This window comes from Scopulibacillus daqui (assembly GCF_016908855.1).
Lineage (GTDB): Bacteria > Bacillota > Bacilli > Bacillales > Sporolactobacillaceae > Scopulibacillus_A > Scopulibacillus_A daqui.
This window is the reverse complement of record NZ_JAFBER010000010.1, coordinates 1-103244: the sequence shown is the minus strand read 5'-3', so window position 1 is coordinate 103244 and position 103244 is coordinate 1. Positions and strand designations below refer to the sequence as shown.

Here is a 103244-nt window from a genome sequence, read left to right as displayed (position 1 = left end):
AAGATGAGTGAAGAAGGCGCCAAGCTTGTTAAAGGGGTCAAAAATGTCCTTAACCCCGATCTCATCAAAAACGCCTTTCGCAACAGCTATCAAGCTGTCAGAAACCAATCTCTCAGCCTGACAAATAAGATTGTCAAAAAAGCAGGCGACATCCGGATTCCGCAGGTTTTACAACCGGAATTTGCGGGAATAGGGAAGATAGACACGACTGTGAGAGATGTGATAAACAACACTAAGGATAATATGATGAAAGCTGTTAGTAAGAAAGATGGCAGCATAACAATAAGTATAAAGAGTAACGAACAAATTAGCGAAGTAAACACTATTAAGGCAGAGGATATCATAGCAGAAAGAGCAAAAAATTTTGACTTAAAAGAACACCCGATTTCTTATAAACAAATAAGTGCTAAGAAGATGAATGAATTAAAATTAAAAATTAAAAATAGAACAATAACAAAAGAGGAATATAAATCTTACATATGGAATAAAAAATTTGCAAGAAGAAGAGATAAAGGTGTAATACAGTTCTGGAAACAAGAAAGAAAAAGAATTAAAAATGGAGAAAAACCGACAAGGAACTGGTCTGAAAAACAAATAAAGGATATTTTAAATAAAAAGAGACCTAAATTTAATGGAAAAACTCTACAAGGGCATCATACATATAGTGCCGCAAAATATCCTCATTTAGCAAATAAAGGAGAGATTATATATCCTTTAACGCATAAGGAACATTTATACGGATGGCATGGAGGCAATTATAAAAATAGTTTGCCAGGAAAACCAATTAAGGATGATATAGAAGAATTTTAATTATGAAGGGAATGATAGATTTGGACACAATTAATTTAGTGGTTTTTAATGACGCTGATATTAATAAATATATTCCTTTATTACGAAAAAAGACATCTAAGTCTATAAGTGAAATAAAACAAAATATCAGTTTGGGGAAACCTGTAATTGAAAGTGATTATTATGATGCAGACGAACTTAAATCATTAGTGAGGTCTGCCGAGGAATTAATTTTATTAGGAGCAAATATAAAAATTTATGAAGACGAAGACGGGGATGTCATTACACTTGATATGGTAAGAAATTTAATTGAGACTATAGAAGGTGTTGCAAAAGATAGAGAAGATATGGATAGTTTAATGTTTGATGACGATGACGAATAAAGGTTACTATTTGGATTACCCCCCAAAAGTTAGACAAATACCTATCTTAACTCTTGATTATTTAAAATATCCAGCTTTTGTCCGCCATTTGACTTTCCTTATGCCCGTGTTTGTGTTTTGGCGCAGAATGGCTAAAAATCCAGCCTTTGTGGCTCATTCTACTTCGTAGTGTAATACGGGCAATCGATTCTAAGCATTCATCGGTGGGGCCCCGGCCCCTTCCGTTGCCTGCTAAGAACCGGGCGATCAACTCTCTTACACATTCTGAAATGTATAAGTTCCTATACAAATTAACAAGAGAAGGTATTGTACAATGAGAAAAAAAGAATCAAAGGGGAGCCGTGGATTTTCAAGAGGTTGTGATTTATTCTCTAACAGAATTTGGCGAAAAAGAAGCTAATCGCTATAAAAAGCAGCTTGGGTTGAGCTTGATCGATGTGTAGGTTGACCTAACAAAGCCATTCGAGATCATTATGGTCCGACTGTAAAATAGTGTTTAGTATGGAATAGATGACAAGTAATATGTCAGGGAACATTAACGTAAATAAAAAATATTATATCAACAGTATTCATGAATTTGACATTGAAAACAGACTATCAATTAATGAAAAGATACCAACTGCTGTTGAATAATGCCCTAGAACATTTCGGAATTAGCGATAATGAAGAATGGTAATTTTTTGAAAAGGGGGGCATTTTGTGATTAAAAAATTTGGGGTTGTCATTTTGGTTTTATTGGTCGTCGTAATTGGGGTTTCCGGTTATTTAAATTACAAGAAGAATGCTGTAAAAAACGACGTAAAAGAGTATTTAATAAACGAAAAGCATGTTAAAGAAAAGGATATTTTAGCTTTAGAACCTTCAATAGAAAATTTAAGTGGTGATAAAAAGTATATTGTATATGTGAAAATTAGAGGTGATAAGAGAAAGTACTATTACTATAAAGATACTAAAAAGAATAAAGTATTATTAGAATCTTATATTCTGAATGGAAAAGAACATGTAGTTAATTAAAAAGGGGTGTATGTCCTTTTTTTACCATTTGTTATCTATAAATTTGAATCCGTTATGCTTTACAGCCATAGAGTCAATAAAATCATAAGGTTTAATTATTGATGGTATTTCCCAAGTTAATATTTGTGACCCCATATTGAATGTTTTATAAGTTTTTTCCTGCTTTATAGTAAGAATACCAAACTAATTCACTACAATATGTTTTTTTAATATTTTTAGGATTTGTTGTTATAGCATATGGAATTTTCTTTTTATAAAAGTATTTTTTTGCCTTGCTCGCTGCATTTGATCCTAGAGATGATGATTTTGGTCTAATTACCTTTGTTTTGGGATGTCTTCTGTTCCAGTCTTTAATTGAAATAGTTTTTGGGTAAGGTTCTCCTTTTCGTCCAGAGGTATGAAGAATTGTTTTTGAACTAATCGCAATCCCTGTGTGTCCTGTTAATCCTTTTGAGCTGGTTGACTTTGTAATAAAAATGTCACCTGTTTTGTAGCTAGTAGCATGTGATTTTGGTGGGTGCACTATAAATACTAGATTAAAAAGTAAAGCAAAGATAATGATTGGTTTAATTATCTTCCCCATTTAACTTTCTTCCTTACTTTAATAGATTTTACAATATTTTAATATATCCTAATTAAAAAATATAGGTAAAATTAAAATATTAAGATAATTTTTTGAGTGATTTTAGTTTAAAGTTTTTTTTCATCCATTGATAAAACTTCTCTAATAAATAAAAAATCTCTGTCTATAGGAATAGGGGGTAAAAAGAGAGTTCAAAAATAATATGGTACCTGTAGTTAGGACACTTGAAAAAGAGCGTTTTACCTATAGGTATTTTTTATATACTTGAATTTCAAGATAAGCGAATGACTAAGTATTTTTGTGATCTTTTAAAGGTCTCCCGTTCTGGATATTATAGCTACCTGATGTTAGACTCAAAAGTAGACACAGATTATAATAGTAACTAATAATAATGAGGTGTCTACAATGAGAAAAAAATTTGATGAAGAATTTAAGAAAAGCACCGTGCAAATGATGATCGATCAAAACAAATCAGTTGCACAAACAGCTAGGGAATTAGATATTAGTCCAAATACAATTCATAATTGGAAAAAGAAATATGAACAAGAATTTATTACTAAATCTTTACCACAATTGCCAGAAGATCAACAACGTAAAGCCTATGAAAAACGCATTCGTGATCTAGAGGAGGAAAATGCCATATTAAAAAAGGCTATGCACTTCTTCGCGAAAGACCATCGGTAATTTTCTCATTCATTTATAAGAATCGCTTCAACTACCGAGTGAAGAAGATGTGCCAAGTGATGAAAGTAATCTTTAGTCGTAAAAAGATACAAAGAATCATGAGGAAGTATGGTATTGTCTGCCCTCATAGAAAGCAAATCCTTATAAAAGGATCGCTAAAGCATCGAAAGAGCATCAGGTCGTTCTAAATAAGTTAAACAGGGCATTTAAGAAAGGTATTCCAGGAAAAGTGTTATTAACAGACACAACATATTTTCCATATAACGGTAATTGTATGGCTTATTTGTCAACCGTAAAAGATGCATCCACTAATGAAATCCTTGCTTTCCTGTTTCTGATCGTATCACTCTAGACATCGCAACAAGTACGAACCAAAAATTAATTAACAAAAAAAGTTACTCTACATAAAGATGCCTTTATCTACTCGGACCAAGAAGGCCATTAAGCGAGCCCATGATGCAGATATTGTGATAGTCTCAGCAAGCGGTAATGAAAATACACATCTTGGTTGGCCAGCAGTTTATGATGAGGTCGTTTCTGTTGGTGCTGTTGACCAAAAACTAGAGCGCGCCGGGTTCTCAAACTTTGGCCATGAGCTTGATGTAACAGCGCCCGGGGTTGATATTTACAGCACTTATCCTGTCGGCCGCTATGCCAAACTCTCTGGTACTTCTATGGCTACGCCAATTGTTTCAGGGGTGATTGCATTACTTATTGCGTCTGCGAGCCAATCCAAAATCAAACTAACGCCTGACGTTATCATGGAAATGATTCGTGAGAGGTCTGTTGATCTTGGAGAAAGAGGCTTTGATGATATGTTTGGCAATGGGCTTATCAACGTCTACAAACTTATCGAAGGAAATGATTGATCAGTATATCAAGAGTCACGAATGAGGTGGCTCTTATTGTTTATGGCACTTTTATTCTTTTTGAGACTTTAGAATCAATGTATGATCCAGGATAAAAGTACTGATTTAATTATATTTCATCTTCAATGGTAAGAATTTGCTACAATTGGATAAGAAGGAACTTTAAGGAGAGGAGCGATACCAATGAACCATTTAATAAGTTTGGTTCGTGAAAGATCGCATTTTTATTCTTATCCATCTGATTTTGTTATACATAATAGAATTAAAGACATCAATAAGAAAAATGCCGCACAATATTTTAATATCGCCTCTATAGGTTTATGTCATGGGACAAATTAAAGTAGATCCAGACCGTTTAGAAGAACTTGCTGATAAAGCCAGTGATGTAAGATTAATGTGCGGCGAACCATTAGATAAACTTAAATGGAGTTTTTCATCCCTTCTAGCTGAGGTATCTGACTTAGAAGGAAGTTATGCAAGCACTCTTCTTCAGGAATTCATCAATCACATTGAACATTATATGTCACTTCTAGATCAATCCCAAGATTTTTTAATGAAAACTGCGGCAGAATATCGCCAAGCTGATGCAACATCATTAGAACAAGCTTGGAATGTTATAGCTGAAATTTTGCCTATTCATGACATGGAGCGAACACATGACGATTATGATCCTGTAACGGGTGAGAAAATAGGACTTGGAGACGACCTTTTAGCATCAACATTAATCTTTACTCCTGAAATTAAAGATATAGGACTTGGTATTAAGTATGGAACTAAAGGGATAAAGCTTTTAGAGAACAGTAAGAAAACTGAAAAACTCGTAAAAGGGATGAGAAATGTCCTTAACCCCGATGTCATTAAAAGAACCTTTGTTAACAGCTATCGAGCAGTTAAAAACCAATCTCTCAGCCTAACAAACAAGATTGTTAAAAAAATAGGTGACATCCGCCTTCCGCAAGGTTTACAACCTGAATATGCGGGTATAGGGAAGATGGATTTAACTGTTAGAGATGTAGCTGGTAGTGCTAAAGATAACATTATGAAGATTGTTGATAGAGAAGCAGGGGTTGTTCGGAACAGTAATAAGGGTAATCCTGTTAAAGAAGCAAAAGATGATTATTTTATTGGTAAATTAAAAGGAGAAAAAATTCATTTTAAAGGAATAAAAACAGAAGAAATTGTTTATACGAAGAGACATCCAGAAGAAGTTGTTCAACTTAGAAAGAAATTTAATAGCTCTATTAAGAAAAATTTTCTTAAAGAATTTGCCAATGATCCTAAAAGGATTGATACCCTTAAAAAAGCTGGTTTAGATGAAAATGATATTGCTAGAATGAAAAAAGGTCTTAATCCTGAAGGGTGGCAAGTACACCACAATTTACCATTAGATGATGGTGGTACAAATGAGTTTTCTAATTTGGTATTGATTAAAAATGACCCATATCATAAAGCGATTACTAACGAACAAATAGCTTTAACAAAAGAATTAGCTCCTAAACAAAGCAAGACAATAAATTGGCCAATGATTAAGAGTGATATTTACCCACTTAAACCGTTTAAAAGAAGGGGAGAGTAATCATGTCTAAATGGAAAGACTTGTTGAAAGAAATAGAAAAAATTGAAGAAGAATTTGAAAGTTCCCTTAGACATCCAGCATCAGATTCAGAAATTATAAAAATGAATCAAAATATTCAACAGAAATTTGGAACCATTGTATTACCTGATTCATATACTGAATTTCTTAAAATAGTAAACGGATTAGATTTTAATGGATTAGTGATTTACGGTGTTGATAAGTCTTTACTCGATAAAGATGTAGATGAAGAGATTAATGGGTTCATTGAGACTAATGAGATTTGGTATGAAAATGAATGGCAAAAACGATATGTGTTTTTTGGTGATTCTGATGTAGCGTTGTATTGTTATGACACAGAAAAAGGTGTATATGTAGAGCTTGATAAACCGTCAGGGACTTTAATGCAAACATTTGACAGTTTTGATTCTATGTTGACTGATGCACTTGAAACAGTTCTATAGCTTTAAAAAGGACTAAAAAGATGAGTAAAGAAAAAATAATAAAAATAATAAAAGACAATAAAGACATAGATGCAGGTGATTTTACTGACGGTGTTGATGAAAACACAGTAAAGAACCTAGAAAATGAGCTGAAAGTAACTTTACCAGAAAGCTATAAATGGTTTTTATTGAATTATGGAAGTGGCGGTTTATATGGTGTTGATATCTTAGGTGTAGGACTAGTAGGAGTGAAACAGATAAATCAGGCTAGTGTGGTAAAAGTCACCAAAGAATATAGAGATGTGGACTTAGATAAAGACTTAGTTATTATAGAGGATTGTGGAGAATATATGTACTGTTTAGATACTAGTCAAATGCAAAACGCTGAGTGCCCAGTCGTTTCATGGGATCAAATGGGAGGTATTGGAATCGTTATAGCTAACAATTTTTATGATTTTTTATATGATAGATTATCGAATGGAAAAGAAGCATGGGAAGAAGACATTTAAAATATTTAGTATGTATTTCAGATGACCTTGAGGGGTCGTCTTTTTTATTTTGTCACATAATTGCTCTTTATATTTTATTAATCATTTGATTCGTTAAGGGATGAAGTGAATTGAGTAGGTTATGGACCAAAGAAGAAGATGAATACATACTGAGCAGGTACGGTAATGTCCCGCTTTATAATACAGCAGTAAAATAGGTCGAACAGAAACAGCTGTAAAAGAAAGATTAGCAAGGCTTGGAATATTAGCGCAAAAGCCAATTCGGTGATTTAACCGCGGGTGAATTGGCCAATTATATAGGTGTTGATAAAAGTACGATTTATAATTGGATTAAATCAAAAGGGCTGCCTTCGAGAAGAAGAACAATGATTATACGCCAATTCACATGATTAAGGTAGAAGCCTTTTGGGAGTGGGCCGAAAAGAATAAGAACCTCATTGACTTTCGTAAGATACCTAAAAATATTCTTGTGCCAGAACCAAAATGGGTAGATGAACAAAGGCGCATTGACTTTAAAAATCGGCCTAGTAAAAGACAGCGACATTGGACAAGTAAGGAAGATGACCGGTTATGGCAACTATTTTATATTCATCAGTACACCATAAAAGAAATCGCTGAAATGATGGGACGATCAAAAGGAAGTATTTGCGGTCGGATACATCGATTAAGAAAATTAAAGCAGGTAAGTTAAGTGTTCCTTTGTTCGTCTTAAACTATGTTCCAAATCTTCAATAGGAATATTATTAAAATAAAAAGCAGTAGGGGAATGGAAGTGAAAATCATCCTGTGACAGAGTATAAAAATAATATGGGGGATTGTCCTGATTTTAGACGGTTTGATCTCTTTTTCATACATACTTTGGCCGACAAAGGAAAAGAACAGTCGGCAGGTTTGAAAGGGCACTTCATGTTTAAATAAAACATCGTTATGTCTCATTCATAAAAACGGAAGATAGATTGACTGTCAAAATCTTATTTTTTGTTTGAGAAATTGACCAAAATTAAAAGGCCAAAAAAGGGTGCTTAATGAGCATTAAGCAAAGTTAAATTCAGTTTTGTACCGTTGTTAGAAAAATAGTTAACATAATGTATTCTTATAAGAATGACAAAAAATTCATATGGTATGATATAATATTTATACTATTTCGAATAAGGATGTGATGTCTTATGGCACATAAACAAAACGACGTTGAAGGCTATGTTTTTAGAAAAATTTCTGTGCAAAGGAGATGTCACATTGATTTCGGAAGAAGAAAAATTTGACTATGTTTTGGAAACAGAAAGATTAATAATAAGACCGTTGCAGGAAAATGATTATAGACAATGGTTGGAAGGGTTTAATAACAAATTACCATCAAAGCACAAATATGATGATAACAAGATAGATACGAGCAAATGGACTCGAGAGACATTTCATGATGTTGTAAAAAAAACATCAAGAATTGTCTAAAAATGATGAGGCATACGTATTTGGGATCTTCCGGAAGCTGGATCATAAGCATATTGGCAAAGTTGAATTTTCTACAATCATGAGGGGCGAGTTCCAATGGGGATTAATAGGTTATAGGCTGCATAACCAATTCTGGCGAAAGGGATACGGCAAAGAGGCGGTAAAGGGCGCTCTAGATATTGCCTTTAATGACCTTAAATTCCATCGTATCGAGGCTCATATAAATATTGATAATACACCTTCGATTAAATTGGCAGAGAGTGTAGGAATGGCGTTTGAATGCATCAGAAAAGGATTTATATTTGAGTTTGGGGAATGGACTGACAACCTTGTGTTTTATATAAATTCAAAATAGAACAGCTAACTAAGAATTTATTAGAATGACAAAACCGAAATAAAATTCGTTTCAGTACGCCATAGTTCCTTATAATGTCTTCTGTAGGTGTAAGATAAAAATACTTACCTATCTTAATGGAACCCATTAACTGACCAGAGGAAATTTAGATAATAAAAAAAGCTATATTGACCACTGCTTATATGAACCCCATCAAATGGAATTTTGGTGGTTTTTTTTCAGCCCTCCTGGCACTAATTTAAACTCAACAAATCCTTCATAAGGCACAAAATAACGAAAACTGATTCCCTTAATAAACAAGGAAAATTTAGTTGTATAAGATCGTCATTTTTACATTAGCCTTACGAGTAAAGGAGTACTTTTATGGTAAATGATTGTGTTTTTTGCAATTTAGAAATGGAACCGGAGCAAGGAATGATTCTTAGTAATGAATATTGTATGTTTTTACAGTTAAAACAAGCTCAAATCAAAGGCAGTCGGCTTGAAGGTTCAGGATTAATTGTCCCAAAGAAACATAGAGCAACCGTATTTGAATTAACGCTTGATGAATGGAATGCAACTTATACATGTTTTACCCAGATATGAAGATGAGTTACTGGCAGGTAAAGGTATCCGGTATATGTTTAAAAGTTCGAATAATAAAAGAAATAGTTATTAATCTACAAGGAAGATGAAATTTTTTATGGCTAGTGACATAACTTACGATAAAACCGATTCCTAAAAAATAAAAGAGGAATAGGCTTCTTGTTTAACAAAAGTCATGTTTACACAATCGTTCTTATAAAAAGAGAAGGGCATTAAAAATGCCGTATGGCTGTTGAAGCCTATTTGTTCCTTTTTGTATATCCGTTAAGGTTTTGCCAATGATAAAAATAAAGGAGTGTGATAAAGTGGAGAAATTTGTAGCTGTGAGAAAAAACAGCGACGGCGACATTATTGAATTAAAAACATCTTCCGGAAAAGTTGTCGACTACAAGCAGGCACAGCAAATGGCCAAGAATGGAGAAGTTGAAGGCGTCAATGTTTTCAGAGGACGAGACGGGGAAGAACATTTAAGGTCAAATGCGGATGGCGATCCGTCGAATAACCTTGATCAATTACCTGCTTTTTAAAGAGCCTGTGATGGCTCTTTAATTTAAGTTGAATCGCTTGAATATCGTTAACGAATAGTATAAATTTATTAAATAGCTATTCATTACACTTATAATTCCTACTTGACTAATGGGATTAGTTGACTTATATTTTAAAAAGGATTAAGGGAGGGGTCAGTTTGTCAACGTTTTTTGTTATTTTAAATATTGTTATCATGCTTTTGTTTATTTCAGTATTAGTCTATATGCAAAAAAAGCATGTTTCCTTTTCTAAACGCGTCTTTACGGCGTTAGGAATAGGCTTAATCTTTGGCCTTATTTTGCAATTTTCGTATGGCGCGTCATCGAAGATTATCCAAGAGTCTGTCAGCTGGTTTGATATTGCTGGTGTAGGTTATGTCAAACTGTTACAAATGGTTGTCATGCCTTTAGTATTTATTTCAATACTCGCTTCCTTTACAAGATTAAAATTCTCTGAAAGCGTAGGGAAAATCGGCGGATTAATTATTGTATTCTTAATCGGAACGACTGCGGTTGCCGCTGCAATCGGCATCGGTTCGTCATTGTTATTCCATTTACAAGGCATTAATATTCACCAAGGCAGTGCGGAAACAGCACAAATCCAACAAGTTCAAGGCAAACTTGGCGATGTTAAAAATACGACATTGCCGCAAAAAATCTTAGAGCTGCTTCCTGGAAATCCATTCATGGAATTAACAGGGGCACGGCCGACTTCAACAATTGCGGTTGTTATCTTTTCCGCCATTTTAGGTATTGCTTTCCTCGGGGTAAAAAGAAAAGAACCGGAACATGCCGAGTTATTTTCAAAAATAGTCGATGCCTTATATGCCATCGTGATGAGGGTTGTTACCCTTATTTTACGCTTGACGCCATTTGGGGTCCTGGCATTGATTACAAAAGTAGGTGCAACAAGTGATTTAAGTGCGATCTGGAAACTTGGCAAGTTTGTTATTGCTTCCTATGTTGCATTAATTGTTATGTTTCTTATCCACTTGCTGCTCATTTCGATTTCAGGTTTAAGTCCGGTAAAGTATGTAAAGAAAGTGATACCTGTTTTAACTTTTGCATTTACATCGCGTTCGAGCGCCGGATCCCTGCCGCTCAATATTAAAGCACAAACAACAGAGCTTGGTGTTCCAGAAGGCATTGCTAACTTTGCAGGATCTTTCGGCGTAATTATGGGGCAAAACGGCTGTGCCGGCATTTATCCTGCTATGCTTGCAATTATGGTCGCACCAGCGGCTGGCATTAATCCGCTAAGCCCTTCATTTATATTGATGCTGATTGTCGTTGTCGCCATCAGTTCTTTTGGTGTTGCCGGTGTTGGCGGAGGTGCAACATTTGCGGCGCTTATTGTTCTATCTACAATGAATCTTCCTATTGCTATCGTTGGTCTATTGATTTCCGTAGAACCATTGATTGACATGGGACGCACGGCATTGAATGTCAGCGGAAGCATGGTATCTGGCATATTAACAAGCAAAGTGACGAAAGAATTAGATACTAAAATATATGACTCTGAAGCAAAACAAGAAATCAGTGCTTAAAGACTTCATACAATGATTAAGGCTGTCGAGATTATCGGCAGCCTTTTTTAATGCCGCGCCAAGTTTAATTAATGTGTTAAAATTGAGAATGATATAAATATTAAAAAGGAGATGGCCTTCATGGAGAGATTTTCTCAAACGGTGTCAGTGGTTACTGGAGCGGGAAGCGGAATCGGCGATCTTCATGTTTTGGTTAACGGGGCTGGGACATCCTCTGAATCTTCAATCATAAAATTAACAGCAGAAGAATGGGATCAAGTACAAGAAACGAACTTGAAGAGTATCTTTCTTGTTTCAAAAACGCTGGGTAAAATCATGATAAAAGCGTCTGAAAAGAAACCCGAAAATGAAAAAGCTTATAGATCAATAGTGAATATTGCTTCCCTTTCAGGATATAAGGCAGGTGCACGTATACCGCATTACAGCGCTTCTAAAGCTGGGGTCATTAATTTCACAAAAGCATTGGCGCTGGAATTATCCCCCATATGGCATACATGTAAATTCTGTTTCCCCGGGGTTTATTGACACCCCATTAACGGAAAAAAGCCTTGAAAACCAGCGTTTTGTTGATGCTGTCAAACAGCATACGGCATTGCGTCGGGTAGGGAAGCCGGAAGAAATCGCAAATATCATCGCTTTCCTCGCTTCATCTGAGGCTTCATATATGACAGGAACAGATGTATTGGCAGACGGCGGGTGGTTAATTAAATAAACAAAACGGTATGAACAAGCCACCTTGTGTCCTGCGTTAACTTTTAAAAAGCATCAATGACAAAACGCCCCCCAGCCGCATATAGTATCCATGAAAGAGAGACTAGAGGAGGGCAAGGGGCATCATGTTATTTCATCATGAGATTTTTCCCCAAAGTATTTGCGCGCCTGAACAGGTACTTATTCCTAACTATTTATTAAATGCAACTGAATATCTTCTGGTAGTGAAACAGGATGCACTTTGTCCAAAAGCGTTAATATCTCATCAATGCTTCCATCAAAAAAATGATCAATTGATTCTATTAATTAATCCGATTGATTCGGAAACAATTGACGGGCTCTTTCATATAGAAAAGAAAACAGGAATTGTTGTTGAACCGATTTTCAAAAAAATAAACCATCACTTTAAACAAATCGAATATGTCAACTTTTCGAATTTAAAAACAGAAAGTCAATATAAACAAATTGATTTTCTTTCCGAAGAGAAGGATAAAAAGCTTATTCAAGCAAGAAATGCGTTTTTAAAAGCAAAAAATACTTTAAATCATATTTACTCGATTTATGATGAAGCTGTAGACCAAAATCAAATGCAAAGTTTTATTGATGATCTGTTCCAGTGGATCAGTCCGCTCCTTCATGATAAAGAATCAAACGAAAGCGATGTTCAATCTTGTTATTTCCGATCTCAGAACGGCGTGCATCGGATGCTCCCATTTAGAGACATTAAACAAAAAATTATTTTAAAAGGCAATTATAGAACAGGAACTTCTTATTGTCTTAAGGTGCTTGAAAATAAAATACTTAGATTGAATCAGCATATTATCCGATATCATTGCCCGCTGTTTTCAAACGATCCCGATATGCTTTATCTTTCAAGTGAAAAAGTGGCCATTGTCGACGGCATGGAACCGCATATATTTGAACCCATCCGTCCATTCGATAAGACATTCAATCTGGATGAACAATGTATTGATCAACAAAAAATTCTTTTATACTCGAAGGAAATTAATGAAGCTATGTCAAATTATAAGAAATTGATGAAGCAGGCCTCTTTAGCTCTGCATTCCGCCAATGTCTATCAAAAACAATACCAATCCATCATCCAGCAAAACAGCCTTGAACTGAAACAGTTGCTGAATGACTAGATTTTGTCGGCCAGGTTTCGTTTTTTATGAAATTAAATGCACAAAGGAGTCAATTCTATGCATGAGAAGGAAAAGAAAGACCTGATTGATGTCCCGTTAATTTCGCAAATGCCTGAACTGCCCCGAGGGTGCGAAGTAACAAGCCTAGCTATGGTTCTTCGGCATGCAGGCATTCAAGCTGATAAAATGAAATTGGCAAAAGACATTAAAAGGGACCCTACTCCGTATGAAAAGAACGATAATCAAGTCTATTTTGGACATCCGAATACAGGTTTTGTAGGGGATATGTACAGCTTCGAGACACCCGGCTTAGGCGTATATCACAAACCTGTAGCCGATTTGGCTCGGCAATATTTAAAAGATAGGGTCGTTGACTTGACGGGACAGGAATTTCGAAGTGTTTTAAATCAATTGGATGAAGGCAAGCCGGTTTGGGTCATTAATAATACTTGGTTTGATTATTTGCCGCAAGAATACTGGGAAACATGGCAAACACCCGAAGGATCGCTGCAAATTACATATAAAGAACACGCTGTTGTGCTAACCGGATATGACGATCGCTTTGTCTATTTTAATGATCCTCTGGAAAATGAAAAAAATCGAAAGGAAGACCGCGAAAAGTTTATCAAAGGATGGGAACAAATGGGAAAACAAGCCATTTCTTATCGTTAGCGCTATATGAAAAGGCATTCGCCAAAGCGGACTGGCAAATGCCTTTTCGTTATTTATCAGAAAGTATGCCTGGCCAACTTAAGACCCGTTCGGACGCAGTTAGGCAGGGGAGAAAGCATAAAGCTTGCTAAGAGGTCCAATCAGCAAGTTTTCATTAACGGTTATCAATTTTTTCAGGATACATGTCGTGATTGGCCAATCGGTTAAAAGCGACTTCTTCCCATTTTGTACCCTTTTTTCCATAGTTCACATAAGGGTCAATGCTAATGCCGCCGCGCGGTGTGAATTTCCCCCAAACTTCAAGATATTTTGGATCCATCAGTTTGATGAGATCATCGGCGATTTTGTTAATACAGTCTTCATGAAAATCACCATGGTTCCTAAAACTGAATAAATAAAGTTTTAGCGACTTACTCTCAACCATTAATTTGTCAGGAACATAGCTAATGTGTAAGGTGGCAAAATCGGGTTGGTTGGTAATTGGACATAAACTTGTAAATTCCGGGAAGTTGAACTTTACAAAGTAATCTCGATGAGTATTAACATTTTCAAATGACTCCAATAGGTTCGGGTCATATTCAAATATATATTCGGTTTTTTTATTGCCTAAAAGTGTTAGTCCTTGTGTTTGTTTATTTCGTTCTGTCACGTATAATACTCCTTTTTTAAACTATTCTTATAAGGCATTTTCGCTGTAAATTATACTAAAAATCTTTTAACTCGCCAATCGGCGGTTTTTTTAAAGGTCAAGAGGCTTTAAACTTTCATTGCCAGTGAGACTGACAATCATTTCGACAAGCAGTTCGATTTCTAATTCAATATCATTTAAGCTGACTGTTTCCACAGGAGAGTGCATATATCTCAGAGGGAGAGACACAAGACTAATCGGCACACCAACTCCTGTTAAACGCATCCTGTCTGCATCGGTGCCTGTTTTACGCGGCGTCAGTTCATATTGCAAAGGTATATTGAGACGCTTCGCAGCATTTTCCAAAAGCTGATTGATTTTATAATTAATAGGTGCGCCTTTTGCAAGAACAGGACCGCCGTCAAGGCGTACATCACCGTATTTTTTTGTGTTAACGCCTGGATAATCAGTGGCAAAAGTCACATCGCAAGCAATCGCCATTGTCGGTTTTATACCGGCTGCAGCAAAATAGGCGCCGCCCATATTGGTTTCCTCATTGACAGTACTCGCGGCATAAACACCGACGTTTGGATGTTTTTCTGAACAGCGCCGAAGGACTTCAGCAACAATGAATGCGCCTGTCCGGTTATCAAGTCCTCTGCCGCTTAACCTGTTATTAAAAAGCCGTTCAGGTTGGCGGCTGTATACGGCAAGATCGCCAATTTGCACATACTGAGCGATTTCTTCCTTATTTTTTGCTCCGCAATCTATGTAAAGATCCTCAAACTCCAAGTCTTCTTTTACACCGCCATGATGCTCTGCATTGACGCCGATAACGCCTGTTAGCTTTTTCTTATAGCCTAAGACATGGACCTTCATGCCAACTGCAACTTTGGGACTAATACCGCCCATCTTGTCAAAATACAAAAAGCCCTGGTCATCAATCCGATTAATAACCAATCCTATTTCATCGCAATGCCCGGCTAAAAGAATTTTAAAATCAGCATCCGGATTAACCGAGCCAATAACGTTGCCGCAAGTATCTGTTTCAATTCGTTCCGCAAAATCTTTAACATAATTCAGCCATTTTTTTTGGATTTCAACTTCTTGGCTGGATGGTGAGGGAGTTGCTAATAAATCCATTAAGAATTGTTTTGACCTTTCATTCATATCTATCCTGCTCCTTTTTATTAAGCATAATGACAACTCTTATGTTAACATAAGTTTGGAAAAGTCTTTATATAATTACATTTTTTCATTTATGGCCTCAGGCTTATTCACGACACTTTTCAAGCTTTAATGATGGAGGATTTGATCATGACGATTCATAAAGACTCAAAACCCGAGTATTCAGGGTATTTAGATAAGGAGGCAGAAAACTTCCTTGCCTTGTCAAAGTATTTTTCTGATATGCTTTCTAAACATAAATTAAGTGATGACGGTTATAACGGGGAATTTGTATATGCTTCAGCTGCATCCAAAAATTTATTCGGCTGGGAGCCCTATGAATTGCACGGTAAAACGATTTTTTATTTTATTCACCCCAATGACCGCATATATATAGAAGATTGCTTAACAATGAACAGATTGCTTAAAGGAGAAAAACTGTCATATCGTCTGAGGTGCAAAGAAGGTGATTACATATGGGTTGAATCAACCTTTTACCAAGATGAGAAAAAGAGAAACGAGTTTTTTTGCATAACTAGAAACATTTCTAAATTAAAGCTGGCAGAAGAAGAAATACAGGACAGTGAGAAGAAGTACCGTCTATTAGTCGAACACTCTCAAGATACGATTGGCATTATGACTTTCGATGGTCATTGGATTTATATTAACAATGGAGCAAAGCGGCTGTTCGGGGTAACGAGACCAGGCGAAGTGATCGGCAAATCTCTATTTGATTATGCCCATAAAGACGACCATGAGCGGCTAACCGAAACATTATCTATTATTAAAGAGACAAATGAGCCGATTGAAGTTCGCGACCTTTCCATCTTAAGAACTGACCGCGAAACGCGTCAAGTTGAAGTGAAATTTATTCCGACAAACTATAAGAGCAGCCATACGCTGCAAGTGGTTATGCGGGATATTACCAAGAGAAAAAAAGCAGATGAATTGCTGCAGCAGGCGGAAAAACTAACAGTCGTCGGACAGCTGGCTGCAGGCATTGCTCATGAAATTCGTAATCCGCTGACTGCTATTAAAGGATTTACTCAGCTGTTAGAAAGCTCAACGGAAAATCGCTATATTCGTGTGATTCTGCAAGAACTTGACAACATCGAAAATATTGTAAGCGACTTGCTTGTTTTAGCCAAACCGCAAGTGACTCAGACGGAAAAAACAGATATTATCTATCTGTTGAATCGGACGATCACTTTATTAAATGCCCAGGCCATTATGAAAAATATCGAAATTGTCACTGACTATGAAGTGGAATTTTTAGAAATTGAATGCGAGCCCGATCAGCTCAAACAAGTCTTTATAAATATTATAAAAAATGCTTTAGAAGCAATGGAGAATAAAGGAAAGAAGATTTATATCAAGCAGCGCTTTATAAGGGAAGACCGCATTTTAATCCGCATTATCGACGAAGGCGTAGGCATTCCGCAAGAACGCTTAGAGAAGATTGGCGAGCCTTTTTACAGCACCAAAGAAAAGGGCACAGGACTGGGGTTGATGATCTGTCAAAAGATTATCCAAAGCCATCGCGGTACAATGAAAATAAAAAGCGTGCTGCAAAAAGGGACAACAGTTGATATAACATTGCCGACCATTCTGTCAGCGGAAGATGAAAATATTAAGGAATTTGAATGATAAGACACCTGTTAGTTAATGACTTCTTAAATCGATTAACGTTTCTCAGAGCCGTTTAAAGAAAACGGCTCTTTAATATGAACGAACAAAGGCAGAGTTGCAGTGAACATTTTCATTTTATAATGTTCTAAGAAAACTATGTTCCAAATTTTCAATAGAAAATAATTCTTTAAAGACGCAATAGGGGAAGGCAGGGCAGCAGTCTCTATAGAGTCTATATTAACAAGGTTCCCAGAAAAACCAAGGCTAAGCTTGCAGTAAAAAGCGCAAAAATACGCTAAGGCACATCAGAAAGAAAAAGGTTTTCGCTCTTAAGAAACATAAGTCTTTTAGAAGTTATTAACCGAATGAATGACGGTATAAAATAGCTTTTAGTTTACCATAAAATCATTATGATAACTATTAAAAAATACAGCGAATAGCTTTTCTTGTACAGTTATTGGGAATTCAATTATTTTACTATTAACCATTATGTGAATAGTGTTATAATATTTATAAATAAAATACTAACCGGTTAGTTTTCATTAAGCGGTAAAACATTCGGATATTCAAACATGACATATTAACTTTTTGTGAAAGGATGAAAAAAATGCTTAAAAAATTACCCAAACAAGTAACCGGCCAAATGGTGCTGCCCGTGATAGCGGCTCCGATGTTTCTCGTATCGAGTCCTGATCTGGTTATCGAAAGCTGCAAAGCTGGTATCATTGGTTCCTTTCCGCTTCTCAATGCACGGACAACAGATATTTTGGATGACTGGATGAACCATATAAATGAAGAGCTCGAAAAATCGCGTTTAGAAAATCCCGGTAAGCGCATTGCGCCTTGGGCGGTTAATCTGGTTGTGCACCGAACCAACATAAGGTACGAGGCCGACTTGAAGCTGATTGAAAAATATCAGCCGCCAATTGTTATTACATCGCTCGGCAAACCGACAACTGTTATCAATATCGTTCATCAATATGGCGGGCTTGTCTTTTCGGATGTCAGTAATCTCGATCATGCCAGAAAAGCTGCTGAGTCAGGTGTCGATGGATTAATTCTCGTTTGCGACGGCGCCGGGGGACATGCCGGGACCATTAATCCGCTGGCTTTCATAGGCGCTGTAAAGGAGTTTTGGGATGGCATTACAATACTTTCTGGCTGTATATCCAGCGGACGGGATATTCTCGCGGCAAAGGTGCTTGGCGCCGATTTAGCTTATATGGGCACTCGTTTTATTGCCACTAAGGAAAGCTTTGCCAGTGAAGAATACCAAACGATGTTAATCGATTCGTCTCTAGAAGATCTTATCTATACGGATGCCTTTAGCGGCGTAAACGGCAACTACCTTATTCCGAGCATTAAGAAAGCAGGTCTTAATCCGTCGCATCTAGAGAAAAAGGACTCTGTAGATTTTTCTAAAATGAACCGGACAGAAGCGAAAGCCTGGAAAGATATTTGGTCGGCGGGCCAAGGCGTTAACACAATAAAACAAGTCCTGCCTGCCGGCGAATTAGTTCAAGAACTCAAGAATGAGTATGATCAAGCGTTAGCCTCATTATCGCCGGATCATTCAAAAATCTAATGCATTCAAATCATCTTTCCCGATCTTTTGTCATACAAAAATTAATGTTAAACTAAACATTAGCAAAATTGTAAAGGTGAAGATATGGGACAAGATAAATTAAATCAGATCATCGAAGCAGCAAAATTATACTATCAATTAGATTATAATCAACAAGAAATCGCGAAAAAATTAGGCGTTTCACGTCCGACCGTATCTCGTTTTTTGCAGCAGGCTAAAGAACAAGGCATTGTGAAAATCGAAATAGTTGATCCATCCCGGAGCATAGAGACGACGGCGCGTGAACTTGAACAAAAATATCATCTTAAGAAAGCATTGATTGCTTCTGTTTCTGAATATGAGGATCAAGCGGTTAAGCCATCTATTGGAAAATGCGCAGCTGAATATTTGTATGAAACGGTTAAAGATAATGATGTGATCGGCGTAACTTGGGGAACAACGCTTTTTCATATCGCTAAGGAGCTCAAATATAAGCCTGTCAAAGATGTGAAGGTTATCCAATTGAAGGGCGGCGTCAGCCATTCAGAAATCGAAACGTATGCGTCAGAGGTTGTCAATCTTTTTGGAAAAGCCTTTGGTGCAACGCCTTATTACTTGCCTTTGCCTGCTATTGTCGATCACCCTGCCGTCAAGCAGACCATCGAGGCAGATCGGCATATTCACAAGCTGCTGGAAATGGGCAAAAACGCAAATATTGCTGTATTTACCGTCGGCGGCATTGTCAATGATTCACTCTTATTTCGTTTAGGATATTTGAGTGACGAAGATCTTCAAATGATTAATTCTTGCGCTGCAGGAGATATTTGTTCCAGGTTTTTTGACGGACAAGGCAATATATGCAGTGAAAGCTTAAACAACCGAACGATCGGCATCGAATTAGATCAGCTTAAAAACAAAGAACTGTCTATTCTTGCGGCAGGCGGCATGGGAAAGGTTAATGCCATTCATGCAGCGCTGAAGGGCCAATATGCCAATGTTCTTATCACCGATGAATTTACCGCAAAACTTTTGTTAGATAAGGAAAAAACATGAGGCTGCTTTTGAAAGAAAAATACGATGATTGGTTAGGCTAATCAAAAGATATCTTTTATGATTAGCCTATTTATTTTTTTGTTATTTTACAATTGATTATTGCTTTGTTTACATTTGTTCAGTTGTTTGTTATATTTGTGTTAAATAAAATAGTCTTACCGTGAAATCACATTTACATAATAAGGAATAGGGGTGTTTTTTGGATGAGAATGGTAGACTTAATTGAGAAGAAGCGTGATGGGAAAGAATTAAGCCAAGAAGAAATTAATTTTATAATTGAAGGCTATACCAACGGAAACATCCCAGACTATCAAATGTCCGCTTTTCAAATGGCCGTCTTTTTCCAAGGCATGACGCCGAGCGAAACGGCAAACTTTACGATGGCTATCGTGAAATCCGGCGAACAAGTAGATTTATCAGCCATTGAAGGCATTAAAGTTGATAAACACAGCACCGGCGGAGTCGGAGATACAACAACGCTTGTCCTTGCACCGCTTGTTGCGGCAGTCGGTGTACCAGTCGCAAAAATGTCTGGACGGGGTCTTGGACATACTGGCGGAACAATCGACAAATTAGAATCTATCAAAGGATTTCATACTGAAATCAGTCAACAGGAATTTTATGATCTAGTTAATAAAAATAAAGTGGCGGTTATCGGCCAATCAGGAAACTTAACGCCTGCAGATAAAAAGATCTACGGGCTGCGCGATGTAACGGCTACAGTGAACTCTATTCCATTGATTGCCAGCTCCATTATGAGTAAAAAAATTGCGGCGGGTGCCGATGCTATTGTCCTTGATGTTAAGGTAGGCGCGGGCGCTTTTATGAAAAACTTAGAAGACGCTAAAGCATTAGCTGAAACAATGGTCGGAATCGGAAAAAGCCTTGGAAGAAAAACAATGGCCGTTATTTCTGACATGAATCAGCCTCTTGGATTTGCGATTGGCAATGCTTTGGAAGTCAAAGAGGCCATTGATACATTACAAGGGCACGGGCCGAAAGACCTTCATGAACTTTCTTTAACACTTGGCAGCCAAATGGTTTGCCTGGCAGGGAAAGCGGATACTCCGGAAACCGCTCGCGCTATGTTAGAAGAAGTCATTGCAAATGGAAAAGCGCTTGAAAAATTCAAAGTGTTCTTAGCTGCCCAAGGCGGGGATGCTTCAGTGGTCGATCAACCTGAAAAATTACCAACTGCTAAGTACACTCTTGATGTTGAAGCGAAAGCTGACGGGACTGTATCAGAAATTGTGGCAGACAGCATTGGAACAGCGGCTATGATTCTCGGAGCAGGACGGGCAACAAAAGAATCGACCATTGACTTAAGCGTCGGTCTTGTTCTTCACAAAAAGATAGGAGACAAAGTGAAGAAGGGTGAACCGATCGCCACGATTCACAGTAATCATGACGAGAATGAAGAAGTCATCCAGCGCATTTACGATTCCTATACAATAGAAGAAGGACATGTCGAGCGTCCGACATTAATTTATGATGTTATAAAATAAATAAGGAGGAAACTGTCTTGTCAAATCAACAAGTAGCTAAAATCATAGATCATACATTATTAAAAGCCGATGCAACAAAAGAAAGCATCGTCAAACTTTGCGAAGAGGCAAAAGCATACGGGTTTGCTTCAGTGTGCGTGAATCCGGCATGGGTGAAAACCGCTTATGAATTATTGAAGGACACAGAAGTCAAAGTATGTACAGTCATTGGTTTTCCTTTAGGGGCTACGACGCCGGAGGCAAAAGCTTATGAAGCCAAAAACGCCATTGAAAATGGCGCAACAGAAGTAGATATGGTTATTAATATCGGCGCGCTAAAAGACAAACAAGATGACCTCGTTGAGCAAGATATTAAGGCGGTTGTTGACGCTGCCCAAGGCAAAGCTCTAACAAAAGTCATCATTGAAACCTGTTTGCTGACTGAAGAAGAAAAAGTCCGCGCTTGCGAAATCGCAGTCCGCGCCGGTGCAGACTTTGTAAAAACATCAACCGGCTTTTCAACAGGGGGCGCCACCGCCAGCGATGTCGCTTTAATGCGGAAAACAGTTGGACCGGATGTTGGCGTTAAAGCATCCGGAGGCGTCCGAAGCTACCAAGATGTACAGAAAATGATCGAAGCGGGCGCAACGCGAATTGGCGCAAGTTCCGGCGTTGCCATTGTAAAAGGCGAGGCATCAGATACAGACTATTAATACTCAGAATATCGGCCGGCTGTCTAATAGAGCTTTAACAGCCGGCCGTTTTTGCATTAATAATAAAACCGGTGTTATGAAAAGTTTGCATTTATAAATTTGTAACCCTGGGCTTGGCAGGATCACAATCAGGTTTTGGCAGCCCCCTTGATTCAGCCAGTTTAATTAAGTAATAACATTCTTCCCTCGCCATATGGTCTGCCATAAGAGGAGAAATAATATCAAGAACTTCACCTTTCATCTCCATTTCCTCTAATTCGTGTAAGAATTCTTTAAAAACTTTCATTTCTATGTCAACTTGATTGTTGAATCGGCTAAGTGCCGGAAACTCTTGTACATAGGATCTTAAATACCCGGCCATTTCAACTGCTCTTAAATAAAAATGCTCGAAAGTCCTCCTAAACTTATCTGATTTGTCTTTTAAAAAATATTCTCTTTCATCCAAAGAGACCCTTATTGAATCGGCGTGTCCCGCGGCATCCATTAACCAGACGAGGTGATGATGGACCTCATGAACCAATGGGGGTGTCTGGCCTTTGACTAAAAAACCGAGAACTCTGATGTATTCTTCGACTTCGTTAACCATGTGATTTAAGAAAGTAGGCGTCAAATGGATCTTCAGGTGATTCGTCAAATGCTCTTTAATCAATTCTAATTTAAAGGCTCGAATGTCTTTCGCATATTTATCCGCTTGTTTTGTAATCATTTGCAATTCTTCGTTTGACGGTGAGGATCTTGCCGCTTCTAATAATTGGTCGAATGTTTTCATGAACTGTTGCGCCGTTTGGATGTGTTCTTTCTCATTTGGGGATAAAGCACCGTAAATAAACCTTGAATGATCCCCAAGAATTTGCAGCCAAAAGCGATGCTCAAATAAACTTGCCTCCCTGAATGAAGCCACTGATTTTTCATCCTCTCTTTAATTAAACATTCCTCTGAAAATATTTATGAGAACACCTAAAGAAACATGCTGTGATATAGAAACTATCGAAACGTTAGAGGATGCAGCCAAAAGAATGCCTTATGGGCAAATGGCTGTTATTAGCGAAAATGAATGAGCAATATAAAAATCAACGTTTGCCTTTATCAAAACGCCCTCAATTATTTCTTTTTAAACCATATAGTAGTGATATAGAAAAACTTTGCTGCCTGATGATCAGAAAAGCTCATATTAAATTCTTTTAACGCCGCACCTCTTATTTGTTTTTTGATCTAAACTTTACAAGTGCCAAGTTTTAAAGCGAGACCTTAGTAGAAGTGACACTTTAAAGAAAGATTTTAATCCTTTCTTTGAGTGCTGGAAAGGAGTGTATTAAGGTGTCCGTTGATCGTTTCTATAATCAATGCTGCCAACATATTAATAAACCGTGTGAAATCGTTTGTCATGACGGCACTATCCATCGAGGCATTGTCCATTCTGTAGACCGCGAGAAAGTTTATCTTCGTCCACTTGATGGCATAGACGGAGCTCAAGGTCCGGACGGTCCAGGCATTTTTGCCTTTGGATGGGGATTTCCAGGTGCATTTGCTGGTTGATTTGCCGGCGGTTTTACAGGTGGTTTGTTAGGCGTTGGTCTTGGAAGTATATATGCCTTTAGACCTTTTCCATATTTTTGGTAAATATTCACTGATCAAACACGAGTCCATGCCTCCGCGGAATATGATTCCGCGGTTTTTTATTATCAGCAGAACCATATATTGAATTTTAAATCCATGGTTATAAAGAAAAATGTTTTTCATTATATATAACTAGACGAAGTAAAGGTGGGATACAGATCGTGAATATCAACGGGGAAATATTAGTTGAAGCGCCGCAAGAAAAAGTATGGCAGGCCTTGAATGATCCTGAAGTTTTGAAAAAGGCCACACCCGGGTGTCAATCTCTTATAGAAGTCGCGCCAGATCATTATAAAGCCCATATTGTACTCGGTATTCCGGCGGTGAGGGGAAGGTATGATGCGGATATAAAAATACTTGAAAAGTCTCCGCCGGACCAATATCGATTAATCATGAACGCGAATAGCACCAAAGGCTTTGTTCAAGGGGACACCACCGTTAAATTAACGTATCAGGCGCCAAATACAGTGATCAGATATGAAGGCGATGCCAAAGCAGGAGGATTTATCGCCGGTGTAGGAAAAACCATATTGTCAGGAATTTCGAAAATATTTATTAAAGACTTTTTCAAGAAAATAGCCAAACATGTCAAGTCACAATAGTTTAAATGGCTTTATAAAATGTATGCTGTTGGTTTAAACCGCCCCATATAAAGCCTCTTTTTTGCCGTTTTCCTTTTGGAGATCGGCTTTTTCTTTGATATTTAATGGTTTAATTGATTCGATAACGTTACAATTTATAATATAGTCATTTCTATTGGGAGGTTTACAGCATGGGGCCTGTTCCAGATTATATTAAAAAAGGTTTAAACATATTATTCGTCGGTTTTAACCCAAGCATTCGTTCAGGAGAAACCGGCCATCATTTTGCTAATCCTAATAATCGGTTTTGGTCAATCCTTTATCAGGCAGGCTTAACCCCAGTAAAACTAAGACCGGAGGATGATCATAAACTTCTTAATTACGGTTATGGATTAACAAATATAGTCCAAAGACCGACTAAGAAAGCAGCGGATATTTCCAGTGAAGAGTATGAAGTCGGAAGAAATCAGCTTCGGGAAAAGATTGAAACTTATCTTCCGCAAATTGTTTGCTTTGTCGGGAAAGGGGTTTACCAGCAATATACAAAAAAACGCCATGTTGCCTGGGGTGTGCAGAATGAGCATGAAGTTGAAGGCGTCACTGATTTTGTTGCCCCTTCTTCAAGCGGGCTTGTCCGAATGAGAATAGATGAAATTGTAGAAATTTATAGGGCGTTAAAGGTGCTTATTGAATGATAGACAATAGTTTCAGCAACTTTCAAATGGCAATCTTCAAAATTTCAAGGAAGAAAATAAAGTAATTATATAGCTTGCTGAAAAGTATATTAAAAACGACGGCTGATTGGAATGGGGTATAGCACACTCTTCATAATATTATTGCTGGCTGTGATCATAATATTGAATACGTAAAAAAGCGCCGCGCCTTTGATTGGACGAACGCTTTTTTAATCATGCGGCAAGCTGTTCTATGATATCATTTCATAGATGCCTATCCCAATAAGAACAAGTCCTGCAATAAGCTGAGAGTATGGACCGATAACTGTCTGATATGCTTGCTTTCCAATTCTCTGCCCCATCTCAATCGAAATAAATGAAAAAAGACCAATGATAAAGAGGAAAATATAAGAATGTATACTTGTTAAACTTGAACTGAAAGAAACACTCATTGCATTTAAAGATAAAGCAATGCCGATCAGAATCGCTTCAATTTTCGATATGATGCGGTCTTCGTCAAGATCCCCTTGATCCGGGTTTCCTAAAATTTTTATGAATGAAGAATCTAATTGTTCATTATTCTTCTTAGCCCCGTCATGAATAATTGACCAAATCGTAAATCCTCCAATAATAATTAATAACCCGCCGCCCAGGGCATTTGCGATATCTTGTGAAACGAAATTTGTGATCACTTCACCGGTAATGAGGGATATACCCGCCAAAATAATAGTGACAATGCTTATGATCAGATTTGAAAAATAAGGGATTTTAACTTTCTTCATTCCATAAGAAATAGCAATGCCTAAATTATCTAAATTTGCAGCAACGCCTAATAAGACAATTGTTAACCAATACATCATCTCTCTCCTTATCAAGACCTGTTAATGGTATACGCGGCAGGAGCCCAAAATGTGATTGGCTAAATTGTATATATAAGTGGAACAAATCTAACTTTCTATTCTTGACGAACCGGCGAATCATGGCGAAAGGGATTGATGTTCGTGATAAAAGCGGCTTGAAATGAAAGGGCTTTTTTCAATTGGGAAACTTCAAATGTTAAAGAGGTAATAAGGAAACCATAGGCGTTTTAAAATGGCTTAAAAGATGGCCTTATCAACGATCAATATACAGAAAGTTATTAATAAAATGCATTGACATTTTATTAATTGATAAAATATAATGAATTTACTTAATAAAAGGACAACCAGGTGATTTGTTATGAGTTTTTCATTTAATTCCAAAATTCCATTGTACTATCAGATCAGGGAAGATATCTTACATAAAATCGAACAGGGTCATTATAATGTTGGAGATCAGCTGCCGTCAGAGCTTCAGCTGGCAGAGGATTATGGCGTCAGCCGCCCAACCATTCGGCAGGCCATATCTGAGTTGGTTCAGGAGGGCCATTTAATCCGCGGCAGAGGAAGAGGCACTTTCGTTTCACAGCCAATAATAACAGATAATGCCCTTGCCTTTTCAACTTTTGAAGAGGACTCAAATATTGAATATCAATGGGAAAAAGTTATTGAGTGCCGCAGAATTTATGTTTCCTCTGAAATAGCGAAAGACCTTCATTTAGCAAACGATGATGAAGTCTTTGAAATGACTGTTTTAAAAGGCAACCGAAAAAATTGTTTAACCATTCGCACGTCGCAAATTCCGGTAAAGTTAGCGCCAAATCTTTTGGAAGAAAAAAACTTGAAAGATCTCAAGCTGTACAAAATTTTAAGAGAAGAATACGGATTGGTTCCCACACATTCAAAACAGTCATTTCAATCGGTTCCGGCAGAACTAGAAGAATCGTCCTTGCTTAAGGTCGATCCCGGCAGCCCTTTAACGCTTTGGCGCGGTGTTCTTTATTCTTGCGAAACACCGATGGCTAGAGTGAAAACATTGTTTCGCGGAGATCGATTTAGATTTGAAATAGCTCAAAACGAAGGAACAAATGATACGGTTGTCATGAAATGGGTCAATTTGCCTGAAATATCCGATTGTTTTTAACAATAAATGTCATGACATTAACACGTTATGCGTTTATTATGATTCTATTATTCTGTTTGGAATCGCAATCAAAAAATTGAATTAAAAGTGAGGGAGGCTTTAATTATTGATGGGGGATATTGAAACAAGTGCAAAAACTAAAACAAAATTAAAAATGACGCCAAGCGAAGCCATTGTAGAAACTTTGCTTGCTGAAGGTGTCGAGCATATTACAGGGATTCTTGGTTCAGCTTTTATGGACATGCTCGATCTGCTGCCGGCGGCAGGCATTAAATTCATTCCGGTCCGTCATGAACAAAACGCGGCTCATATGGAAGATGCCTACACTCGAATGACGGGAAAAGCCGGTGTTGTTGTCGGTCAAAACGGCCCTGGCATAACAAATATGGTCACGTCCGTGGCCGCAGCTAATATGGCGCATACACCAATGGTTGTGATTTCTCCGTCAGCCGGTACAACATCTCTTGGCTGGGACGGTTTCCAAGAATGTGATCAAGTATCAGTTTTCAAACCTATTACAAAAGCAACGGTTCGAGTTCCGCATCCTTCTAGAGCGGCTGACTGCTTAAGAACAGCTTTCCGTTTGGCTTATGCTGAACGCGGACCGGTTCTTTACGATATTCCCCGTGATTATTTCTACGGAGAAATTGAAGATTATATTTTGGAACCTCATCAATATCGTGCTGAATTGCGCAGCTGCGGTTCTATTGAATCCATTGAAAAAGCAGTTGAAATTCTTGCCGAAGCGAAGCGCCCGGTGATTATTTCCGGCAGGGGTGCAGTCGATGCTGACGGTATTGATGCTGTGAAAGATATCGCCGAATATTTAACGGCTCCTGTGGCTGCATCTTATATGCATAACGATGCTTTCCCGGCTGATCATCCTCTAGCAGTTGGACCAATAGGTTATATGGGTTCAAAAGCAGCAATGAACATTGTTAAGGACGCGGATGTTTTATTGGCGATCGGTACGAGGCTTTCTGTCTTTGGCACGCTGCCTTGCTATGATATTGACTACTTCCCGAAACATGCTAAAATTATTCAAATCGATATTAATCCTAAGCATATTGCCCGCCCTCACCATGTTGAAGCTGCGATCGTCGGCGACGCAAAAGCGGCAAGCGAAGAAATTTACAAACGGTTAAAAGAGAAAAAGCCTCGTGTGCAAGTCGATAAGGAACGGATGGCTAAAGTAGCTGATGAGAAAAGAAAATGGGAAGAAGAGCGTGTTAAACTGGCCATGGCAGAAGGCTCGCCGATCAACCCTCGCCGCGCTCTGCTTGAAATTTCAAGAGCGATTCCGGAAAATACAGTTGTTACAAGCGATATCGGCAATACTTCATCAACAGCTAATGCTTATTTTGATTTCACACAAAGCCGTAAACATATTGCGGCATTAACGTTTGGCAACTGCGGTTTCGCTTATCCTGCAGCGCTTGGCGCCAAAATTGCCGATCCTGATTCCCCGGTCATTGCGATCGTCGGCGATGGCGCGTGGGGCATGAGTTTGCACGAAGTCAGCACAGCCGTGGAACAAAAGCTTCCGGTCGTCGCCTGTGTATTCAATAATGGGGCATGGTGCGCAGAGAAGAAAAACCAGGTGGATTTTTATAACAACCGGTTTATCGGCGCTGATATCGAAGGTCCGGACTTTGCGGAAGTTGCCAAAGCCATGGGGGCAAACGGCATAACGATTGATCGTCCTGAGGATATCAAAGGAGCAATTGAAGAAGCGATCAAATCGGATCAACCCACTGTTTTGAATATTAAAGTAGACGGAACACAATTGGCGCCGCCATTTCGAAAAGACGCGCTAAAAAAGCCTCGCCGTTTATTGCCTAAGTATGCTCATTTAGATGCCGCGAATTGGGATAATTAATCATGGACTCATGATAAGACAGGCTTGCCGATGGCAAGCCTGTTATTAATCTCTAAATCACTGAACATTAGAATAATTTTCATTTCATAAGTGAGGCAGATGATATTTTAAGAAGAGAAACTGATTTTTGGTTAAACTCTAGCCGACGATTAGGAGGACAATGATGGAAAGCCGCCAAAAACCTTATTCTGAAGGTTTGAGCCGCTCTTTAAATAACAGGCACATACAATTCTTAGCTTTAGGCGGGGTTATCGGTGTCGGTTTATTTTATGGTGTGTCTCAAGCCATTCAAGTTGCAGGTCCTGGAGTTATCATCGCTTACATATTAGCTGGAGCTGTTGCAGCCATCGTTATGAGGGCGCTCGGAGAATTAACAGTTGAAAGGCCGGTAGCCGGCTCATTCAGCCGTTATGCTCATGACATGTTTGGTCCGCGAATGGGATTTGTGACAGGCGGCATGTGGTGGTTCTTTTGGGTAGCCACTGTCATGTCGGAACTTGCCGCTATCGGGAAATTAATTCAGTTTTGGTTCCCTGCATTTCCTATCTGGGTTCCCGGGCTCATCTCTCTCGTTTTATTTACTGTTTCTAATCTTTTGGTTGTAAAGATGTTTGGAGAGCTGGAATTTGTCTTTGCGGTGTTAAAGGTCTTTGCGATTATGTCATTTATGATATTCGGTGCTTTAATGATTTTAACTGGAGCATTTAATCATGGACAAGCTGTCGGCTTAACGAACCTTTCGTCGCATCATGGGTTTCTGCCTTATGGCTGGCTTGGAGTTGTCCAAGCCGTTTCGCTTGTAATCCAAGCCTATTCCGGTATTGAAACTTTAGCTGTGGAAGCCGGAGAGTCGGGAGATCCAAGGGCTTCAATGCCAAAAGCCTTTCAAAGCATTACTTTCAGAGTTTCGTTTTTCTATATAGGGTCGATATTTATTATGTTATGCGCCTATCCATGGACTCATTTGATTCATGTAAACGGCAGTCCATATGTCCTTTTATTTAAACAAATAGGTATTCCTGCGGCAGCAACAGTTGTCAATATCATTATTATTTTAGCCGGGTTATCATCTTGTAATACCGGGGTATACGGGGGAAGCAGAATTTTATTTAGCATGTCGCGCGATCAAATGATGCCAAATGCTGTTGATCAATTAAATAAGAATCAAGTGCCTTATATTGCCGTTATTATGACAGCGGCAGCGATTTCAATCGGGACAATCATCACTTATTTATCGCCGGATGAGGTTTATATTTGGATAACAAGCGCTTCGGCATTCGCGTCGATTTTTACATGGGTTGTGATATTAGTATTAGAATTAACGTTCAGGCGAAAAATTTCAAAGAGCGGGCAAGAGCTGCGGTATCCAATGCCGTTCTGGCCGATTCTGCCGTTCATCGGCCTTGGCATGCTGGTCTTGGCTTTTGCGGCAATCGTGTACTCGCCATTAACAAGAATATCAGTTTTTTCTGGAGTGATTTGGCTTGTCCTTCTGCTTGTTTATTACCAAATAGCAATAGCGCCAAAAAAAGAAATGGCCGAAAGATCGGCAGAAGAAGAAAGGGTAGACTTATGATCCGATTGTGCTGTTTTAAAAACGGAAGAGTTGTAACCATAGATTAATTGAACAAGTTAGGTTTGGGCGGGACCTTTGTTGTCTTTGGAAGGGTGGTACGGCGGGAAAAGCTTAAGATCATTATTGACGAAGCCAGACGTCTATAAGTTGGGAAGGATGGATTGTATTTAAGATTTCAATATAGAAGGCACAGCCATTGGCGGTTGTGTCTTTTTAAGTTTCCCTTTGACGTGTCTAAACAAAAATAACATCACTTGCATATATTTTACTAAAGCAAAAAAAGTTTACCAAAGGAAAGATGTGGACGGCATGTATGGAAAAGACCCTTTAACGAAAATGTTAATGACCGTTTCGCTGCTTCACAAATTGCACATTTTGAATGATAGCGAAGCAAAAGATCTTTTATCACAAATTGAACATAAAAAGACAAAAAAATCAAGATATTAAATCACCTTTTTTGATTCGATATCTTATTGACTTTAAAATCAGTCATTTTTTTGATAACCTTAATAATATATAAGTTAATCTTATCAAAGAAGGTATGACAGTGGACGATAAAAAACATATTGATTTAGATGAAGAAACTTTGTTTACAGTTTCACAAATATTTAAAGCTCTTTCAGACCCTACAAGGATAAGAATTCTTCATTTGCTTTCCCAAGGAGAATGTTCAGTCACTCATATATCTGAACATCTTGATTTGCTTCAATCTACCGTCTCTCATCAATTAAGGTTTTTAAAAAATTTAAGACTTGTTAAATCCAGGCGAAACGGCAAAACGATTTATTATTCCAGCGATGACGATCATGTGATCAATATATTGCAGCAAACCATTAACCATGCAAGGCACGAGTAAGCATGATAGTACGCAAAAAAGACAGGGCGCTTTCCCTGTCTTTTATCATTTAAATCTATCAGCGGTATAACATCTCCAAGTTATTTTGGAGAAGACGCCATGCTTTTATTTATACAATAAATACTTTTTTCTTTTCTTTTCAAATTGTTTCAGTTCAGGCTGCCATTTCTTTTCCATGGTTTTGACAGATACACCGGCATTGATATCTTTTCTTATCCATCCATTGCCAACCATCTGATCAAACGGAGAGATGCCGTTTTTATCTTCGGGGCTGAATTGGAATTTATCAGGATACATGTCATGAATCGTTTTAATGATGGATAGACCGGTAATGACTGGTTCATAGGACTGCTTATCTATGACATGAACTTGAACGCCGTGGACAAGCTGGCCGCTGTATTTAGAAAATGTCGGTGTAAATGAAGCATCGCGGAAGATGACGCCGGGCAAATGCAAAGCATTTAGTTTCTGAGCTAGTTTCCATCCGTTAATAAAAGGCGCGCCTAATAATTCAAATGGGCGGGTCGTTCCTCGTCCTTCAGAAATATTTGTGCCTTCTATAAGACCGGTTCCCGGATAAACAAGAGCGGTATCTTCTGTAGGCATATTAGGTGAGGGCATCACCCAACAAGGCAGATGTGTATCGCTATAAGACATCCCGCGTTTCCAGCCTTTCATTTTCACAACTGTTAAATCAGCATGAATATGGTATTCATTATTAAGATAACCTGCTAGTTCTCCAACAGTCATGCCGTGGCGAATCGGAATAGGATACAAGCCTACGAATGAGGCGTACTTTGGATCTAATACGGGTCCTTCAACATGAGTGCCGCCGATAGGATCAGGCCGGTCCAGTACAATAAAAGGGATATGGTTTTCATGGGCAGCCTGCATGGCATAGGCCATAGTTGAAATATAAGTGTAATAGCGCGTGCCGACATCTTGTATATCAAACACTAACACATCAACATTTTTCAGCATGTCCGGCGTAGGTTTTTTAGTATCGCCGTATAAGCTGTAGACAGGCAGCCCTGTTTCTTCATCAATATATTTATCGACTTTTTCGCCGGCCTGGGCGCTGCCCCGAACACCGTGCTCGGGACCATACAGAGCCACTAGCTTAATATCCGGATCGTGGAATAACAAATCAATATCACTTGTCAGCCTCTGATTGACACCGGTAGGGTTAGTAATTAATCCTACGCGTTTTCCCTTCAGCAAATCTTTCTTTTCACTTAATAAAGTGTCAATGCCTAATTGAATGTGTTGGTGATGGCGAACCGGTTTTTGGATGACCGAGTGGACGCCATGTCCCGAAGCTGACACAGCAACCGCCGATAAGATTAACAAAAAGACGCCTAAAGACAGTATCCATCTTTTCAAGGTCAATCACCTCATCTTTTAATAGATGCTTGCGAAACATTCGAAGCCTAAAGACTTTTAATAGTGAAGGCCGAATCCAAACGGATAAAGGGCTTTGCCTTTGCCGTCAGGAGCAGGAATCGTAACAGGCAATTGTCCTTTTGGATCGTTTTTGCCAAATATTGTGGCGGCAGCTGCGTTAAAATTAGCGTTATTAAAAGAATATTGGGCGAGATAGGCATCGACTTTTGGATATGCCATAATATCATAAGGATTACGTATGGCGACGGCTATAATTGGTTTATTTAATTTTTCGATTAATTGATTGACGAGCTGCATCTGCGGATTTGTCTGAGCTCTGCCGTCAACATCAGAAGTATAGGTGCCGATGATAATCGCGCTTGATTTTTTAACTTGATTAAGCTGTGTATCATTAAGCGGACTAGCTGCGTCTATCGTTGTTATATTAGAATGGTATCTTTTTACCGCGTCAGATAAATTTTTTAAGTAATTATGGCCGATAACGGTAATATTGCTGTTTTTCATATTTTTATTTTTCAAAGGCAGCACGTTGTGATTTTTAATGAGTGTGACAGCGTGATTCGCCGCGTTTTGTGCAATCTTTTGATGTTTAGGCGAGCCGACGATGTGATTGGCCCGGTCGATTTTCTTATTAAGATCATCCGTATTTTCTGATTTTATGATGCCTTGCTTGACTTTTAAAGTTAAGATTCGTTTCACTGATTCATCGATGCGCTGTTCTTTAATTTTTCCGCTTTTAACAGCTTTAATCAGACCGGTATAAACACTGTCAAGGTCAACAGGCATGGTCAAAATATCAGCGCCGGCGTTAACGGCTCGAATCGCAGCATCGACATTGCCGAAATTATCAGTAATTGCCTGCATATTCATAGCATCGGTAAATATAACCCCTTTAAAGCCCATCTGTTCCCGAATCAAACCGGTAAGAATTTTGTGGGAAAGTGTAGCCGGCAATGAGATAAGGCTGCCGTCCTTTTTCGAAACAACCTTCGTACCGTCTACTTTTGGAAAGGTGATATGGGCAGTCATGACCGCATCCAATCCCGCATCCATGGCTTGTTTAAAAGGGTATAGTTCAACTTTTTTTAATCGGTTGAGATCGTAAGGAACTGAAGGGAGGCCAAGATGTGAATCAACATTTGTATCACCGTGGCCGGGAAAGTGTTTGCCTGTCGCAGCGACTCCGCTGTCATGCATACCATTTATAAAAGAGATGCCCAGTCGTGCAACAAGTTTTGGATCCTCGCCAAACGACCTGACGCCAATGACAGGGTTATCAGGATTATTGTTCACATCAAGGTCAGGAGCCATGTCTATATTAATTCCTAAGGCTGACAGCTCCTCGCCGGTTGCGCGTCCGACCTGCTTGGCAATTTTCTCGGACCTTGCAGCTCCTAAAGCCATGTTCCCGGGCATATCAGTTCCCGATTGCACCCGAGTCACAATGCCGCCTTCTTGATCAGTCGTCAGTAAAAGACCGTATTTATCGCTCGCCGCTTGATAATCATTTGTCAACTTTACAATCTGCTTATTGTTTACAAGATTTTCCCGAAAGAGAATGACGCCGCCCAGATGATATTTGCGAATTTGGTCACGAATTTGCGGCAGCATTTCCGTTACATTATTGCCATTATAAGTTCTAAAGTCAGGCATGAGCATTTGGCCGATTTTTTCTTCAAGTGACATTTTTTTCACTGCATGGTTTACAACATCGTATTTTGAACCTTTTTGTTTAATGATTTTGGCGATTGATGGGGAAGCTGCTTTGTCAGCGGGTGTCTTATAGCTGACAATTATTCGGTCGCTGTGATTGCCGTCAGTAACCTTAATCGATGACCGGCCGTTATGTCCAGTAAGTTTTACAAGGCCGCTGTTATTTACGGAAGCAATATTCTTATTAGAAGATGACCAAACAAGGTGTGAGTTAGTTTGCGTGAAATGGCCGTCAGAATATGTGTGTATCGCGTTAAGTTGAATGCGCATATTTTTAATTTTGCTGGTAACTTGGGGTACATTTTGCAATATCAGAAGATCGCTGAATTGATTTTTCTCCTTTGCATGAGCTTCAGGATAGGAGAAGAGCGTTTGAGAAGCAATGAATAATGCAGCTGCCATACAAGCCGCCGCTTTCTTCCTTATTGTCATCATTTATTAATCCCTCCGTTTTTGCCAATCCGTTTTGCTAAAATGAAGTTCATGGGTTTTTCCATGCGAGTCAATGGCTTTAGGGTTTAAAACATACCAGCCGCGGCCATTTACTGAACCATCTGTATGATATCTAAAACGCACATAGCGGGCCTTAGCTGGCAACTCAATAGATATTCTGTTCCAGTCTTGATTGCTGCCGGTTAATCTTGGACCGGCCTCGGACCATGTCTTACCGTCAGAAGACCATTCTACAGCACCATAGTCATTTTCATTATCCGTAAGGTACCATGTCCGGAAAGTTAATGTTTTCCTATCTCCATTTGGCAGATCTGCTTGCATTGAGCGATCCAGGTTGTCGCCGTAACCGGAAAACCACGCCGCTTCTTTATTAGGTATTGCTACAGGAATAGCGTCAGCGGCAAGCCTGGCGACTGTTCTTCTGATACCGTTGGTTGAAACCGTATTCCTTGTCGGATGAACTCTATTCGTCAGAAGAATAACGATTGTTTTATTATTGGGGCTGATGACGATTGATGTTCCGGTAAATCCCGTATGTCCCATCGTTGTTGGTTCGGTGAGCGCATCCATATACCAGCCTTGTTGGAGTTCCCAGCCGAGACCATGTGAATCCTCGGGAAATTGGGGGAGCTGATTGGTTTCCATAAGGCGGACTGTTGAAGGTTTCAAAATTTGCTTCCCTTTATAACGGCCGCCGTTTAGCATCATTTGACTGAATATAGCAAGGTCGTGAGCCGTAGAAAAAACGCCTGCGTGTCCGCTGACACCATCGAGCGCCCAAGCATTTTCATCATGGACCTGCCCCCAGACAAGCCCCCGGTCTATCCACGGCTGGTACTCGGTCGCTGCAGTTCTTGTTTTTAAATAAGCCGGAGGATTGAACATTGTATCTTTCATTTCCAATGGGTCTGTAATATGTTCTTTAATATATTGATCCAAACGCTCCCCGGACAGCCTTTCGACAAGGACAGCAAGTGTGATCATATTCAGATCGCTGTACGTATACGCTGTACCGGGCGGATTTTCGAGCGGATGTTCCAGAACATACCGTAATTTGTCTTCGCGCGATCCCTTTATGTTATATAATGGCGTATCAGGGTCAGGCTGAAATCCTGAAGTATGTGTCATTAATTGCCTGATCGTCACCTTTTCTTTCCCGTTCTTAGCGAATTCCGGAATATATTTGGCGACCGGGTCATCTAGTTTGAATTTTCCTTGTTCGCAGAGCTGCATTGCGGCTGTTGTCGTGAATAATTTACTAATTGAAGCAAGGTCGAAAATGGTATGGGGAGTCATTTTGACAGGATGTTTCATAGGTGTAAACTGGTCATCTTGATATTTTGCAGCATATCCATAGGCTTGCTCTTTGACAATTGTTCCGCGGCGGGCAATTAAAACAACCGCCCCCGGCATGACTTTCTCATTAATGGCTTCACGAATTTTGTCATCCATGACTTTGAGGGGCTCCTGTCTCATACCTGCTGCATTTGGCGTTCCAGGATGCAGTACAGGTGATGAAGGCCCCGGATTATCCCATGATTTCGGCGATTCATGATCAGGAATGGCAATTGATGGTTTAGATGCGTGTTCTATTGTAGGCTGGGGCGGGGGATATCCTTTGGCATTTGCTGAATGGGCGGCAAGATATAGCCATGAACCGCTGACTAAGGATGAAACAAGAACAACATTGGCTATTTTTTTCATAGCAGTCCTCCTGTAATCAAGATAATGTCATATTATTTTAAATATTTACATACTTTAATTAAATATATCAGATAAAGCCACAATTAGACATCGCCCTTTAGACCCAAAATTTGTATTTTAAAATGCATGCTTGATTTTATCATTTTAATTGGAAATACAGAAAAAAGAGGACAAGGGAAAGAGACGGAAAATATCATGAATGATTTCGGCATACAATGACCGCTGTACTATTAATAATCACAAAATCAGTAAGATTCGCTCGGTTTGCAAAGAGGGATGGGTCAGGTTTTCCATTTATATTTTTATCAGGATCTTAACCCAAGTCTTATATAAGGCGGACAATATCCTATCCAAAGATAGAGCAGGCATCATAAGATATTAATGATTTATAACGTATCTATCTAGGAGGGAGTCTATGTCGGGACAAAATATGTATGCCCTTTGCCAGCAGCACTTAAATAAAGCTGTTGAAATAAGATGCCATGATGGCACTGTCCACCGCGGCATTATTACTAAAGTCGATCCGACACATGTTTACCTAAGACCTTTAGATGGCGACGGCGCTGATGGTCCAGGCGTCTATGCCTGGGGATGGGCTTATTGGGGAATTCCAATCGCTTTAGCATCTATTGCTGCTATCTCGTTGTGGCCATGGTTCTGGTGGTAAAAAACCGCAGCTGGCACGAGGGGTTTAATCGTTAAATCATATTTATTCTCCATTTAGCATCAACATGAACTTAACCCGTGTGCCATAAGAATAAATATTTCCTTCGCAAGCATCGTTAAATAAAACGGTGCTTGTTGTCATTGTTAAAAATAGCTTTTAAAAAACCTCTATGCGCGTTAAGGCTTTTTTTGTTATTATCATTTATGAGGGTAATCTTATCAGTCCTTATCAAGACTTTTATTTTTTTTCATGATTTGCCTTTACTGAACGATAATTAAGGAAGTGTTAGTTCCATGAATTTAGAGCAGGCGCTCGACACTTTAAAAGAAAAAGGTTACAAACATACAGATAAAAGAACAGATATTTTGCGTCTTTTCGAAAAGGGAAAAGGTTATTTATCCGCAAAAGATATTCAACTCCAATTAAAAGATCAATATAAAGGGTTAAGTTTCGATACGATCTACCGCAATTTATCTCTTTTCGTGGATTTGGGCATACTGGAAGCAACAGAGCTTGACGGCGAAAAGATGTACCAGTTTAATTGTACCAGCCATCATCATCACCACCTGATTTGTCTGCAATGCGGCAAAACAGAAAGTATTGAAGCTTGTCCAATGACCGAAATGCCTCAATCTCAAACTGGATTTCTTGTCACAGGACACAAATTTGAGATATACGGTTATTGTGAACACTGCCGTTAAAGATACAAAAAAGACAACTAGGAACAAACCCAGTTGTCTTTTTTAATGGATATCTCTTTTTTTGAAACGCCCGCCTTTAACGTCATGAATATTACCAACAGCTAAGAAAGCGGAAGGATCCAGATCTTCCACAATACTCTTCAATTTGGCTTCTTCAAGTCTGGAGATAACAGTGAAAATCACTCGTTTGTCGTCGCCTGAATAGGCGCCTTCGCCGTTTAAATACGTGATGCCGCGGCCGAGGCGGTCATTAAGCGCATCACCGATCTCCTCATATTGATCACTAATAATCCAAACAGACTTTGACTGATTGAAACCTTCTATTGTAATATCTATGACCTTAAAGGCGATAAAATAGGCAAGCAGTGAATACATGGCATGGTCCCAACCAAAGATAAAACCGGCGCCGCTTAAAATAAAGATGTTGATAACCATGACCACTTCGCCAACGGAAAAAGGCGTCGACTTATTAAATAAAACAGCAAGTATTTCTGTTCCATCCGTTGAACCGCCGTTTCTAATAACGATTCCAACACCAACACCCAAAAAAATGCCGCCGAACACAGTTGCAAGCAGCGGATCTTTAGTCAGGACATCGACCGGAATAAGAAAGCTTGTAAATATGGACAAAAGAAGAATGCCATACACGGAAGTGAGAGCGAAGGTTTTTCCGATTTGCTTATAGCCAAGTACAAAAAAAGGGATATTTAAAAGAATAAGAAACAAACCAAGCGGAAGTGACGTAAGGTAGGATAACATAATTGAAATACCGGTAATGCCGCCATCAATAATATTATTTGGCACTAAAAAAATTTCAAGTCCAATGGCAATGAGCAAGGCGCCAACAGGTACAAATACTAATCGTTCAATGAGCTTTCGCTTTGATACTTTTCTGTGATGAAGTTTAGCTGTATCTCTAGGTGCAGGATTCACTATAGGCTGACCCCCTATTATTGATCAATTTAATAAGAGATTTGTCAAAATATTGAAAAGGATAGAAGAAAAGCGGGAATTTAGGATGGAAAACAGAAATTTTGCTAATATTATTCTACCAGTTATTATATGTATTTACAAACTAAAAAACCGGGCAAAAGAGCCCAGTTTTTGGCTGAAAGGCATCGGCAAATTCTTTTTAAACTAACATAAATATTGCAAATGACAGCAGGACAGATGTAATGGTCATAGCAAGCAATGGACGGAAAGCTTTGCTTTTAAGCGCTTTAAAGCTGACGTTTAATCCGAGCCCAACCATCGCCATCGTTAAAATAAATGAAGTCAGACTTGAGACGCCGTCCATAAAGCCTTTTGTGACAGGTATATATTGGCCAAGTACATAACTTCCGAAAAGACTCATCGCAACAAATCCTATCAGGAAGTATGGAAATTCAATTTTCTCTCCGCCTTTTTCTTTCCCTTTACGATTCATCCACCAAACCAGCACAAGACATAATGGAACAAGCAAGAAAACACGCCCTAATTTAGCTAAAAGCGCGATCGCGAGCGCATTTTGGCCAGCCGGTGCACCAGCCAGCGCAACATGGGCGATTTCATGCAAGCTGGAACCGGACCAAATCCCGTATTCTATTGCAGACAACGGCAAATAAGGTCTTAAAATCGTATAGGCAATCGCAAAAATTGTACCCATTAAGGCGATAATTCCAGCGCCGATTGCTGTATCCTCCTCTTTAGCCTTAACAATAGGCGATACCGCCGCAATCGCTGAAGCTCCGCATACGCCGGTGCCGACGCCAAGAAGAAATGACAAGGACATATCTGCCTTAAACAATTTTGCTAATAAAACGGTTGCAACAATGGCGAAGACAACCGCAAAAACATCTCTCTGCAGCAGCCCTAATCCGTGATGCAAAATTGTATCGACATTTAACTTTAAACCAAACAATACGATGGCATATCTTAATAATTTTTTGGATGAAAACGTAATGCCGTTTCTTAATGATTCAGGATATCCGAAAATTTGCCTGTAAATAACCGCAATAACAATAGAACAAGCCATCGGCCCAACCATGCTGAAGCCGGGAATCTTCGCCAGAAAAAAGCCAATGAGTGCAATAACAAAAGTAAAACCCACACCGGCCATCCAGAGCAATGCTTGGTTGCCGCCGCCCCCAGGCTCCTGGCTGCCGCGGCGTTTTGCTTGATTTAACGGTTTATTTTGAAAATCTTCTCTTAACGCTTGTTGTTCGCTCATTCTAACACCCCTGTTAATGAATTTGTGAGCTGTTCTTATTTTCAATATAATGGAGGTGTAATCATAAGTGAAATATAAATTAATAATTGTAATCATTAATAATTCTAATGATTGGAGAGGTCAGCGTGTATATTGAGGCCTTACAGACATTTGTAACGGTTGCAGAAGAAAAGAATTTTACAAGAGCTGGAGAAAAATTATTATTGTCTCAGCCGAGCGTCAGTCTGCATATTAAAAATTTGGAAAGCGAATTTCAAACCAAATTGTTTGATCGTTCGCCAAAGCACTTAAACATTACGCCATCTGGTAAAATTCTTTATGAACGGGCAAAGCAAATTTTGAAATTATATGCTAAAACCAGAGATGAAATTTATGATTATCATAAAACAATGAAGGGGACTTTAAAGATTGGTGCCAGCTATACCATAGGAGAGTATGTGTTGCCTGCCGTTCTTCCTGAATTTAATAAAAGCTATCCGGATATTGATATAGAAATTAATATAGATAATACTGAAAATATAAGCAAATCTGTCGGACTATTGCAATATGATATCGGTCTCATTGAAGGTCGGGCGACTGAGAAAGATCTTGTTGTCCAGCCTTTTATGGAGGATGAGATGGTTATTGTCGTGCCGAAACGCTGTGAAAATCAATGGCGTCAACAGGCCGGTCTTGAGGAGCTTCAAAATTTAACTTGGATAGCCCGCGAAAAAGGCTCAGGCACTCGAGTATATATGGATCATATTTTGAGATCATACGGCATACGTCCAAAACAGTTGATAACGATTAGCAGCAATCACGGTGTCAAGGAGGCTGTGATTAACGGGGCAGGGGCATCCATTTTATCGTTATGGGTAGTGAAAGATGCTGTTGAAAATGATAAGCTGGCTATTGTGCATTTGCAAGATTTGAAATTTACTAGAATGTTCTTTTATGTGCTTTCTCCGCATATTGAACGTCCGAAAGCAGCTGAAGCTTTTTTTGAGATTTTAACAAAGCAAAGTTCAACGGCGAAAAAGGGGAAATAACAGACTAACGATAAAAGCCTTTTTGTTCGGAACATTTGACTTTTTTTGCATAAGAAAAGAAAATATTTAATAGATCATGGAAAGCAAAAAGCGAACGAGCAAAGTTTGGGGGAATCCACTATGATTCGCGGACGGTTTGCGCCGACCCCTTCAGGAGAATGTCATATCGGCAACGCCAGAACTGCATTGCTGGCTTGGCTTCAAGTCCGTCAAGCCGGGGGAGAATTTGTGTTGCGGTTAGAGGATATTGATCGGGCGAGATGCAAGCCTGTATATGCCAAACAAATGATCAATGATCTGCTTTGGCTTGGAATAGATTGGGATGAGGGTCCGGGGGCATCCGGACCCTACGCACCCTATGAACAAAGTGAAAGAACACACAAGTATCAAAGAGCTTTTGATCAGTTAAATGAAGAGGGCTGGCTTTACCCCTGTTATTGCCGCCGCAAGGACTTAAAAGCTCTTGCTAACGCTCCGCACGGTCTTTTATCTGAAGGACCTGCTTATCCTGGAATTTGCAGGCATCTCACACCTGAAGAAAGGAAAATCAAAGCAAAAGAAAAACAACCGTCATATCGATTTGCCTTGCCGGACAAGCCTGTCCATTTCAATGACGGGATAATGGGGGAACAGTTCTATCCCGCTGGTTCAGGCGGGGATTTTGTTGTTCGGCGGGCAGACGGTTTTATGAGTTATCAGCTGGCTGTTGTTGTAGATGATGCCGGTATGCGTATGACAGATGTGTTTCGCGGCGCTGATTTGCTAGATTCTACACCTCGGCAAATCCTGCTTTATCAAGCCTTATCATTACCCGTCCCTCGTTTTATCCATGTCCCGTTATTATACGGTCCTGACGGCAGGCGCCTATCGAAAAGACACGGGACAGCAATTACGATTCATAACATTCGATCCGCCGGTGTGCAGCCGGAAAAAGTTGTTGGCATTTTGGCCTATATCAGCGGTTTAATAGATAGGCCGGAAGCCGTTAAGGCGAAAGAATTAGTTTCTGAGTTTAATTTAATCAAAATTCCGAAACAACCTGTCGTATTAAGCATGCCTATGCTGAGGAGCCTGTCACATGCCTAGTGGCTTTAGTTCCCCGGCACTATTTATTGTGAAAGTAGAAAAAACACAGTACTATTAAAGTTTATTAACATGTGTCGTTATTCCCTCTATAAATCTAGCATTTTTCGACAAAATCTATTAAATTATTTAATGATTAAATAAGGATTTATAAACTAGACCATGCTAGATTTATTCGGAGGGAACATTTATGAAAAAAACGGCATCAGCAATCGCAACAATGGGACTCTTAGGAACCATCACTTTTGGAGCAAGTGCATCCGCAAAGACAATAACGATACAACATGGCGACACGCTTTCGGGCTTGGCCAAACAATATCATACAACAGTAAGCCATTTAAAAACACTTAACCATTTAAATTCTGATGTTATCTATGCCGGGCGCCCTTTGATTGTTCCGGATGGAAAGGCGGATGCAAGCCAATCTGCAAGCTCCGGTTCAAGCACATACACAGTCAAACCGGGCGACACCTTATGGGGGATTGCTAAGTCTCATGGGACAACGGTCAATAAGATTAAATCGCTTAACGGATTAAAAAGCGACACAATTTATGTCGGCCAGCGTCTGAAAGTGAGCGGCAAACCAAGCCAGTCAACCGGCGGTTCAAGCTCCGGTTCAAGCAGCGGTTCAAGTTCTGCAAACTCCAGCACATACACAGTCAAACCGGGTGACACCTTATGGGGGATTGCTAAGTCTCATGGGACAACAGTCGATAAGATTAAATCGCTTAACGGATTAAAAAGCGATACGATTTATGTCGGCCAGCGTCTGAAAATGAGCGGTTCACCAAGTCAATCCAATGGCGGCACTGGATCTCAAGGCCAAGGTAATTCTCATCATGCTTCAACTTCATTAAATGTGAATCAGTTAATTTCGGATGCCAAAGCTCTTATTGGTACACCGTATCAATGGGGCGGGTCGACGCCTTCTGCTTTTGATTGCAGCGGATTTATTTACTATGTCATTAACAAGCAAATCTCATATCCGCGCTTGTCAGTAGCCGGCTATTGGGATCGAATGGAAAGCATAAGTTCTCCGCAGCCGGGTGACTTTGTTTATTTCCAAACTTATAAAATAGGCCCTTCTCATATGGGGATTTATTTAGGGAACGGGAAATTTATTAACGCTGGTTCAAGTCGCGGGGTAGAAATTTCCGACATGAATAATCCATATTGGAAACCTCGCTATCTAGGGGCTAAAAGGTTAACTTAAATGAGATACTCCTTCTAAGCAGCAGTTGTCAATATTAGACTGTTGGCTGGAAGGAGTTTTTAAATTGTTTTTTCATGCTGCTCTTTTAAGAGACCAGCATTAGGCCTCGGCACATTGCTTAACCCATTAAACTCATCAATGATTTCTGTTGCTTTAACCCGGCTTCAGCAATCGGTACAACAAGGGATTGATAGAATAAAACACAATAAATTGTGTCAAGCAATTTGTTTGTATAACTCTGCAAAATAATACCCCGCATCATTTTTTAGATGCAGGGCATTTATTGGCGTCATTTGTTTTTATTAATCTCTATAATCTTTTCGACCTTTTCTTTAATATCAGGATGTTTTTCAGCATACTCATGAAAAGCACGTTCTAATAATCCTCTTTGATCTTGACCAGTCACGAATGCCCACGTCCTAAGAAGTGTTACAAAGTCATCGGAAAATCGAAAGGATAACGGTTTTGTCATTATTCATCATCTCCCGCGGTTTATTTTGGAAGAAATAACCAAATTAGCAATACTCATTGCTAAACCAGCAATAACTATTATTAACCTAATTGTTTTCAAATTCAAAAGCATTGCCCCCTTGCAATTTTAGAATTTTGAGGATATGATATACATAATCTTCATAAGTCTCACTCATATCCTCTACATTTGCCTTCGTTTGTTCTTCTTCGCTAGCCGCTTTATTGCTACCGCAAGCTGATAAGGCGATAACTAGGAATAGAGCCGCAAAACTAAATGCGATTTTTTCACTATAATTCCTCCTGTATTCTATTTTCATCATTAAGCTACATTACCCGACTGAATAGCGCAATGCTTTTATTACGTTGTTCAAATTCTATTCAAAATATCGGGCATAACTGGAATAAAGCCGACAATCCCAATATGAGAAAAAGGCGACAGGATAAAGTACAATCCCATCGCCCATTTCTGCCCATGGATTCATTGGACAGATTTTTTTGTTATTTTACCGGTTCGCTGCGGTAGTTTAATGCATCCGGCTGAATTTGATAATACGTGATATAATCCTGATAATAATCTTCGAATTCATATCCTTGTTTGATTAATCGTTCAATATGTTTAGCGATTCCGATAATCTCAGAATTTACAAGATGTTTGTTTCTCTTATGGTTGATGAGAAAATAAAAGACTTCTTGATAGACGATATCTTTGGGACGGATGCCTTGCTGAATGGCTTTTTTAACTTTTTCTTCGCGTTCATAAATTTTATCAATGTAAGTATACAAACACACTTCGTATGCTTTTCTTTCGAATATCCCTTTATGGTGGGCGGTGACAAAATATTTGGCATCTGTTTCTAATGTTTTTTGAGATGATTCAATGAATTGGTCGATATCTGAATCGGCATCATTATACCAAGGTCCAAATGACGTTAAATCATAATCTCCCGCAAAGAGGACGCCGTATTCGGGAAAGTACGGGCAGCAAAACCCTTCCGTATGCCCGGGTGTATGGATCACAGTCATTGTCGTTCCAGCGATGTTTATCGGCTGTCCATATGAATAGCTGTGTTTAGCAATGCCTATAACAGGCCCCCAGCTTGGATGATCTTTATCAATAAGCGTTTTTTTGCTTGTGATTTGTTTTTGAACCCATTTTTCTGCGCCTTGACTGCCGTATAAGGTTTCTACGCCGTTAGCCTTAGCGAGTTCAAACGGGTCTGTCAATTTTTTTAAGTCGTACGGATTAATAAAGATTTCTGCACGATCAAATAAATAAGCCCCCCAAATATGATCAAGATGGTAATGGGTTAAATAAATTTTATCAACCGTATAGTGTTTATTTATCTCGTCAAAAACGGCCTGGCCGCCGCCGCAATCAATGAGGATAGTTTCATTATCGCCATTGATTAACAGTGATGTGCAATATGGCACGTGGCTGTTATTTTTACCGGTCAAAATGAAAATCGGACCTATTTGTTTATATCCCATATAGATTTCTCTCCTAATTAATAAGATGCCGTTTTACACTATTATAGCTTGAAATTAACTTATCGCAATTTTTAAATTTTATTTTCTGGATTAATGTTAATCATTTTTATTTTAAGATAATATTTGTATGATTATAACATACTAACCATTAGGTATGTATAAGGATATGTTGTGATTGGGCTTTTTCATAACAGCACATCATTTTTTGATATGATGTTTGCAGTAAAGCCAAGGTGTATTTTTAAAGGGGATAGAAAGGCTTTTCTAAAGAACAGGTTTGTTGATGTTCATAGCAGCAGTTCATATTTGGGATTGAATTTTCTAAATAATTGTAATAGAATTTTAATTGAATACTAACCAGTTGGTATGGCAGTGGCATGCGGAAGCTTTCTCTTAAAAGGTTTGTTCATAAAAGAGAAGAAACAAATCGGCACACAAAAATGACGGTTGAACATTTATCCGAATTGAAGATTGAAAAGCCATTTTGAAATCAGCCATTACGCTTGTTCAGAACAATTATGGAGCATTTTGTTTATAAGTGGAACTAAAAACAACAACTTACTCATAACCTTTTAAATATCTGCTCTAGTTAATCTGAATCATTCACACCAATAATTAATAGAGTTAAAAGGAATTTATGATTAAAGTCAGAAAGGATGGGAAAATGAAAGCTGCTGTTATGGAAGGGCTGCGGCAACCGCTTGTTGTCCGCGATGTTCCTGACCCGGTTATTGATGTTAAAGGAGCGATTATTCGAGTTGAAGCCAATGGCGTTTGCCGCAGCGATTGGCACGCCTGGATGGGAGATATCGAAGTGGCGTCACTGCCGTTTGTTCTTGGGCATGAATTTGTTGGTGTTGTTGAAGAGGCAGGCAAAGAAGTAAAGCGTTTTAAAAAGGGAGACAGAGTGATTGTGCCTTTTTCGCAAGGGGATGGGACTTGCCCGGAATGTTTAGCCGGACATCATAATATTTGCGACCACAGCAAAATGCCTGGTTTTCATTATTGGGGCGGATACGGACGTTATGCTGCGATCCCTAATGCCGATACTAATCTCGTTGAATTGTCCGATGACATTTCCTTTGAGGCAGGTGCGAGTATCGGCTGCCGTTTTATGACGGCGTATTATGGTTTAATTGAACAGGCGAAAGTTCGGCCAGGCGAGTGGGTTGCCGTACACGGCTGCGGCGGTGTCGGGCTGTCAGCCATTCATATAGCCAGTGCCGCGGGCGCCATTCCTATAGCTGTTGACATCATGCCTGAAAAGCTGGCATTAGCGAAAAAGCTTGGAGCAGCTCACGCTATTAATAGCAAAGAACAAAATGCTCCTCAAGCGATTAAAGAACTGACAAAGGGCGGGGCGCATGTATCCGTTGACGCGCTGGGTATTTCCGATACGATTTTAAACGCTCTCTTATCATTAAGAAAGCGCGGCCGCCACTTACAATTGGGCATTGCTTCATCGGAAAATAAAATGACAGCCCTTCCGACAGATTATATTGTTTTTAAACAAATTCAATTTATTGGTTCACTCGGCATGCCCGCGCCTTATTATCCAACGATGCTGCAGTTGGTAGCAGCCGGGAAGCTTAATCCAGGTTTATTAGTAACAAAGCGCATATCTATTGAAGAAGCGGGAAAAGAGATTGAAGCAATGACTGAATTTCAAACAGTGGGGGCTTCGATTGTTACGCAATGGTAAATTTATGTCTCAAAGAAATATGAAGGAGGGAAAAACGTGACGGATAGCCTTGAAAAAATTGAAAGGGTCAGTATTGATTCATTACATACTGATTTTCATGTAGATCATGTCATTGATTATGTCCATAAAGGCTTACAGAAAGTAGATCAAAATTATCCGCTTGAGCTTCACAAAAAATTTGAAAAACAGCGTTGGCGTGTTCATGAATTGGACTTTTCCCAGGATCGGGTTGATTGGAATGAGAAACTTTCAGATGACCAGCGCAAAAGCTTTCTCAGTATAGCGACAGGGTTTCATCATGGGGAACGTCAAGTTGCTGTTGATGTTATACCCATGATATCAGCGATGCCGAAGGATGAGCATAAGATGTTCATGGCCAGCCATCTTGAAGATGAGGCTCGGCATACCATCTTTTTTGACCGTTTTTACAGGGAAGCGATCGGCTTAGACGCGCAGGATATGGAGGAAACACTTGACAAATCTTTTGATTATATGAGTGAAACGTTCATTGGCTCGTTTGGCTTTCTTGCATATCTTGTTGACGAAATCCGGCTTCGTCCTCATGACAGACGGCTGCTTGTCTCCGCATTGACCAATTATCAAATGTGGATTGAAGGCGTTCTTGCCCTAAGCGTCATGAAAATCACATTAAGCTTTTGTAAAGAAAATCATGTATTGCCATCATTTCATAAAGGCTTTCTTGCGACAACAAGAGATGAATCTCGTCATGTCCAATTTGGGATGAATCTGCTCAGAGAGCTGATCAATGATGATCCTTCTCTAAAAACTGCAGTTTATGACACTATTGAAACCATGCTTACAATAAGCAGCACTTATACGCAAAAAATCGAGTTCGCTTCACTTGGATTAGAGAGGGATGCCTTAAAAGGTATTATGATGAAAAATTTACAAAAAAAATTCAAGATGATCAACCTTCCTATTCCAGACGAAATACAAAAAAAGCTGGAGGAAATTGAACCTGAAGCGGCTGCCGGCGGTTAATAGATGAAAGGAGAAGGGATAAAATGTCATATCAGCTGTTTAGCAATGAATGGGTTGAACAATTTTCAAGTGAAGTAAAAAAAGGTCCCAGTTTGGAGAGAAGACAAGCTGTTGATGATCATTACTGGCAATGGATAGAAACATGCAAGGAAAAGATGGATATCCGTCTGGCTCTTGTACTGACAGAACAAAATCACTTAGATCGTTATGCGTATTTTGATTTAAAAAAAGGAGAAGTGGCGGATTCACATCTTGGAACAGAAGAAGAACGCGGTACAGCTGATTTTATTTTAGGCGGCAGTAAGGATGATTGGTTTGAGATCATTAAAGGCAAGCGGGAGATTACGCAAAACTTAATGTATCGCAAACTAAGGCTATTACAAGGAAATCTCCATGGTTATTTTCGCGGCATTTACTTTTTTGTTGAATTTCTTCGTGCGGGAACTCGAGTGCCTACAGCATTTGAGGCGACTCAAAATTTAACTTAATGCTGAAGAATGTTGCAAGATGATGAGATTCGGGGTCTGACCGCCCGCCATTTCAAGCGGGCGGTCCTTTTCACAAGAAAAAAACAGAAGGAGAGTTTAGGATTAAAAGAATAATGAACAGATGCGGGGGAGGTTGATTGATATGGAATTTACTTTAACAGAAGAGCAAAAGATGGTTCAAAAAACAGTCCGAAATTTTGTTAAGAATGAATTGATGCCTTATGAGCAGAAAGTCCTGCGTAATGAACGAGCAGGAAAGCCGGGAATGAGCGATGAAGAGATTAAAGATTTGCAATTGAAAGCCAAAGAACTTGGATTTTGGGGCATTAATACGCCTGAAGAATACGGCGGCGCGAACCTGGGGCCAGTGATGACAGCGCTCATCCAAATGGAACTGGGACGTACATTCGTGCCTTTTAATTTTGGCGGTTCAGCTGATAACATTCTTTATTATTGCAATGAGGAACAAAAAAAGAAATACTTGCTGCCTGTGATTAACAGTGAGAGGAAATCTTGTTTTGCTTTAACCGAGCCGTCAGCAGGCTCAGATGCTGCGAATATTAGTATGTCAGCCGTTAAAGACGGAAAACATTGGGTTTTAAATGGTGAAAAAATATTTATCACAAACGGCAATGAAGCTGATTTTGCTATGGTGTTTGCCGTAACTGATAAAGAAAAAGGCGCCCGCGGCGGTGTCACATGTTTCCTTGTAGACCGCGATATGGGGTGGCGATCCGAATATATTCAAACAATGGGAGAGTGGGGACCGGCTTCATTAGTTTTTGAAAATGTCCGTGTTCCCGAAGAAAATATTCTTGGTGAATTAGGCGGGGGCTTTAATCTCGGCATGAAATGGATCGGGCAAGGCCGTTGGATGATTCCGGCGCGCGGTGTAGGTGCTGCGGAGCGGCTTTTGCAAATGGGCATCGATCAGTCGAAATCACGGGTGACATTTGGGAAGCCGATTGCTGAACGCCAGGCTATTCAATGGATGATCGCGGATTCTGCGGTTGAAATAGAAGCAGCAAAATGGCTGGTTTTTCGGGCGGCTTGGTTGGCGGAGAAGGGTAAAGACAACAGACATATGGCATCAATGGCAAAATTGTACGGGACAAATATGGCTAACAGGGTTGTGGACAGAGTTTTACAAATCCACGGCGGTATGGGGTATACGAAAGAATTGCCGATTGAAAGATGGTACCGGGAAATGAGATTATGGAGAATTTTTGAAGGCACCGATGAAATTCAACGTTATATCATTTCTAGAAATCTGTTAAAAGGGTATGTAAAGGTTGGCGAATTAATGGATTAGAAGATTATTATACTGAATAAGCTTTTACTTTTAGAAGAAGTCCTTTTTGTCCTCTTTATAAGCATGTATTTAAACTGGGAAGGGGTGACATTAGTGTTACTGACTGATCTTTTAACGAAAAATATCAAAACATTCGGTGAATACCCTTTTTTATATTTCAAAAACCATTCATACAGCAATCTGGAGACATTGCATTACGCTGAAAAAGGCGCTGCCGGCTTGCGTCATTTAGGGATTTCCAGAGGCGATCGCGTCATTGTTTGTCTGCCGAACATGCCGGAGGTGATATTTTCTTATCAAGCGATTGCTCGAATCGGCGCCATTATTGTTCCTGTCATGCATCTGCTTCATGGAAAAGAAATCGGCTATATTGCCGGCCATTCAGAAGCAAAGGCTGTCATTACTTCTTCTGAGATTTTGCCAAAAGTAAAAGAAGGCTTATCAGAAAGCAAAAGGAAGCCATATATCATTACCGTTGATCAAGTTGCTGATGATGTTATCGGCTTTTACGAATTGGCCGCTTTAGCTGATGGAACTGAAAGTTCAGGCGAGCGAGATACAGGCATTGATGAAAATGAGACAGCTGTTGTCCTTTATACTTCTGGAACAACAGGAAAGCCTAAGGGCGTTCGTTTAACGCATAAAAATTTATACTCAAACGCTGAGAGCGCGGCTGTAAATAATAAAGAAAGGGGAACAACAATTGGCGTTTTGCCATTAGCCCATGTCTACGGCCTTACAACATCAAATATATGTTTTCTAACAGGCAGCTCAATGATCATATTTTCAAAGTTTGACGTTTCTAAAGTATTTAAAGCGATTGAAACATATAAAGTTCGCAGTTTCTCCGCCGTACCGGCGATGGTTCATGCCATGCTATCCAGTTCAGACAGTGATTTATACGATTTATCCAGCTTAAAAAAAGTGAGTTCAGGATCAGCGCCGATGCCTCTGGCACTCATTCGGGCTTTTAAAGAAAAATTCAATGCCGATGTACTTGAAGGATACGGTCTGTCTGAAGCTGCGCCAATTGTGACAGCGCATCGCGAAGGACTCCCTTATAAGCCAGGGTCTGTTGGCGTTCCTATTAATGGCGTTGACATACGCATTGTTAATGAAAAAGGCCATGAGCTTCCGGCAGGGGAAATTGGTGAACTGATTGTCCGCGGAGACAACGTGACGCCGGGCTATTTTCAAAATGATGAAGAAACGAAAAAAGTATTAAAAGACGGCTGGCTCCATACCGGTGACCTGGCAAGAGCAGATGAAGACGGTTATCTTTACATCGTCGACCGCAAGAAAGATTTAATCATTCGCGGCGGATTTAATATTTATCCGCGGGATTTGGAAGAATTGCTGATCAGCCATCATGCGGTTTCAGAAGCCGCTGTCATCGGCGTTCCCGATGAAAGAATGGGGGAAGAAGTGTTGGCGTATGTTGTAAAGAATCCCGGTTTTGACATTACAGAAGCTGAGTTGATTCAATTTTGCCAGACTCATTTGGCAAAAAATAAAACACCTCGCAAAGTGATTTTTATTGACGCTTTGCCGAGAAACAGCGTTGGCAAAGTGTTAAAAACAAAATTAAGACAATTAGCTGAGGGCGTTGATTTATTTTCTTAGATTTCAAATGACGGGCGGGGCCAAAGTAAAGATAGATATTTCTTCATATTATAAATAAAATAACTTTTATGAATATTGTGCATACAGTTATTATAAATTGCGTAAAAAAATAATTTTACGTAATTATTTTTTGTGTTATAATGCTTATGGTGATAAAAATGACAGCAAACCATCATTATGAAAGGCTAAAAGAGAAGGTGGGGGAGCTCCCGTGGTATGTGGGGGAGTTCATAGACCAAAAAAAGCGGAAGATGGCGGTCTTAACATTATTAAACTATTGCCATGATTACATCATTTTCTTTGATTGGATAATCGCTGAAGGATTATATACAGGCAAACGGCAAGAAATACCTTTGAAAACACTAGAAAAACTTACGCCAAAACAGTTGGAAAGTTTCCTGTCTTATTTAGAACATCAATTGGGCAATACTAAGCAAACCGTCAACCGCAAAATTTCCTCATTAAAATCTTTGTTCCACTATCTGCAAAATATAGCTGAAACTGATGAGCTCGAACCTTATATTTACCGCAATGTTATGGCTAAAATTGATTTTAATGATATTAAAGAAGATCAGGAAACAGTGGCTAACCGGATTGAAGGCAAGATACTTCACGGTGATGAGTATGAACAGTTCAGGCAGTTTATAGCTTCAGACTATGGCGAACGCCACAAAGACAATAAAAAAATTTATCATTTTCATTTGAAAAATCGTGAGAGAGATACAGCGATTGTTTCTTTGATTCTTGGTTCAGGGCTGCGTTTATCAGAGTTATCCAGCCTGAATTTAGATGATATTGATTATAAAAAACACAGCTTAAGAGTCAAGCGAAAAGGCGGCAAAGAACAATACGTTTATTTTAGTGAGCAGGCCATGATCGATTTAAAGGAATACCTGCAAATTCGCGAAAACCGCTATCAACTTTCTCCAAAAGAAAGAGCTTTATTCGTTTCTACTGCCATTGGTCCCAAAAAAGCATCCCGGCGCCTATCCAATCGCGCTATTGAAAAAATCATTGAGAAATACGCGCAAGCTTTTGGGAAGCCGGCCCTTTCCGTTCATAAATTAAGACACTCATTCGCAACACGCTACCATATGGAAAATAACGATATTCCAAAGCTGAAAAAGCACCTGGGCCATTCTTCAGTACAAACGACCATGCTCTATACTCATATGACCAATACAGAAATGAAAAAAGCTATTGATAAAATGGATAGCCAGAATTAAAACGCCATTATCTTTTAATGGTTTTTAAAAAGCGTTTAAATTTACAATATCCTTTAATAAGAGTATTATAATCATTTGGATGTTCATAAAAACGTTTTTAAAGTAAATAATAAACCTATTAAATTAAAAAGGAGTGATACGAATTTGAAAAACGCATTTATACATATAATTAAACACAAATTAGCCATATTCGGCTTAATCATGGCTGTTTTTTATCAATTTCTATTTATCATATGCTGGCAAACCGGGTTTGGCAGCATTCCAAACAACATATCAAATCTAAAAGTTGCCATCGTTAACCAAGATCCTCATATCGGATCAACATTAACAAAGTCTCTAGCTAAAGAGATGCCGTTTAAAACAACAGTCGAAAGCTCTATGTATCAAGCAAAAGAGCAATTAAGCAATCGGGAAGTTCATATGGTTGTAAAAATCCCCAAAGATTTTACGGCGAACGTAACAAATCCAAATAAAAAGGCAAAACTCGATTATTATATAAACGAATCGAATCCAATGCTGGTTGCCAGTTCAATGGAATCAACAGCTTCAAGTGTCAATGCTGCTATTGACAAACAATTTGTCACTTCAACTTTAGATAAGGTTTTAACAAAGCTAAATGTCCCGAGCAGCCAAGCTGCAAAGATTGTTCAGCAATCATCGCACAGAGTTGTTCCAGACGTCCATAAATTACACCATGACACGAACATGGGTCACGTCATGGCGCCATTTATGCTTGGTCTGGCAGGTTTTATCGCGTCAATGATCTTGCAGTTGAATCTGTTTAACGCTTCAAGAATGATAGGCGGCGTTGCAACAAAGTGGCAAAAGTTCCATGCCAGAAATATCATTAACCTAGTCATGGCTGCATTATGTTCCTTAATTGCCGCATCATTGGTTGAATTATTTAATGTCCCAGTAACAAAGGGCTTTTTTACATTGTGGGGCTTTCAATTTTTAGCGATGCTTGCCTTTATGGCCATTACACAAATGTTCGTCATTCTTTTTGGTTTATACGGATTGATGTGCAACCTGACGATCTTAATCGTGCAAACGATGTTGGCCGGAGGTTCAATTCCGCGAGCGGCGCTGCCCGATTTTTATTATTACTTAGGAAAAGTTATGCCGATGAAATACTCGGTTAATGGGACCTTTGATATTTTGCTCGGCGGACCGTCTGTCATCAATGATGTTTTTGCTTTATTGCTATTTGCCATTATCGGTTTTATGATTTGTGTTTTATTTACAGCCATCGTTGTAAAAGATGAAGAACCTAAAAAACCAATCCAATATGCAGATAACGAAGAAGAAGTATCAGAATTAATGCCGTCATTCCATCATGAACATCATGAACACCATAAAGATGCTGTGCATGAAAATCAGTTTGCTGATCAGGATAATCTTGACATACACAAACATAAATCTAATATTCATGAAATACCGCACGATTTAACAAAAAAATCCAAGAAACTATCTGAACCCGAAAAAGAAATGAAACAAAATGACAGCATTCAAAAAACTCCTGGCGATAACAGTTACACGTCAACGCTTCGTAAAGAATGGACGGATCTTAATAAAAACATTCAAACAGAGCCCGCAAAAACACCATTAAACAAAAAATCTCATCATAATGACAAAGGTATTCGCGAGGCGCTTCGTAAGTTAGGGGAAAATGAAAAACATTAATCAAAAAACCTCAAGTGCAAAAGTTTTATTGTGTTCTTGAGGTTTTAATTTTAAATTTTATTTTAGTTTACATAATATATATTATAGGAACCAATAAAAATAAAAAAATTTTATTATACTCCTGCTTACTTCCTGCTTAAAACTCAATTAATTAATATATTATATTTAGCGTATACATTTTCTGAATTAGTGGTTAGTTCTTGATCAATAATTAATCTCTGTGCTCGCCATCATAAGTTTATAAAAATAATTCAGGCTGCTTTTTTTATATTTTCCTTACCGTACGTCTATGACCATTTTTTAGGAGTTGCAAAAAATAACATTAATAATTACTTTTAGAATCTCACAGTTGGAGTTTCGTCAAGAATAATCTCTCCTCCCTCTTTGCCTCGATCAGGTCCAATATCAATAATCCAATCAGAATGCTTATCTACATCTTCCATTGAATCAAGGACCCCGATATACATAAACAACCACTCGGATCATAAAATGATTAACCCGAGTGGTTGTTATTGTTCTATTTATTGTTTTGTATACATAGCTTCAACTTTCTGCTGCAGTTCTTCATTTTCTAAATACTCATCGTATGTCATTTCTTTGTCGACTAATCCATTAGGTGTGATCTCAATGATGCGGTTAGCGATCGTTTGAATGAATTGATGGTCATGCGATGTAAATAGCATTGATCCTTTGAATTTAATGAGTCCGTTGTTCAATGCGGTGATTGATTCCAAATCTAAATGGTTTGTCGGATCATCTAACAATAGAACATTTGCGCCGCTCAGCATCATTTTAGCTAACATGCAGCGTACCTTCTCTCCCCCTGACAGCACGCTGGCTTTCTTTAACGCTTCTTCACCAGAAAATAGCATTCTTCCAAGGAATCCTCTTAGGAAACTTTCGGTTTGATCTTGCGGCGAGTATTGTCTCAGCCAATCAACTAACGACAACTCGCAGTTCTCAAAGTACTTCGAGTTGTCTTTCGGGAAATACGCCTGAGAAGTTGTCACGCCCCATTTGAATGAACCGCTGTCAGGCTCCATTTCACCCATAAGAATTTTAAACAGCGTCGAGATCGCTATTTCATTTCTGCCGATAAGGGCAATTTTGTCGTTTTTATTCATCCTGAAACTGATATTATCAAGAACTTTAACACCCTCAATGGTTTTCGACAGCCCTTCTACCGTTAACAGGTCATTTCCGATCTCTCGTTCCGGCTCAAAATGAACGTATGGATAACGTCGTGAGGATGGCTGAATGTCCTCAAGCGTAATCTTTTCCAACAGTTTTTTTCTTGACGTTGCTTGTTTTGATTTAGATGCGTTAGCGCTGAATCGGGCAATAAAGTTTTGCAGTTCTTTAATTTTTTCTTCTTTCTTTTTGTTCGCTTCCTGAGCCATTTTTAGTGCAAGTTGACTGGACTCATACCAAAAGTCATAGTTTCCGACATAGATTTGAATCTTTCCAAAGTCCAGATCAGCAATATGAGTACAAACCCGATTTAAGAAATGACGGTCATGCGATACGACAATAACAGTATTTTCGAAGTCAATAAGAAAATCTTCTAACCACTTGGTGGCTTTTAAATCAAGGTGGTTTGTCGGCTCATCGAGAAGCAAAATGTCCGGCTTGCCGAATAAAGCCTGGGCAAGAAGCACCTTCACCTTTTCGGCGCCGGTCAGTTCAGACATTTTTTTCGTATGAAGCTCTTCTTCTATCCCTAATCCTTTCAGCAAAACAGCTGCTTCAGATTCAGCTTCCCAGCCGTTGAGTTCAGCAAATTCTGCCTCCAGTTCAGCGGCTTTTATGCCATCTTCATCAGAGAAATCAGGTTTCATATAAATGGCGTCCTTCTCTTGCATGACTTCGTATAACCTTGTATGCCCCATAATGACGACATTTAAAACGTCATAATCTTCATATTGGAAGTGGTCTTGTTTGAGGACAGCCAAACGCTCGCCAGGAGTAATTGAAACGCTGCCGGTTTGTGATTCTATTTCTCCGGACAGAATTTTCAAAAAAGTAGACTTGCCTGCGCCGTTAGCCCCAATAAGTCCATAACAATTGCCTGGTGTAAATTTAATATTAATATTTTCAAATAGTTTGCGGTCGCCAAATCTTAAACTCACATTATTTACTGTAATCAATTGTATCGAATCCTCCAAAAGTAATATCTAGCTGATTATAACATAGGTTTAAAGCGAATGGGAATTATCTATGCATCTCCTCAACGATTTTAGCATTTAGAGAATTTATTTGAGTTCTTTTTTTATAGTATAATTTGAATATAAAAACCCAAAGGATGTTCTTGTATGGATTACGAACAAATCGCGTATGAGGAATGCATCGTATGGCAGAAAAAAATGATGAAAAGCTCGTCAGTCTTCGGACGGGCAGCGGTTTCCATTCAAAAGAAAGTTAATGAAAAAATTCCGCAAAAGGTCCATGATATGATAACCAAAAGCATTAAAGGAATGATAAAAACCGTCATGCTTGGTTCGGAAATAACGGCTAAGCAAACCCCTATCAAAGAGGTATCTCTTGTCAAACGCGAGGAAATGCTTAAACAGAAAATCACAACATATAAGCGTTTGGCCGCGATTGAAGGAGCGGGAACAGGCGCGGGCGGTCTTTGGTGGGGATTGGCGGATTTTCCTATGCTTTTATCTTTAAAGATTAAATTTTTATATGATGTCGCAAGCATTTACGGTTACGACGTCAACGATTATCGGGAACGCTTATATGTGCTGCAGGTTTTTCAAGTTGCTTTTTCAAGTGATAAAAAGCGGAAAGAAGCCTTCATAAAGTTAAAAAACTGGCCGGAAACAGTGAGCCGTTATTCATCTATTGAAGAATTTGATTGGCAACAGTTTCAGCAAGATTACCGTGATTATATTGATCTGGTTAAACTATTGCAAATAATACCTGGATTTGGCGCAATCGTCGGCGCCGTCGGTAATTACCGCTTCCTCAATGACCTGGGAAAAACAGCTATGAATGCTTATCGTATGCGGATGTTTCATGCCGATTAACCTTTTTATTGAACATCCGCGGATTTTATTAAACCTAAAATACTGATCACCGCTTTAAAATCTGAATGTACTCTCCCTTTATCAATGTATTTGAATAAAAGGGCGAGATCCGGAACGCAGCCATCAGCATGAAAAAAAGCCGAATCCAGAACATAGGAGCCGGCTGATAAACTAAAAGTCATAAGTTTAACATCCATGTGAATTTTAACTTTCCCACGCTGGTATGAACCAGATCAGATTGTGCGAAAACCCCGTATAAACAGAAGCAGCATGCCTAATATCAAGATAGGGATGCCTGTCATTCCGATTAATAATGAAGGCCTGACCCATTGAGAGAACAATCCGCTCACATATGATCCAGAGGGGACCCCGATGGCAATCAGGGATATACGGAGACCGAATACACGTCCTTGGTACGGTTTTGGAACAAGCGTTTGGACAGCTGTTCTGGCCATTGGAGAATATCCTCCGAACAAAAAGCCGGCAAGCCCCATGATGATAAAACTCGACAAAAGATAATGTAGCCAAATCATTTGTAAAAAGCAAACGCCCCAGCCGATAATCATAAAGGACATAAGAACGCCCTTTTGAAGAGGAATTTCTATAAACCCAGCCAAGACCGCGCCGCATATAGAACCTATAAAGTATGTCATCCATAGGTTCCCTAAGAATACTGCACTTAACTTCAATTCTTGGTGGATATATAAAGGGAGAGAGACGTCAAGTATGCCGTAAGCAAAATTCAAGCATAAAGCGCCTATCGTTACCCACCATACTGCTTTCACAGCATAAAGATATTTGAACCCATGCCATATAGCTTTCCAAAATGACTTCTGTTGTAATGAAGAATGTTCTTGGACATTTTTTTGTTTATATTGACTGACTTTGACAGGCAGTATGCATAAAACAGCAATCAAAAAGGATAGACCATCCAGCCAAACAGCGACAGGCGCTCCTAACGATGCAATAAGCATGCCGCCAGCCAGCGGTCCTGCCATTAGCGCAGACTGAAGTATCATCTCATTAATAGCGTTTGCTGCACTGAGATATCTGGCTGAAACAACATTAGGCAATAAAACCATCCAGCCTACGGTCACAAACGGGGTCAAACATCCGGCAATAATGGCTAAGATCATTAAGCATGGCAATGAAAGATGGTGAAACCAATAAAGCAGCGGAATACCGAAAAAGATGCCCCCGAGAAATAAGTTTACGGCAATAATTATCTGCTTTTGCGGGAATCTGTCTAGAATATTGCCGACAATCGGTCCAAGAAAAACACCCGGCAATCCGAAACAAAGCGCAGCCAATCCTATATCGGCCGAATGATTTGTTGTCACCATTATAAACCACAACAGCGCTATCCAGCCGATTTGATCACCAAACACTGAAACGGCATCAGAAATCATTAACAGGCAAAAATTGCGGGAACGAAATATCGAAGGCTGTATTTTTTTCAAAATGATCACCTCGCCTGAAGCCCCATTAAGGAAGCTCCCTTTTTATTAATTGGGCTTCAGACGTGAATCAAATCGGCATAAATGTCTCCTCCCCGGCATTTTGATTAAATCGCTTAACTCCTGAGGGAATAATTCATATATTCAGAATTTATATCTGAAATGGACTGAATACATCATATGGCGCAATCATGCTGTTAATGACATCATTTACTATTAAACAATCGCTTCTTCAATCACTAAATCATTTTCAGCAAAACGTTCAACTCTTAAAGGACTTAGATCAATTGTTTCATATTTTCCTTTTCTGATCAGCTCAGATATCCCTTTCCCGACAGCCGGCGCCTGCTGCATTCCGTGACCGCTGAAGCCGCAGGCTAAATAGTAGCCTCGGCATTTTGGGTGATGACCGATAATCGCATTTTGATCTTTTGTATTAAAGCTGTATAAGCCCGCCCAGCCTTTTTCAAGTTTTATATTCTCGAATTGACTGATGCGTTTAGCTAGTATTGGCCACAAATTTTCAATAAAATAGGATCTCTTCCAAGTAAAATCGATGCCGGGTTCAACATCTTCGGAATAACCGCAGATCAGCGTTTCCCCTTCATGACGAAAATATACTCCCGACGGATCAATCGTTAACGGCAGTTTCTTTTCTAAAGGTTTTTTTGCATTAAACTGAAAGATCTGTCTTTTCAGAGGGACAACCGGGATTGGAAGCCCGCCTTTTTCGCTTAAGAACGGCGCCCAAGCACCTGCGCAGTTAATAACAATCGGCGCCTCATATTTGGTGCCGTCCATTAAACAAACACCATGAATCCTGTGGCTGTTTATAACAAGATGATCGACTTCTTGATAAATGTATTCCGCCCCAAGACTTTTCGCTTTCTTGATGTAACCTTGCATGACAGAGTAAGGATCGAGGTATCCATCTTCAGAACAATAAAGACCGCCGGCTAAATCATCAGTATTCAACTCGGGGATAAGGTTCTTAAGCCTTGATCTGTCAAGGATTTCCGAAGGGACACCGTAAGCGTTTTGCAGTTTTAACTGCTTTTCAAAGCCGCTCATCATGTCGTCTGTTCCAAGAAATAAGTATCCTCTTCTTTTAAAATCAATGTCGGCTCTTTCGCCATCTACAGCCATATTCTCCGGAAAAGTTTGATAGACTTGCAGGCTGTATCGGCTGATTTGAATGTTTATTGCAGTTGTATAAAGCTGGCGAAGGCCCCCTGCGCTTCGAGGCGTTGATGAAAATTCATAAAGCTTGTCCTTTTCAAAAAGAATAATCTTTCCTTCATAACCGTCATTTAATAGATTGTAAGCAATACTGGAGCCCATTACACCGCCGCCGACAATAATAATATCAGCTTTATGACCCAATATGTCACACCCCTTTTGGTAATAGTGTCTATACCATTGATTTATATCTATTAATATCGTTTTATGATCAGCTTGGCACCAAGAATCATGCATTTTTTATGAGTTTGATGGGTTTAAAAGTGAAGTTCTCAAGCTCCAGCGTTCTTAGAAATTATCTTTTAATATTTTGTTGATCATGTGCTTGCTTCGGTCAAGGTCCTGTTTCACCATTTTTTTATAAGTCTTAGCTTTCTCATATCCATCCTCAGTAAATTGATAGATGACAATTTCTTGAAAGCCGTCTTGACCTTCGCCTTTCAATTTTTTTGTTCGGTATAATATCCCCTCTTTAGTTAACTCATGCAATGATTTGTAAATTTCTGAGTGTGTCGGACGAAAGCCGTAGGGCTCGAATTCTTTTCTTAACAATTGGAGAAATTGCAATCCATACAGCTTGTTTTGCTCGACTAAATTGATGAGATACAGCTTAATGACTGCTCGTTGTTTTGTTAAAAAACGATTTGGCATAACTCTACTCACCTGCTTGTTATTTCCTATAAATTTATCATATCATATAAGCTGGCATTGAGCCGGTACAAATTTCCCTAATAGATCAAAATTCTTTTTATCTAGTGGCCCTATTGAATATTAAGAACACTGTTCTAAAAGAACAATAAATAAAAATATAAAAAATATTCAATGATTAATTAAGGGAATCTTACAGAAGCGGAACATCGGTCTTATACGATAATAAAACACACCGTGAACCCCTTTCATTTTCTGGAACGCCCTTAACTTATTTTTTCAAAACTATCCTGCCCTTTTATCTAACCGTATAATAATTCCCGCATACAAACAATGGCTCAAGCCCGGTTTTTCTTTGAAAGCCGGGCTTTTTTAAACCTTTTATTTTATACGGTGCAAATTTGTTTTTCCCGTCCCTATCCTTTTAAAAGTCTTTTAATGCCTTAACAATCGGCGTATGGCCTGAAACAATATCAAATGATTTATTAAACGTATGTTCCTCGTTAAGCGCTGCAAAGACAGTTTTTGCTACATCTTCACGCGGGATTGAACTTCTTGTAAGATTTTCATTTGCCGTAATCATTCCTGTCCCGGGTTCATTTAATAGTCTGCCGGGGCGTACAATGGTATATGTTAATCCGCTTGCTTCGAGCATTTTGTCCGCATAATGTTTTGCGGCATAATACGGCTTAATTTGCTCATTCCAATTATCGCGATGGTGAGCTTGAAGAGCACTGACCATTATAAATCGTTTTATCCCTGCCTGTTGGGCCGCTTCAATGGTTTTAACCGCACCATCAAGGTCAACGAGCAATGTCTTATCATATCCTGTGCTTCCTCCTGAACCGGCAGTAAAGACGACCGCATCACAGCCTTTAACGGCATCCGTTAATTCAGCTACTGTTCCTTCTAAATTAGCCACCGCCGTTTCTGCTCCAATCTTCTCAAAGGCTTCTGTTTGTTCCGGTTTTCTAACCATAGCCCGAACAGTATATTCATTACTCTTGGCTAAAAGTTCTGTCAACTGACGGCCGATTTGGCCATTTGCTCCCACGACTGTGACTTTCATGACATCGACTCTCCTTTTGATAGGATTAATACGTTCATTTCCAGTATTTCAAACGAATTAAAAGTGTTCAACATAGATGCTCAATTCATCATATGAAGAGAGGACTTTTTTATGAAGTATTTATATTTAAGGCGGGGTTCAGCTTAGCGGCAAGGAAAATCCGCTGTCAGCCGTTTAAATGGCTGCAGGAATATGGCCAAATGTGTTAACTAGACGTCCTGTTCGTGTTTTTTCTAGCAATCATTCGGAAAAGCCTTTCAAGTTCACTTAAAGTCAATGGTACAGGATTTGCACTGGCATTTCCTATTTCAGTCCTTTGCTCATTTCTAAAAAAGGCGCCTCAGTGAAACACGAGCGGTTGACATAACGTGAAAACCTCAAAAATAAATCCTTCACCTTTTCATTTCTTTTCGCTTTCAGTTTAGAGGACTTTACATAGAGATTCAGTATTTTTGTCATAAAAACTCACATGTTTTTTTAATTTCAATTATTTGATGTGAGTTTTTATGATGTTTATCCAGTTTGAACGCGGCTGTAAACAAATGTTATTCACTGAACGTTTCGAAAGTCGATCGTCCGGTTTTCGAGCGGGAACCTTCCATTGTGTTATATTTATACATTTTTGAGTTTAATTTAATATAGTTAATTTTATTTAAAATAACCATAACCATAAGGAAGTTGTCAAAGTTATAATAAGTAATGCTCCAGCTACAATGAAACAAATATTTTTTAATAAACTGTTTTCTCTGGACTGAATATCGCATAAAGAAGCACCTAACATAACACGAGATGGCGCAGCCATCGTTGAATGCGATGCGCTTGTATTTTGAGCATAAGCAAACAAATCGGGCGACATTCCTAACTGGTGTGCGGTTTGTACCTGAAGATTAATAAACATGGCATTTGCCCCTGTATTACTGCCAGTAAGAAATCCACCTAATCCTCCAATGATGGGGGAAATAAATATGAAAGTTGCACCAAATAGAGTTCCTGCTATGTTTGCAATATGCATTGTCATCCCAGATTCAGCCATAATTTCAGCCATGGCTACAAATGCAGTTGTTGAAATAACAAATGGCAGCCATTGCTTAAGCGTTTCTTTTAACGAATCCCATATAACAAGCCATTGGATCCTAAAAATGAAAATAGCAAATAAGCAGGCCATTAAAAGCCAAAAACCAGGTGAATAAAGTAAGGCAAGCGAAAACGAATAGTTAGGTAGTTCGATTACAAAATGTGATTCTAAAAAGTCTTTTATAGCTGGAATCAGACGGGAAATAAAGATAAAAAAGGTTAAAAATAGATACGGACTCATAACCTTAAAAATACTTTCTCTAACTTCCTCTTGGGAAGTGGATATTTCATTAAAAGCCAAGTTACCATATTTCTTATTTTTTTTATACGATAATTTGACTACTATGAATCCTAATCCTGTTGTGATTAAAGCACTTAGTACGCCTGCTAACTCTACACTCACATAAGCATTAAAGATTAGAATTGAGATGCCAAAAGTTAAAGAAAATAAGATAACTTCCTTCCATTTTTCTTGAACACCCTTTTTTCCTCCTGCTAAATATACAGCGATAGCAAGAAAATAAATAAAGGTAGGGATCCCAACAATTGCACTCCCTATTCCCATATTTTCAAGGGGTATTTTCCCTAAATTTGCCCCAATTACTGTTCCCGTAGACAATGCTCCCCAAGGGACTGCAAGAAGACTGACGAGACCAATTAAAGCTGCCTTGAAATGTTCAAAACCCAGTGCAATTAAAATCGGAGTTACTACTAAAAAGGCAGTACCAAAACCACTTGTTGATTCAATTAAAGGTGAAAAACCAATCACCAAAATAATTGCTTGCATGATTTTATCTTTTGTAGCTTGTGCTATGCACGAAGCAATGATATCTATTTTTCCGGATTTATTCATAAGATGAAAAAGAAAAATCCCAAAAAAAAGTACATATGCAGCAATAAAAGAAATTAACATTCCTTTAATTGTAGCGTGAAAGATACCTTTTGATGTTAGTTTAAATGAAGAAGTTATTATAGTGATCAATAGAGTTACGATATAGGCAAAAATCCCTGCTCGTAACGATGATTGTCTAAATTCAAATAGTAATAAGAATACGCCGAGTATTGGTAATATTGCAATCAAAGATTCCATCAAAGAGCCCCCTCGTAAATTGATAAACACGTATACGCCATAAAGGCGCACACACGTAATTTTTACACTGCCTTAATGTCCCCGTATATAGATGCTCATCTAATTTAAAAACGACGTCTGAATAACAACGCATTCCTTCATAAATGCCGTCTCCGTATAACAAACCGTGATCAAAAACATTAATTGTAGCTTCGTCCTTATTAACAAAATTACCATTAATAAAAATCTTAGAACTCACATGAATACACTCCTATCTTTCTAATGACATTCTTATATATTTTTTGTATACTATAGTGGAACAATTTCCATTGTAATTCGTTGGTTTGTTTGTGTCAAGAAAAAAATCCACTATAGTGTAATTGTTTAAAGGAGGATAAAATGAGTTTTGCTGAAAACTTAAAAAATACAAGGAAGCGTAAGGGGCTAACTTTAGAAGAACTTGCAGAAAAATGCCAAGTTAGTCGATCTATGTTATCGCAAATCGAACGTGATGAAAAACAACCTACAATTAAGGTAGCTTCCCAAATTGCTGAAGGTTTAGGAACAACTATTTCACAACTACTTGATGAACAAAAAGAGCAGGAGGTAATTATAATTCGTAAGGATAACCGTTTGGTATATAGAGATCCGTCCTCGGGATTTCAACGACATCTTTTATCTCCCTCATTTACAACAAAGGGAATAGAATTTATTTTAAATATTATTCCTCCATCTAAGGAATCAGGTGTTTTTCCATCGCACAAAAAAGGAGTTGAGGAATACATTTTTGTTTCAAGCGGTAAATTACAAATTGAATTAGGGAATGGCGAAAAAAAATATACGCTTAATGCTGGAGATTCAATGTACTTTGAAGCTAATACACAACATCGGTTTATAAATCTTGGCAAGTCTGAATGTCATTATTATCTAGTTATCGATTCTCGCCCTATGTAACCGTTGGATCCTATAAATAATAAGCAATAAATGTGAGTTTTTATGATGTTTATCCAGTTTGAACGCGGCTGTAAACAAATGAAGGGTTAGCTGTCATTCGCTAACCCTTTTATCTATCATATAGCTTACTATCGTTATAACTAATCCAATAACTGTTACCAAAGATGCAATCAGCGGAACGGAATGGAGACCGGTATGATCAACGGCTAATCCGCCAAGAAAAGCGCCGCCTGCATTTCCTAGGTTAAAGGCGGATTGATTGGATGTTGAAGCCATCGTCGGTGCATCATTCGCTACATTCATAATCCTGACTTGCAATGACGGGACAATTGCAAAAGCGGCAATACCCCAAATAAAGACTGTTACCACAGCTAATAATTTGTTTCCGCTGGTCATCGAAAATACAGCTAGTATCAATGCCAGAAATATAAGGTTTGCGATTAAACTTGGCATTAAACGCCAATCTGCCAGCTTGCCTCCAAGAATATTTCCGATTGTGACACCTATCCCAAACAGTACTAAGATCATAGTGACACTATGCTCGGTGAATCCTGTTATATTCTCAAGAATGGGCGTAATATAAGTGAAAGCAGTAAATACACCGCCAAATCCAAAAATAGTCATTAATAAAGCGATAAGAACTTGAGGATGACGAAAAATATTAATTTCTTTCCAAAGGTTTGATTGACCATTTATTTGAACCCGGGGAACAAGTATCATAATGCCTATTAAAGCGATCAAGCCCAAAAAAGTGATAATCCAAAAGCTTGTCCTCCATCCGAATTGCTGGCCAATAAATGTTCCGAATGGGACACCTATAATATTGGCAAGCGTCAGTCCAGTAAACATGATTGCAACGGCACTTGCTTTTTTTTCAGGACGAACCAGGCTGGAAGCGATAATCGATCCTACACCGAAAAACGTGCCATGGGCAAATGCAGCCACGATCCTCGCAATCATAAGAAATGTATAATTGGGTGAAACCGCACAAAGCGCATTGCCAACGATAAATATAGCCATTAAAAGGCATAGAAGCATTTTGCGCGGCGTTCGGTAGGTTATTATTGTTAAGAGCGGTCCTCCTACGGCTACTCCAAGAGCATAGCCGGTAATAAGCTGACCCGCTTTTGATATCGATACATGCAGATTTGAAGCAACATTAGGCAATAGCCCCATAATCACAAATTCAGTCATGCCGATGGCAAATGCTCCTATAGTTAATGCGGCGAGAGCAATCGGAAATCCGTTCGCTTGTTTTTTTGCGCTGACTGCTGTATTTTTTTCCTCGATTTGCGTACTCATTATGATTGCTCCTTTCTTATAAAGAATGTCAGATTGAAACCTATTTCCTTTGAGATGAACGAAGGGCCGGAAAGAACGGCAGCTGCTTTCCAAAAGCCTGCCGCACCCTTCAATCATAATAAGGAAATAAAAAAGCCGGCATTTATCCCGCCCCGCGTTTGATAAAGCCGCCAAGTTCCATATTATATGAACACCTTTTCCTTATGTCAAATAAAAGATATTAAAAGACGTATGCCAGCCGGGTATCTGTGTTAACATTAATGCCGGCGCAGCATACGTCCCTTTCTGCCGTACTATTTATATCACTTTGCTAAACTGACTGTTATAAAGATCAGCATAAAAACCCTCTTTTGCGAGCAGCGCCTCATGTGTGCCTTTTTCAATCAAGCTGCCATTATTCATGACGAGGATAAGATCCGCGTCCCGAATCGTCGAGAGCCGATGGGCTATGACAAAGCTCGTTCTTCCTTTCATCAGCTTGTTCATTGCTTTTTGGATATATAATTCCGTTCTTGTATCGACACTGCTTGTCGCTTCATCAAAAATGAGAATCGCCGGATCAGCTAAAATGGCGCGGGCGATTGTCAACAGCTGTTTTTGGCCTTGAGAAAGATTCGAGCCGTCTTCATTAAGAATTGTATCATAACCGTCAGGCAGGGTTCTGATGAAATGATCAGCATGGGCTGCTTGAGCGGCTTCAATAATCTCTTCTTCCGTCGCTCCATCACGTCCATAGGCGATATTGTCTCCTATTGTTCCATGGAACAGCCATGTATCTTGCAGCACCATGCCAAACAAACTGTGCAGACTGCCGCGTTTTAATTGTGTAATATCAATACCATCAATGGTTATTTTTCCGCTGTTAATTTCATAGAATCGCATCAGCAAGTTCACCAGCGTTGTTTTTCCAGAGCCGGTTGGTCCTACAATAGCGATGGTTTGGCCTTGTTTGACATCAATATTCATATCATTAATAAGCATTTCGTCTTCTTTATAACCAAAATTGACGTGCTCAAAGCGAACACGGCCTTCAGGCGACTCAATAACTTTAGCATCTGTCGCTTCGGGCACTTCTTCCTCTTCATCAAGAACTTCAAATACACGCTCGGCTGAAGCGATTGTAGACTGAATCAGGTTGGCGATATTTGCGATTTGGGTAATCGGTTGAGCAAACTGTCTGGCATATTGAATAAATGCTTGAATATCTCCGATTGCAATAGCTTTCTTAGTGACAAGTATCCCGCCGACAACACAAACAAGGACATACCCGATGTTGGTGATAAAGCTCATAATCGGCATAATTATCCCGGAAATAAACTGAGCTTTCCAACCCGACTCATAAAGCTTTTCATTAATAGCTTTGAATTTGCCAATCGATTGTTCTTCTTTGCCAAATGCTTTAATAACGGTATGCCCACTGTACATTTCTTCCACATGACCGTTAAGATCCCCAAGCGCTTTTTGTTGTCCCATAAAATAGGTTTGCGACCTTGAGGCAATCGCTTTTGCCGCAATAAAGCTGAGCGGCAAAGTCACAAAAACGATCAAAGTCATTAAAGGACTGATCGTCAGCATCATCACAATGATGCCAATGAAAGTAATGATTGAAGTCATTAGCTGCGTCAGGCTCTGCTGCAAAGTATTGCTTATATTATCTACATCATTGACAACCCTGCTGAGGATTTCACCATGCGTTTTCGAATCAAAAAATTTAAGAGGCAAACGCGACAGTTTATCATTCACTTGATGGCGGAGATGATAAACAATTTTCTGAGCCACTCCAGCCATCATATATTGCTGAAAATAATAGAACAAAGCGCTCAATATATAGAGGATGGCTAAGATCAACAGAATATCTGCAATGTAATGAAAATCAATCTTGGCGCCGGGAACACCTTTGATTTTCATCATGACGCCCTCGAATAATTTCGTTGTCGCCTTGCCCATAATTTTCGGTCCGAGGATACTGAAGACTGTGCTTAGAACAGCGGCCAGAAACACCGTAAGCAGCTTGAATTTATGCGGCTTAAAATAACCTATCAATCTTTTTGACGTTCTTTTAAAGTCTTTTGCTTTTTGCACCGGCATAAAACGACCGGGACCGTGACCTCTGCCCCGACCGCCAAAAGGTATTTGATTTCGGCGTTGTTCACTCATACAATTTCCTCCTCTGTCAGCTGTGAGGAAACAATTTCCTTATAGACCTGGCAAGATTTCAACAGTTCATGATGGCGCCCGATTCCGGCAACTTTCCCTTCATGTAATACAATAATTCTGTCGGCATCCATGATTGTACTCACCCTTTGGGCAACGATCAAAACTGTCGCATTAACCGTTTCCTCTTTCAGTGCCTGACGCAGCTTGGCATCTGTTTTAAAATCAAGTGCTGAGAAGCTGTCATCAAAAACATAGATTTCCGACCTTTTGACTAGCGCGCGCGCAATAGACAGACGTTGTTTTTGCCCGCCGGACACATTGGTTCCTCCCTGCGATATGACTGACTCAAAACCGTCTTTTAGATTTTCTATAAAATCAGTTGCTTGAGCGATATCTGCGGCGCGGCGAACCTCATCATCGGCTGCCTTTTCCTTCCCGAAACGAATATTATCCGCAATCGACCCTGAAAAAAGCAGCGCTTTCTGCGGGACCAAACCAATTTTGTCCCTAAGGTGTTTTTGAGACAGTGATCTTATGTCTACGCCATCTATTAAAATACTGCCGCTGTCAATATCATAGAAACGAGGAATGAGATTAATAAGCGTCGATTTGCCAGATCCCGTGCCGCCGATGATGGCTGTTACTTCACCCGGTTTCGCGCTGAAAGAAATGTATGACAGCGCCGGCTGTTCGGCTCCCGGATAACTGAAGGTCACGTTCTGAAATTCGACGTACCCTTTCTTATTATCAACATTCTCTGCTTTCTCCGGATCCTTAATTTGAGGCGCTATATTTAATACTTCGTTAATTCTTACCGCCGAAGCGGACGCCCTTGGAATCATCACAAACATCATAGAAGCCATCATTAACGCAAACATGATCTGCATGGCATATTGGAGAAAAGCCATTAAATCGCCGACTTGCATATGGCCATTATTAATGCGAAGTCCGCCAAACCAAATGATAGCGATTGATGCAAAATTAAGGATTTGCATCATCAGCGGCATTAATGACGCCATCATTCTGTTGACTTTAACTGCTGTGTTTGTCAAATCAAGATTCGCTTCGTTAAAGCGCCGTTTCTCATAATCCACACGGTTAAAAGAACGGATCACGCGAATACCGGTCAGACCTTCACGCAGGACGCGGTCGACAGCTTGGCGTCTTTTGAGACGGCCATAATAATCCCGCCGATGCACATGAGCGGCGCACTGATCATCATCCGCATCATTACCGTTAAGACTTGCTGAACTTGAGTGATATCATTGGTCGTCCTTGTAATAAGTGATGCTGTGCCGATTCTATCAAACTCTTGCAATGAAAAATTTTCAACATGAGTGAAAACCTTTTCTCGCAATATTTTTCCGAAGCCTGCCGACACTTTAGAAGATAAATAGCTGGCCGCAATGGAAACAGCCATTCCCCCGGCCGCAATAAGGAGCATAAATCCGCCAATTTTTAAAATATAAGGGATATCCTTCTTTACAATGCCTATATCCACAATGTCTGACATCAACGTAGGCAAATATAAATTGGAAAGGGATTGTAAAAAGACAAGCACTAATACCGCACCTACAGAAATGCGATAAGGCTTTAAAAACCTGAACAGTCTTAACACATTCGATTATCTCCGATCCATGGTAAATGATTCGTTAAACGAATAAATTAATAACATACCAAAAAATTCGCATACGAATTTTTTAAGCTATCTCATTGTATTTATTCCTATATCAGATTGTCAAATAAAAGAATAACTCGTAAATCTAAATGCAGTCGATGAAAGTTTTCAAAGGAAAATTAAGTTGCGTGTAGAATAAATGTATTTAAAATCATGCGTTACTCATATTTTTAGTACCTGTTTGGAGGTGTTTGCATGGCTGATTGGCTATCTGTTACGGATGTAGAAAAAGTAACGGGTATCCCCAATGCTTCAATAAGAAGATACATACGGAATCACGGGCGGCATCTAATATTCAAAAAGGATCAAAAAGATTATTTCATTGCCAGTGAGTCGGTTAAAATGATGGAGATTATTTATCTTTTTTATGCTAACGGAATGGATACCGAACAGGTAGAAGAATCCCTGGAAGAGATGACTATCCCCAAGGCAGAAGGAGAAAATGGCCCCACATCAAAAGAATTGATTGAAAAGATTTATGAACAAAGTTTATTAAATCAAAGGCAGCAGCAAGCACTGGATGAAAAATTGAAAAAGCGTGATGAAAAATTAACCGCGGTTCTAAGACGGAAAACAGCAATGAATGAAAAGCCAAGTTTTTTTAAACGATTATTTAACAAGAGCTGAATTTAAAAATAGCTTAACTCAATCCATCTAACTAAACGTCATCGAAATATAATATATTCATCTAAATCCTCCCGCCTTGAGATATAACAGGCGGGAGCAGTTTTGTTTTAAATCAAATCAACTTGAACCCATCCCCTGACACTGTTAATCAGCCATATAGATGAACAGGCTTTAAGATCGTCAGCTTTCAGTATGCGTTCTTTGATTTTCCCTGTCGAAAGCAGTTCATCACGGAAAGTTCCTGCCAATAGCCCGCTTTTAGCAGGAGGCGTCCATAGGCCGTCTTCTAATTCTAAGACAAGATTTCCAATCGTGAATTCAGTGAGTTCACCCTCTTCATTCCATAAAAGGACATCAAAGACGTTCGGATGATGAGACCGGCACTGATCATATACTGTCCGATGAGTTGTTTTATGGTACAAAAAAGGGTGATTTCTTGAGATCGGAGTGTCTGCAAGGGTCACATTCAAAGGTTCTGCCAGAGGCGTTATCATTTGTCCTTCGGTACTGACATTCCCGTTTCGCGAAACTAACAAGCGAACTTTATAAGTGCCTGTCTGATGTGACGCAGCAAATGCTTTTAAAGAGTCATAAACATTTTCCAATGATAAAGGAAAACAAAAATATGCCGCGGATTTCTGCAGCCGGTTCACATGTCGGTCAAGCAAAACATAATTGCCGTTTTCTAGCTTTAGGCTTTCTAATAAGTCGAATTCCGGCTGCTGCACAGTTAATAATTCAGCCTTTGTGATCATCTCGCTATATTCGCCTTTTGTTGTTGAGTCCCATGTTACCCCGCCTCCGACACCGTATTCCGCTTCATTTGTATTCGTATTAATGACAACTGTACGAATTGGCACATTGAAAACGGCTTCGCCTTCGGGGGATATAAATCCAATAGCACCGCAGTATACTTCCCGCGGTGAATCTTCTAAATCAGAGATAATCTGCATAGTGCTGACTTTTGGTGCTCCGGTAATTGATCCGCACGGAAACAAAGCAGAAAAAATATCCTTCAGCTGAACCTCCGGCCTTGTCTGGGCTTTTATCGTCGATGTCATTTGCAGTACTGTTGGATACCTTTCAATTTCAAAAAGCCGGCTGACTTCTACAGAACCTGTTTCAGCGATATTCCCTAAGTCATTTCTCAGCAAGTCAACAATCATAACATTTTCGGCGCGATTTTTTTCCGATTCGTACAGCCATGCCGCATTTTGCTCGTCTTCTTCCCATGACAATCCTCGCTTTGTCGTTCCCTTCATCGGACGGGTGATAATTTCGCTGCCGTTCCAGTGAAAAAATAACTCCGGCGATGCTGATAAAATCCGGTATGTACCTATATTTAAATACGCGCTATAATTCGAAGATTGTGCTCTGGACAATTGTTTGTAAAAACTGAAATCATCGCCTTCAAACTTAGAACGGAGCCGCATTGTATAATTGACTTGGTATGTTGCCCCTTCAGCTATCGCTTCTTTGATTTTCGCCATGCCCATTTGGTAGTTTTGATATGTTGTCGTTGGTTTCCAATCTGAAACATCATATCCGCCGTGAGTTCCGCTGTGATCGATCATTGCCGGCTTTTTAAAGATACCAAACCAAAGCAAGGGCATTTTGTTTCCGCTTTTAACAGCATAAGCTTGATCAAAGGCAGGCGCAGCTTCATATGAAAGATAACCTGCCGCGTAATAGCCGGCATTCACAGCGTTCTGTACTTTAATAAGCGCTGGAATGACTTCATCTATAGAATGAGCGGCGATGATTTCTTCAGGATTATGAAAAGCTTTTGGATGTTTCTTTCCGTCCCGATCCGCAAATTCAAAAAATAAGAATGGACTTACCACTATTCATCTCCTCCACTTATATCACAAAACAAAGTTAAATAAGGCAAAAAAGGTACGTCTTGATTCTATCGTAAATGAACCGGAAAAGCATGCTTAATTAAATCTCGTTGATGATATACCCTTTAAATATACGGTAAATTTATTATGTAAACTTTATGATTAAAAAAAGCCGATTCCTGATAAAGGAATCATCGGCATAAGGGGTTAGCTTAATATTTTTAATCTCCTTAGTTTTATTTACGGCTGCCCTGCTTTTTCCCTTTGGTATAATATATCACCATCAATCATTGTCAATTCCACTTTCAAATCCTTTATCTTTTCCTGTTCAATATTGAGAATATTGTCGCTGAGAACAACGAGATCTGCCAGTTTTCCGACTTCGATGCTCCCCTTAATATCTTCTTCAAAGCTGGCATATGCGCCATTCCATGTATAAAGTCTAATAGCTTCCAAGACACTGATGCACTGATTAGATCCAATATCCTTTCCTGTCTGGCTCTTTCGATTCACTGCCGTATGAATGCCTAATAACGGATCAAAGTGTGTGACTGGCGAATCTGAGCCGGCGGCCGCAATAATCTTTTTATCAATAAAATCACGGGCAGGATACATATCATTCACGCGTTCGCCGTAATGATGAACATATATGTCGCCAAATTCATACGGGAACGGCGGATTGACAATCGGTATCACTTCAAGCGCCTTCATTCTTTCCTGCAAGTCAGGTGATGAAATCCCTGCATGCTCAATACGGTGGCGATGATTGTTTCGCGGCGACTCTTCTAATGCTTTTTCAACGCAGTTTAAGTACATTTCAATCGCTCGGTCGCCTTGGGCATGGACGGTAATCTGATAGCCTTTTTTATGCGCTTCTCCTAAGATGCGATAGATTTCTTCCTCTTTATAATATAAGATCCCCGTGTCATTCGGATCACTCGTATACGGCGCTCTTGTTGCGAGGGTCGGACCCGTGCTGCTTCCGTCCACAAATAATTTCACCGGACCGATTCTGAATCTCTCGTCCCCTGTTCCTGTTAAAACACCGGCATTTACCATTTTATGAACAAATTTGTGCGAATCGTTCAAAGAGCAAACCAGCGCATATACCCTGACGCGAACATCATGATCATTAATCGCTTGCTGCAATATCCGGTAACTGTCCGCACCATAGGCTCCCGCATCATGCACACTCGTGATGCCCGCAGCGATAAAGTGATCGGAAGCTTTCTTCATTCCTTGTCTTAATTCCGCTTCTGAATAGGCCGCGACACTATTTATATACATATTGGCAGCTTCTATTAAACGGCCTGTCAGTTGACCATTGTGACCGCGATGAATCATGCCCCCTTTAGGATCAGGCGTCTTCTCATCGATTCCAGCCAGCTCCAGCGCTTTCGTGTTTGCGATACTGATATGGCCGCATGTTCGGGCAATGATGATTGGATGGTCCGTTGAAATGGCATCCAATTCCGCAATGGTTGGATAACGCTTCTCCTTAACAGCCATTTCATTGAAACCAGAAGCGCGTATCCATTCGCCTTTAGGTTTGTGTTCCGCTTGATTTCGTAATTCCGCAAAAATATCTTCAATAGATTCTATATGTTGAGATTTGCAATTGACCCCTAGCTGGTTAACGCCATACATGGTCAGGTGCACATGCGAATCTATGAAACCTGGAAGCAGCGTTTTCCCTTCCAAATCAATCACTTCAGTTTCTTCACCGATATAATCTTGGACTTCTTGAAAAGAACCGACCGCAACAATCCGGTTATCTTTAACAGCCACACCCTCAACGATCCGATTTTGTTTGTCTACTGTAATGACTTCGCCGTTTATGAAAACAACATCAGCACTCATTCTTATCACCCTTTCATCTTTTTAGCCATTTGAATGGCAGTTTGATATAAAACTTCCGTACCGATAGCGATATCCTCAAAGGTTGCGTATTCTTTTGGATTATGACTTATCCCGTCTTTGCAGCGGACAAAAATCATCCCGTAATCACAGGCATAAGACATGGCTAGAGAATCATGAAAAGGACCGCTCATCAATTCAGGCGGATTTAATCCTTGTTTTTTACTTTTATTTCTAATGATGTCTTTGATCCAATCTGCACAATACCTAGGTTCAGAGTTGGTATCTTCTTTAATGCTGTATTTCAAGCCATTTTCCTTGGCAATCTGATCAATGATTGTCCGCAGTTCATTTTCATAGGCATTTCTTCTATCAAGATCTATATCTCTCAAATCAATAGTGAACGTGACCTTTTCCGGGATGATATTACGCGAATTGGGGAAAACCTGCAAATGACCGACAGTTCCTACCGAAGGCGCCTTTGAATCTTGTTTGGCAATCTCATTTAAAGCGATAATGGCTTTAGAAGCGCCGACTAAGGCATCCCGCCGCATCGACATCGGAACGCTGCCGGCATGGCCGGCAAAGCCTGTCATTTCAACGGTCAGCCAAAGCGGTCCCGATATGCCTGTGACAATGCCGATTGGTTCATTTAAGTTATCTAGAATCGGCCCTTGTTCAATGTGCATCTCTAAAAAAGCGCCGATGCTGCCTTCGAGATATTCAGATTCCTTAAATTTCGCTGGATCACAGCCAAAGTCAAGCAAAGCCTGCCTTCGTGTCACGCCGTTGCTATCCGTTCTTTCTAATTCGCCCTCCTCTAATTTTCCTGTAATGCCGCGAACTCCGAAGATTCCTTTATTAAATCGGCAGCCTTCCTCATCACAAAACGAGACGACTTCAATAGGGACTTCCGGTACAATATGCTGTTCATGCATTGATTGAACGACTTCTATAGCACCCAAAACGCCAATCGTCCCATCGAACCTGCCCCCATAAGGCTGGGAATCAATATGCGATCCAAGCATCAGTACAGGTAAATCGGGATTTCTTCCTTCCAATCTGCCAATTAAGTTTCCAAAATGATCAATTCGTGTTGCCATTCCCGCTTCTTTCATCCAACCTCTGACTAATTCAACCGCTTGACGATCTTCTTTTGACAGCGACAGACGACATACACCCGTTTCACCAATTTTTCCGATTTGGGCCAACGCTTTAATTCTTTGTTGCAATCTTGTGCTGTTAATCGTTTGAACGAGCAAGCTACCCCTTCCCTTCGCGAGAGTTTTAAATATTCTTTCAAATGGACTTAAAAAGGAGGCTAAAAAGAGCCGGGAAACGATGATACTGCCTGAACTCGCCTTCCCGGACTTTTTGCATCCTCATTATATAAATACTGTAAAACTTCTTTAATCCCTTTAAAAATGTTCTTACTCGACAGCTAAGCATCTGGATACATGAAGCCAATGACTATGAAACATAAGGGTTCAGTTTTTTTAAGTTGGCTTAAAGCAATGCATATGTTTTGGCAGTAACAGCGCGTTTTCGCCTTTTTTGACAGTATGATATGCAATAATATGATACTTATCTATGGAAGTTTTTTTGATAATTATTCTATTGAATATTTGGAACATAGTTTTGGTAGAACAAAGATTTCATAATTAGTGTTTTGTTTGAAAAAAATCCTTTAAATAAACAAACTTCCCTTTGTCAGAAAGATATTTTCTCTTCAAATTCGTTCTTTAAAACGATTAAAGGAGATGATAATCCAAATTTCATTAAAGAATCTAAAAAAGCAGCCAGAGAATCCATCGAATCGATCATTACTGTCATCATATAATTAAATTCTCCGCTGATCCGATATAAGTCCGTTACTTCAGAAGAAGATTTACAAAATTGTATAAAATCATTACATTGGCTTGTTTTAAACATAATGAATGCTTGAATGTTTTTATTAATTTTGGAAGGTTCAAATTTCGCCCTGTAAGCAGCTATAACACCTTGATCTTCAAGTTTGTTAATCCGTTCTTTAACAGCAGGCTGCGTGATCGATATCATCCGTCCTATTTCTGAAACTGGAATTCTCGCATTTTCATACAACAAATTCATGATTTTATGATCTATTTCATCCAGTTTTACTTTTGGGATGCTATTTCTGCCCTTTCTTTATCATTCAAATTTTAGTCCTCCTATTCTTGAAAAAACCATTTAACAAAAATTGGAATCTAGTATATGTAAAAAATGTAATAGCAATTGAGCGTTTAGAACTTTATTACTCTCCATAACTCCCTACCTCAATTTTGTTTCCATTTTTGATGACTTGAACAAAAATCTTCTTATTATTTTTTTTTGACATATCCATATAAAAACAATGTATGCATCGGAGTAAATTCAAAATCTGTAAATGCAACTTCAGAATGTTCCTTCTCCTTCATAAATTTCCCCGCTACTTTTTCCGCTTGTGCTACTATTTCCTTTTCATCATGCCTATGCTTCAAATAGACACATCCTATAAAAATGATAAAAATCAAAATGATAGTACCGATAGTTATCCAAAGCTTCTTTGTACCCTTCATTTATACAACACCTTTTATTGTGATCAAGTTAGCTTATTTGTTCCAATATAGTTAAAACCACTTTTGATGAATGTAAAAATGACAGCCGAGGGAGTTATTCCTCGACTGTTTTCTCCTTAAGCCGGTATGTTTTTAGTCGCCTGAACCTTATCAGGATTTGTCAACACATAAAGACATTTTCGTTTACATTAAGCCATTAACCAGCCGCCCAAGATGCCAATCACGCCAAAACTTAGAATTAATGCGAGAGGATGGACTTTTTTATAAAATAATAAAACAAGAGCAATTAAAAGCATCACGATGCCAATTACGCTTTTTCTGATATCCGAACTTACAAGATGGCTTTGGATGGCAAACCGACAGGCTGCAAATAAAATAAACGCTGTGATGACCGGACGTAAACCGTAGAAAACAGATGCAATAACAGGGTGATCTTTTATTTTATAAAATACCGTTCCTAAAAGGACTATGATTAATATTGAAGGCAGCGACATGCCGAGGGTAGCAGCGATAGCTCCGGCAACCCCGGCGACTTTATATCCAACAAAAATAGCCGCATTCATCGCAACAGGACCAGGGGACATTCCAGCGACTGAAACACTGTCAGCAAAGGCAGCTGCTGAAATCCACCCATGATTAACTGATTCATGTTCAATCACTGGGATCATTGCGTAGCCGCCGCCAAAAGAGAAAATGCCTATTTTAAAAAAGGCAATAAATAAATCCAGTAATATCATAAATTCCGCTCCCTACTGATCTGCCGAATGACGCTTAATGTCGTTCTCTGGTTTGTTCTTTTCGTTCTTCTTATATTTGATCCAGCCTAACACGCCGCCGAGAGTGCCGCCTAAAATTAAAATAATAATGGGATTAAGATTTGTAAGCAACAGCAAAAGGAATGTTCCAATCATAAGAAAAAGACATACAATGTCTTCTACGGAAGATTTAATCGTTCTTAATCCCGCAAACATGATAAGGCCAACGACAGCGGGTGCAATGCCAAATAAAGCCCAACGAACTTGCGGCATATCCTTTATGCCTATAAAAAACACGGCTAATACTAAAACTATTAAAAATGTTGGAAGAAGCATGCCAATACTTGCCGCCAATACCCCAGGAATGCCGGCGACCCGGTAGCCGATAAAAGCAGCAGCATTCAACGCCACCGAACCCGGAATGGTCTGTGCGATTGACAGCACATCAAGAATCTCATCCCTTTTGCACCAGCGATAACGATTAACCATCGCCTCTTCTAAAGAAGGTATAATCGCATAACCGCCGCCAAACGTAACCGGGCTGATTTTGCAAAAAGCAAAAAATAATTGCCAAAGGGCTTTTAGAGATATTCCTTGCTGCATATCCGTGCCCCTCCCCTCTATTCATTTTCTTGATTGATCTAAAAATGACAGCTTTTAAACATTCATATATCTTTAATAATGATTTATAAAAGCAGCACCTCTGATGACAAAAACTGCATATTCTATACTTATAGATTAAATGATTAAAAACAAATTGTTAAGCCCCACTATAAAAGTTGGGGCTTAGCATGATTTTGTATTATATTAATTGTCTGCAATTTGATAAACAATCGAATCCTCTATCGGTTGATAGCCGATGTTCATATAAATACGATTAGAGATCGGATTGGATAAGTCTGTATACAAGGTGCAAAATTGGTAACCGCTGTCAAGCAGATGTTGACTCAATGATGCAACGCACGAAGTGGCATACCCCTTCCTTTGATATTCGGGCGGTGTATAGACAAAATTGACCACTGCCCCATTTTTTGTTGGTCTTGTCTTGTTAGCCATCGACACCGGACCATTGTTATCCCAAAGAAAAATGGTTGATTTACGAATGGCGTTTTCACTCATTCGTTGAGCATCTTCCGGTTTCAGCCTTTCTGATAAGGACTCCGAAAACGCTAACATCCATTGGGCAATTAAGGAACAGTCTTCTTGTGTCGCCACCCGGAATCTTCCGGAACTATATTTGATGGGATTAACATGACGAAGACGATAAATGCTTTGATCCATCATTACAATACAAGAACAGCCGCTTTTCCTGGACCAAATTTCCGCAAATTGAGAAGCAATGTCCTTTATTCCGATGATGCTTGTCACTTTCACATTCTTATTTGTCAGATGCCTAACGCTCAATTGCAGGGCGCTTGCCAACCGCGGGTGCGTCTTTTCGCCGCATACAATAAGACGGTGCGGGGATGTTATCATCATAACCAGAACAATGTCCTCTTCCTCAACTGCCGCAAAAAATGGATCGATCTGAGGTTTGTAAGATGATTTGGCATTCGTTAACGAATACAAAATGCCAAGGGGTAAATTGTTAACCGCCTCATTTTTCAATAAAAAAGATTCAACTTTTGACAAACATTCATGAGCAGTTGTGAATGTTTGCAGTTTCATTGCCCCACTCTCCCAGATTCATTGTCTTCCTGTCGCCCGGTCACTTTATTATTTATTTCAGAATCTGAATCAGAAAAATCGAAGTCAATGTCATCTGCATTTTTAAGTTTCACAAAACAGCGCGACAAAACACGGTTATGATGCTCAATAATTTGCATGGCATTGAGATGCGGAGAATCCCATGTTGTATGCGCATCTTTTACGAGTATGACATCATAACCCAAACTGTAAGCGCTTCGGCAAGTCGTATCTACGCACATTTCCGTTTGAATGCCGCATACCACTAAATGAGCAACGCCCATCTTTTTCAATTCTGAGTTTAATCCGGTTTTATGAAAAGCATTTGGTGTATCTTTTGCAATAATCCAATCTTCTTTCTGAGGATTAACGGAAGAGTGAATCTCCCAGCCCGGAGAACCTTTTTGAAGAGGATCATTATCTTCATCACTTTGATGTTGAATATAGATAATCGGTATCCCTTTACGGCGTGCCTTATCAGCAAGCCGGATTATTTTTTTAAGACATTCATCGCCATTATGTACAGGGGTTTCCTTTGAAAACATGGCTTCTTGAACATCAATAATTAATAGCGCAGAGTTTTTCATTATCTGTCTCCCCCTTCATCGTTGCCGTTTATCTATCTAATCTATATTCTTTTCTCTTTACAGTTTGTTAAATCCTCTATTTTTCACACTTCATTCAGCTTTTCGTAATTCATCTCAGAGATGCGCAAATCCTGTTCTAGTTAACTTTTATTCATCATACATTTTTACACAACAGCGTTTATCTTTCGGAAAACACAACCAAAATGAAGAGAGAAAACCAATTTTAGAGGTGTTGCCGGTGAACATTATCATAAAAGACGGACTGCCAATCGTTGCATTAAAAATACGGATCGGACATCAGTCAACCCTATTAAGCAATGTCCTTCTTGATACAGGATGCGCAGCATCTGTTTTCGATACAGACGAATTGAAGAAAATCGGCTTGCCATTGGATTATACAGCAGGACAGGCTGTCAGAATGTATGGCATCGGCGGCCAAAGCGAATGGTGCTATGAGCAGACAATCCCCTCAATCTTTATCAATATGCATGAATTTAAAGAGTTAAAACTGCAGTTAGGCCCAATTAAAAGCATTTATGGATTTGACGGTATTATAGGCAATGATATTATTATGAAAATCGGTATGGTTATTGATTTCCGTCAGCTTAAAATATCTGGTATTCCATCTTGATGCTCTAAAAATAAAAGGTCTTTATTCCAAACCCGGGTTATCTTTGTCGCAATAGCATCTTCAAAATGCAATTGAAAGATGTCAGGATTTGCAAGACCTTCCCACTCTTTAAAACCAAAGTTTGAATCATAATGTTTTAGCATCAAGGCCATTAGACAGCCATGCGTGACAACAACATATGTCTTTCCATCCATTTTTAAAATATCATCTATGCAATCTATGGCTCTTGCTGTTGCCTCCTGTGAAGATTCTCCGCCTTCTAATTTAAGGGACATATCAGCAAACGATCGTCTTAATTGTTCATACCAATCCGGCAAATCACGGGTGCTTAACACTTTTTCTGATAAACGGCGGTCAGTATGGACAGACATATTTAATTGTTTGGATAACGGCAAAATGGTTTGCCGCGCTCTTAAAAAGGGACTGCTGTATATACCGTCGACAGTTTCCCGGCTTAAATATTGCCCAAGACGTTCAGCGTCCAGATGCCCTTCTTTTGTTAACGGTGCATCAGGCGGCTGTCCTTCTGCCTTACAGTGTCTAATGAGATATATTTTTTTCCTCATATCTTCCCGCCCTCTCTATCATCATTGTTTATTTGTTTTAAAATTTTTATGAGCGAACCAGCGAATAATGCAAACTATATTGCCTGCCTTTTGGACCAACTCTTTTCTTTCCTTTATCTTGAAAACCTGTTTTTTCGTATAGCCGTTCCTCTCCTTAACCTTCACTCGCTATCGTATTGTTACGGTTTGAAGAAGGACGTATTCTGTCAGGAGTTGATAAAAAGGAAGTCTTATCTCTTGGTCTTTGCGTAAACGCAAGTATCTCTTCATTCATTGCCGCCTATAGATATATCGTCATTTTTTTAAATACCTTCCAATGTCAATCCCAATTTGCCCGGCTCCTTTTACTTCTTGATTTGCAGCGTATTTCAAGCGGAAAATCAAATCACAGCGGGTTCGATACAGCTTAAGCGCAAAACTTTCTCAGGTTTCTTTCATACAGCACGGAATAGGAACGAATGTTCTTGTGGAGTCTGTTCATTTAAAAGATATGTTTGATATACCAGTTTTTCGCAAGTTCTTTAAGCGTATCCAAATGTTCTAAAAACCGATGATCAGCGCCGTCAATAACCTCTAGTTCCGAACCTTTCGGAAGATATTTCATGCCCTTTTTTGATTTTTGTAAAAGCAGACATTCTTCTTTATCATTTATCGCGTTGCCATGAATAATTAAGACAGGACAATGGACTTGTTCCAATAACTGTTTCTGATTAATTTCTTCAAAATCTTTGAGCATTTGCTTATATACAATAACGGTTGTTCTAAGACTATTCACTCTTTCAATGGTTATATATCCTCTCTCTTTCAATTCCTTCATTTGTTCTCTTGAAAAATACTCATCCCATTGATATGTCATTGCATCAGTCAAAGCCCCAGAAAGAACCATAGTCACTATTATTGGCGTCCAGCTCTTTAAACAGATTAAGCTGCCAAGGCTGTGGCCGTAAAGTGCTATCTTTTGATACCCTCTTGATAAAACAAAACCGATGGCTGAATTTAAGTCATCAACTTCCTTGTCTACAGTTAAACTGTCATCATCGCTTTCACCGCACCCGCTTAAATCGAAAGTTAAAACAGCAATCCCCGCTTGATTAAAGGCTTCCGCCAATATTTGAAACCTGCCTTTTGAAAACTTATCTGATGTAAAGCCATGTACCATAATGATTATGGCTTGGGATGCCGAATGATACAAGTTCCCTATCAGCGTCTTATTTCTGGAATTTTTGAAGGAGATCCGCTCCATACATCACTCTCCTCCTCCATTTATGACTGTTAAAATCTTTGTGTTTGGAGAACTTAAGAATAGAATGTTTAAAGAAAGCGGTTGAAACAGCATGATAACTTTTCGCGGAGATGCTCATAAGTTTTACCTCAAATTAAAAAAGGCTGTTAAAAACGACAAAGAAATTTTTCAGCTTCCAGAGATCAAGGAAATTCATTCCATCGATCAATTTTATGACCAATTAAGTGATGCCGACTTAACCATGATCCGCTATCGCATGCTTAAAGAAAAAGACGGCAACGGCATCATCCCAATCTTGATCTCTGCTCTGCCTTGGTTAGGATTTCTTCTGTCCAAACAGCTGCAAAACTTTTTAATGAAAAGTTACTTATACATATTGTCGTTCTTAATTTTGTATACCGTTATTACAACTGTCAGCGTGATTATCCATTATCGGGAAAAAGCATGGGCAGCTATACACGTTGACATCATTGATCACCATTTAAAAGAACGAAAGAAAACGAATAAAAACCATTGAAGCTGCAATTTTCATCAAACAGCCTCATCCCATTTGCAAATCCATCCGTTCTGTATCTTAAAGCAAACGCACAATAGACATTGCTTTCACTCAAATGATAGAAAAGCCTTTTGGAAGTATAAAAAAATAAGAAATAACGAACAATAAGCATAACTGATTCGATCATAGAGGTGAGATAACATGGGGCTTTTTAATGCTATTTCAAACTGGAAATCGGAAAGGCATGGAAAGCATGTTTCTAAAATGCGTGCTTTAGGCCGGTGCCCGGATTGTAACGGTAAAGGGTTCACAACATTATTCAATTATGAATTCTCTGCACCATTGGATTGTCCGAGCTGCAATGGAAGCGGTTTATATTCAGATTGGGCTAAAAGCAACGAAATCAAACACTAATGTTTAAAGAACATTGGAAAAAGTGATTGATACATGGCTTTAAAGATATCGGCCATAAACTTCTTAAGAGAAATAATTCCCTGTGCACGCCGAAGCACACAGGGGGATTATTTCTTTTAGCTTTTATTCAGCAACCGTTGATATTTGCCAAGTGACACCGAATTGATCTGTCACTTGTCCGTAAGACGGGCTCCAAAAAGTTTCTTGAAGCGGCATATGAACTTGACCGCCTTGCTGCAGTTTATTGAATACCTCTTTGGATTTTTCTGCATCCTTGATAGTGACAGCTATCGTTACTTGGGAACCTAGTTGATACGGCTTGCCGGGAAATGTATCGGAAAGCATCAGATCTGTGCCGCCAACTTTTAGATGGGCATTCAGCACACGGTTTTTCGCTTCTTCAGGTACAGGAAAATCGGGATTATCAGGCATATCACCAAATGTTTTAACCTCGAGAATTTTTGCATCCAGCGCATCTTCATAAAATTTAACAGCTTCCTGGCCTTTACCGTCAAACACTAGATACGGGTATATGTCTAAAATCATCGTGCCACCTCTTTTTATTGTTATGAAAGCAGTTTAATCTCTTTTATATCATTCTATACCCTTATACTAAATTCCTTTTTAACGGATTGACGGTTATCTTTGCAGAACAAATCAGCCTTATTGATATATAGACCCTTTATAACGAGCTCCTTCATATTCCGAGGCAGCTTTTCCAGGATTCCTTTGTATTCGGTAATCTTTTAGGCTTTCAATAGCATTTTCCATCTTAGCAATTTTTAGACCTTTTTAGCCAGCATGCTAACAAATCTTTGTCTTCCTTTAAATACTCCGGAATATGCATTGTACCCTCATCATAATTGAAGTTTTTTCGTAACCAACAAATAAAATCCCATCATTTCATCTGACAGGGCTCCAATTTCATTTCAAAATTTCAGCTTAATATACGGCTTCCTTTACAAAATGATCTAAATTAGATTGAATCTCTTGCTTGCTTTTCAATATAAAAACGGTCTTTTGAGAATCAGGCGTTTGAAAAGCCTGCAATCTTTCAGCCATTTTTTTCTTTCGAGGATAGTATGTCGTACATATAAATTTAAGAAAGGGCCAATCTAATTTTTCTTTACAACCTTCACCCATATCAGGGCGTGTCTTGCCTATATTCATCAGCCAACGCTTGAAAACCCGGTATAAGCATACATATAGCGGGAGTTCTAAGTAAAAAATGGTATCCGCCCGGTCGAATCGAATGTCAAAAGTGCCGCTGTAGTTTCCCTCAATAATCCATTGATCACGATTGATAATCGCCCGCTGCGCTGCTTCAAATTCTTCTGCGGCCGCTTCAACCCAACCAGGTTTCCAATACAAAGCATCCAAATGGTATACATTAATGTTCAATGCTTCTCCGAGCTTTTTGGCAAACGTCGATTTCCCAACACCAGCAGAAACACCGATCACCATAATCTTTTTCATGCAAGACCTCCTCTTTATTTTTAAAAGAAGGGCTTCAGAACGGATGATCTTAGGGCATGAGCTTATTTAAATGCGTTTATTTTGAAGCGCACTCCTTCCCTGCTGAAAAACCTTCAAACACCGACCGCCATACGGGGCTAAAACGTCATTAGCTAATTGCACAACTAATCCCTTATCACCTGTCCTGTAAAAGTTATCAAAAGCCTGAACAAATTGGTCAGCGAATGATTCGTCATATGCTCTAAGCGACCGGACGATCCATTTTGAAGCGCCGATCCACCGCTGGTTTGTTCTTAAAACAAATTCGCTCAAAAGTTCAGCTAGCTGATTGGCTATGAATAATGCTTCTGCTCTGTTTGTACAGCCTTTCAAATCATCAAGCGCATCAGTGATTGAATACCGCTTAAAATTAATGGTATGAGCAGACCATTTCTCCGGCCCCTTCTCTAATATTTCCTTGCTTCCTTTCTGATCGGTTCAATGACTCCTTCATCCTTTAAAACGATCCCTTCCGAAACCATTCTCGGCAATGACGGCCTTGCCCTTTTATAATCACTTTGAAAAAAGTCCTGATAAGAAGTTAAGTTATGGGCAAAAAACTCTATAGGCCAATGAAAAGCAATCAATGATTCCCTGTAGGATGAATGTAGTTTATGATCAAAAACGACGATATCGAGGTCAGACGTTTCTGTTCCTCCTCCTCGGATGACACTGCCGGCTAAAATAGCTCCTTGGCAATTCTCAAAATATTGATCTATAAATTGTTGAGCGGCATCTATCGGTTTCAGTCTGCCAGTTTCCCCCATGGCCCTTACCTCCAAAAAATCCTAATATCTTCTGATAGTATGACTGTTTAGTTCGCTGTTAAATGCAAAAATCCTCTTTAATAAAAGAAAACGCATAAACCAAAAAACCCCGCTTAACTAAAAACAGCAAAGCCAGGCTCATCTATTATCATGAATAAGTGCTTTTAAATAAGCTATTTCATCTTTATGGGTATAGTTCTCTTGTGCCGGCGTTTCCAGAATCATCGGGAGGTGCTTGATGACAGGGGACTCCATAAATGCCTTTATTTGCTTTTCCTTTATATATCCGCTGTTAATATTTGCATGCCGATCACGCTTTGACCCGCTTTTGTACATTGAATTATTCAAATGAACAGCTTTAAGATGCTCAAAATAGCCGAGTGTTTTTCCTTTCTTAACAACTTCGTTCCAATTATCGCCGTTCCATAATCCGCTTGCATAGGCATGACACGTATCTAAACAAAAACCGATATGCTCTGGATAATCAACCAATTGGCGAATCTTTGCCAGCTCCTCAATGGTGGTACCCATCTGTCCGCTCTTCCCTGCATTATTTTCTAATAATATCAAGCTGTCTCCATCCCATTTTTCACATATTTGATTAAGCGTCTCAATCATCCGTTTATATCCTTCTAACGGGTCCTCTCCTTTAAAAGTCCCAAAATGAACGACGACTCCAATTGACCCGCACGCTTGGGAAATATCCAGATCATTTAATATCGATTCAACAACATGCTTTGATTTCGGATAATCACTTGACAAGTTGGCAGGGTAGGATGTATGTGCTATTGAAACAAGCTGATTTTCGGCGCAGAACTTAGCGCAGCTTTCTGCATCATGGCGGTCAAAGACTTTTATCTTTAAGCTGCGCGGATTTTTAGGGAAATATTGAAAGGCTTGGGCGCCAATGTTTAATGCTTTTTTGGCACAGCCAAAATATCCGTTTCTGATGCTGATGTGACAGCCGAATTTCATGGCAGCCTCCGTAAATACTTTTTCCCTTTATCTTTTTCACTCATTTATTAATTATTCATCTGACGCTGATATCTTTATTTGACAACCGTAAAATGTGGGCCGTCACTGCTCCCTAGAAGGAAATTTTATGATATAATCCATCTGATTGTCCTTTGGATTTTATGCGAAAGGCTGATGTGTATGTACCAAACCCATACAATTGGAAAAAAAGTGCGTCTGCTCATTTACATTTTAATTCCTATTCTTATTACCCAATTAGGTATGTATGCCATGAATTTCTTTGACACTGTCATGTCCGGGCATGCCAGTGCGGATGACTTGGCCGGAGTAGCTATTGGCTCAAGCCTTTGGACGCCGGTTTTTACAGGGTTAAGCGGCATATTGCTTTCGCTGACACCCATTATTTCTCAACTGATCGGCGCTAATAAGAAAGAACAGATCCCTTTTTCCTTAGTTCAAGCGATTTATCTAGCTTTTGTGATTGCCGTTGTTGTTATTGTGATCGGAGGATGCGTTATTCATCCTATTTTAAACGCCATGAACTTGGATCCGCATGTGCAGGACATCGCTTATAGATATCTTAAAGCGCTGGCGTGGGGCATGATTCCATTGTTTGTTTATAACGCGCTGCGCTGTTTTATTGATGCACATGGACAAACCAAATTAACAATGATGATCACTTTAGCCGCGCTTCCGATCAATATTCTATTTAACTATTTCATGATCTTTGGAAAAATGGGCTTTCCGCGACTGGGCGGCGTCGGCGCCGGCTATGCTTCAGCGATTGCTTATTGGATCATTACTTTTATCGCATTATTTGTTATTGTTTTTAAGCAACCTTTTGCAAAATACCGGGTATTTAACCGAGTATATCGTATTTCTTTCGCCTCATGGAAAGAGCAGTTAAAAATCGGTGTCCCTATCGGCTTCTCTGTTTTCTTTGAAACAAGCATTTTTTCTGCGGTCACTTTATTAATGAGCAACTTTAGTACGCTTATCGTGGCTGCACACCAATCAGCAATGAATTTTGCTTCGGCCTTATATATGGTTCCTTTAAGTATATCAATGGCATTAACCATTGCGGTCGGCTTTGAAGTCGGTGCAAAAAGGTTCCAAGATGCCAGATTATACAGCTATATCGGGATTATTATTGCTGTTATTATGGCTATTATCTTTGCGATTTCTGTCTATTTATTGAATGGCCAAATCTCTAAACTCTATTCAACCGATGCAACGCTTAGACACATGATTGAACACTTTGTGATTTATGCGATTTTCTTCCAATTATCAGATGCGTTCGGCGCACCGATTCAAGGCACTTTAAGAGGATACAAGGATGTCAATATCACGCTGGTTATGACGCTGATTTCATATTGGGTGATCGGCCTTCCATTAGGTTATATTTTAGCTAATTTCACCCCATTGGAACCGTTCGGTTATTGGATCGGTTTGATCATAGGCTTAGCGGCAGGCGCAATCTGTTTATTTATACGGTTGATATTTGTTCAAAGACGGTATAAACACTCGTTTTTACAAAACAGCAAAACATAACAATCAAATGCCCGATGCAGTGTGCATCGGGCATTTGACTCATCAACATTAATAATTAACGCTGATCATCATACCTAAGAAAGCCAATATAATGCCGCCGATATAGCTTGCAGCTAAATATGCAATAAGAACGTTCCTTTGCCGTTTAAGATGCATTTGGATGTTTTCAAGCTTAAAGGTAGAAAACGTTGTGAATGCCCCCATAAACCCCGTTCCTAATAAAACCTGCCAGGACGCGGACAGTGAACTTGCTGTGATTAACCCTAGCAAAAAGGCGCCAACGAGATTGACGATAAGCGTCCCGTACGGAAACTTTAAGTCCCCTTTTTTATTAAATTTTCCGCTGATCCAATAACGGGATATGGCCCCGAAAAAGCCGCCAATGCCTACCAATAAAACATTTATAAACATTATGACGCGCCTCCCGTTCTCTGTAACATCTTCTCCCCGGCGCGATAACCGGCATAAGACAAAAGCAGGCCTCCAAATAAGCTGACCATCACATATAGAAAAGCAAGCCCTAGATGAGCATTTTCCATGAGTTTGACTGTTTCAACGCTAAAAGTAGAAAATGTCGTAAATGAACCAATTATACCTGTTCCTAATCCAGTATAAAGTTCTTTTGAAAGACGTTTATTCTTGGAAAGATAAGAGGTCAGCCAACCGAGGACACAACTGCCTAATAGATTAGTCGTCAGTGTCGCCATTGGAAAAACACCTGACCAAAAGCTATTAAAGGCCAGGCTGACGCCATACCTTAATAAAGCCCCAATGATGCCGCCAATGCCCACATACCAATAAATCATTGATTAACGAACCTCCTCCGTATTGGTTAGTATCCGTTTTAAACAAAAAAATAGACTCCTGCCATATCAATTAATGGCAGGAGTCATTAGCTTTAACATGAATGTTGAAAGCAGTTAACGGTGAACCCCATCACCTGTTTGATTCTGAAATCATTGTATAAATAAAATATACAATCGTCAAGATCTTGCTAAATACTCCGAAAAAGCGTTGCCATGCCCATGCCGCCGCCGACACCCAGAGTAGCAAGCATATATCGGCCTTTATAGCCGGAAGCTCTGGCGCAAAGCCGCGTGACTAATATCGCTCCGGATGCGCCGTAAGGGTGGCCTAACGCAAGCGCTCCGCCGTCAAGGTTTACTTTTTCTTCAGGGATATCTAAAGCTCTTAATGAAGCCAGGACTTGCGAGGCAAACGCTTCATTGAATTCAACATAAGCTATATCTTCAATAGTAATCTGATTGCGCTCAGTTAATGATTTAACTGCAGGAACCGGACCGATGCCGAGAATATTTGGATCAACGCCGACAGCAACAGCATCAATAAATTCTAAAATCGGATGAAGGTTTAATTCTTTGGCTTTCTCTTCTGACATGATCAATGCTGCAGCTGCGCCGTCATTGACAGGACAGGCATTTCCCGCAGTTACTGTCCCGTCTGGAGTGAATGCAGGCCTCAATCGTTGAAGCTTTTCCAAACTGGTATCCGGACGCGGGCATTCATCTTCAGCAATTAAGACATCCGCTTTTGTTTTTAACGGCGTTATTTCTTGATGAAAATGTCCTGAATTTTGCGATGCAACAGCCTTTTTATGGCTTGCGAGCGCATATTGATCTTGGTCTTCACGAGAGATATGAAATGTTCTGGCTACATTCTCAGCCGCAGCCCCCATATCAGGATCACCGATTGTATCAGGAGAAAATCTCGCTCTTGTAAATATCCTTGGAGCGTGAAGATCATAAAGGGTGGCTGGCTTCTCTATCTTCCATGGTGCCAGGCTTGTGCTTTCAACCCCGCCTGCCAAATAGATATCCCCCGCCCCTGTTTGAACAAGGCGGCATGCCAAATTAATGGCTTCAAGCCCTGATCCGCATTGCCTGTCTATCGTGACGCCGGGGATATCTATAGGCAATCCAGCTGTTAATAAGGATAATCGAGATATATTTCCACCTGGTCCCACCACATTTCCTAAGATCACATCATCAATGGTTTCAGCTGGAACACCTGTTTCCTTCAGTAAATCCCGAATGACAGCGGCAGCCAGCTGTTCCGGCGGAAAATCTTTTAGAATCCCACCTATTTTGCCGACAGGTGTCCGTTTTGCTTTGATAATCAATGCTTTTCGCATTATAAAACCTCGCCTTTAGAAAAGGATGTTCAAACATTCAGGGACGCATAGCGACAGAATGTCTTCGCTCTATTTCCGATCGGATTCTTACGATGACGCAAGGATTGCTGCGTTCCGATTTCGCGGCTTCCGCGCTAAACTTCCGGCGTTCCGGCGCATGCAGTGGCGCTAACAAGGACGCGGCGTTTTTAGCCAGTTTCGGCCCTGTTCGCCGCCCTTATTAGTCTTTCTTTTAATCGCTGCCTCGCTATTTTCCCGCTGGAAGTTAACGGAAATTCGGCTATACGGACCCAAGCTTTCGGGCATTTATAACTTGACAGATGCGCTTTGCAATGATTTTCTAATTCAATGTCCGATATTTGGCTTGCTTCGTCCTCTAATAACACAGCCGTTATTTTTTCGCCCCAATAGCGGTCAGGCAAGCCGATAACTGCGACTTTAGTGATATGCGGAACGGCTTTTAGACATGCTTCCACTTCTTCGGGATAAACATTTAACCCTCCAGTAATCATCATATTTTTCTTCCGGCCAACCAGAAAAACAAAGCCGTCATTGTCTCTGTAAGCGATATCGCCTACAGTCATCCAGTCTTTTTCTAACTTTGGAATCCCATCGTATCCGGAAAAAAGCATCGGACTTCGGACGTATAATACCCCATTTTCACCTGGCCCGGCTTCTTCCCCTTTGTCGTTTCTTATTGAAATGTCTACCTGATAAAAAGGCTTTCCGACACTGTGCGGTTTTTTATGCTTTTGATGATCATAAATGGTCATGAAGCTTGTCTCTGAAGCGCCATAATATTCATACAACTTAACTTCCGGCATGATTTGTTTGAGCAAATCGACGGTTTTTGCACTCAGTTTGTCCCCTGAAGATAATATTTTTGATAGTTTAAGAGACTGAAAGCGGTTGTCATAGGATAAAAGCGCCTCTAACATCGTTGGAACAATAAAGATGGTATTTATTTTAAAACTCTTTATATCCTTAATAAAATTTTCCGGTTCAAACGATTCCGATATAAAAAAGCTTGCTCCGACATTTAAAGTATGGACTGCGGCGTACAAAGATAACGAATGTACCATTGGACCTGGAGCAGCGACCACTTCATTTTCACTTATTGAAAAATATTTTTGAGCTGCTTTAATACTTTCAATCCACGATTGTTGATGCCGAAGAAAACCTTTTGGCAATCCCGTTGTTCCCGAAGTAAAACCAAGATAGAAATCTTTGTCATGTCCATCGGTTTTGACCGGCTCATAGAAGCGATGATCAGTATGATGGGGAGCGCCTTTATCGTCTATCATAACGATTTGATTTTTGAATCGTCTTCGGTTAATCCGTTTATACCAATCGCGGCAAGTAATGATCATATCGAGTTTTGACAAATCGATCATTTTATTAAGCTGATTATCTGTCCATTTTGGATCAAGCGGCGCACAAATATTCCCGCTGTGGACCGCCCCCAGGAAATATGCGATATATTCAATTGAGTTGGGCAGAAATAACCCAACTCTAAGTTGACAAATATCCATTTTATGTAAAAAGAATGAACAAACGTTATGGATTTGCTCACCTAATTGTTTATAGGTGACGGTGTGATGCGATGTCACTAACGCCCTTTTATAGGGATAGCGCTTTGCATAATAAAAAAATTTTTCGGTTATCACCATTGTCACTTCCTCATTCAAGCAGCTTGTTTATTTTTGACTGCTTTTTGATTAAAATAATGTTTTAGCTTTGAAGTCAAAACAGACGTTATGATCACTTTGATCAAATCTCCCGGTAAAAAAGCTAAATTGCCTAAAGCAGCAAGCTTCACAGGCGTATGTGTCATCCAAGCGTAATACATAATGCCGCCCGCGTAGATGATGACAATCCCGCCAATGATATTAAAAATAATCAATCGGCCTATTTTTGCCTTTGGGTTAAAGCGGTCAACGAGATACCCTATAATAAATGCCGCAATCGGCCAACAAAGCACATATCCTCCAGAAGGCCCGATAACAGCTCCGAATCCTCCTCTGCCTCCTGCCAAAAAAGGTCCGCCAATGGCGACAATAGCGACAAAGGCTAATACACTAACAAACCCTTTTTTTGCGCCCAGCAAACTTCCCGCTAACATAACACCTAAAGTTTGCAATGTCACGGGCACGCTGATTACCGGTATAGGAATAGGCGGCAAAAGTCCCATTACAGCAATTATTGCAATAAAAAGAGCCATTTGAACTAATGATAATGTGCGCATTAAAAAACCCCCTTTTTCGTTAACACATTTATATTTTAGGTTAACGAAAAAGGGGTGTCAAACAAAAAGAAAAAACAGGACTAAAGTCTTGTTTTTTTCACTTTTATTGAAATATTAATTTTTTTTTAAATTTCAAGTGAAAATGAGTCTATTTCTCCATGAAATTATTTTCCAAAACGTGTTACAATAACTTTACAATAGACTGTTGTCTGCACAAAAGGACCGGTTCACTCGAAATTTAAAGGAGTGATGACTGTGTCTACTTTTGAAGCGTTAACACTAATGTTGAGCTTCGGCATGTTTGTGGTAACGTTAATGCAGTCAAACAAGAAAGGATAGACCCCTTATTATTTTATCATTGCCAGACCATAAGGATGGTCTATCTGTTGATTGCTAACCATGCGAACGTTTGGAACCGCTCCTCTTGGCAGTGTCTATTGTTACGGAACCGTTGGTGCTACCCCCACCTCCGGTTCCTTTAATATTATTATGCAATCATCATGTTTCTATGTTCATTATACAATAAAATTGAAGCTTGTACACTTTATACACAGGATGTTCAAAAAGTCTGAGGAAGAATAGCGGTCTATACTGCGGGCTATACGCCGCAGCATACTCAAAAAAACATCGCAGCATTTCGAGAAGTATCGCCCGGTATTCCTGAACCGGTGCCTATTCATAGGTATTTCGCTGACTTTTCCGCAAAGGCAGAAAAGCATTTTAAGGGCAGACGGTTTGCCTCTTATTGAAATTTAATTAAGGAGTTTGTCCCCCAACGTTTATCATTATAATGCTTAATGAATAAATAATCAATGATTATTTTAAATTCTTCCAAATTTCGATAACATCACCAGATTCATCTTGGTCAATAACGAAAGAACCATTATTATATCGGTCAGTTGAACGTAATTCACTGACTTTGACTGGAACTTTTGTGTCTTTTTCTGTCCTTAACATCATAGTATCTTCGTCATTGACAATCTCAATTCCTGCTATTCTATGAGGAGATTTTTTTAATTCCCTTAACATGACTAAACCTCGGCGGGCCCGGCTGCTTTTCTCTAAAGTTTTAGCAATCGCCATTTTTTTAACCGAACCGCGCTGCGTTGCAATAAATAGATCTGGTTTTTCTTCTGGCCAAAACACTTTGCCTCCGGCCACAACGTCTCCATCTTTAAGGTTGACCGCCTTAACACCTGATGCTCTAGGCCCTACTAACCCTGCTTCCTGTTCATCAAACCATAATCCATAACCCAAACGAGTCGCTATGACGATATTGGCGGATCCGTCGGTTAAATGAACGTCTATACATTCATCATTGTCTTTCAATTTAAGGGCGACGAGCGGCTTAGAGCGCCTTTGCGCTTGATATTGCTTTAATTCTGTACGCTTGATCATTCCGTTTTTAGTTATAAAGGAAAGATAAAGATCTTCTTCAAAATCTTTAACAGCAATAGCTTGTACCACTTCTTCATCTTCGTCAATCGGTACTAAATTGGCGACATGCTGGCCCAGCTCCTTCCATCGCTTATCCGGCATTTCATGAACCGGCAGATAGAGATAGTGCCCTTTATTCGTGAAGACGAGCAATGTATCTGTCGTATTCATTTCTTGCTGCAATAACATCCGATCCGTTTCCTTCATTGCCGCATCTTCACCGTTGCTTGCCGCAAAAGACCTTAAACTGGATCTTTTTATATAGCCGTCCTTTGTTAAAGCGACCATCACATCCTCGGAGGCAACCATGACTTCCAGATCGATTTTTATTTCTTCAATGTCATGTTCAATTGTTGTGCGGCGTTCTGCTGCATACTTTTTCTTAACGGTGTTTAATTCTTTCTTAATGACCTTGATCAGCATTTTTTCCGATCCTAAGACAGCTTCGAGATGTGCGATCGTTTCTTTAAGCTCATCAGCTTCTTGCTGCAGCGTTTGAATATCAGTATTCGTTAAACGATACAGCTGTAAATTAACAATCGCTTCTGCTTGGGCATCGGTGAACCCATATTGTTCAGACAGGTTATGTTTGGCGTCTTTTTTATCTTTAGACGCTCGTATCGTTTGAATGACATCATCAAGAATAGAAACGGCTTTAATTAAACCTTCAACGATATGTTGACGTTCTTTGGCCTTTTTAAGATCAAATGCCGAACGGCGGGTGACGACTTCTTTTTGGTGTTCAATATAGGCCGCCAATATATCCTTAAGACCCATTAATTTCGGCGTTTTATTGACAATCGCAACCATATTAAAATTATAAGTGATTTGCAAATCAGTGTTCTTATAAAAATAATTTAAAACGCCGGCCGCATCGCCGTCTTTTTTCATTTCAATAATAACACGCGTTCCAGTGCGGTCTGTTTCATCACGGACCTCTGCAATGCCCTCAACCTTCCGATCAAGGCGAAGCTCTTCCATCTTTTTCACAAGGTTGGCTTTATTGACTTCATAAGGGAGTTCTGTAATAACAATTTGTTCGCGGCCGCCTTTTAACGGTTCTATTGTCGAACGTCCTCTGACAACAATTTTTCCTTTTCCGGTCCTGTAGGCTTTTTTAATTCCGTCAATGCCTTGAACAATCCCGCCTGTAGGAAAATCGGGTCCCTTGATGACTGTCATCAGATCTCCTACTGTACAGTCCGGCTTCTCCATCACCATAATGGCGCCATCAATAACTTCGCCTAAGTGATGCGGCGGAATATCTGTCGCATACCCCGCTGAGATGCCTGTTGATCCGTTGACAAGCAAATTAGGGAACCGCGACGGCAAAACAATCGGCTCCTCGGTTGTATCGTCAAAATTGGGAACAAAATCAACGGTATGCCTGTCGATATCTCTAAGCAATTCAGAAGCGATAGGCGACAGCCTGGCTTCAGTATAACGCATCGCAGCCGGAGGATCGCCGTCTAAACTCCCGTTATTCCCATGCATTTCAATAAGCACATTGCGAACCTTCCAATCTTGGCTTAGACGAACCATGGCATCATATACAGATGTATCACCGTGCGGGTGATAATTGCCAATCACATTGCCCACCGTTTTTGCCGATTTGCGAAACGGCTTCTCATGTGTATTCCCGTCTTGATGCATCGCATATAAAATACGGCGCTGTACCGGCTTTAAACCGTCGCGGACATCAGGCAAAGCCCGTTCTTGAATAATATATTTACTATAAATCCCAAAGCGGTCGCCAATAACCTCTTCAAGAGGAAGATCCAAAAGTTTCTCTGGATTGGCCATTATTCAAATGCCTCCTCAGTAATGGATATATTTTCGTTTTCAAGTATATTTGTTTCTTCGTCCAGTCCAAATTGCACATGTGATTCAATCCATTTTCTCCGCGGCTCCACTTTATCTCCCATTAATGTTGACACTCTTCTCTCAGCCCGTGTCAAATCATCAATCTTAACTCTGATTAATGTCCTTGTTTCAGGATTCATCGTCGTTTCCCAAAGCTGATCAGCATTCATTTCGCCAAGACCTTTGTAGCGCTGAATAACGTATCCTTTGCCGACCTTCTGAACAGCCGCTCTTAAGCCTTTTTCATCCCAAGCGTATTCAATGACTTCTTTTTTGCCCGAACCTTTGCTTATCTTATATAACGGCGGAAGAGCAATATATACTTTACCGGCCTCAACAAGCGGACGCATATACCGGTAGAAGAAGGTTAACAGCAGCACCTGAATATGCGCGCCATCATTGTCGGCATCTGTCATGATCACGATTTTATCGTAATTGACATCGCCCAGATTGAAGTCTGCGCCGACTCCTGCGCCTATCGCATGAATAATCGTATTGATTTCTTCATTTTTAAAGATATCGCTGAGCTTAGCTTTTTCCGTATTAATCACTTTTCCCCTGAGAGGCAGTACCGCTTGAAATTTTCGATCACGGCCTTGCTTGGCTGAACCGCCGGCGGAATCCCCTTCGACGAGGTACAGTTCATTTTTTGCCGGGTTTTTGGAAGCCGCCGGCGTTAATTTGCCGCTTAAAACAGTTTCCCTGCGCTTTCCTTTCTTTCCGTTTCGTGCTTCTTCGCGGGCTTTGCGAGCTGCTTCACGAGCTTGTGCCGCTTTAATGGCTTTCTTTATCAGCATTTCACTGATTTTTGGATTTTCTTCTAAGAAATAAGTAAGCTGTTCAGAAACAACAGCATCAACCGCCGAGCGCGCTTCCGTGGTTCCCAGCTTCCCTTTTGTCTGCCCTTCAAATTGCAGCATTTGCTCAGGGACTCTAACCGAAACGATGCCTGTAAAACCTTCGCGGATGTCGCTGCCGTCTAAGTTTTTGCTTTTTTCCTTTAATAAAGAAGTCTTCCGTGCGTAATCATTAAAAGCCCGAGTGACAGCGGATTTAAAGCCTGATTCATGCGTGCCGCCATCCTTGGTTCTCACGTTATTAACAAAAGAAAGGATGTTCTCGGAATAGCCGTCATTAAATTGAAAAGCTACGTCAACTTCAATGCCGTTAGCTGCGCCCTCAAAGGATACAACTGAATGAAGCGTATCTTTTTCTTCGTTCAAATATTCTATAAAGGCTTTGATGCCAGAATCATATTGGTATGTCTCTTCTTGTCCGGAACGTTTATCAATGAGAACAATCTTTAAACCTTTTAATAAAAAAGCCGCTTCACGCAAACGTTCGCTTAATATATCAAAATTAAATGTTGTCGTGCTAAAGATGTTTGCGTCAGGCTTAAAATGAATAGTCGTACCTGTCCCCTTCGCCTTGCCGGTCTTTTCCAGCGTCGTCACAGGATGACCGCCGTTTTCAAACCGCTGCTTGAAAACATGACCGTCCCTTCTGATTGTGACTTCAAGCCATTCAGAAAGAGCATTAACAACCGAAGCCCCGACGCCGTGAAGACCACCGCTCGTTTTATAGCCGCCGCCCTGGCCAAACTTTCCGCCTGCATGCAGGACAGTAAAAATAACTTCGGGAGTAGGTTTTCCCGTCCGGTGCATGCCGGTTGGCATTCCGCGGCCATGGTCGGCAACGCTGACACTGTTGTCTTTATATAAAGTGACAATGATTTCATCGCCATATCCTGCCAAAGCTTCATCCACCGAATTATCAACAATCTCGTATACCAAATGGTGAAGTCCCTTGGCGTCTGTACTGCCAATATACATCCCCGGTCTTTTTCTGACGGCTTCAAGGCCCTCAAGTACTTGAATAGTCTCATCATTATATGCGGTTTGTTTTGCCAAATAGAAAAACTCCCTTCAACGACAATCAACAGCCATTATCTCATTAAATCATACCAGAACAGATGTTTCTATACAAACTAAGATCAATATTTTTTCAATGAAAGCCTTTAGACCTGTACAAATCATTGCCTTGTTGTAAATCTTTCTTAAAATATATGTCTATTATTTTTCAGGTTGCCTTTTATGTATTAAAACAATTTCCCTGCAAACATACAAGTGCCAAAATCATTCAAAGCTTTGAAATGCCCCATCAAGGTGTCATGATGGGGCAAATAGCATTAACTGTTTTTCATTTGTTCATGCTGAACTTTAATGCAGCGATCCATAACGACCGTAATGCCGCGTTCTTGTAAATAATCGTAAGCGGCTTCGTTCACTAAGCCTAACTGTGCCCAAAAAACATCAGGTTTTATTTCGGCCGCTTCCTTTGCAGCATCCAATAAATATTCGCTTCTCCTAAAGACATTAACGATATCGACATGATCCTTAATGTCTTTTAGAGACTTGGCGCTTTCAATGCCAAAAATTTTGTCAGCTTTCGGATTGACAGGGATGATCTCATAACCGGCCTCCAACATATGCTTTGAAACTTTATATGATGTCCGCTCCGGGTTATCAGACAAACCGACAACAGCAATTCTTTTTGCCTTTTCTAAAATACGATTAAGCTCGTCCGGCTTGGGATTGTTAATAGTCATTAGAACACCTCAATATACTTTTAATCGATTTCTAGACCAATTGATAAACATTGCGGTATTTCTTGCTCAAATAATCAATGAGATACTTAGCGTTCAATTCTTCTCCGGTCGCATCTTTAAGGATTTCTGCCGGTTTCTTCATTCGTCCGTACTGATGAATGTTTGCCGTCAGCCATTCGCGAATCGGCTTAATATTTCCCTCTTTTAACATATCGTCAAAGCGGGGAATGTCATTAAGCATGGCGTGCTTAAATTGAGCCGCATATAAATATCCTAACGCGTAAGAAGGAAAATAGCCGAAATCTCCGCCTGACCAGTGAATATCTTGCAGTACGCCTTCCCGATCATTTTCAGGCCTTAAGCCCAGATACTCTTCATATTTCTCATTCCAGATGCCAGGCAAATCACCGACTTCCAAACCATCATTAAATAAGGCTTTTTCAATTTCATAACGAATAATAATATGAAGCGGATAAGTCAATTCATCCGCCTCAAGGCGAATCAGAGACGGACAGGAAACATTAATGGCTTTATAAAAGTCTTCTAAAGAGACGCTGTCAAATTGTCCGTCCGCGAACTGTTTTAAGCTGTCATAATACTTCTCCCAAAAAGCAAAATGCCGTCCGACAAAATTCTCAAAAAACAGCGACTGCGATTCATGGATCCCCATCGATGTGCCGTTCGCCAACGGCGTTCCCGTCAATTCATTGGATATATTTTGTTCATACAGCGCATGACCGCCTTCATGAATGGTTCCAAAAACAGCCGTTCGAAAATCTTTCTCATCGTAGCGCGTCGTTACACGGACATCACCCGGATTTAAAGAAATGGCAAACGGGTGGCCTGTTTCATCCAGGCGTCCGCCATCAAAATCATATCCTATCTCTTTCAAAATATGCAGGCTGAACGCTCGCTGCTTCTCCTTAGCAAATGGTTTATATAAAAATGAGGTTTGCGGACGCTCTCTCGCATCTGAAATCTCTTGCACTAACGGAACGATTTGTTCACGGAGTTCTCCAAACACTTTGTCAATCATTTGAACAGTAACACCCGGCTCATATAAATCAAGGAGCCGGTCATATGGATTGCCGGCATGGCCCCAATACTCTACAAAGCGTCTTTTATAAGCAACGATTTTCTCTAAATAAGGCTGAAGCATACCGAAATCAGCCTGTTCCTTGGCCTCTTCCCAGATGCTTTCCGCTTTGGCCTGAAGAATCACATAATCTTTATATTCCTGTTCAGGAATCTTCACATTTTTATCATATTCTTTTTTAGAATACGCAACAGATCTTCTTGTTTTTTCGCTTAATTCATCTTGTACACTAGGATCAGTTAACGCGTCAATATAGTATCTCATTTCCTCAGAAGTGGACATCTGAAACACTTCACTTGACAGTGTGCCGATAACCTCCGAACGCTGTTCCGCCCCTTTTTTTGGCGCACCTGTCCGAAGGTCCCAGGCCATTAACGAAATCGCTTCTTCGAAGTCCATGATCTTTTTGACATACTCAAAATACCCTTTTTCAATGTCTTTGATTGACGGCATCATACATCCCTGCTTTCTATATGGATTTGCTTATCATTTCGATACATTCAAAGCAATATCCTGCAGGGATCATTCTTTCGGTGTCTGAGGCGGGCGCTTCCCGAAATATTGGTAGTAATCCGTACGTATGCGTCCGTTATACAGCTTGCGTTTTTTTGACGCCGCTTTGCCAAATGCCTTCTCAAATTCCTCAAAAGATGTAATGAAATAAAACGACCAAGTCGGGTATTCACGGTAAAGCTGACCGAGCTGCCGGGCAATTGCTTCAGCTTGCTTGTATTCGCCCATTCTTTCACCGTAAGGAGGGTTGCCGACCATGCATCCGTACTCTTCCTTGCTCGTAAAGTCAGAGACTTGCATTTGCTTAAACTGAATTAAATCGCCCAATCCCGCTTCAAGGGCATTGCCAGCCGACAATTCCACCATTTTATGATCAATGTCCGTCCCTATAATGTTGAGCGGCTGATCGTATTTCGCAAGATCCTCCACTTCCTCGCGAGCCTTTTCCCAATCTGCCTGAGGAATAAGCGGCCAGCTTTCAGAAACAAAATCCCTGTTAAAACCGGGTGCGATATTTTGCCCAATAAGCGCCGCTTCTATCGGCAATGTCCCTGAACCGCAAAAGGGATCAACAAACGGGCGGTCCGGCGTCCAGTTCGTTAACATAATAAGGGCAGCTGCCAAGGTTTCTTTTAAAGGCGCCTGACCATGATAATAGCGATATCCTCGTTTGTGCAGACCCGCGCCGCTTGTATCAATCGTTAAAGTCGCTTGATCTTTTAACAAAGACACTTCAATTTTATAGAGCGGGCCATTTTCAGCAAACCATTCTTGATGATAGTGCTGCTTAAGGTTTTCGACAATTGCTTTTTTTACAATTGACTGACAATCAGGAACACTGTAGAGCTGGGATTTTACTGATTTGCCTGTCACCGGAAATTCAGCATTGACCGGCAAATAATCGGCCCAAGGCAATGCTTTTGTCTGTTCAAACAGTTCTTCAAATGAAGCAGCTTTAAATTCGCCGATTTTTAATTTAATGCGATCAGCCGTCCTCAGCCATAAATTTGCCCGGCATATATCAATCGGCTCGCCTGTAAAAATAATTTTTCCATTTTCCACTTGGATATCTTCATAACCAAGTGCTCTTAATTCCTTCGCAGCAATAGATTCAAGTCCCATAGCTGTAGTCGCAATCAGCGTTAACGCCATCTTTTTTTCCTCCAACATTTGTTATATGTTCAACGATTCATTTTAAAATGCTATGACAAAATAGAGAATAAGTTCTTTTCCGCTGTTATTATGTATTTCCCAATATCATTAAATCTAAAAAACCATTAAAAATAAAAAAAGCCCTTGATATGGGCTTTAACACTACAATCGCATTATTACGTTCTATAAGCCATGTTCTGTACCATTGTACTGCAATCGGATAAAATCCTTGTACTCCGGCGGTAATCATCTATCTACAAGCATCAGCTTGTCCCTCCATCCGTTGAATTCCTTCAGGAGAGTTCCTCTACCAAAATTTGAGTTTCTCGCTCGCGGGGTTTACCTCGTTCCACTTCTGCTGTTTCCAGCAGAACTTCGTCACTGTGGCACTTTCAAAGGTACTGAGCCATATCCCTAAAGGGACTTAGGCTGTTTCCTTGCCGTTAGTTCAGCCTGAGCCGAACTACCCTAGCTTATGGTTTCGCTAGGCACGAACACTACGATCATCTCAGATCGTGCGAGCATGGACTTTCCTCTATATCCGTCAAACGGATACAGCGATTACCCGAACGCAATAATGCGTCACGAATTACAATTATAGTTCTTAAACCCAAATAAGTCAAGAGGAAAATCAAAAAACCATTTTGCACTAAGTGCGTGAAGCCAATGGCAAATTATTCACTTAAACGGCTGCCGAACACATGCTTTTCCAGATTTGACAAACGTTTTAATATGTCATAATTCGTCTGCCCTTGCGGTGCCAGCGGACGCCTTGGCTCTGTTTTTTGAGTCCCCATTTCACTTTTCAGACGTTGGTTTTCTTGACGAAGACGCATAATCTCTCTGTTAAATGCCTCATAATCTTTAATAATGATATCAAGAAATTCATCAACTTCTACGATGTTATAGCCTCTCATGGCACTTTTAAAATCTTTTTCTGCAATTTCTTTTGCTGTTAGCTGGCTAATTCTATTATTATCCAATGAACATCACCTCAACGTTTCACACATTGGTAGTATGTGCTTATTATTTTTTCAAAAATGCAGTAAAATGTCAATTACATTTGTGCCCAGTAGTCCGGATCCTGCTCCCTCAATTCTTCGGAAGCCAGTTCCAAATCATAGCGGTTAATCTTAATAATAGGGTAATGATCATGCGCTTGCTTCCGCTTGGCAGGGCTTAAATAATATTGCGGCGATCCAGGCGTCTCTTCATCATACACAATCAACATGCCATCGCTTTTTCTTATAATAAAATCATTTTTCTGGCGAAGCTGTGCGGGGTGTTCATACGGGCGCTGTGTAATGGCTTCAACAAAATCCGCTTGTGCCAATACATCATAGTATATGGTTTTGACATGTTCCGGCCAGCGCTCCTCTTGCTCTAAAAAAGGCATTAATACCGCCAACTTAACTTGCGGATATTCTTCTTTTAATTCTAACGCTGTTTCTCCAGCCCAAAGTTCAACACCTGGCTGGCCGCTGATAATAAACCACTCAATCCCCTTTTCTTCGATGAGTTTTATCATATTTGTCCGCAAAGTATATTTAATGACGTCAATCCCAGGATGCTTTTGGGTGAATATACCGAGTTCGTTTGGTTTATAGCCAGTAACGGCCACCGCGCTGCCCATTAAAATCACCCTCCAATATCAAAAAATATAGTAAAGCATGTAAAAATAAAATCTAGGTTTTAAATCCACAACGCCATCTTTGCTTGGCTGCCGTCTAAAAAGGATGGCTTAGAGCCTTCTCGACGCTGCAGCCAATTAAAGGTGCTAAGTATAAGGGCAACTAAGCCTCTGTCTTCGCCTCCCGGCTCGCCAATCGGCAAGTTTTCTTTATACGTTAGTATGATCAATTGGCTGACCGGAAGCCTTCTCGACGTTGCAGCCAATTAAAGGTGCTAAGTATAAGGGCAACTAAGCCTCTGTCTTCGCCTCCCGGCTCGCCAATCGGCAAGTTTTCTTTATACGTTAGTAT

95 protein-coding genes, 1 other RNA gene, 8 pseudogenes and 1 riboswitch are annotated in these 103244 nt (G+C 39.7%); of the genes and pseudogenes, 50 read left to right on the top strand and 54 right to left on the bottom strand.

All coding sequences use genetic code 11. From position 1 onward, the window contains the following. The 3 genes and pseudogenes from JOD45_RS09170 to JOD45_RS09160 all read left to right on the top strand — a co-directional run. Positions 1-810, top strand: a pseudogene (locus JOD45_RS09170) (pre-toxin TG domain-containing protein); the annotation flags it as partial. A gap of 2 nt (positions 811-812) precedes the next feature. Further along, positions 813-1172, top strand: coding sequence for a hypothetical protein (locus JOD45_RS09165; RefSeq protein ID WP_239549180.1), 360 nt, complete (start codon positions 813-815; stop codon positions 1170-1172). Between the two features lie 699 nt (positions 1173-1871). After that, positions 1872-2186, top strand: coding sequence for a hypothetical protein (locus JOD45_RS09160; RefSeq protein ID WP_338056060.1), 315 nt, complete (start codon positions 1872-1874; stop codon positions 2184-2186). A 145-nt stretch (positions 2187-2331) separates the two neighbouring features. Here the strand turns inward: JOD45_RS09160 and JOD45_RS09155 are convergent, their stop codons facing one another. Further along, positions 2332-2769: a hypothetical protein gene (locus JOD45_RS09155; protein ID WP_205003586.1), complete on the bottom strand. Its 438-nt coding sequence runs from the start codon at positions 2767-2769 to the stop codon at positions 2332-2334. Between the two features lie 405 nt (positions 2770-3174). Between JOD45_RS09155 and JOD45_RS09150 the strand changes: the two genes are divergently transcribed. The 15 genes and pseudogenes from JOD45_RS09150 (at position 3175) to JOD45_RS09085 (ending at position 13838) form a co-directional block, all read left to right on the top strand. Then, positions 3175-3453, top strand: a complete 279-nt coding sequence (locus JOD45_RS09150) for a transposase (protein WP_205003585.1) — start codon at positions 3175-3177, stop codon at positions 3451-3453. An 80-nt stretch (positions 3454-3533) separates the two neighbouring features. Further along, a pseudogene (locus JOD45_RS17030) lies at positions 3534-3706 on the top strand (IS3 family transposase); the annotation flags it as partial. Between the two features lie 157 nt (positions 3707-3863). Then, the gene (locus JOD45_RS09145; RefSeq protein ID WP_205003584.1) at positions 3864-4322 is read left to right on the top strand and encodes a S8 family serine peptidase; all 459 of its coding nucleotides are present in this window, start codon (positions 3864-3866) and stop codon (positions 4320-4322) included. A gap of 325 nt (positions 4323-4647) precedes the next feature. Continuing rightward, positions 4648-5898, top strand: a complete 1251-nt coding sequence (locus JOD45_RS09140) for an HNH endonuclease (RefSeq protein WP_205003583.1) — start codon at positions 4648-4650, stop codon at positions 5896-5898. A 2-nt stretch (positions 5899-5900) separates the two neighbouring features. After that, complete coding sequence (locus tag JOD45_RS09135; RefSeq protein ID WP_205003582.1) at positions 5901-6359, top strand: YrhA family protein; 459 nt, start codon at positions 5901-5903, stop codon at positions 6357-6359. A 20-nt stretch (positions 6360-6379) separates the two neighbouring features. Beyond that, positions 6380-6847, top strand: coding sequence for an SMI1/KNR4 family protein (locus JOD45_RS09130; protein ID WP_205003581.1), 468 nt, complete (start codon positions 6380-6382; stop codon positions 6845-6847). Positions 6848-7128: 281 nt separating this feature from the next. After that, positions 7129-7236: pseudogene (locus JOD45_RS16970) on the top strand (helix-turn-helix domain-containing protein); the annotation flags it as partial. Further along, positions 7233-7538: a sigma-70 family RNA polymerase sigma factor gene (locus tag JOD45_RS09120; protein WP_205003579.1), complete on the top strand. Its 306-nt coding sequence runs from the start codon at positions 7233-7235 to the stop codon at positions 7536-7538. The pseudogene JOD45_RS16970 and the gene JOD45_RS09120, both read left to right, overlap by 4 nt. 506 nt (positions 7539-8044) lie before the next feature. Next, a pseudogene (locus tag JOD45_RS09115) lies at positions 8045-8651 on the top strand (GNAT family N-acetyltransferase). Positions 8652-9014: 363 nt separating this feature from the next. Further along, a pseudogene (locus tag JOD45_RS09110) lies at positions 9015-9309 on the top strand (HIT family protein). 232 nt (positions 9310-9541) lie between these two features. Next, the gene (locus JOD45_RS09105) at positions 9542-9763 is read left to right on the top strand and encodes a DUF3892 domain-containing protein (protein WP_380897009.1); all 222 of its coding nucleotides are present in this window, start codon (positions 9542-9544) and stop codon (positions 9761-9763) included. Positions 9764-9957: 194 nt separating this feature from the next. After that, on the top strand, positions 9958-11310 hold the full coding sequence (locus JOD45_RS09100) for an L-cystine transporter (RefSeq protein WP_205003592.1): 1353 nt from the start codon (positions 9958-9960) through the stop codon (positions 11308-11310). A 174-nt stretch (positions 11311-11484) separates the two neighbouring features. Next, positions 11485-12022 (top strand): annotated as a pseudogene (locus JOD45_RS16965) (SDR family NAD(P)-dependent oxidoreductase); the annotation flags it as partial. A 124-nt stretch (positions 12023-12146) separates the two neighbouring features. Then, on the top strand, positions 12147-13166 hold the full coding sequence (locus tag JOD45_RS09090; RefSeq protein ID WP_205003577.1) for a hypothetical protein: 1020 nt from the start codon (positions 12147-12149) through the stop codon (positions 13164-13166). A gap of 57 nt (positions 13167-13223) precedes the next feature. After that, a complete protein-coding gene (locus tag JOD45_RS09085) occupies positions 13224-13838 on the top strand; it encodes a C39 family peptidase (RefSeq protein ID WP_239549177.1) in 615 nt (204 codons plus the stop codon). A gap of 154 nt (positions 13839-13992) precedes the next feature. Here JOD45_RS09085 and queF read toward each other — a convergent pair whose 3' ends face one another. Both queF and JOD45_RS09075 read right to left on the bottom strand, forming a co-directional pair. After that, positions 13993-14487, bottom strand: coding sequence for a preQ(1) synthase (gene queF / locus JOD45_RS09080; protein WP_205003575.1), 495 nt, complete (start codon positions 14485-14487; stop codon positions 13993-13995). Between the two features lie 90 nt (positions 14488-14577). Continuing rightward, the gene (locus tag JOD45_RS09075) at positions 14578-15636 is read right to left on the bottom strand and encodes a M20/M25/M40 family metallo-hydrolase (RefSeq protein WP_205003574.1); all 1059 of its coding nucleotides are present in this window, start codon (positions 15634-15636) and stop codon (positions 14578-14580) included. A gap of 147 nt (positions 15637-15783) precedes the next feature. On the opposite strand from JOD45_RS09075, the gene JOD45_RS09070 reads away from it, so the two are divergent. The 5 genes from JOD45_RS09070 (at position 15784) to deoC (ending at position 22076) form a co-directional block, all read left to right on the top strand. Next, a complete protein-coding gene (locus JOD45_RS09070) occupies positions 15784-17280 on the top strand; it encodes a PAS domain-containing sensor histidine kinase (protein WP_205003572.1) in 1497 nt (498 codons plus the stop codon). A gap of 589 nt (positions 17281-17869) precedes the next feature. Further along, a complete protein-coding gene (locus tag JOD45_RS09065; RefSeq protein WP_205003571.1) occupies positions 17870-18847 on the top strand; it encodes an NAD(P)H-dependent flavin oxidoreductase in 978 nt (325 codons plus the stop codon). Positions 18848-18931: 84 nt separating this feature from the next. Further along, positions 18932-19879, top strand: a complete 948-nt coding sequence (locus JOD45_RS09060) for a sugar-binding transcriptional regulator (RefSeq protein WP_205003570.1) — start codon at positions 18932-18934, stop codon at positions 19877-19879. Positions 19880-20082: 203 nt separating this feature from the next. Continuing rightward, entirely contained in the window at positions 20083-21384 is a 1302-nt protein-coding gene (locus JOD45_RS09055; RefSeq protein ID WP_205003569.1) for a pyrimidine-nucleoside phosphorylase, read from the top strand. 17 nt (positions 21385-21401) lie between these two features. Then, entirely contained in the window at positions 21402-22076 is a 675-nt protein-coding gene (deoC, locus tag JOD45_RS09050; RefSeq protein ID WP_205003568.1) for a deoxyribose-phosphate aldolase, read from the top strand. A 91-nt stretch (positions 22077-22167) separates the two neighbouring features. Here the strand turns inward: deoC and JOD45_RS09045 are convergent, their stop codons facing one another. After that, a complete protein-coding gene (locus JOD45_RS09045; RefSeq protein ID WP_205003567.1) occupies positions 22168-22977 on the bottom strand; it encodes a DUF2935 domain-containing protein in 810 nt (269 codons plus the stop codon). A gap of 416 nt (positions 22978-23393) precedes the next feature. On the opposite strand from JOD45_RS09045, the gene JOD45_RS09040 reads away from it, so the two are divergent. The 3 genes from JOD45_RS09040 (at position 23394) to mug (ending at position 24969) form a co-directional block, all read left to right on the top strand. Then, on the top strand, positions 23394-23612 hold the full coding sequence (locus tag JOD45_RS09040) for an LSm family protein (protein WP_205003566.1): 219 nt from the start codon (positions 23394-23396) through the stop codon (positions 23610-23612). A 242-nt stretch (positions 23613-23854) separates the two neighbouring features. Beyond that, complete coding sequence (locus JOD45_RS09035) at positions 23855-24295, top strand: SRPBCC domain-containing protein (RefSeq protein ID WP_205003565.1); 441 nt, start codon at positions 23855-23857, stop codon at positions 24293-24295. 170 nt (positions 24296-24465) lie between these two features. Beyond that, positions 24466-24969: a G/U mismatch-specific DNA glycosylase gene (gene mug / locus JOD45_RS09030; RefSeq protein WP_205003564.1), complete on the top strand. Its 504-nt coding sequence runs from the start codon at positions 24466-24468 to the stop codon at positions 24967-24969. A 230-nt stretch (positions 24970-25199) separates the two neighbouring features. Here the strand turns inward: mug and JOD45_RS09025 are convergent, their stop codons facing one another. Beyond that, on the bottom strand, positions 25200-25805 hold the full coding sequence (locus tag JOD45_RS09025; RefSeq protein WP_205003563.1) for a manganese efflux pump: 606 nt from the start codon (positions 25803-25805) through the stop codon (positions 25200-25202). A 361-nt stretch (positions 25806-26166) separates the two neighbouring features. Here JOD45_RS09025 and JOD45_RS09020 point away from each other — a divergent pair, with 361 nt between their 5' ends. The 4 genes from JOD45_RS09020 to JOD45_RS09005 all read left to right on the top strand — a co-directional run bounded on the left by JOD45_RS09020 (position 26167) and on the right by JOD45_RS09005 (position 31260). After that, the gene (locus JOD45_RS09020) at positions 26167-26949 is read left to right on the top strand and encodes a GntR family transcriptional regulator (protein WP_205003562.1); all 783 of its coding nucleotides are present in this window, start codon (positions 26167-26169) and stop codon (positions 26947-26949) included. Positions 26950-27058: 109 nt separating this feature from the next. After that, the gene (gene xsc, locus JOD45_RS09015) at positions 27059-28828 is read left to right on the top strand and encodes a sulfoacetaldehyde acetyltransferase (protein WP_205003561.1); all 1770 of its coding nucleotides are present in this window, start codon (positions 27059-27061) and stop codon (positions 28826-28828) included. A gap of 163 nt (positions 28829-28991) precedes the next feature. Then, positions 28992-30404 carry an amino acid permease gene (locus JOD45_RS09010; RefSeq protein ID WP_205003560.1) on the top strand — a complete coding sequence of 471 codons (1413 nt, stop codon included), beginning with the start codon at positions 28992-28994 and terminating at the stop codon, positions 30402-30404. 541 nt (positions 30405-30945) lie between these two features. Continuing rightward, positions 30946-31260: an ArsR/SmtB family transcription factor gene (locus JOD45_RS09005; RefSeq protein ID WP_205003559.1), complete on the top strand. Its 315-nt coding sequence runs from the start codon at positions 30946-30948 to the stop codon at positions 31258-31260. Between the two features lie 105 nt (positions 31261-31365). On the opposite strand, the gene JOD45_RS09000 is transcribed toward JOD45_RS09005, so the two are convergent. The 3 genes from JOD45_RS09000 to JOD45_RS08990 are packed head-to-tail and all read right to left on the bottom strand — an operon-like array spanning position 31366 to position 36534. Then, positions 31366-32643, bottom strand: coding sequence for an exo-beta-N-acetylmuramidase NamZ family protein (locus tag JOD45_RS09000; protein WP_380897024.1), 1278 nt, complete (start codon positions 32641-32643; stop codon positions 31366-31368). A gap of 57 nt (positions 32644-32700) precedes the next feature. Beyond that, entirely contained in the window at positions 32701-34812 is a 2112-nt protein-coding gene (locus JOD45_RS08995; protein WP_205003557.1) for a glycoside hydrolase family 3 protein, read from the bottom strand. 3 nt (positions 34813-34815) lie between these two features. Continuing rightward, the gene (locus tag JOD45_RS08990) at positions 34816-36534 is read right to left on the bottom strand and encodes a serine hydrolase domain-containing protein (protein ID WP_205003556.1); all 1719 of its coding nucleotides are present in this window, start codon (positions 36532-36534) and stop codon (positions 34816-34818) included. A gap of 415 nt (positions 36535-36949) precedes the next feature. Here JOD45_RS08990 and JOD45_RS08985 point away from each other — a divergent pair, with 415 nt between their 5' ends. After that, positions 36950-37201 carry an LSm family protein gene (locus JOD45_RS08985; RefSeq protein ID WP_205003555.1) on the top strand — a complete coding sequence of 84 codons (252 nt, stop codon included), beginning with the start codon at positions 36950-36952 and terminating at the stop codon, positions 37199-37201. Between the two features lie 293 nt (positions 37202-37494). Further along, positions 37495-37902, top strand: a complete 408-nt coding sequence (locus JOD45_RS08980) for a Fur family transcriptional regulator (protein ID WP_205003554.1) — start codon at positions 37495-37497, stop codon at positions 37900-37902. Between the two features lie 42 nt (positions 37903-37944). Here JOD45_RS08980 and JOD45_RS08975 read toward each other — a convergent pair whose 3' ends face one another. Together JOD45_RS08975 and JOD45_RS08970 are read right to left on the bottom strand one after the other, a co-directional pair. After that, positions 37945-38835: a YitT family protein gene (locus JOD45_RS08975; protein ID WP_205003553.1), complete on the bottom strand. Its 891-nt coding sequence runs from the start codon at positions 38833-38835 to the stop codon at positions 37945-37947. A 199-nt stretch (positions 38836-39034) separates the two neighbouring features. Beyond that, positions 39035-40111, bottom strand: a complete 1077-nt coding sequence (locus tag JOD45_RS08970) for a YeiH family protein (protein ID WP_205003552.1) — start codon at positions 40109-40111, stop codon at positions 39035-39037. A gap of 125 nt (positions 40112-40236) precedes the next feature. Between JOD45_RS08970 and JOD45_RS08965 the strand changes: the two genes are divergently transcribed. The 3 genes from JOD45_RS08965 to JOD45_RS08955 all read left to right on the top strand — a co-directional run bounded on the left by JOD45_RS08965 (position 40237) and on the right by JOD45_RS08955 (position 43435). Further along, on the top strand, positions 40237-41139 hold the full coding sequence (locus tag JOD45_RS08965; protein WP_205003551.1) for a selenium metabolism-associated LysR family transcriptional regulator: 903 nt from the start codon (positions 40237-40239) through the stop codon (positions 41137-41139). A 120-nt stretch (positions 41140-41259) separates the two neighbouring features. Then, positions 41260-42225 (top strand): tRNA glutamyl-Q(34) synthetase GluQRS, encoded by a 966-nt coding sequence (gluQRS, locus tag JOD45_RS08960; RefSeq protein WP_205003591.1) that lies wholly within the window; start codon positions 41260-41262, stop codon positions 42223-42225. Between the two features lie 187 nt (positions 42226-42412). After that, positions 42413-43435, top strand: a complete 1023-nt coding sequence (locus JOD45_RS08955) for a C40 family peptidase (protein WP_205003550.1) — start codon at positions 42413-42415, stop codon at positions 43433-43435. Between the two features lie 289 nt (positions 43436-43724). Here JOD45_RS08955 and JOD45_RS08950 read toward each other — a convergent pair whose 3' ends face one another. From JOD45_RS08950 to JOD45_RS08940, 3 genes are all read right to left on the bottom strand, one after another. Next, complete coding sequence (locus tag JOD45_RS08950; RefSeq protein ID WP_205003549.1) at positions 43725-43907, bottom strand: hypothetical protein; 183 nt, start codon at positions 43905-43907, stop codon at positions 43725-43727. Between the two features lie 85 nt (positions 43908-43992). Next, the gene (locus tag JOD45_RS08945; protein WP_205003548.1) at positions 43993-44226 is read right to left on the bottom strand and encodes a hypothetical protein; all 234 of its coding nucleotides are present in this window, start codon (positions 44224-44226) and stop codon (positions 43993-43995) included. 178 nt (positions 44227-44404) lie between these two features. Then, positions 44405-45394 (bottom strand): MBL fold metallo-hydrolase, encoded by a 990-nt coding sequence (locus tag JOD45_RS08940; protein ID WP_205003547.1) that lies wholly within the window; start codon positions 45392-45394, stop codon positions 44405-44407. 637 nt (positions 45395-46031) lie between these two features. Here JOD45_RS08940 and JOD45_RS08935 point away from each other — a divergent pair. The 7 genes from JOD45_RS08935 to JOD45_RS08905 all read left to right on the top strand — a co-directional run bounded on the left by JOD45_RS08935 (position 46032) and on the right by JOD45_RS08905 (position 54430). Beyond that, on the top strand, positions 46032-47096 hold the full coding sequence (locus JOD45_RS08935) for a zinc-dependent alcohol dehydrogenase family protein (protein ID WP_239549175.1): 1065 nt from the start codon (positions 46032-46034) through the stop codon (positions 47094-47096). A 36-nt stretch (positions 47097-47132) separates the two neighbouring features. Beyond that, positions 47133-48098, top strand: coding sequence for a ribonucleotide-diphosphate reductase subunit beta (locus JOD45_RS08930; RefSeq protein ID WP_205003546.1), 966 nt, complete (start codon positions 47133-47135; stop codon positions 48096-48098). Positions 48099-48121: 23 nt separating this feature from the next. After that, positions 48122-48586 carry an SCP2 sterol-binding domain-containing protein gene (locus JOD45_RS08925; RefSeq protein WP_205003545.1) on the top strand — a complete coding sequence of 155 codons (465 nt, stop codon included), beginning with the start codon at positions 48122-48124 and terminating at the stop codon, positions 48584-48586. A gap of 142 nt (positions 48587-48728) precedes the next feature. Then, positions 48729-49898, top strand: coding sequence for an acyl-CoA dehydrogenase family protein (locus tag JOD45_RS08920; RefSeq protein ID WP_205003544.1), 1170 nt, complete (start codon positions 48729-48731; stop codon positions 49896-49898). An 84-nt stretch (positions 49899-49982) separates the two neighbouring features. Further along, a complete protein-coding gene (locus JOD45_RS08915) occupies positions 49983-51521 on the top strand; it encodes a class I adenylate-forming enzyme family protein (RefSeq protein WP_338056057.1) in 1539 nt (512 codons plus the stop codon). Between the two features lie 146 nt (positions 51522-51667). Next, positions 51668-52747, top strand: coding sequence for a tyrosine recombinase XerS (gene xerS, locus JOD45_RS08910; protein WP_239549174.1), 1080 nt, complete (start codon positions 51668-51670; stop codon positions 52745-52747). A 144-nt stretch (positions 52748-52891) separates the two neighbouring features. Beyond that, positions 52892-54430: a YhgE/Pip domain-containing protein gene (locus tag JOD45_RS08905; RefSeq protein ID WP_205003543.1), complete on the top strand. Its 1539-nt coding sequence runs from the start codon at positions 52892-52894 to the stop codon at positions 54428-54430. A 335-nt stretch (positions 54431-54765) separates the two neighbouring features. Here the strand turns inward: JOD45_RS08905 and JOD45_RS16760 are convergent, their stop codons facing one another. Together JOD45_RS16760 and JOD45_RS08900 are read right to left on the bottom strand one after the other, a co-directional pair. Then, positions 54766-54897, bottom strand: coding sequence for a hypothetical protein (locus JOD45_RS16760; RefSeq protein WP_275583941.1), 132 nt, complete (start codon positions 54895-54897; stop codon positions 54766-54768). A 54-nt stretch (positions 54898-54951) separates the two neighbouring features. Next, positions 54952-56577 carry an ABC-F family ATP-binding cassette domain-containing protein gene (locus JOD45_RS08900; protein WP_205003542.1) on the bottom strand — a complete coding sequence of 542 codons (1626 nt, stop codon included), beginning with the start codon at positions 56575-56577 and terminating at the stop codon, positions 54952-54954. A gap of 165 nt (positions 56578-56742) precedes the next feature. Between JOD45_RS08900 and JOD45_RS08895 the strand changes: the two genes are divergently transcribed. Continuing rightward, the gene (locus JOD45_RS08895) at positions 56743-57462 is read left to right on the top strand and encodes an EcsC family protein (protein ID WP_205003541.1); all 720 of its coding nucleotides are present in this window, start codon (positions 56743-56745) and stop codon (positions 57460-57462) included. 233 nt (positions 57463-57695) lie between these two features. Here JOD45_RS08895 and JOD45_RS08890 read toward each other — a convergent pair whose 3' ends face one another. The 6 genes and pseudogenes from JOD45_RS08890 to JOD45_RS16560 all read right to left on the bottom strand — a co-directional run. After that, the gene (locus JOD45_RS08890) at positions 57696-58922 is read right to left on the bottom strand and encodes an MFS transporter (protein ID WP_205003540.1); all 1227 of its coding nucleotides are present in this window, start codon (positions 58920-58922) and stop codon (positions 57696-57698) included. A gap of 213 nt (positions 58923-59135) precedes the next feature. After that, complete coding sequence (locus JOD45_RS08885) at positions 59136-60302, bottom strand: NAD(P)/FAD-dependent oxidoreductase (RefSeq protein ID WP_205003539.1); 1167 nt, start codon at positions 60300-60302, stop codon at positions 59136-59138. A gap of 144 nt (positions 60303-60446) precedes the next feature. Continuing rightward, positions 60447-60809, bottom strand: coding sequence for a helix-turn-helix transcriptional regulator (locus JOD45_RS08880; protein ID WP_205003538.1), 363 nt, complete (start codon positions 60807-60809; stop codon positions 60447-60449). A gap of 421 nt (positions 60810-61230) precedes the next feature. Beyond that, entirely contained in the window at positions 61231-61875 is a 645-nt protein-coding gene (locus JOD45_RS08875) for an SDR family oxidoreductase (protein ID WP_205003537.1), read from the bottom strand. A 652-nt stretch (positions 61876-62527) separates the two neighbouring features. Continuing rightward, positions 62528-64039 (bottom strand): L-lactate permease, encoded by a 1512-nt coding sequence (locus JOD45_RS08870; protein ID WP_205003536.1) that lies wholly within the window; start codon positions 64037-64039, stop codon positions 62528-62530. 88 nt (positions 64040-64127) lie between these two features. Then, positions 64128-64277: pseudogene (locus JOD45_RS16560) on the bottom strand (branched-chain amino acid aminotransferase); the annotation flags it as partial. A gap of 140 nt (positions 64278-64417) precedes the next feature. Here JOD45_RS16560 and JOD45_RS08865 point away from each other — a divergent pair. After that, positions 64418-64972: a helix-turn-helix domain-containing protein gene (locus JOD45_RS08865; protein WP_205003535.1), complete on the top strand. Its 555-nt coding sequence runs from the start codon at positions 64418-64420 to the stop codon at positions 64970-64972. Between the two features lie 93 nt (positions 64973-65065). Here the strand turns inward: JOD45_RS08865 and JOD45_RS08860 are convergent, their stop codons facing one another. From JOD45_RS08860 to JOD45_RS08850, 3 genes and pseudogenes are all read right to left on the bottom strand, one after another. Then, the gene (locus tag JOD45_RS08860) at positions 65066-66274 is read right to left on the bottom strand and encodes an MFS transporter (RefSeq protein WP_205003534.1); all 1209 of its coding nucleotides are present in this window, start codon (positions 66272-66274) and stop codon (positions 65066-65068) included. A gap of 297 nt (positions 66275-66571) precedes the next feature. After that, a complete protein-coding gene (locus JOD45_RS08855) occupies positions 66572-68431 on the bottom strand; it encodes an ABC transporter ATP-binding protein (RefSeq protein ID WP_205003533.1) in 1860 nt (619 codons plus the stop codon). Further along, a pseudogene (locus JOD45_RS08850) lies at positions 68428-70049 on the bottom strand (ABC transporter ATP-binding protein). Before JOD45_RS08850 ends, JOD45_RS08855 begins: the two are co-directional and overlap by 4 nt. Positions 70050-70304: 255 nt before the next feature. Here JOD45_RS08850 and JOD45_RS08845 point away from each other — a divergent pair. Continuing rightward, positions 70305-70736 carry a hypothetical protein gene (locus JOD45_RS08845; protein ID WP_205003532.1) on the top strand — a complete coding sequence of 144 codons (432 nt, stop codon included), beginning with the start codon at positions 70305-70307 and terminating at the stop codon, positions 70734-70736. 107 nt (positions 70737-70843) lie between these two features. Here JOD45_RS08845 and pabB read toward each other — a convergent pair whose 3' ends face one another. The 9 genes from pabB to JOD45_RS08800 form a co-directional block, all read right to left on the bottom strand. After that, positions 70844-72580 carry an aminodeoxychorismate synthase component I gene (pabB, locus tag JOD45_RS08840; protein ID WP_205003531.1) on the bottom strand — a complete coding sequence of 579 codons (1737 nt, stop codon included), beginning with the start codon at positions 72578-72580 and terminating at the stop codon, positions 70844-70846. Positions 72581-72817: 237 nt separating this feature from the next. Next, entirely contained in the window at positions 72818-74437 is a 1620-nt protein-coding gene (locus JOD45_RS08835; protein WP_205003530.1) for an amidohydrolase, read from the bottom strand. A gap of 5 nt (positions 74438-74442) precedes the next feature. Further along, complete coding sequence (locus JOD45_RS08830; protein ID WP_205003529.1) at positions 74443-75696, bottom strand: M20 family metallo-hydrolase; 1254 nt, start codon at positions 75694-75696, stop codon at positions 74443-74445. A 448-nt stretch (positions 75697-76144) separates the two neighbouring features. After that, positions 76145-76582, bottom strand: a complete 438-nt coding sequence (locus JOD45_RS08825; RefSeq protein WP_205003587.1) for an AsnC family transcriptional regulator — start codon at positions 76580-76582, stop codon at positions 76145-76147. A gap of 191 nt (positions 76583-76773) precedes the next feature. After that, positions 76774-77010 (bottom strand): hypothetical protein, encoded by a 237-nt coding sequence (locus JOD45_RS08820; protein ID WP_205003528.1) that lies wholly within the window; start codon positions 77008-77010, stop codon positions 76774-76776. A gap of 188 nt (positions 77011-77198) precedes the next feature. After that, complete coding sequence (locus JOD45_RS08815) at positions 77199-77747, bottom strand: chromate transporter (RefSeq protein WP_205003527.1); 549 nt, start codon at positions 77745-77747, stop codon at positions 77199-77201. 12 nt (positions 77748-77759) lie between these two features. Then, entirely contained in the window at positions 77760-78368 is a 609-nt protein-coding gene (locus JOD45_RS08810; protein ID WP_205003526.1) for a chromate transporter, read from the bottom strand. Between the two features lie 204 nt (positions 78369-78572). Beyond that, positions 78573-79433 carry a GNAT family N-acetyltransferase gene (locus JOD45_RS08805; RefSeq protein WP_205003525.1) on the bottom strand — a complete coding sequence of 287 codons (861 nt, stop codon included), beginning with the start codon at positions 79431-79433 and terminating at the stop codon, positions 78573-78575. Further along, positions 79430-80038 (bottom strand): cysteine hydrolase family protein, encoded by a 609-nt coding sequence (locus JOD45_RS08800; protein WP_205003524.1) that lies wholly within the window; start codon positions 80036-80038, stop codon positions 79430-79432. Before JOD45_RS08800 ends, JOD45_RS08805 begins: the two co-directional genes overlap by 4 nt. A 238-nt stretch (positions 80039-80276) precedes the next feature. On the opposite strand from JOD45_RS08800, the gene JOD45_RS08795 reads away from it, so the two are divergent. Next, positions 80277-80669, top strand: coding sequence for a pepsin/retropepsin-like aspartic protease family protein (locus JOD45_RS08795; protein ID WP_205003523.1), 393 nt, complete (start codon positions 80277-80279; stop codon positions 80667-80669). Here JOD45_RS08795 and JOD45_RS08790 read toward each other — a convergent pair. Beyond that, positions 80639-81235: a histidine phosphatase family protein gene (locus tag JOD45_RS08790; protein WP_205003522.1), complete on the bottom strand. Its 597-nt coding sequence runs from the start codon at positions 81233-81235 to the stop codon at positions 80639-80641. The genes JOD45_RS08795 and JOD45_RS08790 overlap by 31 nt on opposite strands. A gap of 481 nt (positions 81236-81716) precedes the next feature. Continuing rightward, positions 81717-82478, bottom strand: coding sequence for an alpha/beta hydrolase (locus tag JOD45_RS08785; RefSeq protein WP_205003521.1), 762 nt, complete (start codon positions 82476-82478; stop codon positions 81717-81719). Positions 82479-82569: 91 nt separating this feature from the next. Between JOD45_RS08785 and JOD45_RS08780 the strand changes: the two genes are divergently transcribed. After that, positions 82570-82995 (top strand): hypothetical protein, encoded by a 426-nt coding sequence (locus JOD45_RS08780; RefSeq protein WP_205003520.1) that lies wholly within the window; start codon positions 82570-82572, stop codon positions 82993-82995. Positions 82996-83175: 180 nt separating this feature from the next. Next, on the top strand, positions 83176-83388 hold the full coding sequence (locus JOD45_RS08775; protein WP_205003519.1) for a methionine aminopeptidase: 213 nt from the start codon (positions 83176-83178) through the stop codon (positions 83386-83388). Between the two features lie 123 nt (positions 83389-83511). On the opposite strand, the gene JOD45_RS08770 is transcribed toward JOD45_RS08775, so the two are convergent. From JOD45_RS08770 to JOD45_RS08755, 5 genes are all read right to left on the bottom strand, one after another. After that, positions 83512-83934, bottom strand: coding sequence for a VOC family protein (locus tag JOD45_RS08770; RefSeq protein ID WP_205003518.1), 423 nt, complete (start codon positions 83932-83934; stop codon positions 83512-83514). A gap of 396 nt (positions 83935-84330) precedes the next feature. Continuing rightward, positions 84331-84864 (bottom strand): P-loop NTPase family protein, encoded by a 534-nt coding sequence (locus JOD45_RS08765; protein ID WP_205003517.1) that lies wholly within the window; start codon positions 84862-84864, stop codon positions 84331-84333. Positions 84865-84930: 66 nt separating this feature from the next. Continuing rightward, positions 84931-85236, bottom strand: coding sequence for a hypothetical protein (locus JOD45_RS16880; RefSeq protein WP_338056055.1), 306 nt, complete (start codon positions 85234-85236; stop codon positions 84931-84933). Between the two features lie 74 nt (positions 85237-85310). Next, positions 85311-85670: a nucleotidyltransferase domain-containing protein gene (locus tag JOD45_RS16875; protein WP_338056054.1), complete on the bottom strand. Its 360-nt coding sequence runs from the start codon at positions 85668-85670 to the stop codon at positions 85311-85313. A 138-nt stretch (positions 85671-85808) separates the two neighbouring features. Next, the gene (locus JOD45_RS08755) at positions 85809-86645 is read right to left on the bottom strand and encodes a deoxyribonuclease IV (RefSeq protein ID WP_205003516.1); all 837 of its coding nucleotides are present in this window, start codon (positions 86643-86645) and stop codon (positions 85809-85811) included. Between the two features lie 180 nt (positions 86646-86825). Between JOD45_RS08755 and JOD45_RS08750 the strand changes: the two genes are divergently transcribed. Further along, the gene (locus JOD45_RS08750) at positions 86826-88196 is read left to right on the top strand and encodes an MATE family efflux transporter (protein ID WP_205003515.1); all 1371 of its coding nucleotides are present in this window, start codon (positions 86826-86828) and stop codon (positions 88194-88196) included. Between the two features lie 48 nt (positions 88197-88244). Here the strand turns inward: JOD45_RS08750 and crcB (JOD45_RS08745) are convergent, their stop codons facing one another. The 5 genes from crcB (JOD45_RS08745) to JOD45_RS08725 all read right to left on the bottom strand — a co-directional run bounded on the left by crcB (JOD45_RS08745) (position 88245) and on the right by JOD45_RS08725 (position 92593). Then, positions 88245-88607: a fluoride efflux transporter CrcB gene (gene crcB, locus JOD45_RS08745; RefSeq protein WP_205003514.1), complete on the bottom strand. Its 363-nt coding sequence runs from the start codon at positions 88605-88607 to the stop codon at positions 88245-88247. After that, positions 88607-89002, bottom strand: a complete 396-nt coding sequence (gene crcB / locus JOD45_RS08740; RefSeq protein WP_205003513.1) for a fluoride efflux transporter CrcB — start codon at positions 89000-89002, stop codon at positions 88607-88609. Before crcB (JOD45_RS08740) ends, crcB (JOD45_RS08745) begins: the two co-directional genes overlap by 1 nt. 70 nt (positions 89003-89072) lie before the next feature. Continuing rightward, positions 89073-89146: riboswitch (Fluoride riboswitch) on the bottom strand. 44 nt (positions 89147-89190) lie between these two features. Further along, positions 89191-90348 (bottom strand): thiolase family protein, encoded by a 1158-nt coding sequence (locus tag JOD45_RS08735; RefSeq protein ID WP_205003512.1) that lies wholly within the window; start codon positions 90346-90348, stop codon positions 89191-89193. 188 nt (positions 90349-90536) lie between these two features. Beyond that, positions 90537-92015, bottom strand: coding sequence for an AMP-binding protein (locus tag JOD45_RS08730; RefSeq protein ID WP_205003511.1), 1479 nt, complete (start codon positions 92013-92015; stop codon positions 90537-90539). Between the two features lie 17 nt (positions 92016-92032). Beyond that, entirely contained in the window at positions 92033-92593 is a 561-nt protein-coding gene (locus JOD45_RS08725) for a biotin transporter BioY (protein WP_205003510.1), read from the bottom strand. Positions 92594-92842: 249 nt separating this feature from the next. On the opposite strand from JOD45_RS08725, the gene JOD45_RS16960 reads away from it, so the two are divergent. After that, positions 92843-92932 carry a putative holin-like toxin gene (locus tag JOD45_RS16960; protein ID WP_380897061.1) on the top strand — a complete coding sequence of 30 codons (90 nt, stop codon included), beginning with the start codon at positions 92843-92845 and terminating at the stop codon, positions 92930-92932. A 477-nt stretch (positions 92933-93409) separates the two neighbouring features. Here JOD45_RS16960 and parC read toward each other — a convergent pair whose 3' ends face one another. The 9 genes from parC to JOD45_RS08680 form a co-directional block, all read right to left on the bottom strand. Next, positions 93410-95833 (bottom strand): DNA topoisomerase IV subunit A, encoded by a 2424-nt coding sequence (parC, locus tag JOD45_RS08720; protein WP_205003509.1) that lies wholly within the window; start codon positions 95831-95833, stop codon positions 93410-93412. Next, complete coding sequence (gene parE / locus JOD45_RS08715; protein WP_205003508.1) at positions 95833-97803, bottom strand: DNA topoisomerase IV subunit B; 1971 nt, start codon at positions 97801-97803, stop codon at positions 95833-95835. Before parE ends, parC begins: the two co-directional genes overlap by 1 nt. Before the next feature lie 278 nt (positions 97804-98081). After that, the gene (locus JOD45_RS08710; protein WP_205003507.1) at positions 98082-98501 is read right to left on the bottom strand and encodes a CoA-binding protein; all 420 of its coding nucleotides are present in this window, start codon (positions 98499-98501) and stop codon (positions 98082-98084) included. A 31-nt stretch (positions 98502-98532) separates the two neighbouring features. Continuing rightward, positions 98533-100053, bottom strand: coding sequence for a carboxypeptidase M32 (locus JOD45_RS08705; RefSeq protein WP_205003506.1), 1521 nt, complete (start codon positions 100051-100053; stop codon positions 98533-98535). 66 nt (positions 100054-100119) lie between these two features. Further along, positions 100120-101262, bottom strand: coding sequence for a THUMP domain-containing class I SAM-dependent RNA methyltransferase (locus tag JOD45_RS08700; RefSeq protein ID WP_205003505.1), 1143 nt, complete (start codon positions 101260-101262; stop codon positions 100120-100122). 181 nt (positions 101263-101443) lie between these two features. After that, positions 101444-101835: RNase P RNA component class B (rnpB, locus tag JOD45_RS08695), an RNA gene on the bottom strand. A 101-nt stretch (positions 101836-101936) separates the two neighbouring features. Then, the gene (gene gpsB / locus JOD45_RS08690; protein ID WP_205003504.1) at positions 101937-102245 is read right to left on the bottom strand and encodes a cell division regulator GpsB; all 309 of its coding nucleotides are present in this window, start codon (positions 102243-102245) and stop codon (positions 101937-101939) included. A 74-nt stretch (positions 102246-102319) separates the two neighbouring features. Further along, a complete protein-coding gene (locus JOD45_RS08685; RefSeq protein WP_205003503.1) occupies positions 102320-102895 on the bottom strand; it encodes an SLOG family protein in 576 nt (191 codons plus the stop codon). A gap of 59 nt (positions 102896-102954) precedes the next feature. Next, entirely contained in the window at positions 102955-103158 is a 204-nt protein-coding gene (locus JOD45_RS08680; RefSeq protein WP_205003502.1) for a hypothetical protein, read from the bottom strand. Between the last annotated feature and the right edge of the window lie 86 nt (positions 103159-103244).

Excerpts from the sequence above, each read along its gene's own strand:
- JOD45_RS08725 (WP_205003510.1), bottom strand. The coding sequence starts at position 92,593 with ATGCGCACATTATCATTAGTTCAAATGGCTCTTTTTATTGCAATAATT.
- JOD45_RS16760 (WP_275583941.1), bottom strand. The coding sequence starts at position 54,897 with ATGTATATCGGGGTCCTTGATTCAATGGAAGATGTAGATAAGCATTCT.
- JOD45_RS08755 (WP_205003516.1), bottom strand. The coding sequence starts at position 86,645 with ATGAAATTCGGCTGTCACATCAGCATCAGAAACGGATATTTTGGCTGT.
- JOD45_RS16960 (WP_380897061.1), top strand. The coding sequence starts at position 92,843 with ATGACTGTGTCTACTTTTGAAGCGTTAACACTAATGTTGAGCTTCGGC.
- JOD45_RS09005 (WP_205003559.1), top strand. The coding sequence starts at position 30,946 with ATGACAGTGGACGATAAAAAACATATTGATTTAGATGAAGAAACTTTG.
- JOD45_RS08880 (WP_205003538.1), bottom strand. The coding sequence starts at position 60,809 with ATGCCAAATCGTTTTTTAACAAAACAACGAGCAGTCATTAAGCTGTAT.
- JOD45_RS09145 (WP_205003584.1), top strand. The coding sequence starts at position 3,864 with ATGCCTTTATCTACTCGGACCAAGAAGGCCATTAAGCGAGCCCATGAT.
- JOD45_RS09140 (WP_205003583.1), top strand. The coding sequence starts at position 4,648 with ATGGGACAAATTAAAGTAGATCCAGACCGTTTAGAAGAACTTGCTGAT.
- JOD45_RS08955 (WP_205003550.1), top strand. The coding sequence starts at position 42,413 with ATGAAAAAAACGGCATCAGCAATCGCAACAATGGGACTCTTAGGAACC.
- JOD45_RS09010 (WP_205003560.1), top strand. The coding sequence starts at position 28,992 with ATGGAAAGCCGCCAAAAACCTTATTCTGAAGGTTTGAGCCGCTCTTTA.
- JOD45_RS08770 (WP_205003518.1), bottom strand. The coding sequence starts at position 83,934 with ATGATTTTAGACATATACCCGTATCTAGTGTTTGACGGTAAAGGCCAG.
- JOD45_RS09100 (WP_205003592.1), top strand. The coding sequence starts at position 9,958 with ATGCTTTTGTTTATTTCAGTATTAGTCTATATGCAAAAAAAGCATGTT.
- JOD45_RS09060 (WP_205003570.1), top strand. The coding sequence starts at position 18,932 with ATGGGACAAGATAAATTAAATCAGATCATCGAAGCAGCAAAATTATAC.
- JOD45_RS08985 (WP_205003555.1), top strand. The coding sequence starts at position 36,950 with ATGTCGGGACAAAATATGTATGCCCTTTGCCAGCAGCACTTAAATAAA.
- xsc (WP_205003561.1), top strand. The coding sequence starts at position 27,059 with ATGGGGGATATTGAAACAAGTGCAAAAACTAAAACAAAATTAAAAATG.
- JOD45_RS08845 (WP_205003532.1), top strand. The coding sequence starts at position 70,305 with ATGGCTGATTGGCTATCTGTTACGGATGTAGAAAAAGTAACGGGTATC.
- JOD45_RS08990 (WP_205003556.1), bottom strand. The coding sequence starts at position 36,534 with ATGAAAAAAATAGCCAATGTTGTTCTTGTTTCATCCTTAGTCAGCGGT.
- JOD45_RS08810 (WP_205003526.1), bottom strand. The coding sequence starts at position 78,368 with ATGCAGCAAGGAATATCTCTAAAAGCCCTTTGGCAATTATTTTTTGCT.
- JOD45_RS09065 (WP_205003571.1), top strand. The coding sequence starts at position 17,870 with ATGCTTAAAAAATTACCCAAACAAGTAACCGGCCAAATGGTGCTGCCC.
- JOD45_RS08820 (WP_205003528.1), bottom strand. The coding sequence starts at position 77,010 with ATGAAGGGTACAAAGAAGCTTTGGATAACTATCGGTACTATCATTTTG.
- JOD45_RS08855 (WP_205003533.1), bottom strand. The coding sequence starts at position 68,431 with ATGAGTGAACAACGCCGAAATCAAATACCTTTTGGCGGTCGGGGCAGA.
- JOD45_RS09085 (WP_239549177.1), top strand. The coding sequence starts at position 13,224 with ATGCATGAGAAGGAAAAGAAAGACCTGATTGATGTCCCGTTAATTTCG.
- JOD45_RS08750 (WP_205003515.1), top strand. The coding sequence starts at position 86,826 with ATGTACCAAACCCATACAATTGGAAAAAAAGTGCGTCTGCTCATTTAC.
- JOD45_RS08735 (WP_205003512.1), bottom strand. The coding sequence starts at position 90,348 with ATGCGAAAAGCATTGATTATCAAAGCAAAACGGACACCTGTCGGCAAA.
- JOD45_RS09025 (WP_205003563.1), bottom strand. The coding sequence starts at position 25,805 with ATGTATTGGTTAACAATTGTCTTATTAGGCGTTGCTGCAAATTTAGAT.
- JOD45_RS08790 (WP_205003522.1), bottom strand. The coding sequence starts at position 81,235 with ATGAGGAAAAAAATATATCTCATTAGACACTGTAAGGCAGAAGGACAG.
- JOD45_RS09070 (WP_205003572.1), top strand. The coding sequence starts at position 15,784 with ATGACGATTCATAAAGACTCAAAACCCGAGTATTCAGGGTATTTAGAT.
- JOD45_RS08895 (WP_205003541.1), top strand. The coding sequence starts at position 56,743 with ATGGATTACGAACAAATCGCGTATGAGGAATGCATCGTATGGCAGAAA.
- JOD45_RS08685 (WP_205003503.1), bottom strand. The coding sequence starts at position 102,895 with ATGGGCAGCGCGGTGGCCGTTACTGGCTATAAACCAAACGAACTCGGT.
- JOD45_RS08980 (WP_205003554.1), top strand. The coding sequence starts at position 37,495 with ATGAATTTAGAGCAGGCGCTCGACACTTTAAAAGAAAAAGGTTACAAA.
- JOD45_RS09020 (WP_205003562.1), top strand. The coding sequence starts at position 26,167 with ATGAGTTTTTCATTTAATTCCAAAATTCCATTGTACTATCAGATCAGG.
- JOD45_RS08785 (WP_205003521.1), bottom strand. The coding sequence starts at position 82,478 with ATGGAGCGGATCTCCTTCAAAAATTCCAGAAATAAGACGCTGATAGGG.
- JOD45_RS08705 (WP_205003506.1), bottom strand. The coding sequence starts at position 100,053 with ATGATGCCGTCAATCAAAGACATTGAAAAAGGGTATTTTGAGTATGTC.
- crcB (WP_205003514.1), bottom strand. The coding sequence starts at position 88,607 with ATGTTTATAAATGTTTTATTGGTAGGCATTGGCGGCTTTTTCGGGGCC.
- JOD45_RS09165 (WP_239549180.1), top strand. The coding sequence starts at position 813 with ATGAAGGGAATGATAGATTTGGACACAATTAATTTAGTGGTTTTTAAT.
- crcB (WP_205003513.1), bottom strand. The coding sequence starts at position 89,002 with ATGATTTATTGGTATGTGGGCATTGGCGGCATCATTGGGGCTTTATTA.
- JOD45_RS09120 (WP_205003579.1), top strand. The coding sequence starts at position 7,233 with ATGATTAAGGTAGAAGCCTTTTGGGAGTGGGCCGAAAAGAATAAGAAC.
- JOD45_RS08870 (WP_205003536.1), bottom strand. The coding sequence starts at position 64,039 with ATGGAATCTTTGATTGCAATATTACCAATACTCGGCGTATTCTTATTA.
- JOD45_RS08995 (WP_205003557.1), bottom strand. The coding sequence starts at position 34,812 with ATGATGACAATAAGGAAGAAAGCGGCGGCTTGTATGGCAGCTGCATTA.
- JOD45_RS09090 (WP_205003577.1), top strand. The coding sequence starts at position 12,147 with ATGTTATTTCATCATGAGATTTTTCCCCAAAGTATTTGCGCGCCTGAA.
- JOD45_RS08800 (WP_205003524.1), bottom strand. The coding sequence starts at position 80,038 with ATGAAAAACTCTGCGCTATTAATTATTGATGTTCAAGAAGCCATGTTT.
- JOD45_RS08945 (WP_205003548.1), bottom strand. The coding sequence starts at position 44,226 with ATGATGAAAATAGAATACAGGAGGAATTATAGTGAAAAAATCGCATTT.
- JOD45_RS08920 (WP_205003544.1), top strand. The coding sequence starts at position 48,729 with ATGGAATTTACTTTAACAGAAGAGCAAAAGATGGTTCAAAAAACAGTC.
- JOD45_RS08765 (WP_205003517.1), bottom strand. The coding sequence starts at position 84,864 with ATGAAAAAGATTATGGTGATCGGTGTTTCTGCTGGTGTTGGGAAATCG.
- JOD45_RS09135 (WP_205003582.1), top strand. The coding sequence starts at position 5,901 with ATGTCTAAATGGAAAGACTTGTTGAAAGAAATAGAAAAAATTGAAGAA.
- mug (WP_205003564.1), top strand. The coding sequence starts at position 24,466 with ATGGGGCCTGTTCCAGATTATATTAAAAAAGGTTTAAACATATTATTC.
- JOD45_RS09130 (WP_205003581.1), top strand. The coding sequence starts at position 6,380 with ATGAGTAAAGAAAAAATAATAAAAATAATAAAAGACAATAAAGACATA.
- JOD45_RS08925 (WP_205003545.1), top strand. The coding sequence starts at position 48,122 with ATGTCATATCAGCTGTTTAGCAATGAATGGGTTGAACAATTTTCAAGT.
- gluQRS (WP_205003591.1), top strand. The coding sequence starts at position 41,260 with ATGATTCGCGGACGGTTTGCGCCGACCCCTTCAGGAGAATGTCATATC.
- JOD45_RS08775 (WP_205003519.1), top strand. The coding sequence starts at position 83,176 with ATGGGGCTTTTTAATGCTATTTCAAACTGGAAATCGGAAAGGCATGGA.
- JOD45_RS09150 (WP_205003585.1), top strand. The coding sequence starts at position 3,175 with ATGAGAAAAAAATTTGATGAAGAATTTAAGAAAAGCACCGTGCAAATG.
- JOD45_RS09055 (WP_205003569.1), top strand. The coding sequence starts at position 20,083 with ATGAGAATGGTAGACTTAATTGAGAAGAAGCGTGATGGGAAAGAATTA.
- JOD45_RS08860 (WP_205003534.1), bottom strand. The coding sequence starts at position 66,274 with ATGAGTACGCAAATCGAGGAAAAAAATACAGCAGTCAGCGCAAAAAAA.
- JOD45_RS08970 (WP_205003552.1), bottom strand. The coding sequence starts at position 40,111 with ATGAGCGAACAACAAGCGTTAAGAGAAGATTTTCAAAATAAACCGTTA.
- JOD45_RS08805 (WP_205003525.1), bottom strand. The coding sequence starts at position 79,433 with ATGAAACTGCAAACATTCACAACTGCTCATGAATGTTTGTCAAAAGTT.
- xerS (WP_239549174.1), top strand. The coding sequence starts at position 51,668 with ATGGTGATAAAAATGACAGCAAACCATCATTATGAAAGGCTAAAAGAG.
- JOD45_RS08780 (WP_205003520.1), top strand. The coding sequence starts at position 82,570 with ATGATAACTTTTCGCGGAGATGCTCATAAGTTTTACCTCAAATTAAAA.
- JOD45_RS08875 (WP_205003537.1), bottom strand. The coding sequence starts at position 61,875 with ATGAAAGTCACAGTCGTGGGAGCAAATGGCCAAATCGGCCGTCAGTTG.
- JOD45_RS08700 (WP_205003505.1), bottom strand. The coding sequence starts at position 101,262 with ATGGCGTTAACGCTGATTGCGACTACAGCTATGGGACTTGAATCTATT.
- JOD45_RS08950 (WP_205003549.1), bottom strand. The coding sequence starts at position 43,907 with ATGACAAAACCGTTATCCTTTCGATTTTCCGATGACTTTGTAACACTT.
- JOD45_RS16875 (WP_338056054.1), bottom strand. The coding sequence starts at position 85,670 with ATGGGGGAAACTGGCAGACTGAAACCGATAGATGCCGCTCAACAATTT.
- JOD45_RS08815 (WP_205003527.1), bottom strand. The coding sequence starts at position 77,747 with ATGATATTACTGGATTTATTTATTGCCTTTTTTAAAATAGGCATTTTC.
- parC (WP_205003509.1), bottom strand. The coding sequence starts at position 95,833 with ATGGCCAATCCAGAGAAACTTTTGGATCTTCCTCTTGAAGAGGTTATT.
- JOD45_RS08940 (WP_205003547.1), bottom strand. The coding sequence starts at position 45,394 with ATGGGATATAAACAAATAGGTCCGATTTTCATTTTGACCGGTAAAAAT.
- JOD45_RS08835 (WP_205003530.1), bottom strand. The coding sequence starts at position 74,437 with ATGAGTGCTGATGTTGTTTTCATAAACGGCGAAGTCATTACAGTAGAC.
- JOD45_RS08710 (WP_205003507.1), bottom strand. The coding sequence starts at position 98,501 with ATGACTATTAACAATCCCAAGCCGGACGAGCTTAATCGTATTTTAGAA.
- JOD45_RS09155 (WP_205003586.1), bottom strand. The coding sequence starts at position 2,769 with ATGGGGAAGATAATTAAACCAATCATTATCTTTGCTTTACTTTTTAAT.
- JOD45_RS08935 (WP_239549175.1), top strand. The coding sequence starts at position 46,032 with ATGATTAAAGTCAGAAAGGATGGGAAAATGAAAGCTGCTGTTATGGAA.
- JOD45_RS08865 (WP_205003535.1), top strand. The coding sequence starts at position 64,418 with ATGAGTTTTGCTGAAAACTTAAAAAATACAAGGAAGCGTAAGGGGCTA.
- JOD45_RS09075 (WP_205003574.1), bottom strand. The coding sequence starts at position 15,636 with ATGAATGAAAGGTCAAAACAATTCTTAATGGATTTATTAGCAACTCCC.